This window comes from Actinokineospora diospyrosa, from assembly GCF_024171925.1.
Classification (GTDB): domain Bacteria; phylum Actinomycetota; class Actinomycetes; order Mycobacteriales; family Pseudonocardiaceae; genus Actinokineospora; species Actinokineospora diospyrosa.
Window position 1 is genome coordinate 228,242 of the sequence record NZ_JAMTCO010000008.1, and the last position, 115,343, is coordinate 343,584.

93 protein-coding genes and 1 pseudogene (2 of these 94 running past the window's edge) are annotated in these 115,343 nt (G+C 71.9%); 35 read left to right on the forward strand and 59 right to left on the reverse strand.

The genetic code is table 11. From position 1 onward, the window contains the following. From LV75_RS17165 to LV75_RS17205, 9 genes are all read right to left on the reverse strand, one after another. Positions 1–1,340, reverse strand: the 5' portion of a protein-coding gene (locus LV75_RS17165; RefSeq protein ID WP_253887925.1) for a thiamine pyrophosphate-binding protein. It extends 307 nt beyond the left edge of the window; the window shows 1,340 of its 1,647 coding nt (coding positions 1–1,340); it begins with the start codon at positions 1,338–1,340; the stop codon falls past the left edge of the window. Continuing rightward, positions 1,337–2,347 carry a class I SAM-dependent methyltransferase gene (locus LV75_RS17170; protein ID WP_253887926.1) on the reverse strand — a complete coding sequence of 337 codons (1,011 nt, stop codon included), beginning with the start codon at positions 2,345–2,347 and terminating at the stop codon, positions 1,337–1,339. The genes LV75_RS17165 and LV75_RS17170 overlap by 4 nt, the downstream gene beginning before the upstream one ends. Positions 2,348–2,564: 217 nt before the next feature. Continuing rightward, the gene (locus tag LV75_RS17175; protein WP_253887927.1) at positions 2,565–3,683 is read right to left on the reverse strand and encodes a 2Fe-2S iron-sulfur cluster-binding protein; all 1,119 of its coding nucleotides are present in this window, start codon (positions 3,681–3,683) and stop codon (positions 2,565–2,567) included. Continuing rightward, a complete protein-coding gene (locus LV75_RS17180) occupies positions 3,680–4,468 on the reverse strand; it encodes an arylamine N-acetyltransferase family protein (protein WP_253887928.1) in 789 nt (262 codons plus the stop codon). Before LV75_RS17180 ends, LV75_RS17175 begins: the two co-directional genes overlap by 4 nt. Before the next feature lie 47 nt (positions 4,469–4,515). After that, the gene (paaD, locus tag LV75_RS17185; protein WP_253887929.1) at positions 4,516–5,079 is read right to left on the reverse strand and encodes a 1,2-phenylacetyl-CoA epoxidase subunit PaaD; all 564 of its coding nucleotides are present in this window, start codon (positions 5,077–5,079) and stop codon (positions 4,516–4,518) included. Next, positions 5,076–5,798 (reverse strand): 1,2-phenylacetyl-CoA epoxidase subunit PaaC, encoded by a 723-nt coding sequence (paaC, locus tag LV75_RS17190; protein WP_253887930.1) that lies wholly within the window; start codon positions 5,796–5,798, stop codon positions 5,076–5,078. The genes paaD and paaC overlap by 4 nt, the downstream gene beginning before the upstream one ends. Further along, a complete protein-coding gene (gene paaB / locus LV75_RS17195) occupies positions 5,795–6,088 on the reverse strand; it encodes a 1,2-phenylacetyl-CoA epoxidase subunit PaaB (protein ID WP_253887931.1) in 294 nt (97 codons plus the stop codon). Before paaB ends, paaC begins: the two co-directional genes overlap by 4 nt. Continuing rightward, positions 6,085–7,035: a 1,2-phenylacetyl-CoA epoxidase subunit PaaA gene (gene paaA, locus LV75_RS17200; protein WP_253888137.1), complete on the reverse strand. Its 951-nt coding sequence runs from the start codon at positions 7,033–7,035 to the stop codon at positions 6,085–6,087. Before paaA ends, paaB begins: the two co-directional genes overlap by 4 nt. 250 nt (positions 7,036–7,285) lie before the next feature. After that, a complete protein-coding gene (locus tag LV75_RS17205; protein WP_308211000.1) occupies positions 7,286–8,080 on the reverse strand; it encodes a tryptophan 2,3-dioxygenase in 795 nt (264 codons plus the stop codon). A 132-nt stretch (positions 8,081–8,212) separates the two neighbouring features. Here LV75_RS17205 and LV75_RS17210 point away from each other — a divergent pair, with 132 nt between their 5' ends. The 4 genes from LV75_RS17210 to LV75_RS17225 all read left to right on the forward strand — a co-directional run bounded on the left by LV75_RS17210 (position 8,213) and on the right by LV75_RS17225 (position 13,326). Further along, on the forward strand, positions 8,213–9,751 hold the full coding sequence (locus LV75_RS17210; RefSeq protein WP_253887933.1) for a benzoate-CoA ligase family protein: 1,539 nt from the start codon (positions 8,213–8,215) through the stop codon (positions 9,749–9,751). Positions 9,752–9,777: 26 nt separating this feature from the next. Continuing rightward, positions 9,778–10,533, forward strand: coding sequence for an SDR family NAD(P)-dependent oxidoreductase (locus tag LV75_RS17215; RefSeq protein ID WP_253887934.1), 756 nt, complete (start codon positions 9,778–9,780; stop codon positions 10,531–10,533). Positions 10,534–10,606: 73 nt separating this feature from the next. Beyond that, a complete protein-coding gene (locus tag LV75_RS17220; protein WP_253887935.1) occupies positions 10,607–11,749 on the forward strand; it encodes an acyl-CoA dehydrogenase family protein in 1,143 nt (380 codons plus the stop codon). After that, positions 11,746–13,326 carry a benzoate-CoA ligase family protein gene (locus LV75_RS17225; protein ID WP_253887937.1) on the forward strand — a complete coding sequence of 527 codons (1,581 nt, stop codon included), beginning with the start codon at positions 11,746–11,748 and terminating at the stop codon, positions 13,324–13,326. Before LV75_RS17220 ends, LV75_RS17225 begins: the two co-directional genes overlap by 4 nt. A 1-nt stretch (position 13,327) precedes the next feature. Here the strand turns inward: LV75_RS17225 and LV75_RS17230 are convergent, their stop codons facing one another. The 12 genes from LV75_RS17230 to LV75_RS17285 form a co-directional block, all read right to left on the reverse strand. Further along, complete coding sequence (locus LV75_RS17230) at positions 13,328–14,056, reverse strand: winged helix-turn-helix transcriptional regulator (protein ID WP_253887939.1); 729 nt, start codon at positions 14,054–14,056, stop codon at positions 13,328–13,330. A gap of 226 nt (positions 14,057–14,282) precedes the next feature. Then, complete coding sequence (locus tag LV75_RS17235; protein WP_253887941.1) at positions 14,283–14,957, reverse strand: TetR/AcrR family transcriptional regulator; 675 nt, start codon at positions 14,955–14,957, stop codon at positions 14,283–14,285. 98 nt (positions 14,958–15,055) lie between these two features. Continuing rightward, positions 15,056–15,928, reverse strand: coding sequence for a maleylpyruvate isomerase N-terminal domain-containing protein (locus tag LV75_RS17240; protein WP_253887942.1), 873 nt, complete (start codon positions 15,926–15,928; stop codon positions 15,056–15,058). A 151-nt stretch (positions 15,929–16,079) separates the two neighbouring features. Beyond that, on the reverse strand, positions 16,080–17,438 hold the full coding sequence (locus tag LV75_RS17245) for a cytochrome P450 (protein ID WP_253887943.1): 1,359 nt from the start codon (positions 17,436–17,438) through the stop codon (positions 16,080–16,082). Beyond that, positions 17,435–18,496, reverse strand: a complete 1,062-nt coding sequence (locus tag LV75_RS17250; protein WP_253887944.1) for an enediyne biosynthesis protein — start codon at positions 18,494–18,496, stop codon at positions 17,435–17,437. The genes LV75_RS17245 and LV75_RS17250 overlap by 4 nt, the downstream gene beginning before the upstream one ends. Positions 18,497–18,498: 2 nt before the next feature. After that, a complete protein-coding gene (locus LV75_RS17255; protein ID WP_253887945.1) occupies positions 18,499–20,463 on the reverse strand; it encodes a CRTAC1 family protein in 1,965 nt (654 codons plus the stop codon). A 3-nt stretch (positions 20,464–20,466) separates the two neighbouring features. Then, a complete protein-coding gene (locus tag LV75_RS17260; protein WP_253887946.1) occupies positions 20,467–21,441 on the reverse strand; it encodes a DUF1702 family protein in 975 nt (324 codons plus the stop codon). A gap of 191 nt (positions 21,442–21,632) precedes the next feature. Further along, positions 21,633–22,628 (reverse strand): DUF1702 family protein, encoded by a 996-nt coding sequence (locus tag LV75_RS17265; RefSeq protein ID WP_253887947.1) that lies wholly within the window; start codon positions 22,626–22,628, stop codon positions 21,633–21,635. A 383-nt stretch (positions 22,629–23,011) separates the two neighbouring features. Next, positions 23,012–23,815 (reverse strand): TIGR03084 family metal-binding protein, encoded by an 804-nt coding sequence (locus LV75_RS17270; RefSeq protein WP_253887948.1) that lies wholly within the window; start codon positions 23,813–23,815, stop codon positions 23,012–23,014. Between the two features lie 81 nt (positions 23,816–23,896). Beyond that, on the reverse strand, positions 23,897–24,964 hold the full coding sequence (locus tag LV75_RS17275; protein ID WP_253887949.1) for a carboxymuconolactone decarboxylase family protein: 1,068 nt from the start codon (positions 24,962–24,964) through the stop codon (positions 23,897–23,899). A 156-nt stretch (positions 24,965–25,120) separates the two neighbouring features. Further along, entirely contained in the window at positions 25,121–26,749 is a 1,629-nt protein-coding gene (locus tag LV75_RS17280; protein ID WP_253887950.1) for an FAD-dependent oxidoreductase, read from the reverse strand. Next, on the reverse strand, positions 26,746–27,288 hold the full coding sequence (locus tag LV75_RS17285; RefSeq protein WP_253888139.1) for a DUF5987 family protein: 543 nt from the start codon (positions 27,286–27,288) through the stop codon (positions 26,746–26,748). The genes LV75_RS17280 and LV75_RS17285 overlap by 4 nt, the downstream gene beginning before the upstream one ends. Positions 27,289–27,942: 654 nt before the next feature. On the opposite strand from LV75_RS17285, the gene LV75_RS17290 reads away from it, so the two are divergent. Then, a complete protein-coding gene (locus tag LV75_RS17290) occupies positions 27,943–28,806 on the forward strand; it encodes a helix-turn-helix transcriptional regulator (RefSeq protein ID WP_253887951.1) in 864 nt (287 codons plus the stop codon). A 147-nt stretch (positions 28,807–28,953) separates the two neighbouring features. Here LV75_RS17290 and LV75_RS17295 read toward each other — a convergent pair whose 3' ends face one another. Beyond that, positions 28,954–29,925, reverse strand: a complete 972-nt coding sequence (locus LV75_RS17295) for a hypothetical protein (protein ID WP_253887952.1) — start codon at positions 29,923–29,925, stop codon at positions 28,954–28,956. A gap of 368 nt (positions 29,926–30,293) precedes the next feature. Here LV75_RS17295 and LV75_RS17300 point away from each other — a divergent pair, with 368 nt between their 5' ends. The 8 genes and pseudogenes from LV75_RS17300 to LV75_RS17335 form a co-directional block, all read left to right on the forward strand. Beyond that, positions 30,294–30,560 carry a hypothetical protein gene (locus LV75_RS17300; RefSeq protein WP_253887953.1) on the forward strand — a complete coding sequence of 89 codons (267 nt, stop codon included), beginning with the start codon at positions 30,294–30,296 and terminating at the stop codon, positions 30,558–30,560. A gap of 33 nt (positions 30,561–30,593) precedes the next feature. Further along, the gene (locus tag LV75_RS17305; protein WP_253887954.1) at positions 30,594–36,479 is read left to right on the forward strand and encodes a type I polyketide synthase; all 5,886 of its coding nucleotides are present in this window, start codon (positions 30,594–30,596) and stop codon (positions 36,477–36,479) included. Position 36,480: 1 nt separating this feature from the next. Next, positions 36,481–36,942: an acyl-CoA thioesterase gene (locus LV75_RS17310; RefSeq protein WP_253887955.1), complete on the forward strand. Its 462-nt coding sequence runs from the start codon at positions 36,481–36,483 to the stop codon at positions 36,940–36,942. A gap of 100 nt (positions 36,943–37,042) precedes the next feature. Then, positions 37,043–37,525: a flavin reductase family protein gene (locus LV75_RS17315; protein WP_253888140.1), complete on the forward strand. Its 483-nt coding sequence runs from the start codon at positions 37,043–37,045 to the stop codon at positions 37,523–37,525. Between the two features lie 18 nt (positions 37,526–37,543). Then, the gene (locus LV75_RS17320; RefSeq protein ID WP_253887956.1) at positions 37,544–38,599 is read left to right on the forward strand and encodes an NAD-dependent epimerase/dehydratase family protein; all 1,056 of its coding nucleotides are present in this window, start codon (positions 37,544–37,546) and stop codon (positions 38,597–38,599) included. 155 nt (positions 38,600–38,754) lie between these two features. After that, positions 38,755–40,290 (forward strand): acyl-CoA carboxylase subunit beta, encoded by a 1,536-nt coding sequence (locus LV75_RS17325; RefSeq protein ID WP_253888141.1) that lies wholly within the window; start codon positions 38,755–38,757, stop codon positions 40,288–40,290. A 94-nt stretch (positions 40,291–40,384) separates the two neighbouring features. Continuing rightward, positions 40,385–41,062 carry a maleylpyruvate isomerase family mycothiol-dependent enzyme gene (locus LV75_RS17330; protein WP_253887957.1) on the forward strand — a complete coding sequence of 226 codons (678 nt, stop codon included), beginning with the start codon at positions 40,385–40,387 and terminating at the stop codon, positions 41,060–41,062. Between the two features lie 14 nt (positions 41,063–41,076). Then, positions 41,077–41,268: pseudogene (locus LV75_RS17335) on the forward strand (MerR family transcriptional regulator); the annotation flags it as partial. A 360-nt stretch (positions 41,269–41,628) separates the two neighbouring features. Here LV75_RS17335 and LV75_RS17340 read toward each other — a convergent pair. From LV75_RS17340 to LV75_RS17365, 6 genes are all read right to left on the reverse strand, one after another. Next, positions 41,629–42,549: an alpha/beta fold hydrolase gene (locus LV75_RS17340; RefSeq protein WP_253887958.1), complete on the reverse strand. Its 921-nt coding sequence runs from the start codon at positions 42,547–42,549 to the stop codon at positions 41,629–41,631. Positions 42,550–42,713: 164 nt separating this feature from the next. Beyond that, the gene (locus LV75_RS17345; RefSeq protein WP_253887959.1) at positions 42,714–44,276 is read right to left on the reverse strand and encodes an extracellular solute-binding protein; all 1,563 of its coding nucleotides are present in this window, start codon (positions 44,274–44,276) and stop codon (positions 42,714–42,716) included. A 117-nt stretch (positions 44,277–44,393) separates the two neighbouring features. After that, positions 44,394–45,221 carry a GrpB family protein gene (locus LV75_RS17350; protein ID WP_253887960.1) on the reverse strand — a complete coding sequence of 276 codons (828 nt, stop codon included), beginning with the start codon at positions 45,219–45,221 and terminating at the stop codon, positions 44,394–44,396. Positions 45,222–45,556: 335 nt separating this feature from the next. Next, complete coding sequence (locus LV75_RS17355; RefSeq protein ID WP_253887961.1) at positions 45,557–46,477, reverse strand: pseudouridine synthase; 921 nt, start codon at positions 46,475–46,477, stop codon at positions 45,557–45,559. A gap of 644 nt (positions 46,478–47,121) precedes the next feature. Then, entirely contained in the window at positions 47,122–48,702 is a 1,581-nt protein-coding gene (locus LV75_RS17360; RefSeq protein WP_253887962.1) for a methyl-accepting chemotaxis protein, read from the reverse strand. Positions 48,703–48,755: 53 nt separating this feature from the next. Then, the gene (locus LV75_RS17365; protein WP_253888142.1) at positions 48,756–49,754 is read right to left on the reverse strand and encodes a tyrosine-type recombinase/integrase; all 999 of its coding nucleotides are present in this window, start codon (positions 49,752–49,754) and stop codon (positions 48,756–48,758) included. A gap of 650 nt (positions 49,755–50,404) precedes the next feature. Between LV75_RS17365 and LV75_RS17370 the strand changes: the two genes are divergently transcribed. Together LV75_RS17370 and LV75_RS17375 are read left to right on the forward strand one after the other, a co-directional pair. Further along, complete coding sequence (locus LV75_RS17370; protein WP_253887963.1) at positions 50,405–51,034, forward strand: AAA family ATPase; 630 nt, start codon at positions 50,405–50,407, stop codon at positions 51,032–51,034. Positions 51,035–51,191: 157 nt separating this feature from the next. Continuing rightward, positions 51,192–52,085 carry a dioxygenase family protein gene (locus LV75_RS17375; protein WP_253887964.1) on the forward strand — a complete coding sequence of 298 codons (894 nt, stop codon included), beginning with the start codon at positions 51,192–51,194 and terminating at the stop codon, positions 52,083–52,085. Between the two features lie 320 nt (positions 52,086–52,405). Here the strand turns inward: LV75_RS17375 and LV75_RS17380 are convergent, their stop codons facing one another. The 8 genes from LV75_RS17380 to LV75_RS17415 form a co-directional block, all read right to left on the reverse strand. Beyond that, positions 52,406–52,741: a helix-turn-helix domain-containing protein gene (locus LV75_RS17380; RefSeq protein WP_253887965.1), complete on the reverse strand. Its 336-nt coding sequence runs from the start codon at positions 52,739–52,741 to the stop codon at positions 52,406–52,408. Further along, complete coding sequence (locus tag LV75_RS17385; RefSeq protein ID WP_253887966.1) at positions 52,738–53,175, reverse strand: cupin domain-containing protein; 438 nt, start codon at positions 53,173–53,175, stop codon at positions 52,738–52,740. Before LV75_RS17385 ends, LV75_RS17380 begins: the two co-directional genes overlap by 4 nt. A 63-nt stretch (positions 53,176–53,238) precedes the next feature. Then, a complete protein-coding gene (locus LV75_RS17390) occupies positions 53,239–54,111 on the reverse strand; it encodes a helix-turn-helix domain-containing protein (protein ID WP_253887967.1) in 873 nt (290 codons plus the stop codon). A 14-nt stretch (positions 54,112–54,125) separates the two neighbouring features. Continuing rightward, positions 54,126–55,019 carry a transporter substrate-binding domain-containing protein gene (locus LV75_RS17395; protein ID WP_253887968.1) on the reverse strand — a complete coding sequence of 298 codons (894 nt, stop codon included), beginning with the start codon at positions 55,017–55,019 and terminating at the stop codon, positions 54,126–54,128. After that, positions 55,012–55,803 (reverse strand): amino acid ABC transporter ATP-binding protein, encoded by a 792-nt coding sequence (locus LV75_RS17400; protein ID WP_253887969.1) that lies wholly within the window; start codon positions 55,801–55,803, stop codon positions 55,012–55,014. The genes LV75_RS17395 and LV75_RS17400 overlap by 8 nt, the downstream gene beginning before the upstream one ends. After that, positions 55,803–56,603 (reverse strand): amino acid ABC transporter permease, encoded by an 801-nt coding sequence (locus LV75_RS17405; protein WP_253887970.1) that lies wholly within the window; start codon positions 56,601–56,603, stop codon positions 55,803–55,805. Before LV75_RS17405 ends, LV75_RS17400 begins: the two co-directional genes overlap by 1 nt. Before the next feature lie 1,187 nt (positions 56,604–57,790). After that, positions 57,791–58,750 (reverse strand): anti-sigma factor RsbA family regulatory protein, encoded by a 960-nt coding sequence (locus LV75_RS17410; RefSeq protein ID WP_253887971.1) that lies wholly within the window; start codon positions 58,748–58,750, stop codon positions 57,791–57,793. After that, complete coding sequence (locus LV75_RS17415; protein WP_253887972.1) at positions 58,747–59,562, reverse strand: MEDS domain-containing protein; 816 nt, start codon at positions 59,560–59,562, stop codon at positions 58,747–58,749. The genes LV75_RS17410 and LV75_RS17415 overlap by 4 nt, the downstream gene beginning before the upstream one ends. 68 nt (positions 59,563–59,630) lie before the next feature. Between LV75_RS17415 and LV75_RS17420 the strand changes: the two genes are divergently transcribed. Continuing rightward, positions 59,631–60,269 (forward strand): hypothetical protein, encoded by a 639-nt coding sequence (locus LV75_RS17420; RefSeq protein ID WP_253887973.1) that lies wholly within the window; start codon positions 59,631–59,633, stop codon positions 60,267–60,269. A gap of 468 nt (positions 60,270–60,737) precedes the next feature. On the opposite strand, the gene LV75_RS35900 is transcribed toward LV75_RS17420, so the two are convergent. The 5 genes from LV75_RS35900 to LV75_RS17445 all read right to left on the reverse strand — a co-directional run bounded on the left by LV75_RS35900 (position 60,738) and on the right by LV75_RS17445 (position 67,068). After that, positions 60,738–61,019, reverse strand: a complete 282-nt coding sequence (locus LV75_RS35900) for a hypothetical protein (RefSeq protein ID WP_372504188.1) — start codon at positions 61,017–61,019, stop codon at positions 60,738–60,740. A 298-nt stretch (positions 61,020–61,317) separates the two neighbouring features. After that, positions 61,318–62,457, reverse strand: coding sequence for a hypothetical protein (locus LV75_RS17430; protein ID WP_253887974.1), 1,140 nt, complete (start codon positions 62,455–62,457; stop codon positions 61,318–61,320). Between the two features lie 53 nt (positions 62,458–62,510). Next, positions 62,511–63,704: a glycosyltransferase gene (locus LV75_RS17435; RefSeq protein WP_253887975.1), complete on the reverse strand. Its 1,194-nt coding sequence runs from the start codon at positions 63,702–63,704 to the stop codon at positions 62,511–62,513. 163 nt (positions 63,705–63,867) lie between these two features. Next, entirely contained in the window at positions 63,868–64,746 is an 879-nt protein-coding gene (locus LV75_RS17440; protein WP_253887976.1) for an aminoglycoside phosphotransferase family protein, read from the reverse strand. A gap of 579 nt (positions 64,747–65,325) precedes the next feature. After that, positions 65,326–67,068: an ABC transporter ATP-binding protein gene (locus LV75_RS17445; RefSeq protein WP_253887977.1), complete on the reverse strand. Its 1,743-nt coding sequence runs from the start codon at positions 67,066–67,068 to the stop codon at positions 65,326–65,328. A gap of 79 nt (positions 67,069–67,147) precedes the next feature. Between LV75_RS17445 and LV75_RS17450 the strand changes: the two genes are divergently transcribed. The 3 genes from LV75_RS17450 to LV75_RS35515 all read left to right on the forward strand — a co-directional run bounded on the left by LV75_RS17450 (position 67,148) and on the right by LV75_RS35515 (position 69,175). Continuing rightward, entirely contained in the window at positions 67,148–67,711 is a 564-nt protein-coding gene (locus LV75_RS17450; protein ID WP_253887978.1) for a TetR/AcrR family transcriptional regulator, read from the forward strand. Continuing rightward, positions 67,708–68,424: a class I SAM-dependent methyltransferase gene (locus LV75_RS17455; protein ID WP_253887979.1), complete on the forward strand. Its 717-nt coding sequence runs from the start codon at positions 67,708–67,710 to the stop codon at positions 68,422–68,424. Before LV75_RS17450 ends, LV75_RS17455 begins: the two co-directional genes overlap by 4 nt. A 187-nt stretch (positions 68,425–68,611) precedes the next feature. Then, positions 68,612–69,175, forward strand: a complete 564-nt coding sequence (locus LV75_RS35515; RefSeq protein WP_253887980.1) for a GNAT family N-acetyltransferase — start codon at positions 68,612–68,614, stop codon at positions 69,173–69,175. Between the two features lie 209 nt (positions 69,176–69,384). Here the strand turns inward: LV75_RS35515 and LV75_RS17465 are convergent, their stop codons facing one another. Next, positions 69,385–70,314, reverse strand: a complete 930-nt coding sequence (locus tag LV75_RS17465; protein ID WP_308211001.1) for a LysR substrate-binding domain-containing protein — start codon at positions 70,312–70,314, stop codon at positions 69,385–69,387. A 114-nt stretch (positions 70,315–70,428) separates the two neighbouring features. Here LV75_RS17465 and LV75_RS17470 point away from each other — a divergent pair, with 114 nt between their 5' ends. Continuing rightward, a complete protein-coding gene (locus tag LV75_RS17470; protein ID WP_253887981.1) occupies positions 70,429–71,319 on the forward strand; it encodes an NAD(P)H-binding protein in 891 nt (296 codons plus the stop codon). Between the two features lie 144 nt (positions 71,320–71,463). On the opposite strand, the gene LV75_RS35520 is transcribed toward LV75_RS17470, so the two are convergent. The 5 genes from LV75_RS35520 to LV75_RS17495 all read right to left on the reverse strand — a co-directional run bounded on the left by LV75_RS35520 (position 71,464) and on the right by LV75_RS17495 (position 76,849). Then, positions 71,464–72,057 (reverse strand): ASCH domain-containing protein, encoded by a 594-nt coding sequence (locus tag LV75_RS35520; RefSeq protein ID WP_253887982.1) that lies wholly within the window; start codon positions 72,055–72,057, stop codon positions 71,464–71,466. Between the two features lie 391 nt (positions 72,058–72,448). After that, the gene (locus LV75_RS17480) at positions 72,449–73,060 is read right to left on the reverse strand and encodes an AAA family ATPase (RefSeq protein ID WP_253887983.1); all 612 of its coding nucleotides are present in this window, start codon (positions 73,058–73,060) and stop codon (positions 72,449–72,451) included. Next, positions 73,057–73,965: a hypothetical protein gene (locus LV75_RS17485; RefSeq protein ID WP_253887984.1), complete on the reverse strand. Its 909-nt coding sequence runs from the start codon at positions 73,963–73,965 to the stop codon at positions 73,057–73,059. The genes LV75_RS17480 and LV75_RS17485 overlap by 4 nt, the downstream gene beginning before the upstream one ends. A 118-nt stretch (positions 73,966–74,083) precedes the next feature. Then, complete coding sequence (gene rox, locus LV75_RS17490; protein WP_253887985.1) at positions 74,084–75,505, reverse strand: rifampin monooxygenase; 1,422 nt, start codon at positions 75,503–75,505, stop codon at positions 74,084–74,086. A gap of 141 nt (positions 75,506–75,646) precedes the next feature. Continuing rightward, on the reverse strand, positions 75,647–76,849 hold the full coding sequence (locus LV75_RS17495; RefSeq protein ID WP_253887986.1) for a tyrosine-type recombinase/integrase: 1,203 nt from the start codon (positions 76,847–76,849) through the stop codon (positions 75,647–75,649). Between the two features lie 110 nt (positions 76,850–76,959). Between LV75_RS17495 and LV75_RS17500 the strand changes: the two genes are divergently transcribed. The 4 genes from LV75_RS17500 (at position 76,960) to LV75_RS17515 (ending at position 81,631) form a co-directional block, all read left to right on the forward strand. Beyond that, positions 76,960–78,030 carry a coiled-coil domain-containing protein gene (locus LV75_RS17500; protein WP_253888148.1) on the forward strand — a complete coding sequence of 357 codons (1,071 nt, stop codon included), beginning with the start codon at positions 76,960–76,962 and terminating at the stop codon, positions 78,028–78,030. A 67-nt stretch (positions 78,031–78,097) separates the two neighbouring features. Next, the gene (locus LV75_RS17505) at positions 78,098–80,071 is read left to right on the forward strand and encodes an FUSC family protein (RefSeq protein WP_253887987.1); all 1,974 of its coding nucleotides are present in this window, start codon (positions 78,098–78,100) and stop codon (positions 80,069–80,071) included. A 121-nt stretch (positions 80,072–80,192) separates the two neighbouring features. Then, entirely contained in the window at positions 80,193–80,999 is an 807-nt protein-coding gene (locus LV75_RS17510; RefSeq protein ID WP_253887988.1) for a DUF2690 domain-containing protein, read from the forward strand. 131 nt (positions 81,000–81,130) lie between these two features. Further along, on the forward strand, positions 81,131–81,631 hold the full coding sequence (locus tag LV75_RS17515) for a hypothetical protein (RefSeq protein WP_253887989.1): 501 nt from the start codon (positions 81,131–81,133) through the stop codon (positions 81,629–81,631). Between the two features lie 50 nt (positions 81,632–81,681). On the opposite strand, the gene LV75_RS17520 is transcribed toward LV75_RS17515, so the two are convergent. Continuing rightward, positions 81,682–82,248 carry a ClpP family protease gene (locus LV75_RS17520; RefSeq protein ID WP_372504193.1) on the reverse strand — a complete coding sequence of 189 codons (567 nt, stop codon included), beginning with the start codon at positions 82,246–82,248 and terminating at the stop codon, positions 81,682–81,684. 155 nt (positions 82,249–82,403) lie between these two features. On the opposite strand from LV75_RS17520, the gene LV75_RS17525 reads away from it, so the two are divergent. The 3 genes from LV75_RS17525 to LV75_RS17535 all read left to right on the forward strand — a co-directional run bounded on the left by LV75_RS17525 (position 82,404) and on the right by LV75_RS17535 (position 91,152). Further along, positions 82,404–83,408, forward strand: a complete 1,005-nt coding sequence (locus tag LV75_RS17525) for an NAD-dependent epimerase/dehydratase family protein (protein ID WP_253887991.1) — start codon at positions 82,404–82,406, stop codon at positions 83,406–83,408. A gap of 325 nt (positions 83,409–83,733) precedes the next feature. Next, entirely contained in the window at positions 83,734–90,561 is a 6,828-nt protein-coding gene (locus tag LV75_RS17530; RefSeq protein ID WP_253887992.1) for a polymorphic toxin-type HINT domain-containing protein, read from the forward strand. Positions 90,562–90,600: 39 nt separating this feature from the next. After that, positions 90,601–91,152: a suppressor of fused domain protein gene (locus LV75_RS17535; protein ID WP_253887993.1), complete on the forward strand. Its 552-nt coding sequence runs from the start codon at positions 90,601–90,603 to the stop codon at positions 91,150–91,152. Between the two features lie 45 nt (positions 91,153–91,197). Here the strand turns inward: LV75_RS17535 and LV75_RS17540 are convergent, their stop codons facing one another. Next, positions 91,198–93,459: an ATP-binding protein gene (locus LV75_RS17540; protein ID WP_253887994.1), complete on the reverse strand. Its 2,262-nt coding sequence runs from the start codon at positions 93,457–93,459 to the stop codon at positions 91,198–91,200. Positions 93,460–93,625: 166 nt separating this feature from the next. On the opposite strand from LV75_RS17540, the gene LV75_RS17545 reads away from it, so the two are divergent. Further along, positions 93,626–95,488, forward strand: coding sequence for a PP2C family protein-serine/threonine phosphatase (locus LV75_RS17545; RefSeq protein WP_253887995.1), 1,863 nt, complete (start codon positions 93,626–93,628; stop codon positions 95,486–95,488). After that, positions 95,467–95,901, forward strand: coding sequence for a response regulator (locus LV75_RS17550; RefSeq protein ID WP_253887996.1), 435 nt, complete (start codon positions 95,467–95,469; stop codon positions 95,899–95,901). Before LV75_RS17545 ends, LV75_RS17550 begins: the two co-directional genes overlap by 22 nt. A gap of 227 nt (positions 95,902–96,128) precedes the next feature. Here the strand turns inward: LV75_RS17550 and LV75_RS17555 are convergent, their stop codons facing one another. The 5 genes from LV75_RS17555 to LV75_RS17575 all read right to left on the reverse strand — a co-directional run bounded on the left by LV75_RS17555 (position 96,129) and on the right by LV75_RS17575 (position 100,031). Continuing rightward, positions 96,129–97,355 (reverse strand): RNA polymerase sigma factor, encoded by a 1,227-nt coding sequence (locus LV75_RS17555; RefSeq protein WP_253887997.1) that lies wholly within the window; start codon positions 97,353–97,355, stop codon positions 96,129–96,131. After that, entirely contained in the window at positions 97,352–97,675 is a 324-nt protein-coding gene (locus tag LV75_RS17560) for a YciI family protein (protein WP_253887998.1), read from the reverse strand. Before LV75_RS17560 ends, LV75_RS17555 begins: the two co-directional genes overlap by 4 nt. 209 nt (positions 97,676–97,884) lie before the next feature. Next, entirely contained in the window at positions 97,885–98,232 is a 348-nt protein-coding gene (locus tag LV75_RS17565; protein ID WP_253887999.1) for a hypothetical protein, read from the reverse strand. Between the two features lie 53 nt (positions 98,233–98,285). Further along, positions 98,286–98,729, reverse strand: a complete 444-nt coding sequence (locus LV75_RS17570; protein WP_253888000.1) for an SRPBCC family protein — start codon at positions 98,727–98,729, stop codon at positions 98,286–98,288. Between the two features lie 102 nt (positions 98,730–98,831). Continuing rightward, positions 98,832–100,031, reverse strand: a complete 1,200-nt coding sequence (locus tag LV75_RS17575) for a hypothetical protein (protein WP_253888001.1) — start codon at positions 100,029–100,031, stop codon at positions 98,832–98,834. A gap of 462 nt (positions 100,032–100,493) precedes the next feature. On the opposite strand from LV75_RS17575, the gene LV75_RS17580 reads away from it, so the two are divergent. The 4 genes from LV75_RS17580 to LV75_RS17595 are packed head-to-tail and all read left to right on the forward strand — an operon-like array spanning position 100,494 to position 106,940. Continuing rightward, entirely contained in the window at positions 100,494–101,111 is a 618-nt protein-coding gene (locus tag LV75_RS17580; protein WP_253888002.1) for a DUF47 domain-containing protein, read from the forward strand. Position 101,112: 1 nt separating this feature from the next. Beyond that, positions 101,113–102,108: an inorganic phosphate transporter gene (locus tag LV75_RS17585; RefSeq protein WP_253888003.1), complete on the forward strand. Its 996-nt coding sequence runs from the start codon at positions 101,113–101,115 to the stop codon at positions 102,106–102,108. Positions 102,109–102,166: 58 nt separating this feature from the next. Continuing rightward, positions 102,167–102,559 carry an effector-associated constant component EACC1 gene (locus LV75_RS17590; RefSeq protein WP_253888004.1) on the forward strand — a complete coding sequence of 131 codons (393 nt, stop codon included), beginning with the start codon at positions 102,167–102,169 and terminating at the stop codon, positions 102,557–102,559. After that, positions 102,543–106,940: a caspase, EACC1-associated type gene (locus tag LV75_RS17595; protein ID WP_253888005.1), complete on the forward strand. Its 4,398-nt coding sequence runs from the start codon at positions 102,543–102,545 to the stop codon at positions 106,938–106,940. The genes LV75_RS17590 and LV75_RS17595 overlap by 17 nt, the downstream gene beginning before the upstream one ends. A gap of 5 nt (positions 106,941–106,945) precedes the next feature. Here the strand turns inward: LV75_RS17595 and LV75_RS17600 are convergent, their stop codons facing one another. Further along, the gene (locus tag LV75_RS17600; protein WP_253888144.1) at positions 106,946–107,905 is read right to left on the reverse strand and encodes a glutathione S-transferase family protein; all 960 of its coding nucleotides are present in this window, start codon (positions 107,903–107,905) and stop codon (positions 106,946–106,948) included. A gap of 213 nt (positions 107,906–108,118) precedes the next feature. Here LV75_RS17600 and LV75_RS17605 point away from each other — a divergent pair, with 213 nt between their 5' ends. Beyond that, positions 108,119–108,589, forward strand: a complete 471-nt coding sequence (locus tag LV75_RS17605; protein ID WP_253888006.1) for a hypothetical protein — start codon at positions 108,119–108,121, stop codon at positions 108,587–108,589. On the opposite strand, the gene LV75_RS17610 is transcribed toward LV75_RS17605, so the two are convergent. Then, the gene (locus LV75_RS17610) at positions 108,590–110,947 is read right to left on the reverse strand and encodes a M48 family metalloprotease (protein ID WP_253888007.1); all 2,358 of its coding nucleotides are present in this window, start codon (positions 110,945–110,947) and stop codon (positions 108,590–108,592) included. After that, entirely contained in the window at positions 110,941–111,735 is a 795-nt protein-coding gene (locus LV75_RS17615; RefSeq protein WP_253888008.1) for a hypothetical protein, read from the reverse strand. Before LV75_RS17615 ends, LV75_RS17610 begins: the two co-directional genes overlap by 7 nt. 370 nt (positions 111,736–112,105) lie before the next feature. Between LV75_RS17615 and LV75_RS17620 the strand changes: the two genes are divergently transcribed. Beyond that, a complete protein-coding gene (locus LV75_RS17620; RefSeq protein WP_253888009.1) occupies positions 112,106–112,396 on the forward strand; it encodes a hypothetical protein in 291 nt (96 codons plus the stop codon). A gap of 7 nt (positions 112,397–112,403) precedes the next feature. Here LV75_RS17620 and LV75_RS17625 read toward each other — a convergent pair whose 3' ends face one another. Further along, the gene (locus LV75_RS17625) at positions 112,404–114,869 is read right to left on the reverse strand and encodes an ABC transporter permease (protein WP_253888010.1); all 2,466 of its coding nucleotides are present in this window, start codon (positions 114,867–114,869) and stop codon (positions 112,404–112,406) included. Positions 114,870–114,880: 11 nt separating this feature from the next. Further along, on the reverse strand, positions 114,881–115,343 hold the 3' portion of the coding sequence (locus tag LV75_RS17630; RefSeq protein ID WP_253888011.1) for an ABC transporter ATP-binding protein. The gene runs 281 nt beyond the window's last position; only the last 463 of its 744 coding nucleotides appear in the window; the start codon falls outside the window, past its right edge — the gene reads right to left on this strand; it ends in the stop codon at positions 114,881–114,883.

The following is a 115,343-nucleotide window of genomic DNA, read 5'->3' on the forward strand; positions in this document are numbered from 1 at the left end:
AGCTCGGAGATCCCCATCAGCGCGCCCCCGTCACCGAGCGCGACGACGGTGGTGCGGTCGGCCCGCCCGCACGCGGCGCCGACGGCACCGGCGAACCCGAGGCCGATGACCTGGAACGCCGAGCCGATGAACACCAGCGCCGACGGGTCGGCCACCGGCCAGTACATCATCGGCCAGCTGATGAAGTGCCCGCCGTCGAGCACCAGGGTCCGCTCCGCGGGCAGCAGGTCGGCGAGCGCGAGGGTCAGCGTGCGCGGGTCGATCCGCTCGGCGCCGCCCCGGTCCTCGAACCCGTGGTGCGGCCAGCCTATCCGGCTCAGGTCGCCCACCTGCGCGCGCCAGGTCGACGGGGCAGCGCCGAGGTCGTCGACCCCGTCGAGCAGGGCGGACGCGGCGGCGGAGGCGTCTCCGGTGACCAGCAGGTCGACCCGTTCGGCGGTGGCGGCCTCGGCGGTGTCCACCTGCACCACTGTCGCTTGTGGACTGATGAGGCGGCCGCCGTGCAGGGTGAACAGGTCCAGGCTCGCGCCGAAGACGACCACGACGTCGGCTTGGCCGATCAGCGCGGCGGCGGGCGGGGAGGAGAAACCGCCGCAGATGCCCAGCGACCACTCGGTGGCGCCGAACATGCCGGTCGCCATGGCCGTGGTGGACAGCAGCCCGCCGACCCGGTCGGCGAGGTCGGCGATCGGCTTGGCCGCCCCCGAGCGCCACGCGCCCAGCCCCGCGAGCAGCAGCGGCCTGCGCGCTCCGGCCAGCGCCCGCAGCGCCGCGTCCAGCCCCACCAGTTCAGCGGGCTGGGCTGACCGGCCGGTCTCCTGCCGGTCGAGTGCGGTCGGCGCGGTATCGGGGACCTCGGCGGTGAGCAGGTCACCCGGCAGGCACAGCACGACCGGGCAGTGCTGGTCGCGGGCGATCCGCAGCGCCCTCGCGGTGTCGGCGCGGGCGGCCCCCACCGAGCCGATCCGGACCACCTCCGCGCCGAGCGAGCGGGCCAGCCCGGTCTGGTCGACGTCGATGCGGCGCATCCGGTCGGTCGGCGCGTCCCCGCAGACCACCAGCAGCCCGCTGCGGTGCTTGACCGCCTCGGCCAGCCCGGTGGCGATGTTGGTGACCCCGGGCCCGTGGCTGGTGGTGCACACCGCGACCTCGCCGGTGGCGCGGTGGTAGGCGTCGGCCATCGCGACCGCGCCGCCCTCGTGCCGGGCCGCCACGTAGCGCACCCCGGCGCCGGTCAGCCCGGCGACGGTCATGATGTTCCCGCCGCCCACCACCCCGAACGCCTGCCGGAGCCCGTGCTCGGCCAGGGTCGCGGCCACCACGGCCGCGAGCGCGCTCACCTCGGTGCCAGTTCGAACACGACCTCACCGACAGCGACACCGATCCGATTGGTCCGCACCAGCTCCCAGCCCCCCTCGGCGAACACCGACTCCCAGTCGGCGATGGTCGGGATGAACGTGCCCATCAGGTCGTGGCCCACCTCGAAGCCCAGGGTGAACACCGGCAGCTCGGTGTCGGGCACCCCGACGGTCCTGGTGGCGTCGCCGAGCAGGAACCGGCGGGCGGCGGGGAACACCTCCCGCAGTCTGCGCAGCGTCGCCACGCAGTTGTCCCTCGGCCAGAAGTCGTGGCCCATCATGAAGCACAGCAGCAGTTCCACGTCGGCGTAGTCGGGGTGCGGGCGCAGCGCGAGCACGTCGGCCTCGACGAAGCCCGCCCGGTCGCCGAACCCGGCCTCGGCGACCTCCTTGCGGGCCACCTCCAGCGACGGCCGCGCGATGTCGATCCCGACGGCACTGCTGCCCGGGTGGCTGCGCAGGACGTCGATCAGCCGCCCCCCGCTGCCGCAGCCCAGGTCGACCACCCGGCGCACCGGGAAGTCCAGCCTGCCCATCGCGGCCCAGAAGGTCGGCGCGTAGCAGAGCTCGTCGATCTCGCGGCAGGCGAGCGCGATCGCGGCGGGGTCGCGCCGGTAGAACTCGCCGACCCGGTTCTGCGCGACCAGCACCGAGGGCATCTCCCGGAACAGCTCCGAGCTGCCCCTGGCCAGCCAGTGGAAGAACGAGCGGTTGCGGACCGCCTCGGCGAAGCGCGCGCCCGGGGTGACCGTGGTGCCGTCGCGCTCCACGACGCGCACCGCGGCCAGCGCCCGGAACATGCCGAGGGTGCCCGCGGTGTCCAGCCCCCGACCGGCGGCGAACTCGGCCGCGTCGAGGTCGCCGGTGGCGCGCAGTTCGTCGAGCGCGCCGAGCTCCCAGGCGGCGGAGAGAGCGAACGCGGCCACCGCCGAGTTGAACATCTCGGCCACGTCCCTGGCCGGGTGGTGGTCGGTGCTGTTGCCGGTCATGTGCAGGCACCTCGTTTCGGAGGAGATCCACGAGTGGGTGGCACGATCGGTCCGGCCGGGGGAAACCCGCCGGTGCGACCGATCTTCTCGCTCCATGGTTCGCCAGATGAACCGCGCCGACATCTCTGTGATTGCGCACTGGCCGGCGCATCGAGCAACGCGGGAGAAACCCGGGTGCGCGCCAGAACGCCGTGCCCACAAGGGAAATCAGCCCCGCTCAGCTGACGTCGAAATCGAGGGTGACCCGTTCGGTGACCGGAACCGCCTGGCACGGCAGCACGTAGCCCGCCGCGAGCTCCTGCTCGGTCAGCGCCGCGCCGCCGGTCATCCGCACCTCGCCGTCGACCACCTTGGCCCGGCAGGTGACGCACACCCCGGTGCGACAGGAGTACGGCAGTTCCGGGCGCACGCTCATCGCGGCGTCGAGCAACCGCTGCCCACCCGGGTGCCGCACGACCGAGGTCCGGCCGTCGAGCACCACCACCAGCTCGTGCGGCTGCCCGGGGGAACGGACGGGCTCGACGGGGGAGGGGGGCGCGATCCGCGCCGTGGCCGCGGGCGCGGTGTCGCCGTGGAACAGTTCGGTGTGCACGATCGAGTCGTCGGCACTGTCCACACCGTGCTCGGCCAGGGTCCGCCGCGCCGCCTGCACCACCCCCGGCGGTCCGCACAGGAACCACTCGGCGACCCGACCCGGCTCGAGGGCGGTGGCGAGGTAGCGGGTCAGCGTGACGTGGTCGAGGCGCCCGTGTGAGAGGCCGGAGCCCGCGCGCTCGCGGGAGAACACCGGCACCAGCCGCAGCCGCGCCGGGTACCGGTTCTTCAGGTCGGCCAGTTCCTCGACGAACATCGCCGAGTCGACCGTGCGGCTGCCGTGCAGGACGGTGACGCTGCTGCGCGGCTCGACCGCCAACGCGGTCGCCGCCAGCGACAGCACGGGCGTGATGCCGGACCCGGCGGCGATCGCCGCGTAGTGGGCCCGGCGACCCGGGTCGAACGCGGTGGTGAAGTTCCCGACCGGGGGCAGCACGTCCAGGCACCACCCCGGCCGCAGCGACTCGGCGACATACCCGGAGAACCGCCCGCCCGGCACCACGCGCACCCCGATCCGCAACACCCCGTCGCGGCGCAGCTGTTCCGGGGTGGAGCACAGCGAGTAGGAGCGGCGCAGCTCCACACCGTCCACATACGCGCGCAGGGTGATGTGCTGCCCGGCGCTGAAGGCGAACACCGCGCGCAACGCGACCGGGACCAGGCACGTGAGGGCCACCGCGCTGCCGTCGGCGGCCGCCTGCTCGACGGCGCCGATCTTCAGCGGGTGGAACCGCAGGCTCATCCCTGCCCGCCGGGCGGGACCGGCAGCTCGTCGAGGTCCAGGTCGAACCAGGTGCGGTAGGCGGCCCGCACGGCGTCCTCGCCCACCAACTCCTCCTTGACCCGCTGCCCGTCCTCCAGCCTGGTCAGCGTGGTGCCGGTGAGGGTGACCTTGCCGGTGGGGGTGTGCCGGGAGCAGAACAGGTCGGTGAGGAACGGCGAGTCCGGCGCGTGCCGGAACCACCACACCATCGGTAGGAAGTCGTCGGTGTCGCGCGGGTGGGCCTCGAACCGGTACTGGTGCGCGCCGTTGCGGTGCACGTCGAGGTCGCCGTGCCCGGCGTCGGAGATCTGGTAGGTGCCCATCGGGTCCGGCTGCGGTTCGCGCGAGTCCAGCCGCATCGGGAACCGGGCGGCGCGACCGAACCCGACGTCGGCCAACCACGGGTCGGGGGAGTCCTCGGCGAGCACGCGCAGCACGTAGTGCCCGAGCAGCGGACCCGGCACGCCGCCGAGGACCACGCGGCCGCCGTGGACGGTCACCTCGTAGCCCAGGGCCTGCAGCAGCGCGGCGAAGGCGCCGTTGAGCTCGTAGCAGCCGCCGCCCCGGCGCCGCGTCACGATCTTGGTGTAGGCGTCGGCACCGATCTGGACCGGCTTGCGCAGGATGTAGTCGATGTTCTCGAACGGCACGCTCAGCACGTGCCGCTCGTGCAGGTCCCGCAGCGCCGCGCTGGTGGGCCGCGCGGGCCGCTTGGTACCGATGCGCTCCAGGTAGGCGTCCACCGCCGCCGGGGACAGGCTCATCAGTGCTCCTCGCCTTCGGTGCTCCGTGCCGTCAGTGGTCTGGGCCGTCAGTGCTCTTTGACGTGGTCGAACGGTTCCCGGCAGGTGAGGCAACGCCACAGCGCGGTGCAGGCGGTCGACCCGAAGCGCGCCAACTCCCGGGTGTCGACCGACCGGCACCGCGGGCATGCGGGCCGGTGCGGTCGAGTCCGGTGTGGACTGCCAACCCCGGGCGGACCGTCGACGACTTGTGGACTGTCGGGTGCGCCGGGCGACAGCACGAACAGCGGGAGCGACGACCGGGCGGGCGGCGGGGCGATCCCCACCGCGGTGAGCTTGTCGCGGGCGCTGTCGCTGACCCAGTCGGTGGTCCACGGCGGCGACAGCGCCGTCACGACCTCGACCGCCTCGGCACCCGCCGCGCGGGCCGCGGCGAGCACGTCGGCGCGGATCACCTCCAGCGCCGGGCACCCCAGGTAGGTGGGGGTGATCGTGACGACCACCCCGCCGTCATCGCCCGCGCTGACCCCGCGCAGGATCCCCAACTCGGCCAGGGTCAGCACGCGCAGTTCCGGGTCGGGCACCGCGGACACGGCCGCCCGCACCGCGGCGAGCAGGTCGGCGGTGCTCACCACCGCGCCCCGGGGTGGGCGCGGTGCACGCTCTGCATCTCCCCGAGCAGGTAGCCGAACCCCTCGGTGTGCAGGCCGACCCGGCCACCGGTCGGCCGCCAGTCGTCGTCGGGGACCACCAGGGTCGCCCGCGTCAGCACCGGCCGCACCAGCGCCGCCCACGGCTCGCGCAGCCCAGCCGGGTCGACCGGGGCCAGCGGGTCCGGTTCGAACAGTTCGTGGGTGAACGGCCAGAGCCCGTCCACGGCTGCCTGCGCGCGCCGCCGCGACTCGACCGTGCCGTCGCCCAGCCGCAGCGTCCAGCGGGTCGCGTGCTCCACGTGGTACTTGGTTTCCTTGACCGCTTTGCCCGCGATCCCCGCCAGCGTGGTGTCCGCGCCGGTGGCCAGCCGCTGGTACAGCAGGTTCTGGTAGGTGGCGAAGAACAGCAGCTTGACGACGGCGACGGCGAAGTCGGCGTCGGGCAACTCGACCAGCAGCGCGTTGGTGAACTCGCGTTCGTCGCGCTGGTAGGCCAACCGGTCCTCGTCGCGGCCCGCGCCCTCGATCCCGCCCGCGTAGGTCAGCAGCGCCCGCGCCTGGCCGAGCAGGTCCAGCGCGATGTTGGCCAGCGCGACGTCCTCCTCCAACTGCGGGGCGCACGCGCACCAGTGCGCCATCCGCTGCGCGGCGACCAGCGCGTCGTCGCCCAGGCGCAGCACCGAGTCGAACCGGGTCACAGGTGCTCGACCCCCTCGGGCAGCTCGAAGTGCCCGGGGTGGCGGAAGTCCTTGTCCAGGGCGGGGTCGAAGTAGGCGTCCTTGTCGTCGGGATCGGTCGCGGTGATGTGCTCGGCGGGCACCACCCAGATCGAGGCGCCCTCGCCGCGGCGGGTGTGCAGGTCACGGGCGTTGTGCAGGGCCAGTTCCGCGTCCGGGGCGTGCACGCTGCCCACGTGCAGGTGGGTCAGGCCGCGGCGGGCGCGGACGAACACCTCCCACAACGGCCAGTCCGCCGGTGCCGCGCTCACGCGGGTAACCCCTGCCGGGCCGCCGGTGCGCCCTGGTGCGCTGTGCTGTGCTGTGGTCCGCCGTGGTGCTTGGCGGCGTAGGCGGTGGCCGCCTCGCGGACCCACGCGCCGTCCTCGTGCACCCGCCTGCGGTGGTCCATCCGCTGCCGGTTGCACGGCCCGTGCCCGGCGACCACCCGGCGCAGTTCGTCCCAGTCGGGCTCGGTGAAGTCGTGGTGGCCGCGCTCGGCGTTCCAGCGCAACGCCGGGTCGGGCAGCCTGACCCCCAGGACCTCGGCCTGCGGCACGCAGATGTCGACGAACCGCTGCCGCAGCTCGTCGTTGCTGAACCGCTTGATCTTCCAGGCCATCGACCGGTCCGAGTGGGTGGAGCGGTTGTGCGGCGGCCCGAACATCGCCAGCGCCGGGTACCACCACCGGTCCACCGCGTCCTGGGCCATGGCCCGCTGCGCCGGTGTGCCCGCGGCGAGCACCCGCAGCGCGTCGAAGCCCTGCCGGTGGTGGAAGGACTCCTCGCGGCAGACCCGCACCATCGCCCTGGCGTAGGGGCCGTAGGACGAGCGGCACAGCGTGACCTGGTTGACCACCGCGGCACCGTCGGTGAGCCAGGCGAGCGCGCCGACGTCGGCCCAGGTGAGCGTCGGGTAGTTGATGAACGACAGGTACCGCTGGCGGCCCTCGTGCAGCGCGTCGAGCATCCACTCCCGACTGACCCCGAGGGTTTCGGCCGCGGAGTACAGGTAGAGCCCGTGCCCGGCCTCGTCCTGCACCTTCGCCAGCAGGATCGCCTTGCGCCGCAGGCTGGGCGCGCGGGTGATCCAGTTGCGCTCTGGCTGCATCCCGACGACCTCGGAGTGCGCGTGCTGGGCGATCTGGCGGATGAGCCCGGCGCGGTAGCCCTCCGGCATCCAGTCGGTCGGCTCGACCTTGTGCTCGCCGTCGATCAGCGCGTCGAAGGACGCCTGCCCGACGGCGCGGCGCTGCGGGCGGGCCGCGGCGAGCAGGTCGCGCTCGGCCGCGTCGACCTGCTCGGCGAGCAACTCGCTGCCGGGTGGTCGCTGCGCGGCCAAGTCGGTGTGCTCCACGTGCCCCTCCTCGCTGGCGGACCCGGGCGGCTGGCCCCGATCAGCATGGTCGGCGACCACCGCGGCCGCTTCTCCCCGATTGCGCAGTTGGCTTTGTTGGGCCGAATGTCGGCTACATTGTGCTCCGCACGGCGGCCAGATCGGGGAACAGCGGCTTGAACAGCGTCGCCCGCAAGTAGGCCACCCCGGTGGACCCACCCGTACCCGGTTTGTCGCCTATCATGCGTTCGACCATCTTCACGTGCCGGTAACGCCATTCCTGAATACCGTGGTCCAGGTCGACGAGGCGTTCGCACACCTGCGCCGCGCCGCCGTCATCGCGATATACCAGGGCCAGCACCTCCTGTATTTCCGGGGACTCCTCCAGTTGCCGGGTCACGTCCCGGTCCAACCGCTCCTGGGGAATGGCGTAACCGCGGGCGCGCAGGTAGCACAGGAATGAGTCGTAGATGCACGGCCTGTTCATCGCCGCGGCGAGCCTGCCGTACTCGGGGCCGTCGACCGGGTAGCGCTCCAGCACCCTGGCGTCGCGACCGCCCAGCGCCGCCTCCACCTCGCGGAACTGCGCGGACTGGAAGCCGCTGCCCGAGCGCAGCCCGGCCCGGAAGGTCAGGAACTGGCGCGGGGTCATGGTCTCGATGACATCGATCTGGGCGACGACCGCCCGGACGATGGTGTGGATCCGGTGCAGCGCGTGCAACGCGTGCGTGGTGTGCCCGCCGTTGAGTTCGTGTTGCAGTTTGGTGAACTCGTGCAGCAACTCCTTGAACCACAGTTCGTGGACCTGGTGCACGATGATGAACAGCAACTCGTCGTGTTCGTCGGTTGTCGGCCGTTGTGCCATCAGGATCTCATCGAGGGCGAGATACGAGGAATACGTCAGCACGGTTGTGTAATCGACAGTCACTACGATCCCCTCCGGGTGATGACGATAACGAGCCACGCCCGCAAAGGCTAGTCTGGCAGCATGCGGAGGAAAGCGGGCCAAGAGCGCATTCCTGGAGAAGCAGGCCCCCCGGGCCCACACGAGAATGTCCGGATGCCGATGAAGTACGAAGACGTGCCGGACGAGTTCAACATCGCCACCCATTTCGTGGACCGCAACGACGATGAGCGCACCGCGCTGATCACCGACAGCGGCCCGGTCGGCTACGGCGCGCTCAAGGTCCTGGTCAACCGCGTCGGCGGCGCGCTGCGCGAACTGGGGGTCGGTCAGGGGGACCGGGTGCTGCTCGCCCTGGCCGACGGGGTGGAGTTCGTGGCGACCTGGTTCGGCGCGCAGAAGATCGGCGCGGTCACCGCCGAGGTCTACACGTTCCTGCGGGCCGAGGACTACAAGTACTTCGTGGACTACGCCACCCCCGCCGTGGTGGTCGCCGACGCCACGACGCTGCCCCGGCTGCGCGCGGCCGGGGTGGCCCGGATGCTCGTCGTCGGTGTGCCGCAAGAGGACCTGCTCGACGGGGAGTCCCACTTCGACACCCTGGTCGCCGCGCGGCCCGACACCCTGACCGCCGCGCCCACGCGCAGCGCCGACCCGGCGATGTGGCGGTTCACCACCGGGAGCACCGGTGCGCCGAAGGCGTGCGTGTTGCCCGCGCGCAGCGCCCTGCTCAGCACCGACTGGTACGCCTTCGGCTCGCTCGGGCTGCGCCCCGACGACGTGGTGCTGTCGGTGCCGAAGCTGTTCTTCGGCTACGCCAACAACATGACCGTGCTGTTCCCCTTCGGCGCGGGCGCCACCGGGATCGTCTCCCCGGCGCGCGCGACCCCGGAGTTGATCTTCGAGCTGATCCGGCTGCACCGCCCGACGATCCTGGTGAACGTGCCGACGATGATCAGCGCCATGGTGCGGCACCCGGATGCCGCCGCGCAGGACCTCGGGTCGCTGCGGGTGTGCGTCTCCGGCGGCGAGGTGCTGCCCGCGGCGCTGCGCGCCGAGTGGATGGACCTGTTCGGGGTGGAGGTGCTCGACGGCATCGGCTCCTCGGAGGCGTTCCACGGCTACATCTGCAACCGGCCGGGCCGGGTGCGCCCGGGCAGCCTCGGCGAGGCGGTGCCCGGGTACCGATTACGGGTGGTCGACCGCGACGGCACCCCGGTGCCCGACGGCGAGGTCGGGCAGCTGGAGATCACCGGGGAGACGGTCGCGCTGCAGTACTGGCAGGCGCCGGAGAAGTCCGCCGAGACCTTCCCCCGCCCGCACACCGTGCGCTCCAGCGACCTGGTGGTCCGGTCCCCCGACGGCTACTTCACCTACCAGGGGCGCGCCGACGACCTGCTCAAGGTCGGCGGGATGTGGGTGGCGCCCGCCGAGATCGAGCGGTGCCTGCTGCGCCACCCGGCCGTGCGCGAGTGCGCCGTGGTCGGCTACGAGGTCGACGGGCTGACCAAGACCCGCGCGTTCGTCGTCGCCGACACCGCCGTCGCCGAGGACGCCGCGACCGCGACCGCGCTGCAGGAGTTCGTCCGCTCCGCCCTCGCCCCGCACAAGTACCCCCGCGACGTCCGGTTCGTGGCGACCCTGCCGCTGACCCCGTCGGGCAAGGTCGACCGCCAAGCGCTGCGCGCGCTGTGAGCACACGCAACGGGAACGGAGCCACCATGGCGACCACGCGTCGGGTGTTCGTCTCGGGCGGGTCGGGCGACCTGGGCGCCGCCGTCGTCGCCGACCTCGCCGCCGCGGGCCACCGGGTCTGGTTCCAGTACGGCTCCGACGAGCGCCACGCCGCCGACCTCGCGGCCCGGCACGGGGCGACCCCGGTGCGCGCCGACTACAGCGACCTGGCCGCGCTGTCCGACGACGATCTGCTGCCGCCGGGGGTGGAGGTCGACGTCCTGGTCTGCTGCGCGGGGGTGAACCCGGCGGCGGCCACGGTGCACGAGACCGCGCTGTCGGTGCTGCGGCACACCCTCAGCGTCAACCTGGAGAGCGCGTTCCGGTTGACCCAGCGCTGCCTGCCCGCGATGTTGGCGGCGGGCTGGGGCCGGATCGTGTACCTCAACTCGGTGTTCGGCACCGTCGCCGGGCCGCTCAACAGCTCCTACAACATCGCCAAGGCCGCCACGCACGGGTTGTGCCGCAGCGTGGTCGCCGACTACCCGGGCTCGGGGGTGACGGCCAACGAGGTCGTCGCCGGGCCGGTGCGCTCGCGGATGCTGGCCAGGATCGTCGCCGACCGCGCCGCGGCCGCCGACGTGACCGCGGTGCGCGAGCGGCTGGCCAGGCGCGTCCCGGCGCGGCGGCTGGCCGAACCCGACGACGTCGCGGCCGCGGTGCGGTTCCTGGTGTCCGAGGACGCCGGGTACGTCACCGGCTCCACGGTCACCGTCGACGGCGGGATGCTCAGCGTCGGCTGACCGCGACAACCGCACCCATCTATCCACATCGGACGGACATAGAGGACAGCCAGCGACACGAGGGGGAGTGGACATGGGGTCACCCACGGCGGCCACACGGTGGCGGCCCTACCGCGCGCAGGAGGAGCACGCCGCGGCCGTCGAGGCCGTGCGCGCGGTCCTCACCGAGACCGAGCTCGAGGCCGAGCGGCTGCGCAGGCTGCCGGAGCGGGCGGTGTCGGCGCTGACCGCGGCGGGCCTGTTCGCCGTGGCCACCCCCAAAGAAGTCGGCGGCTGGGCGGCCGACCCGCTCGCCGAGCTGCAGGTCTACGAGGCGCTGGCGCGGATCAACACCAGCGCGGCGTGGGTGGTCACCACCGGAAGCGTCTACACCTCGTGGGCCGCGGCCTACCTGTCCGACGACGCGGTCGCCGAGGTGTTCGGCTCCGGGGTCCCCGCGGTGGTCGCCGGGCAGGCACCGCCCAAGGGCCGGGCGAGCGCGGTGCCCGGCGGGGTCCGGGTGAGCGGCAGCTACACCTTCGGCAGCGGCATGAGCCACGCCACCTGGGTCCTCGGCGGGTTCACCCTGCCCGACCCGGACGCGGGCACCTGGGCGTTCATCGTGCCCAAGGACCGGGTGCGGGTGCTGGACAACTGGCACGCGCTGGGCATCGCCGGGTCCAACAGCGTCGACTTCGCGGTGAACGACCTGTTCGTCCCCGACGGCCACTTCTTCAACACCGCCAAACCGGTCCCGCTGCGCGGCGGGCCCCGCTTCGGCGTCCCGATCGTGGTCCAGGTGGCCGCCGCGCACTGCGGCGTCGCCCTCGGCGCCGGTCAGCGCGCGCTCGACGAGATCATCCGCCGCGCCGCCGCCAAACCCGACCTGGCCGGGCGCGGCGCCTTCCAGCGCGACCTGGGCCAGGTGTTCACCGCGCTGAGCGCCGCCCGCGACCACGCCGCGCGGCTGCTCACCGAGCTGGGCGAGCGGCTGGACTTCGGCAGCAGGCTGGACCGGCAGTTCATCCAGGAGCTCATCGCCGCGCAGACCCACGCCACCGACACCGCGGTGCACGCCGCCACCACCGCCTACCGGTACGCGGGCGCGCCCGCGGTGCGGCTCGACGACCCGCTGCAGCGGATCACCCGCGACCTGCTGGTGGCCGGGCAGCACAAGTTCGTCGCCGACGTCAGCTACGACGCGTTGGGGGGCACACTGGTGGAGCGGGACCGGTGAGCGGGAGGGAACAGGCCATGCACGACGGGCAGGACACCGGCGCCGGGGTCGATCCGCGGCCCCCGGTGCAGCGGGGTGGGGACTTCAACGTGGCGGCCCGCTTCCTCGACGCCGCACCGGCGCACCGGACCGCGCTGGTCACCACCGCGGGCACCACCAGCTACGGCGAGCTCGCCGCGCTGGCCTCACGCGCGGGCCACGCGCTGCGCGCACTCGGGGTCGGCAAGGGCGACCGGGTGCTGATCGCGCTGCGCGACAGCGTCGAGTACGTGGCGCTCTGGTACGGCGCGCAGAAGATCGGCGCGATCGTCGTCGAGCTCTACAGCCACCTCAAGCCCGCCGACTACCGCTACCACGCCGACTACATCGACCCCAAGATCGTCGTCGGCGACGCGGCCACCCTCGACGCGCTGCGCGCGGCCAAGGTGTCCGGGCTGCTGGTCACCGGCGTGCACCCCAGCGAGCTGGAGGACGGCGAGCGCCACTTCGACACCCTGCTCGCCGGGCAGCCCACAACGCTGCCGCCGGTGCCGATGGCCGAGGACGAGCAGGTGATGTGGAAGCTGACCACCGGCAGCACCGGCAGGCCCAAGGCGTGCATGGTGCCCGCCCGCGCGCCGTCGCTGAGCTTCGAGTGGTTCGGCCGCGGCGTGCTGGACCTGCGGCCCGACGACGTGGTGCTGGCGGTGCCGAAGCTGTTCTTCGGCTACGCCAGGGACATGGTCGCGCTGTTCCCGTTCGGGGTGGGCGCGGCGAGCATCCTGTTCGGCGAGCGCACCACGCCCGAGCGGATCTTCGAGCTGATCGAGCGCTACCAGCCGACGATCCTGGTCAACGTGCCGACGATGATGCGCGCGATGCTCACCCACCCCGGCGCCGCGCAACGGGACCTGAGCTGCCTGCGGATGTGCACCTCGGCGGGGGAGGCGCTGCCGCCGGAGTTGCACCGGCGGTGGCTGGACACCTTCGGCGTGGAGGTGGTCGACCTGTTCGGGTCTGCGGAGGTCTACCACGGGTTCCTGGCCAACCGGCCGGGGCGGGTGCGCATCGGCAGCCTCGGGCAGGTCGTGCCCGGGTACCGGGTGCGGGTGGTCGACGAGGCGGGTGAGGCGGTGCCCGACGGCAGACCGGGCCGCCTGGAGGTCGTCGGGGAGACCGCGGCGCTGGGCTACTGGCGGCACCCGGAGGAGTCCGCGTCGGTGTTCACCGACGCGCACACCGTGCGCTCCGGTGACCTGGTGCGCCGCGACGCCGACGGCTACTTCTACTACCTGGGCCGCGACGACGACATGCTCAAGGTGCGCGGGGTGTGGGTGGCGCCGACCGAGATCGAGAACTCCATCGCCGAGCACCCCGCGGTCAGCGGCTGCGCGGTGGTCGGGCACCGGGTCGACGGGTTGGTCACCGCGCTGGCGTTCGTGGTGCTGCGCAGACCGGTGGAGGTCACCGACCTGGGCGAGTTCATCCGGGCCCGGCTCGCCCCGCACAAGCGCCCGCACGAGGTGCGGTTCGTGGCGTCGTTGCCGCAGACCGCTTCGGGCAAGGTCGACCGGGCCGCGCTGCGCGCGGGCGCCTGAGTCAGCTCCCACGGCGCGGTGCGGGCAACACGGCCTCGGGCGGGAAGGACGCCGGGGTTGGGGGCGGGCCGGTGGGGCGGGTGTCCCTGCCGGAGAACAGGATCGGGAACAGCGCCGCGGTCCGCAGGTCGCCGCGCACCGTGAGCGAGCCCAGCCGCAGCGCCTCGGCGAAGTGGCCGCCGTCGCGCAGCAGCGCGTCGAAGGTGGGCACGGTGGTGTGGATGGCCGCGTCCGGGTTCTCGGTGTCGCCCCTGGCCAGGGCCAGGGTGCCGTCGACGACCTCGAGCCGGAACCGGTCCTGGCCCAGGTGCAGGCCCAGGGTGAGGACCAGGCCCGCGGCCGCGCTGCGGTCGAACAGCAGCCGCAGCGACAGCACGTGCCCGTCGGCGCTCACCGGCGCGTCCGGCGGCAGCGTGGGCGAGCGCAGCCCCCACCGGCCGAGCGCGAAGATCACCCCGTCGAGCCCGTGGCCCCAGTCGGTGAGCTCGTAGATGTGCACGCCCGTCGGCCAGGACAGTTCGCGCCGGTGCAGCACGCCCGCGTTGTTGAGTTCGCGCAGGCGTTGGGCCAGCACGTTGGGCCCGATGCCGGGCAGGCCCGCCCGCAGGTCGGTGAACCGCTTGGGGCCGAGCAGCAGTTCGCGCACCACCAGCAGCGCCCACCGCTCACCGATGAGGTCGAGGGCGTGCGCGGTGGCGCAGCCGTCGGCATAGGAGCGTTTCGGTGCCATGTCAGCGAGCGTAACCCCAGAATTCCGGTGAACCTTCTTCTTTTCTGCCTTTCCGGGCACGGGTGGACAACGGCGAGGACGGTCCGGATAACCGCGATCGCGGCTCGTCTCCTATTTACAACGTCCTTTGTAGGAAAAGGGATCGTGAACTCGCACGATCCTTTGCCCGCGGCGCCGGGCACCGCCGACCGGCGGTGGTGCCCGCGCTCGGGCGGGCGGTGGCGCGCTACGGCAGGGCCGCCCGGTCGGGCGGTGGCGGGGTCGGGAACACCCCCGCCGAGCGGGCCACCGCGGCCACCGCGGTGTCCACCCCGTCGCCCGCGCTGACCATCAGCGCCACCAGTTGCGCCTCGAAGCACCGGTCGGCGTCGCAGGGCTCGATGAGGTAGCCGCCGAGCTCCAGGGTGACCAGGCCGTGGGTGGCGATCCACATCTGGTGCGCGACCAGTTCGGCGTCCTCGGCCCGGAAGCGGCCAGCCGAGATGCACCGCTGGGCGCAGGCGACCACGTGCGCCAGGGTGTAGCGGCCGTGCTGGCGGTCCTGGCGCGAGAGCGAGAACCCGGCGTGCGATGCGGCGCCGAACATGATCGCGTACAGGTGCGGGTTGGCCAGCGCGTTGTGCCGGTAGGCCCTGCCCAGCGCGGCCATGTCCACCACCGGGTCGTCGGTGGCCGCGATCCGCCGCAGGTGCTCCTGCAGCCGGGAGAACCCCTCGTGCACGATTTCCCGGATCAGCCCGCGCATTCCACCGAAATGCGTGTAGACGGCCATTGTGGACGTTCCGGCCTCGGCCGCGATGCGCCGCGCCGACAACGCCTGCGGCCCGTTCTCGGCGAGCAGCCGGGCGGTGATCTCGACCAGCGCCGCCCGAATGTTCGGATCGGAACGGCGCGGGCTCATCCCGGTTCCCGCTCGCCGCGAAAGGGCTTTTCCACTCGTGCACGGTCCCATTCGGTCGATTCCCGACGCATCTTCGGCCGTGCCGTGTGCGCGCGGGTTCAGGCCCCGTCGGCGACGTGGCGGTCGGGCAGCCGCACCGCGCGCAGGAACGGGAACAGCAGCCACGGCCTGCGGCCGCGCACCGACAGCTTCCCGGTGAGCGCGGCCCGCACCCGGCTGACCCGGTGGAACAGCACCAGCACCATGGTGGCGGGCTCGAAGCGCACCCGGACGTCGACCGCGGTGGTGCCGGGCGGGGCGAGCGAGACCTGCCCGCGGTGCAGCAGCACCAGCGCGGGCGCGGTGTGCGCGGAGCGGAACTCGATGACGATCCGCCGCTCCAGCACGGGTTTGTCGATGTCGAGCAGCCCGCCGACGCCGTTGCCGACCATGCCGAGGAAGAACAGCTCGAAGAACAGCGCGGCGTCCTCGGCGCGCACCGCCCACGGCACGCCGATCGCCTTGGCGATGTCGTGGCCGTGCACGACGACCTCGTTGAGCAGGTGCGCCAGGGCCCCGGCCAGCGGCAGGCACGCGCCGCCGAGCCACTCCAGCGGCTCGTCCGGGTCGCGGTCCGCGGTGACCCGAAGGATCTCCGCGACGCCGGTGCTCAACAGGTCGGTGAGCACCACCGGGTCGCGTTCGCCGACGGTGGCCAGCGCGACCTCGTTGAACTCGCCGACCGTGTCGACGGTGATCGCGCCCAACCGCGCCTCGAGGTCGGGCACCGGCAGCGGTTGCCCGCCGGTGTCGAGCAGCGTGGTGTAGAGCCACGCCACCATCGCCACGTGCGCCGCGGTGTCGGCCACGGTCCAGTCCGGTGTGGCCATCACCGCCGGGTCCGGCGCGGCGCGCACCAACTCGCCGAAGCGCTCCCCGGCCTCCCGCAACGACCGCCGAACCGACGTCCACTGCTGCTCGCTGACGACCACGCGACCCCCTTCCCCGCTGCCCCAGGTGGCCGTCGTTATAGCAGTCCACCCGGCCCGGGTAGGGGAAAGCGGCTCAAGGTGCGCAATCGAGAAGATCCGTGGTGCGCCCCGGGGGGATCGGGGCGCACCACGGATGGGTGCGGCGGCTGTGTCAGGCCGAGTGCACGCGCACCGGCAGCCCGCCGCGGATCCGCAGCGACAACATCGGCTCGGCCACCACCTCGTACCCGGGGACGATCTCCAGCCGCAGTTCGCGGGCGAACATCGCGAGCACGAACGTCGCCTCCAGCATGCCGAGGTGGCTGCCGACGCAGAACCGGGGCCCGGCGCCGAACGGGATGTAGGCGTACCTCGGCCTGCCGCCGAGCTGGTCGTCGGCGAAGCGCTCCGGGTCGAACCGGGCGGGCTCGTCCCAGAACCCCGGGTGCCGGTGCAGCGTGTAGGGGCAGATCAGCACGTCCGAGCCCGCGGGCACGTGGTAACCGCCGACCTCGTCGTCGGCCTGGGCCTGCCGGGGCAGGATCCACACCGGCGGGTAGAGCCGCATCACCTCCTGCAGAACCATGTTCGTGTACTTGAGCTCGTGCAGGTCCTCGTAGACCGGGGCCCGGTCGCCGAGCACCCGCACCGCCTCCTCGTGCAGCCGCAGCCGCACCTCGGGGGCGTCGTCGAGCAGCCGCAGCGCCCAGCCCAGCGTGCTGGCCGTCGTCTCGTGCCCGGCGAGCAGCAGCGTCACCAGCTCGTCGCGCATCCGCTGCGCGGCGACACCGGGGTCGGCCTCCCGGCTGGTCGAGTCGATCAACCGGGTCAGCACGTCGTCGCCGTCGGGGCGCGGGTCGGCCAGTCGCCCGGCGACCAGCCGGTCGACGATCCCGGCCAGGTCGCGCTTGGCCCGGCGGAACCGCACCTGGTTGGCCAGCGGCAACCAGGTCGGCACCATGCTCATGGTCTCCATCTCGAACATGGCCTGGTCCTGCACGGCCTCGAACGAGTGGCCGATGGAGTCGAACGCGCCCAGGTCGGCGTCGAGCAGGGTGCGGCCGAGCACGCCGAGGGTGAACCCGGTCAGCTCGTGCAGCACGTCCACCGGGTCGCCGCCCTCGTGCGCCCGGACGCGGCCGACGAGCTTGGCCACCTCCTCGGCGACGACCCCGGCCTGCGCGGCGATCCGCTTGTGCTGGAACACCGGCTGGATGGTGCGCCGCTGCTTGCGCCACAGCTCGCCCTCGCTGGTGAGCAGGCCGTCGCCCAGCGCGCGGCGCGCCTGGATGTAGCCGATCCCCTTGTGGTAGTTGGCGCTGTTGTCGGCCAGGACGTGCTTGGCGTGGTCGGGGTGGTTGAAGAAGTACAGCTTCTTCGGGCCGATCGCCATCCGCACCGCGTCGCCGTAGGTGCTCGCCGCGGCCGACATCAGCCCGAGCCGGTCACCGGTGAGCTTGCGCAGCAGCCCGAGGGTCGCCCGGCGCGGGGGACCCGGCGGTGTCCGGGGGGCGCAGCCGTCGTCGGTCATGTCCGGACGGCCTTCTTCTCGCCCGCCTGCTCGAGCACCCGCGACACCGGGGTGTTGTTGTTGTCGCCGTCCCCACCGCCGCCGTTGCCGTTGCCGTTGCTGCTGTTGAGCAAGGCCGCGGTGCGCTGCTGGGCCTCGAACCGCTCCTTGGCCTTGGCGCTGAAGTGCAGCCCCCACAGGAACATGCCGCGGATGAGGCAGACGATCGCGGTGGCCAGGAAGATCCCGTACGGGATGTGCGCCACCATCAGCACGCCGTAGACCAGCGCGACGCCGCCGCCGAAGGCGAACTGGGCCGCCGGTTTCGACGGCGAGGTGCCGGGGTCGGTGATCATGTAGTTGGTGAACAGGATGAACGCGACCCCGGTCATCATGCCCAGCGCGGCGGAGATCGAGGTGCCGAACAGCCACCCGCGCAGGATCGCCTGCAGCGCGAACACCCCGACCCAGCCCATGATCAGCGGCATCCGGCCGGTCAGCTTGCCGTTGATCATGGTGCCGCCGAGCACGATGATCGCCGGGATCAGCCAGTCCACCCAGCCGCTGATGTGCTCGGTGAAGTGGTAGGGCGGGGCGATGCTGGCCCACGGGAACAGCAACAGGATGACCGTGATGCCGAAGTTGGACGGGTTCATGTAGTGGCGCAACCTGCCGCGCACCGGGGCGCGCAGCACCCACTTGGCGCCGACCGCGACGATCACGCCGAAGATCAGCACCCAGATCCGGTCGTTGACGTAGGTCAGCATGTTCATCGCGAGGCTGGTGATGTGCGCGGGGTAGAGGAACTCGCGCAGCCCCTTGGCGCCGCCGCCCGCGTAGCGCGGGGTCCTGCGCTCGGAGCGGGCCGAGACCCACTCCAGGCCGAGCTCGACGGCGTAGCCGGTGAGCACCGCCACGATCGGCCACAGCCACGGCTGCTCGAAGCCGAGCAGGGTGTAGCCGACGATGTTGAACACCGTGATCGACATCGCGAAGTTGCGCAGCGCGATGGTGACCTTGGGGTCGTGCCTGGGTGGGGTCTGCGCCGAGGTCGGCGCGGGGACCGGGGTGTCGGCCATGGTCACTTCTCCTTCGCCTGGGCGCCGAGCCGCAGCTCGTGCCTGCCCGGCTCCAGTCGCAGGTCCTGTTCCCTGAGTTCGCCGGAGCGGTCGCGCCACTGCAGGTGCACCTGCAGCGGTCCGCTGACGTCCTTGCCGAGTCCGATGTGGACCTCCTGGCTGCGCTTGCCGGAGTGCCCGCCGCCGCCGTCGACGCGGCCGAGGTGGCTGCGCCCGTCCGGGGTGGTGACCGTGACCTGCGCGCCGATGACCGGGGAGCCGGGGGCCGGGAACGCGCCGGTGTCGGCCGCGGTGTCGTGGGTGAGCACCAGCCCGAGGAACGCGCCGGGGTCCTCGGTCATGTTGCAGTAGAAGACCGGCTGGTCCCACTGCCTGGCGACGGCGAGGTCGAGCTTGCCGTCCCCGTCGACGTCACCGGTGGCGATGCCCCTGGTGGGCACCGGCACGTCCAGGCCGAGCTTGCCCGCGATGTCGGCGTAGCGGCCGGTCGCGGTCTTGGCGAACAGGTGCAGCCGCTGGTTGCCCGCCAGGTCGTCGCCCTTGGTCACGTTCGGCCACCAGTACGGGCTGTCGAGCAGGGTGTCGTTGGCGGTCGCGAGCTCCTGCAGCTGCGGCCACCGGTTGACCTCGCCCTTGACGAACCCGTTGGCCTGGGCGATCGCCAGCTCGCCGCTGTTGTTGAAGTCGGCGATCTTGACGTCCCAGCCCCAACCGGACCAGGCCGTGCCCAGCTCCCCGCTGCGCTCGTCGAAGGGCGCGCGGCCCTCGGCGAACCGGTTGCGCAGGTCGGCGCGGTCGGCCGCGGCGGACAGGTAGTGGAAGTTGCTCTCCTCGATGCCCCACGAGGTGGTGATGTTGCTGACGAACATGTCGTACATGCCGTCGCCGTTGAGGTCGCCGAAGTCCACGCCCATGCCCTTGAACGAGTCGAGGCCGACCTGCTTGGACTTGGGCACCACCGGCGAGCGGCTGTCCTCGATCAGCGAGAACCGCAGCCTGCCGGGGCTGGACTGGTTGTAGAGCATCCGGTCCGGGCCGAAGTCGTTGCCCAGGTACAGCTCGGGCAGCCCGTCGCCGTCGAGGTCGTTGGCCGCCGCCGACAGCTCCCACCCCCGCGAGACCTCCACCGGCAGTGCGTCCTCGACCATCCGGAACTTCGCCGTGGGCGCGCTGCCCGAGGTGGCGCCCTCGCAGAGGAAGAAGTAGTCCTCGCCGCCGTTGGTGGCCGCGGACATGGACCGGTTCATCTCCACGCCGCCGTCGAGCTTGTCGTTGAGGACCGGGCTGTGCGGGAAGTAGTTGGTGATGAGGATGTCGTCGTGGCCGTCGCCGTCGAAATCGGCGTAGGCGACCGCGTTGGTGTTCCACTGCGGACCGCGGTAGGCGGTACCCGGCAGGCCGCCGGGCACCAGCTCGGTCGGCACGAACGTGTCCGCGGCGAGCCCTGTCGCGTCGGCGCGGGTGAGGAACAGGATCGGGGTGCGGCCCCAGTAGTAGACCATCAGGTCGATCCGGCCGTCCTCGTTGAAGTCACCCGGCAGGCAGCCCATCGGCGCGATGTGCGGGTTCATCGGCAGCGGGGTCGGGTCGAGCACGAACTCGGTGTAGCGGCCGGTGTTGGCACCGGGCGCCGGGGTCACCACGACCTTGTCGATGCGCGGGTCGGTGAGGCACAGGTCGTTGGGCAACCCGTCGCCGTCGAGGTCGTTGAGCGCGATCGCGGCCCCCACCGAGGAGATCCACGCGTCGATGTTCTTGTACTCCTGGTTGACCTTGCGGATCTCCTGCTGCGGGAACCCGCTGGGGATCGCGACCGACATCGGGACGAACCGGTAGCCACTGGCCAACCGGTCCAGCTCCGCGGCCGAGGACGTCGGCAGCCGGGCGACGGTGAACGCGGCCACCACCAGCACCACCGCGAGGACGCCGGGCAGCTGCCTGCGCAACCAACCAACCGTCGTGGTCATCGATCAACACCTCCCAAGGGACACGAACTCACCGGTGATGCGCTGCCGCCAGCTCTCGTAGGCGGGGATGTCCCCGTCGACCGGCCGCGCGGGCCGGACGTCCTGGGTGAGCTTGGCGGCGTCGTGCGGGTCCATCGAGCAGAAGACCCGGGTCGCCAACCCCGTGTGCGGCACGAGCAGGTCAGCCCGGATCCGGGCCTCCGCGGCGAACGCCGAACCCTGGGCCAGCTGCGCGCGGTGCTCGCCCGCGCGCTCCCACAGCCCGCGCAGCTCCGCCTCGTCCGCGCCGCCCGCGTAGGTGGCGGCCAACCCGGTGCCCGCGTACAGGTCCGCGCGCCGCGACCGGGGGAACTTCTCGATCATCGTGGCCACCAGGGCGGCGTCGGTGCCGGCCACGAACCACATGGCCCGCCCGATGCCCTGGTCGATGGCCCGGTTCGCGTAGTCGCCCGGGTCATCGCCCGGCCACGGGAACCGCTCCTGGCGGTACTGCTCGTGCACGTAGCGGCGGGTGTGGAAGTAGGCCTGGTGGAAGCCGTAGCCGTCGAGCACCAGCCACCGCAGCAGCGGGTCGACGCCGGTGGCGCTCGGCCAGCGGAAGCGGGGCAGCCGGGCCATCGCCCAACCGACGCCGACGTAGGCCATGTAGTTGTGCGCCCCGCCGCGCCCGGCCAGGAACCCGGCGAGGTGCCCGCTGCCGCCCAGCGGGAGCCGGTCGCGCATCGTGAACGCCATCGCCGCGCCCTCGTAGGCGAAGCCGCGGAATCGGGTCGGCAGCGTTTCCAATTGGGTTTCCGCCTCGGCCGGTGTGCGCGCCTCGGCGGCGTAGGCGTACCCGGTGAGGAACATTCTGCCGACCGTTTCGAGCAACTGCTGCGCCGCCGGGCTCTTCTTGTGGAATCCACGCGTGTCGAGCAGCGTGGCCGAGACATTCGGGGTGAGGACGCGCCGTCTCATCGCGCGCCAGACATTCGCCAAGGTGTTCTCCTCCGTTAGCGCCCGGCTGTGAACGTCTCAAATCTTCACCGAACCACTAATAGAGCGGCTACTCCTGGCGTGCCTTGTGCGGCCATTCTCCGATTATCGTTCCGTATTCCCGACTACGTTTTTCGAATGCGGTCGCGGGCGCTCGGGTACCCGGTCGGCGCTGCTCGCGGCGGGGCGCGTGCTCAGGCGGCCACGCGCGGGGTTCGGGAATCGAAGCTCGCCAGGATCCGCCCGCGCCACAGCTCGTAGGGCGGTTCGGTGTCCGAACCGCCCTCGTGCACGGCCGTCTCGTCGGCGAGCGCCACCGCCCGCGGCACGGTCGTCGCGCCCAGCGCGGCGGCCGCGACCCCGGTGTGCGGCGGCACGAAACCGGCGTAGTCGCGGGCCTTGACCGCGAACACCATCCCCAGCGCCAGCTGGGCGCGGTGCTCGCGCGCCAGGCCGGGCAGGGTCGCGAGCTCCTCGGCCGGGCAACCGCCCGCGAACGTCGCCGCCAGCCCCACCCCGCTCCACAGGTCGGCGCGGCGCCCCGGCGCGAACCGGTCCACCGCGGCGGCCACGGCCGCGGGCCGGGCGCCGTGGATGAACCACAGCGCCCGGCCGATGCCCTGGTCGATGGCGCGCGGGAAGTACGCGGGGCAGTCCAGCCACGGGTAGGGCTTGGGCACGTGCTGCCCGTCCACCCAGCGCTCGGTGTCGAAGTAGGCCCGGTCGAAGCCGTAGCCGTCCACGGCCAGCCAGCTCATCGTCGGGTGGAACGGCGACCCGGTCAGCTCGGGCAGCACCCGCCGCCACAGCCGCCGGGGCAACCTGGCCATGGCGAACCCGATCCCGATGTAGGCCAGCGGCACGTGCGCGCGCCCCGGGCCCTGCAGCAGGTCCCTGGTCCGCGTCCCGCGCCCGCCGCGCATCGCGTCCAGGACGGTGAACGCCATCGTGGCGCCCTCGTAGGCGAACCCGAGCTGCTCCGGTTCGACCAGGTCGAGCCTGCGTTCCAACTCCCACTGCGAACGGGTGTCGATTCCCCATTCGAAACCGCAGATGACCGCCTGCGGAATGGCCTCGAGCCGCCTCGTGGCGGGCGAGGGGGTCGTCGGGAATCCGCGTTCGGTGAACGTCACCTCGGCGAGCGAGGGGGTGAGCAGAAGTCGACGAAGAGAACCGAGGGTGGTCGGCATGTATTTCTCCCACCGGGGTGCGCGAATGGGTACGCGCGCCCGGAGGCGGACGCGCGTACCCATGATGCGCGGCCCGATCACCGGCGGGCATCTCCCGCATTGCCGAGCGGGTTCGCACCGGCGAGTCCGCGCGCGCGGTATTCGCGGACAGCCGCGGCCGGTGGCCGAACACGACCGAGCCCCGCCACCGGTGGGCGCTCACCGGGTCCTGGCCGTGAGCGGGCTGGTGGCGGGGCTGCCGTGCGGTCGACACTGTCGTGCGTTGTTCAGTCGTGCGGCTGTGCGGTTGTGCTGCTGTGCGGTTATGCAGTCGTGCGGTGCGGTTGTGCTGCCTTGCGGTCGTGCCGTGCGGTTGTGCTGTCGTCGGGAATGGCGGCGGTGGTTCAGGCGCGGGCCGGGGTGAACTGGCCGGGCGCGCGCCCCTGGCCCGCGGGCCCGCGGTAGGCCTGCGCGATCTCCAACCAGTGCTCGGCCGCCGCGCCCTCGGCGCGCACGGCCAGGTCGCTGTGGTGGCGTCGGCGGGTGACCAGCAGGCAGAAGTCCTCCGCCGGGCCGGTGATCCGCTCGGTCGCGTCCTCGGGGCCGAAGTCCCAGCGGACCCCGGACGGGCCGGTGATCTCGAAGCGGAACGGCTCGTCCGGCGCGGTGGCGCCCCGGGCGAGGTAGCCGAAGTCCCAGGTGCGCACGGCGAACCCAACCAGGTGCCCGAGCCGGTCGCCGGGTTCGCGGCGCGCGCCGAGCGCGTCGGCGATGTCCTGGCCGTGCCCGAACAGCTCCATCATCCCGGCGGCGGCCAGCACCCCCGGCGGCAGCGGCCGCACCAGCCACGGCACGACCTGCTCGGCGGGCACCGCGGCGAGCGCGACGACGGCGCTCTTGCGCTCCTCGCGCCAGCGGTGCAGCAGCACCTCCGGCGGGTCGGCCAGGAACGGCCGCATCGCGTGCTCGACGTTGGCGTCGAAGTCGGGGCTCAACCGCGAGGTCAGCGCGGTGAAGGCCTGCGGGTCGGCGGCGGCCAGGCCCGCCATCCGGAAGGTCGCGGTGAGGTGGGCGACCTGGTGGGCGATCGTCCAGCCCGGCGCCGGGGTCGGCAGCGCCCACCTGGGCGCGTCCAACCCGTCGAGCAGCCGGTCGACCTGCTCGGCCTCCTGCTCCAGCGCGGCGAACACAGACGGCGGTCCGGTCATGTGACTGTCCTCTCGGGAGCGGTCGGATGTCCACAAGGGAGGTTCGCGGGCCGGGTGCGCCTTGGCCGCGAACAACTCCTGTCAAGGATGGCGCAGCACGGTCCCCCGGTCTTCTCCGTGCGTGCCCTCGGCGAGCCACTGCCCGGCCCGGCGCGCCGCGCTCAGGCTCGCCCACGCCGCCACCTCGACCAGCGCCCGGTCGTCGGCCCCGGTGTCGCGCACCCGCTCGACGAGCGCGTCGTCGACCTGGTAGGACGCCAACGCCGCCACCAGCGCGAACTCCCCGGCCGCCCGGTCCGGTTCGGGCACCGCGGCGACCGCGTCGCTGGCCCAGGCGCGGCTGGGCCCCGGTGGCTCGCCGTGCCACCTGTCCAGTCGTGCGCGCACCAGCTCGCGCACCGACGCGGGCACCGACCGCAGCCCACCCACCTCGATGGCCGCGGCCGCCCGCGCGAACGCGGTCGCCACGGCCGCGCTGCCCCGCGCCCACGCCAGGTCACGCGGCAGCGCCGCGTCCGCCAACAGCTCGGCGGGTTCGCGCCCGGCCCGCGTGTCGGCCAGGGTGAACAGCCCGAGCAGCCGCAACGCGGTCACGCGCGCCGAGGACGGCAACCCGGTGGGCACCGGCGATTCCGGCAGGAACAGGTTCACCATCCGGTTGAGGTAGTGGAAGGTCACCGCGGTCCCGATCATCTCCGCCGCCCACCCCTGGCCCACCGCGCCAGGGTGCCCGCGCGCGGTGTCCTCCGCCGTGCCCGCCCGCGCCCAGTCGACCGCCGCGAGCAGCACCGCGTGGTCGGCCTCGGTGCGCGCCAACCGCGAGTGCGCGCCGAGCGCGGAGACGTGCACGTCCACGCAGTACGGGCAGGCGTTGGCCTGCGACACCGCCATCGCGACGGCCTCCTTGGCCGCCCGGTCCACCGCCCCCGCGCTCACCAGCGTCTCGCGCAGCATGGCCCAACTGGCCGCCAGCACCTCGGGCGCGGGCGAGTGCAGGGCGATCGGGGGCGCGAGCATCCCGAAGTCGCGTTCGAGTCCCGCGTAGACCTCGGCGACCAGGCCGCGCGCCTGCGCGGGTGGCACCGGGGTGAGGTACCGGACCTGGTTGAGGGATTTCCGCAGGGCCTTGCGCACAAGTCCACCGCTCATGGTGTCCACCACTGTGGTCGCGGGCGGCCGCGCGCGGCGCACCCGGATGATCAATTACGAACAGGACTGTCCACAACGGTCACCTCGGGGGCCGCGCCGCGCTCGTGCGCGGTCGGGTCGGCGGGGACCGGTGGGGGGCTCGGCGGCGGGGACCGCTCAGCGCGCCGTGACCGGGGCGCTCGCCGCGTCGTCGGGCAGCGGGGCGCCGTAGCGGACGTCGACGCCGCGGGCGCGGGCGGCCGCGATGATGCCGGGCATGGCGCGCTCGGCGAGCGCGGCGATGGTGAGGGCGGGGTTGACGGTGAGCGCGCCGGGCACCGCGGAGCCGTCGGTGACGAAGATGCCCGGGTGTCCGCGCAGCTCGTGGCGCTCGTCGAGGGCGGAGGTGGCCGGGTCGTCGCCGATGCGGCAGGAGGAGAGCGGGTGCACGGTGTAGGCGCCGACGACGTCGTTGGTCCACGGCAGCACGGTCGCCAGGCCGTCGCGTTCGAGGATGTCGCGCACCTCGGCGTCGGCGGCCGCCCAGCCGCGCAGCGTGTTGGGGGTCGGGTCGTAGCGCAGCGGGCCCCTGCCGAGCATCTGCTGGGAGATGCGGTAGGCGTTGCCGGTGGGCGGGGGCGGGCCGAACACGCCCTCGTTGTCGTCCTCGGTCATCTGGAAGATGGTCAGCCAGGACCGCCAGCGGCTCAGCATCGCCTTCTTCTCCACGCCGAACCACGCCGGGCCGGTCGCGGTGGCCGCCTGGGCGAGGATCGTGCCCAGGCCGGGCGGGAAGTACAACTGCTCCAGGGAGAAGCGGGAGAACTCCGGCAGGGTCTCGTCGAGGCGGTCCCAGCTGGCCACGACCGGTCCCTTGCCGATCTGGTTGGCCTCGTAGGCGATGCCGTCGCCGCGGTCGAGGCCGAGGACCTCGCGCACCCGGTCCTCGTTGATCACCGCGGTGTTGAGGCGCTCGCCGTTGCCGGAGAAGTACTTGCCGACCGCGCTGGGCAGCGCGCCCAGGTCGGGCTCGGAGCGGCGCAGGATGATCGGGGTGGCCCCGGCGCCCGCGGCGAGCACCACGATCTTGGCGTCGATGGTCCCGCTGTCGGTGTGCACGCGGTAGTCGACGTCGTCGACCACGCTGTAGTGCACCCGGTACCCGCCGCCGTCGGTGCGGGTGATCTTCTGGACCTCGTGCAGCGGCCGGATCTCGGCGCCGTGCGCGAGGGCGCCGGGCAGGTAGTTCATCAGCAGCGACTTCTTGGCGTCGAAGCGGCAGCCCGCCATCATCCAGTTGCAGTTGGTGCACTTGGCCGCGTCGATGCCGACCGGGACCGGGTTGGCGGTGCGCCCGGCGTGGTCGCACGCCGCGGCCCACAGCCCGCCGGAGTAGGTGACCTCCGACCAGTCCTGGGTGCGCACCGGGATGACCCGCGAGACCCGGTCGTACCAGGGGTCGAGGGAGTCGCGGGTGATCGCGGCAGGCCACATCCGCCTGCCGATGCTGCCGTGGCGCTCGAAGGCGAAGCGGGGGGCGCGCGGCAGCGCGGCGAAGTAGACGACGCTGCCGCCGCCGACGCAGTTGCCGCCGAGCAGGCTCATGCCGTCGCCCGCGACGAAGTCGAACACCCGGGTGTAGGACTTGCCGAGCAGGTAGTCGTGGTCGAAGTCGGTGCCGCGCAGCCAGGGGCCGCGTTCGAGCACGGTCACCCGCGCCCCGCCCGCGGCCAGGTGGTAGGCGGCGATCGCGCCGCCGAACCCGCTGCCGACGACGACGACGTCGGTGCCTTGAGCGCTCGTCATCGTGGGCTCCCGGATGCTGTGGTGGACGGGTGCGGCCGGGCCAGCGCCCGACCGTAGGAGTAGCGCGGGAACCGCCAGAGCCCGTCGCCGTCGGGCTTGGCGAACCCCATGCTCAGCAGCCCGGGGTGGTTGGCGGCGAGCGCGTCGGCGGTGCTCAGGTGCGCCGCGGAGTCGTAGGCCATGTTGCTGAACAGGGCCAGCAGCACCCAGCCGTCCTTCTCCGGGTGCCCCGGCGTGGTCAGCGCCGCGACCAGCGCGGTGCGGTGCTCGAAGGGCAGCGCGACGAACGCGGGCACCCCGGCGTCGAGGTCGGCGGTGAGGTCGAGGCCGTGCGCCGCGGCGTGCGCGGTGGCGTGGCCGTTGAGCGCGGCGGCGAGCGGGCCCAGGCCCGCGGTGATGCCGGTCGCGGGGGTGCGCAGCAACTCCAGCGCGCCCGCCGCGACGGCGCCGCCGCCCTCGGCGGCCCCGGCGATCGCGCGGTCGTCGGGGGAGCGCTTCTGCCCGGGTATGATCGTGTCGGCGAACGCCTCCAGCGTCATGCTCTCGGCGGCGTCCGCCTGGGGTGGTGCCGGGTCGACCCGGTCGGTGTCTGGCGTGTCCGCTGGCACGTCGATCCTCCTGTTCGCAGGCGGGATCCATGGTCGAGCGGTCGCCCACCCTGGCGCATCTTCAAGGTTGCCGTCCCTTTTCCGCGGCGCTCTCGGCCAAAAGGCGGTGCGCCGCTGCGCCGCCCGCCGTATGGCCCAGTGGGCGACCGGCTCGCGCACGCGGTGTTCTCGAGCGAATTTCCCGGCGAACCGTACAGCGCGCGCCGCGCCGTCCTCGGTGATACCGCGAACGCCCTATCGGCGCATTCAATGCCCCCGGCGGTACCCGGCGGTCGATTCTCCACAATGGACTTAACCGCCGTATGGGTGGTTTTCCGATTGCTTGCGCACCTGGTGAAGGGCTGCTAGCTTGAGACCGTAGTCATGGTCTGTGACTGGGGGTGCGGTTTTGCGACGGACATCCTCCCATCAGCGCTTCGTCACATTCCACTGACATGCCACCACGGTGAACGCTTCGATTGTCGAAATGGTCACCGACGAATGTCGGAATGTCGTTGCAAGGTGCTTTCTATATATCGAGAGCGATGATGGGACGCCCATATGGAGGAATTTATAGAGAAAGCTGTCGGCCGTGTCATCGAGTGCATGCGGGAGAATTTAGGCGAGCACATCACGATCGATGACATGGCCCGGACCGCGATGTTCAGCAAATTCCACTTCTCCCGCGTCTTCCTGCGCGTCACCGGGGTCTCGCCCGGCCGGTTCCTCTCGGCGATGCGGCTGCAGGAGGCCAAGCGGCTGCTGGTGGCGACCTCGTTGAGCGTGACCGACATCAGCCACCGGGTCGGCTATTCCAGCGTGGGCACCTTCAGCTCCCGGTTCCGCGCCAGCGTCGGGGTCTCCCCGACCATGTACCGGCGGCTGGGCGGGTTCACCTCGCGGATCTGCGTGGACGGCCGCAGGCCGGTCGGCTCCTCGCGCCAGACCGACATCCGCGGGCACGTCCGGCCGCCGCTGGCCGGGCGGGCCGGGCTGGTGTTCATCGGGTTGTTCCCCGACCGGCTGCCGCAGGGCAACCCGGTGCGCTGCGCGGTGCTGAGCGGCCCCGGCCCGTACACGCTGGAGATGGTGCCGCAGGGGACCTGGCACGTGCTGGCCTACTCCCCGGCGATGACCGAGGACGAGTGCGACGTGGACGCCCGCCGGGTGACCGCGGGCGAGGTGACCACAGGCGGTGTGGGTGCCAACGGTGTCAGTGCAGGCGGTGCCGGTGCCTTCGGTGTGAGTGGCTCCGGTGTCAGTGCTTCAAGTGTCAGTGCCTCCGGCGGGGTGCCGCCCGCACCGGAGTACGACGGGTTCGTCGGTGTGCACGGGCCGTTGGTGGTGCGCGCGGAGATGGGTGCGCGGCCGGTGGACCTGCGCCTGCGCCCGACCAACCAGCTCGACCCGCCGGTGCTGCTGGCGGTGCTCGACCGGGAGCCGGTGACCGCGCAGGCCCAGCTGGGCTGATCGGGCGCACGTGGTCCCAGCGGTGTTTCGAGTCGGCCGGTGGCCAGGGGTAGTTCCCCGGCCACCGGCCGATTTCGCGTGCCCGGGGGTCGGCTCACGGCTGCCCGCTCGGGGGTCGGCTCACGCCTGTTCCGCCACCGGGTCGGCTCACGCCCAGGGCGCGGTGGGGTACCAGCCGATGATGTCGCGCCGCTCCAGCAGCCGCACGTCCCAGTACAGGACGGTGAACACGCCAGCGGCGATCAGCGCGACCGCGGTGAGCACGGCGGTGCGCCGGGGGTCGGCGGCCAGCCAGCGCCGGAGGCGGTCGCCGGTGGCCAGCACCAGGACCAGGAAGAGCACTGTCATGATCACGATGTTGCCCAGCGACTGCAGGGTGAACGCGGCCGCCCCGTAGAGCGGGTTGCCGCTCTCGGCGGCGTGGCGGAACATCTGCCGGAACAGCCCGAAGGGGCGGCCGATGAGGAACGCGCCGATCAGGGCGCCCATGAACACCATCGGCGCGTGCGGGAACCGGCGGGCGATGCGGGCGAACGGGTCGGCGACGACGCCGAGCGCGGCGAGCCCGAGGTAGACCATGACCAGGCCGATGACGCCGAACACGACCATCGATTGGATGGCGCGGGGGGTGAGGCCCGGGCCGGTGGCGGTGGCGAACTGCGGCATGGCGGTGCCCACGACCCCGACGAGCGCGCCGTAGGCGGCCGACACCGCGATCATCCCGACGGCCATCCAGCCCAGCGGCCGCAGGGCGCGCCCGAGCCGCGACCAGCGCCCGCCCGCGGTGCCCAGCAGCGGGGCGACCGCGCCGAAGGCGGCGATGTTGCAGGCGGTGAAGGTGCCCGCGACGCCGGAGGCGAAGGCGAACGCGATGCCCGCCGCGGCGCCCGCGATGGGGGTGGCCTTGGCGTCGTGGCCGAGCAGGGTGTTGGCGACGGTGTCGCCGATGGTGGCGTCGACGAACTCGGCGGACCAGATGACGGTGAGCAGGAACCCGGCCAGCGCGCTGAGCGCGATGACCAGGCCGCGGCGGCGGGGGGTGGCGGTGGTGCCGAACGGGGACGGCGGGTGCGGTTCGACCGGCGCGGCGGGGTCGCGGGTCGGCCTGCGGGTGGCCATGGGGGTCCTCCAGTCGGGCCGGGTGGCGGGGCGGGTGGGGGTGACATGGGAGTGGGCGGGTGGGGGGTGCGTGGGAGTTGGGCGGGTGGGGGTGCATGGGGGCCGGGCGGGCGGGTGCACGGTGTTGGGCGGGTGCGTGGTGGTGGGCGCGTCGGGACCGCGCGGGTGCGCCGGGGTGGGGGCGGTGGCGTCCGGTGAGCGCCGCCCGGCGAATGGCTGGTCGGGCTGCCACGAACGGACTAAAAGGCGTCGGCGGTATTTCGCGCGGTGACGAATTCGGCGGTGTGGATCGGGTCCGCTACGCGCATTCGGCGAGCTTTCGGGCAAGCCGATGGTAACAGTGCGCACCGGGGCCACCGGGTCGTGCCGTGGACAAGGTGAGCACGCTCGGAGATGACATTCCGGGGTGGTCGCTGGTCGGCTCGGCGGACCTGCCGCCGCACCGCCTGCCGCACGACCGGCCGTCCGGCGGTCCATTTCATGATTGTTTCCATAACGGCACCATTGAATTGTCGGCCATTCGTGAAATCACGGCGTTATGCGACGCCGCTGGTCGGAGTGGGTGGACGGCACAATCCGAGAAGAACTCGACAGTCCTTTCCGGCACGATTGGCTATCGACGGGCGATGGGTTGAATAAATGTGGTGTCGAGTGGAAGCGGGGAAAGGGTGACCGTGGAAGAGGTCGAGTGCTCCGGCGGGCGGGCCGCGCGTGACTCGCGGATAGCGGTCGTCGGCATCGGTGTGCGTTATCCGGACGCGGTGTCCCCGGCGCAGCTGTGGGAGAACGTGCTGGCCGGGCGGCGGGCGTTCCGGCGGCTGCCGGACGAGCGGATGAACCACGCGGACTACTTCTCGCCGGACCCGGCGGCGCCGGACCGGTTCTACGCGGCGACGGCGGCGGTGCTGCGCGACTTCGAGTTCGACCGGGTGCGCTACCAGGTGGCGGGCAGCACGTACCGGTCGACGGACCTGACGCACTGGTTGGCGTTGGACACCGCGGCGCGGGCGTTGGCCGACGCCGGGTTCCCCGACGGGGAGGGGTTGCCGCGCGAGTCGACGGGTGTGGTGATCGGCAACAGCCTGACCGGGGAGTTCTCCCGGGCGAACGTGCTGCGGCTGCGGTGGCCGTACGTGCGGCGGACGGTGGCGGCGGCGTTGGCCGATCGGGGGTGGGCGGCGCAGGACACCGCGGCGCTGTTGCGGGAGTTGGAGGGCCGCTACAAGGCGCCGTTCCCGCCGATCGACGAGGACTCGCTGGCCGGGGGGTTGTCGAACACGATCGCGGGCCGCATCTGCAACCACTTCGACCTGCGCGGCGGCGGGTACACGGTGGACGGGGCGTGTTCGTCGTCGTTGTTGTCGGTGGCGACCGCGGCCAAGGCGCTGGTCGACGGCGACCTGGACGTGGCGGTGGCCGGTGGGGTGGACCTGTCGATCGACCCGTTCGAGGTGATCGGGTTCGCCAAGACGGGGGCGTTGGCGACCGGGGAGATGAAGGTCTACGACCGCGGCTCCAACGGGTTCTGGCCGGGTGAGGGCTGCGGGGTGCTCGTGCTGATGCGCGAGGCGGACGCGCTGGCCAGGGGGTCGCGGATCTACGCGACGGTGACCGGGTGGGGGATCTCCTCCGACGGGCGGGGCGGGATCACGCGCCCGGAGGCGGGCGGGCACCGGTTGGCGTTGCGCCGGGCCTATGAGCGGGCTGGGTACGGGGTGGAGTCGGTGTCCTACTTCGAGGGGCACGGGACGGGTACGGCGTTGGGGGACGCGACCGAGATCGACGCGTTGTCCTCGGCGCGGTTGGCGGCGGACCCGGCGGCGCGACCGGCGGCGTTGGGCACGGTGAAGGGCAACTTCGGGCACACGAAGGCCGCCGCGGGGGTGGCGGGGTTGATCAAGGCGGTGTTGGCGGTGCACCACCAGGTGATCCCGCCGGGCACCGGTCACCACGACCCGCACCCGCGGCTGCTGGGGGACTCCGCGGCGCTGTACGTGCCCTCGGCGGCGGAGTTGTGGCCCGCGGACCAGCCGGTGCGGGCGGGGGTGTCGGCGATGGGGTTCGGCGGGATCAACACGCACGTGGCGGTGGAGCAGGCGCCGGGCAGGCAGCGGCGCGCCGCGGTGGGGCGGCGGACGGTGGCCCTGGTGACCGGGCGGCAGGACGCGGAGTTGCTGCTGTTCGACGGCGATGACCTGGCGGGGTTGCGCGCCGGGCTCGAGCGGGCGGCTGCGGTGGCGCCGCGGTTGGCGCAGGCGGAGGTGGCGGACCTGGCGGCGGAGTTGGCGCTGGAGGCGTCCGGGCGCCCGGTGCGGGCCGCGGTGGTCGCGACCGGTCCCGCTGACGCGGACCGCAAGCTGCGGGCACTGCTCGCGGCGCTCGACGAGGGCCGCGAGTCGGTGTTCGAGCCGCGCGAGGGGGTGTTCCTCGGGGTGGTGCGGGCGGCGCCGCGGATCGCGTTCCTGTTCCCCGGGCAGGGCTCCGGGCACGGCGGGGTCGGCGCGATCCGGCGCCGGTTCACCGTGGCGCAGGACGTGTTCGGCGCGGTCCCGGTGCCGTTGGGCGGTGACCAGGTGGCCACGGAGGTGGCGCAGCCGCGGATCGTGGCGGGGTCGCTGGCCGGGGTGCGGGTGCTGCGCGCGTTGGGGGTCGAGGCCGCGGTGGCGGTCGGGCACAGCCTGGGTGAGGTGACCGCGCTGGGCTGGGCCGGGGCGCTCGACGGCGCGGCGCTGCTGCGGTTGGCCGCGACCCGCGGTCGGATCATGGCGCGGGCGAGCCGCGGTGGCGGCGCGATGGCGGGGCTGGCGGCGGACCCGGAGCTGACCCGGCGGTTGGTGGGCGGCGAGGACGTGGTGCTGGCCGGGTTCAACGGGCCGAAGCAGACGGTGGTGGCCGGGTTGGCCGACGCGGTGGAGCGGGTGTGCGCGGCGGCGGCGGCCGAGGGGGTGGGCGCGACGAGGATCAACGTGTCGCACGCGTTCCACTCGCCGCTGGTGCGCCCCGCCGCCGAGGCGATGGAGCGGGAGTTGGCCGGGCTCTCGACGCGGCCGCTGACCAGGGACGTGGTGTCCTCGGTGAGCGCCGAGGTCCTCGACGTGGACACCGATGTGCGGGCGCTGCTGTGCGAGCAGGTGTTGCGGCCGGTGCGCTTCCACGAGGCGGCCGAGGTCGCGGTGACCGGGGCGGATCTGGCGGTGGAGGTGGGTCCGGGCCGGGTGTTGGCCGGACTGGTCGAGCAGATCGCGCCGGGGTTGCCGGTGTTGTCGGTGGACACCGACAGCGCGTCGTTGGTGCCGCTGCTCTCGGCGGTGGGCGCGGCGTACGCGGCGGGGTCGCCGGTGGACACGACGGTGTTGTTCGCCGGGCGCGCGTTGCGGCCGTTGCCGCTCGACGGCGGGTTCACGTTCTTGGCCAGCCCGTGCGAGGCGGCGCCCGACCTCGGTGATCTGGGTGATCTCGGGGCATCAGAGCAAGTGGTCGGGCAGCAGGTGGTCGGGCAGCAGGCGGTGGCGGTGGCCGGGGACTCGACGCTGGAGTTGTTGCGCCGCTTGGCCGCCGAGCGGGTGGAGCTGCCGTTGGACACGGTGCGCGCCGAGACGCACCCGCTCGATGACCTGCACCTGAGCTCGATCACGGTGGGGCAGATCGTCAACGAGGTGACCAGGGCGTTGGGTCGCCCGCCGCTGGTGGCGACGCCGAACTTCGCCACGGTGAGCCTGGGTGAGCTGGCGGGGCTGATCGACGAGCTCGCCGAGACCGCCCACGAGCAGGAACAGGCGGGCGAGGCGCCCGGTGTGGCGCCGTGGGTGCGCCCGTTCACCGTGACGCACGTGCCGTCCCCGCGCCCCGCGGTGACCGTGCCCGAGGGCGCCACCCGGTGGGCGGTGTTCGCCCCCGCCGGGCACCCGCTGGCCGAACCGCTGCGGTGCGCGCTCGCCGAGACCGGCGTGGGCGACGGTGTGCTGCTGTGCCTGCCCGCCAGCGGCGAGCGGCACGCCGAGCTCATCCTGGCCGCAGGTCAGGCCGCGATCACGGCCGGGTCACGGCTGGTGGTGGTGCAGCACCGCTTCGGCGCGGCCGGACTGGCCAGGACCCTGCACCTGGAGGCCCCCGCGGTGCCGGTGACCGTGGTCGAGCTGGCCGACCCGGAGCCGACCACCCCCGCCGGGGTGCGCGAGGCGGTGACCCGGGTGGTTGAGGAGACCGCTCTGAGCACCGGCTACGCCGAGGTCCGCTACGCGGCCGACGGCACCCGCACGGTCCCGGTCCTCGACCCCCTGCCTCCCGCGGCCGATGGGCCCGACGCGGTGGCGTTGACCGCCGAGGACGTGCTGTTGGTGACCGGCGGCGGCAAGGGCATCACCGCCGAGTGCGCGCTGGCCATGGCCGCTGACTCCGGCGCACGGTTGGCGCTGCTGGGCCGCGCGGACCCGGCCACCGACGCCGAACTCGCGGCGAACCTGGCGCGCATGGCGCAGGCGGGCATCGAGGTCCGCTACGAACGCGCCGACGTCACCGACGCCGCGCTGGTCACCGCGGCGGTGGGCAGGTTGGTCGCCGCGCTGGGTCCGGTGACCGCCGTGCTGCACGGCGCGGGCGGCAACGAACCCGCCGCGCTGGCCTCCCTCACCGACGAGGCGTTCACCCGGGCGCTGGCCCCCAAGGTCGACGGGCTGCGCGCGGTCCTGGCCGCGCTCGATCAGGACCGGGTCCGGTTGCTGGTGACCTTCGGCAGCATCATCGGCCGCGCCGGGCTGCGCGGCGAGGCGCACTACGCCACCGCCAACGACTGGCTCACCGAGCTGACCGTCGAGTTCGGCCGCTCCCACCCGCGCGCCAGGGTCCTGGCCCTGGAGTGGTCGGTGTGGTCGGGCGCGGGCATGGGGGAGCGGCTGGGGGTGGTGGAGGCGCTGCTGCGCGAGGGCATCACCCCGATCTCGGTCGACAACGGCATCGAGGTGCTGCGCCGGGTGCTCGCCGACCCCGCCGCCGGTCCGGTGCTGGTGATCAGCGGTCGGGTGGCGGGCCTGCCGACGCTGCGGCTGCCCCGCCCGGAGTTGCCGCTGCGCCGCTTCGCCGAGCGGGTCCTGGCCCACTACCCCGGCATCGAGTTGGTCACCGAGGCCGACCTGTCCTCGGGCAGCGACCCCTACCTCGACGACCACCTCCTCGACGGTGATCTCCTGCTGCCCGCCGTGGTCGGCATGGAGGCCATGGCGCAGGTCGCCGGGGTGCTCACCGGCCACGAGGGCGCGCCGCTGCTGAGCGAGGTGGTCTTCGCGCGACCGGTCGTGGTCCGCCCCGGGTCCTCGACCACCATCCGGATCGCCGCCCTGCTCACCGGCCCCGGCACGGTGGAGGTCGTCATCCGCAGCGCCGACACCGGGTTCGGCGCCGACCACTTCCGCGCCACGCTGCGCTTCCCGCGCACCGACCCGGTCGAGCCCCCTGGGCACGGCGACCGCAAAGCCCGGCTGCTGCCCCCGGTCGCGGTCGACCCGATCACCGAGCTCTACGGCGGGTTGCTGTTCCAGGGCAAGCGGTTCCAGCGGCTGCAGGCCTACCGGCTGGCCGGGGCGCGCCGCGCGGTCGCCGAGATCGCCGCGGGCGGGCAACCGTCCTGGTTCGCCCCGTTCCTGCCGCAGACCCAGGTCCTGGCCGACCCGGGCACCCGCGACACCGCCATGCACGCCATCCAGGCCTGCGTCCCCGACGCGACGCTGCTGCCGCAGCGGGTGGACCGGCTGTACCTGGCCGAGCGCGCCGCGCAGGACGTGGACTACGTGGTCCTCGACGCGGTGGAGCGCGCCCAGGACGGCGACAGCTACACCTACGACCTGGACGTGCGCACCCCGACCGGGGAGCTGGTGGAGCGCTGGGAGGGGCTGACGCTGCGCGCGGTGCGCCACCGCGACGGGTCCGGGCCGTGGGTGCCGTTCCTGCTGGGGTCGGTGCTCGAGCGCGCCCTGGAGCGGGTGCTCGGCGGGACCCGCGCCGTCGTGGTCGACCCCGACACCGACGCGCCCGCCGGGACCTCGGGGACCGACGCGCGGCGGGCGCGCACCCAGCTCGCGGTGAGCCGGGCACTGGGGGAGCCGGTGACCGTGCGCCACCGCCCCGACGGCAAACCCGAACTGGTCGACCTGGCAGGCATGGCGGCGGCGGCCGCGCCGACGGTGTCGGCCGCGCACGGCGCGGGCCTGGCCGTGGCCGTGGTCGGCGCGGGCCGATTGGCCTGCGACGTGGAGCCGGTCCGCGAGCGGGATCCACGGGTGTGGGCGGAGCTGCTGGGTGCAGCGCAACTGCCGGTGCGCGACCTGCTGGCCGCCGAGGCGGGTGAGGACACCGCGACGGCGGGCACCCGGGTGTGGTGCGCGCTGGAGTGCCTGCGCAAGTCCGGCGCCACGACCCAGGCGCTGACCCTCGATCGGGTCCACGGCGACGGCTGGGTGGCGCTGTCGGCCGGTGACGCCGTGATCGCCACCTGGGTGACGACCGTGCTGGGCGAACCGGATCCGGTCGTCTTCGCGGTCCTGGTCGGGAAGGAGCACTGACATGCCGGACTTCTACGAGATCCGCCACACCGTCGGCTTCGAGGAGACCAACCTCGTGGGCAACGTCTACTACGTCAACTACCTGCGCTGGCAGGGCCGCTGCCGGGAGCTGTTCCTGCGCGAGCACGCCCCCGGGGTCCTGGAGGAGCTGCGGGCGGACCTGAAGCTGTTCACCCTGCGCGTGGAGTGCGAGTTCTTCGCCGAGATCACCGCCTTCGACGAGCTGTCGGTGCGCATGCGCCTGGAGGAGCTGGCCCAGACGCAGGTGCAGTTCAGCTTCGACTACGTGCACCTGCGCGAGGGGGTGGAGGTGCTGGTGGCGCGCGGCAGGCAGCGGGTGGCGTGCATGCGCGGCCCCAACACCGACACCGTGCCCACCCGGGTCCCCCGGGAGTTGCGGGAGGCGCTGGCGCCGTACGCGGCGGGCACCCGGGTGGCCACCACCTCGGCGGCGGGGGCCTGAGATGACCAACAACGGCGCGAACGCCGCCGCCCTCGATACTGCTGCTCTTGATACTGCTGCTCTGGGTGCCGAGGTGGAGCCGGTGTCGCTGCGGGAGGTCATGTCCCGCTTCGCCACCGGCGTGACGGTGCTGACCGCGGGCGGGCCGGACGGGCACGGCATGACGGCCAACGCGTTCACCTCGGTGTCGCTGGACCCGCCGCTGGTGCTGTGCTGCGTGCGCAAGACCGCGCGGATGCACGACGCGATCGTCGGCGCGGGCCGCTTCGCGGTGTCGGTGCTGGCCGCCGACCAGCGCGAGCTGGCGACCTACTTCGCCGACCGGCGCCGCCCGGCCGGGATGGCCCAGTTCGACGCGGTCGGCTGGGTGCCCGGCCCGCGCACCGGGGCACCGCTGCTGGCGGGGGCGCTGGCGTGGCTGGAGTGCGAGCTGACCGAGTCCTACGCGGGCGGCGACCACACGGTGTTCCTCGGCCGGGTCCTTGACCTGCGGCGCGGCCGGGCCGGGCGGGCGCTGGTGTTCTACGGCGGCGGTTTCCACCAGGTCGGTGCCCCGGACCCCGCGGGTCACCCGGGCCGCTGAGCGAGCGGGAGGTCAGTGATGTTGGTGAGCGTGACCGGGGCGACCGGGTTCCTCGGCGCCCACGCGGTGGCCGCGATCGTGCGGGCCGGGCACCGGGTCCGGGTGCTGGTGCGCGAGTCCGCGCCGGTGGACGCCCGCGTCGCCGCCGCGCTGGACCCGCTCGGGGTGGACCCCTCGGCGGTGTGCGTCGTCGCCGGGGACGTCACCGACCCGGCCCGGGTGGCCGGGCTGGTCCGCGGCGCCGACGCGGTGCTGCACGCCGCCTCGGTCTACTCCTTCGACAGCCGCGACCACCGCGCCGTGGCCGCCACCAACGCGCGCGGCACCGAGGTGGTGCTCGGTGCCGCGCGCGCCGCGGGGGTCGGCCGCACCATCCACGTCTCCAGCGTCGGCGCGCTGCTCCCGGCCCGGGGTCGGCCGCTCGACGAGGACAGCCCGCTCGGCGCGCCGCGGGAGACCTACCTGGCGAGCAAGGCCGCCGCCGACGCGATCGCGCGCCGCCACCGCGCCGACGGGGCCCCGGTGCTGATCAGCTACCCGTCGGCCCTGATCGGACCGCACGACCCGCGCCTGGGTGACCAGAACGCCCGGGTCCGCAACGCCCTGCGCGGGCTGATGCCGATCTGGCCGACCGGCGGCATCCCGGTCGGCGACGTCCGCGACACCGCCGAACTGCACGCCACCCTGCTGTCCACACCCGACACCGCGACCGGGCGCCACTTCGGACCCGGCCACTACCTGTCCACCCGGGAGTTCATGGCGGTGCTGCGGGAGGTCACCGGCAGGCGGCTGCCCGCGGTGCGGCTGCCCGCGCGGGCGATGCTGCCGCTGGGCGCCCTCACCGGGGCGCTGCAGCGGGTGTGGCCGTGGCACATCCCGGCCGAGTACGGCGCGATCTACACCTGCGCGTGCGCGAGCGCGGTGTCCGACACCGCCGACACCGCCGGTGTCCACCCGCGACCGGTCACCGAGACCTTCCGCGACACGGTCCGCTGGCTGCACCGCGACGGCAGGCTCACCGACCGCCAAGCGGGCGCGGTGGGCCGTGAGAGGACGGAGGTGAGCCCGCGATGAGCACCGAGTTCCTGGACACGCAGTCCCTGAGCACCGAGTCCCTCGGCCGCGGCGCGCTCGACGGCCGGTTCGACTTCACCCCGGTCGAGGTCGCGCGCCCGCACGCTGGCCACCGTCCCCGCCCGCCAGCCGCGCCAGCCGCGCCCACCCGGTCGATGGCGCGGTTGCGGGCCGAACGCGACCGGGTCCACGCCGCCGCCACCGCGGGCGGCGACGCGCGCGGGCAACGCGCGCAGGGCAAGCTGACCGCCCGCGAACGCCTGGACCTGCTCCTCGACGACGGCTCCTTCCTGGAGGTGCAACCGCTGCGCCGCAGCGTCGTGGGCAACCTCAAGACCCCCGGGCCGGGCCCGCACACCGACGGCGTGGTCGCCGGGTCGGGCACCGTCGACGGGCGCCGGGTGTTCGTCTACGCGCAGGACTTCACCATCCTCGGCGGCTCCCTGGGCGCCGCGCACGCCGCCAAGATCCACCGGGTGATGGACCTGGCCCTGGCGACCGGGTCCCCGATCATCGGCCTCAACGACAGCGGCGGCGCCCGCATCCAGGAGGGGGTGCCCGCCCTCGACGGCTACGGCGGGATCTTCCGCAGGCAGGTCGCCGCCTCCGGGATCGTCCCGCAGATCAGCGTGGTGCTCGGGCCCTGCGCCGGGGGAGCGGCCTACTCACCGGCCCTGGCCGACTTCACCTTCATGGTCCGCGACACCGCCCGCATGTACCTGACCGGCCCCGACGTGGTGCGCGCGGTCACCGGGGAACGCGTCGGGCACGAGGAACTGGGCGGCGCGGACGTGCACGGCACCCAGTCCGGGGTCGCCACCTTCGTCCACGACGACGAGGAGTCCTGTTTGGACGATGTGCGGTACCTGCTGTCGTTGCTGCCCGCCAACAACCTCGAACGCCCCCCGGCCGCCGCGCCCACCGGGGCGGGCGCGCAGCAGCGCCCCCGCCTCGCCGAGATCGTCCCACCCGAACCGAACCGGCCCTACGACATGCGCGCCGTGCTCGCCGAACTCGTCGACGACGAGGACTACCTCGAGGTCCACCAGGGGTGGGCCGCCAACATCGTGTGCGCCCTGGGCCGCATCGACGGCGAGGTCGTCGGCGTCGTGGGCAACCAACCGATGGTGCTGGCCGGGGTGCTCGACGCGGCCGCCGCGCAGAAAGCCGCCCGGTTCGTGCGGTTCTGCGACTCCTTCGGCATCCCCCTGCTGACCCTGGTCGACGTGCCGGGGTTCCTGCCCGGCACCGAGCAGGAACACGGCGGGGTCATCCGCCACGGCGCGAAACTGCTCTACGCCTACTGCGAGGCGACCGTGCCCCGCGTGCAGGTGATCGTCCGCAAGGCCTACGGCGGCGCCTACATCGTCATGGACTCCCGCTCGATCGGCGCGGACCTGTCGCTGGCCTGGCCCACCAACGAGATCGCCGTCATGGGCGCCGACGCCGCCGTGGACGTCCTCTTCGGCAAGGAACTCGCCGCCGCGCCCGACCCGCGCGCGGCCCGCGAAGCCCGCCTCGCCGACTACACCACCGAATTGCTGCACCCCTACTACGCGCCCGAACGCGGCCTCGTCGACGACGTCATCGACCCGGTCTGGACCCGCGCCGCCGTCGCCGGGGCCCTGGCGATGCTGCGCGACAAACGCGGCCACGCGCCGCAGCGCAAGCACGGCAACGTGCCGCTGTGAAGGGACACGGCTGCGCATCCTCGGAGAAGACCACGCGCCCGCGGGCTGGATACCTTCGGTTCGCGTCCGACCGAACGGCAGGGGAGTGTCCCGGGTGATCCAGCGACTGGTGCCGAACAACATCGCCTACGGGCACGTCCGGGAAACCGTGACCGCCCTGCTCACCGAGAACCCCGACCTCGCCGACACCCCCGTGCCCGCCTGCCCCGGCTGGACCGCCCGCGACCTGTTCGCCCACCTCGTCGAGGTCTGCGACCACGCCATGGGCCAACTCACCGGCACCCCCCGCATCCCCCCGTTCACCGCCAAGGGCATGGACATCCCCCAGATCGCCCAGGCCTGGGCCGAGCGCGCCGAGGAAGCCGACCGGCTGCTCGCCGACGGCGGCGGCCGACTCGGCCGCGTCGGCGTCATGGACGCCTTCACCCACGAACTCGACCTGCGCTACGCCCTGGGCCTGCCGCTGCCCATCGACACCCACCCGGCCGTGCCGCGCGCCTTCGACGTGGTGATCAGCGGCCTGTCCGCCTCCATCACCACCCACGACCTGCCCGCCCTGCTCGTGCGCACCCCCACCGAGACCTGGATCGCCGGCGAGGGCGACCCGGCCGCCACCCTCAGCGGCGACCGCCTCACCATCTACCGCGCCCTCGCGGGCAGGCGCGCCCCCGCGGCCATCGCCGAACTCGACTGGACCGGCGACCCGCACCGCTGGATCCCGGCGTTCACCTGGGGCCCGTTCGCCCCGGCCACCGCGGCCCCGGAGTCGTGACACGCGCCGTGCGGATGCGCGAGCTCAGCGACGAGTCCGGCGTCCCGGTCGCCACCATCAAGTACTACCTGCGCGAAGGCCTGCTCGCCCCGGGCGAGCGGACCGCCCCCAACCAGGCCACCTACGCCACCGCGCACCTGGACCGGCTGCGACTGGTCCGCGCCCTGGTCGACCTGGGCGGGCTCTCGATCGAGGCGGTCCGCGCGGTGCTGGCCGCCGTGGACGACCGCAGCCCGCTGCCCGAGGTGCTGACCGCCGCCCACCGCCGCTTCCCCGGGGTCCGCGCGGCCACCGGCGACGACCACGCCTGGGCCATGACCCGGGTCGACCACCTCGCCCGCACCAGGGGCTGGCGGGTCGACCCGGGCGACGAGCTGACCGACGCGCTGGTGACCCTGCTGTGCGCGCTGCGCGCCACGGGCCTGCCGACCCGGTTGAGCACCGTCGAGGCCTACGCCGCGGTCGCCGAGGCCCTGGCCACCCTCGATCTCGACGTGCTCGACGACCCCGACGCCCCGCGATGGGCCCCGGCACTGGTCACGACCCTCGGCGATCCTCTGGTGGCACTACTGCGCGCCTTGGCGCTGCGCAACAGTGCCTTGGCGCTGCGCAATACGCACGACGCCCAGCACGTGATCGGCGAACACCGGCCACACCTCGCGCGGGAACCCGTGCCCCAGGCCGTCGACGAGCACTAGTTCGGCGCCCGGGATAGCCGCCGCCGTCGCGCGACCGCCCGAGACATCGCACATACGGTCCTCGGTGCCATGGATCACCACCGTCGGCAGTTGGAGCCCGCGCAGCTTCTCGGTGCGGTCACCCGAGGCCAGCACCGCCACCGACTGCCGCAGCATCCCGGTCAGGTCGAACCCCCGGTCGAACACCCGACCCGCCCGCTCCGCCGCACCCGCCTCGTCGAAGGCGAACCCGGGGGAGGACACCGCCCGCAACGCCGCCACCTGCCACCGCACGAACTCCGCCCGAGTCCCCGGCGGCGCGCCCACCGCGCCCAATGCCCGCAGGTCCGCCTGCCCCACCGCCGGGTCCCCGGTCGTGGACATGATCGAGGTCAACGACAGCACCCTTTGTGGGAACTCGACCGCCACGGTCTGCGCGATCATCCCGCCCATCGACGCCCCCACCAGGTGCACCCGCTCCAACCCGAGCCGGTCTACCAAACCCACGGTATCGGCCGCCATATCCGACAACGTGTAGGAAGCGGACGAGAAATCACCGGCCATCGCCGCCCGCAGATCCGGCTCCGGACCGTTTTCCACCCGCGACGACCGCCCGGTGTCCCGATTGTCGAACCGGACCACGTGCAGGCCGCGCGCCACCAGCTCCGCGCAGAACCCCTCCGGCCAGTTGATCATCTGCGCACCCCCGCCCATCAGCAGCAACACCGGCGGGTCGGCGGGATCCCCGAACCGCTCGAACGCCACCGTGATACCGGCGGGACCGACATCGCGCACCATTTCCTCAGCCATCGCACCCCATTCGCGAGAAGAGGACGACAACGTAACACGAAATAGGCCCAAGAACCCCGATGTAAATGGCGGACAATGCCTCGGATAAACTCGGCATGGGAGCAAGGAAGAAAGCCAGTTCCTTTGTGCGGGCACCACCGACGCCCCGCGCCCGTGCCCCGGGGTCAGGAGATCGGCTGGGCGCCCTTCTTGACGACCACCGCGAGTTCCTTGGCGAATCCCGGTTCCAGGCGGCCCTTGTCGTTGAGCGCCCGCAGGATGCCCGCCCGGAACACCCGGCTGAACTCGCTGTAGTTGGTCAGCACCGGCCGCACGCGGGCGCCCTCGACGGCCTTGCGCAGCTCGTTGCGGTCGGGTCGGCGGGCGTGTTCGTAGGCGAAGTTGCGGGTCGGGGCGAACCCGCCGACCTCCGACAGGATCAGCTGGCTGGACTTGCTGGTCAGGAACTGGATGAGTGCCTGCGCGGCCCGCGGTTTGTCGGAGTTCGCCGAGATCGCCAGGTTCTGCCCGCCCAGCGCGCTCGAGGTCGGCGGGGCGGCCACGCCGAACTCCACCTGGTCGCCGATGTCGTCGCGCGCCACCGGCCAGTTGCGCAGGTACAGGGTCCTGCCCTCGCGGAACGCCTTGGTCGCGCCGGTCTCGGTGGAGTCCTTGGCCTCCTCGCCCTCGGTCAGCACCAGGTCCGGGTCACTCGCGGCGACGGCCAGCTTCTCGATCGCGCGCAGGTCCTCGCGGCTGAACGCCACCTCGGTCTCCTCGGCGTTGAGCGACACCTCCCCGTTGGGCGCGACGGCCTGCCCGCCCGCAGCCCACATCGCCTCCAGCGCGGTGACGGTCAGCATCTCCTCGTTGGCCAACTGCGCCGCGTTCGCCGCCACCACCGTGGGTGTGCTCTTGCGGGCCGTGGCGAGGGTCTGCTTGGCGCTGGGCCCGAAGTAGTCGTCCCACGTGCGCGGCGGCCCGACACCGGGGATGTCGCTGCGGTAGAAGAACAACCCGGCGTCGGTGTTGAACGGCAGCGCCCACAACTTGTTGTCCACCCGGCAGGTCTCCATGACCTTGGGCATGAAGTCCGCCTCGCCACCGGTGGCCAGCGCCTCGTCCAGTTCGCTGATGTAGCGGGCCTTGGCGAACTGGGCCATCCACACCACGTCCAACACGTACACGTCGGCGTCGTGGCGCCCACCCGGGCGGGCGTCGTTGACCATCCGCGCGTACTGCTGATCGGGCTCACCGGGGACGTAGACCGTCTCGATCGGGTTCTCCGGGTGCAGGCTGTCCCACTGCTTGAACAAGATCGACCGGGGGTCGTTGGAGCTCTCCCCGAACCCGGTCATCACCAGGATCCGGCCCCGCTCCAACGCCACCGACTCCGGCCGGAACACGAACCCGACACCCGCGATCACCAGCACCACCACCGCCATCACCACCATCCGCGACGGCCGCCGCAACAACCGCGGTATCCACGAAACCACGGCGTTGGCCACGGGGGAGTTGCCCCGCCAAACATCGCGCACGAACTGCGCCAACAGGTTCGTCGCCACCCCGGCGGCCAACATCGACACCCCGGTCAACGCGAACACCACACCGGAGAACCACGAGTCCGGCCACCCCACGGTCGCCACGAGGATCGCCGAGGTCCCCGCGAGCACCAGCGCCAAGATCACCACGATCGAGATCACGACCACCCGGGCCCGCAGGCTCGGTCTGTCCCCAGGCTCCACCACCGTGCGCCTCCCCGGCTCCGATCGGCAGGAAAGGATTGTGCTCGCCGAAGTCGATCACCGGGCAGCACTGGCCGAAACTCGCCGACCCCACACGCCCAATGTGATCACCGCAGGGAATCAGCCCTTGTGGCCGCCCACCAGGCGGTGGTGAACCCGGTCGAAAAACGCCGTCTTCGACCGCGTGTAGGCATCGTTGCCCTCGTCGCGAGCGTGGACACGGGTGAGGTCGCGCTTGGTGCGCTCGTACTCCGCCCGCAAACCCGCGTCGACGCGCAGCAGATCACGAAAGCCCCGGGTCAGGCTCCACCACGGAGACCCGATCTCGCGGACGTGCAGGATCGACCGGCACCCGGGATCCCCCGACGCGAACAGGCGCTTGCCCCAGGACGCGCCCGGGTCGGGCCAGTTGCGAACCATGTCGGTCAGCACCCCGGGGGAGTCCGGCACCTGCCGGGCGACATCGACGAACCCCGCCGCGAGGACGGCGTCGCACAGACCGGCGACCTCGTCGAGGGACGGCACACCGAGCTGCAGGTCCACAACGGCCTTGGCCGCCAACCCCGGCACCGACGTCGACCCGATGTGGTCCCAGGTGAACTCCCCGGCCCGGGGGAGTCCTCGAGTCGCCCGCACGAGCCTGCGCAGCAACCGGGCGGCGGTGACAGGCCACTCAGGCGACGACGGGCTCAGCACGGGCGGACCGACCGCGGGCGCGAACCGCCGCTCAGCCAGGTTCCGCGCGAACGGCCCCACCCGCCCAGTCCACAAAGCCGTGACGGCCGCGACCGAATCGGCCACCGCATCCGCCTCCGCGACCACACCGGGAGCGATGACGAAAACGGCGCTGAGCGGATCCCCAACACGCACCCAACCATCCCGGTCGAGCCCCCTGACGTGAGCGGCTAGCGCCCGCGCGCCCGGGTGGTCCAGGAAAGCGATCTCCACGCCGACACCACCCCCACGACCATCCCCAACCCGGCCGACATCCTGGCACAGCCGCCCCGCCTGCCACGGGACCTCAAAGTCCCAGGAAATCCCCGATCTGCAGCAGATCGGCGACCCGCCCGAGCCACCCCCACACCCGCCTACCCGCACGGCGACGACGACGACCACCCGCGGCCGACACCCGGGTGGACCGAACGGGCGAACGGGTGAGATGGCCCCCGACCACGGCTACGGCCACCAAGGCCGCGGCCATGACCTCCACGATGAAGCGCACCGGGTCGTCGAGCTCCGCGGGCTCCGGGGCCGCGGCATGTACACCGAGCAGTGGCCGCGCCTCACCACGAGTCCGGCGACTCCCACGCCGCCAACCGCAACCCGCTCTCGAACCGCCGCCGCACCCCCGCCACCGGATCCGGGAACTCCAACACCCGCGCCAACAACTGCAACGGCCGCGTGAAATCGTCCAACGCCTTCTCCCGCAACTCCGGGTAGAAGTCATCACCCAGGATCGGCACACCCAACCCCGCCATGTGCAACCGCAGCTGGTGCGTCCGGCCCGTCAACGGCACCAACCGGTACCGCCCCACCGCACCCCGCGACTCCACCAACTCCACCCGCGTCACCGCGTTCGGCTCACCCGCCACCTCGAACGCCCGGATCACCCCCCGCTCCTTCACGATCCGCGACCGCACCTCCGCCGGGAACACCCCGGCCCCCACCGGCGCCACCGCCTCGTACTCCTTCACCACCAACCGGTCCCGGAACAACGTCTGGTACCGACCCCGCGCCTCCGGCCGCACCACGAACAACAACAACCCCGCCGTCACCCGATCCAACCGGTGCGCAGGCGCCAACGTCGGGATCCCCAACTCACGCCGCAACCGCACCAACGCCGTCTCCACCACATGCCGCCCCCGCGGGATCGACGCCAGGAAATGCGGCTTGTCCACCACCACGATGTCCTCATCGCGGTACACCACCGACAACTCGAACGGCACCGGCACCTCCACCGGCAAATCCCGATGGAACCACACCACCGCCCCCGGCACGAAGGGCGCATCCACCCCCACCGGCCCCTCAACCCCGACGATGCGGCCCTCCCGCAGCATCGCCTCAATCCGCCCCGGCTCGACCCGCGGCAACCGCTCCACCAAATGCTCCAGAGCCGTCGCCCACGACCCCACCACCGGAAACCGCAACCTGGCCGCGTCAAGACCATGCCGCTGGGGGAGAGGTGACCTCACTTTGCGCCGCACCCCGGCAGCCTAGATGCGCCAACCCCACCCCACCCACACGGCTGAACTTCCCCCCACCCCACTGACCTGCGAATTCCCTCTATCCACAACCACCACAACCATCCACCGATTTCCGCCACCCCCCTCCGCACCCCCCACACCGACTAGACTGGCACCGGGGACGCCCCCCGTGGTGTGGTGGGGGGCGGGAGCACGCGGGGAGGGCCTCCGATTTGGTGGCCAGGGCCGGGATGCGGCCCTGGCCTCGAGAAGTCTGGAAGATCCGGCCTTGGGAGACCGGGGGAGCGCCAAGCCCCAGGCCCAGCACGTCGTCGACCGCGCGAGTCCGGGCGCGGCACGGGGACCGCCAGGACACGGGAGAAACCTGCCAAGCAGTCGGGTAGTGCCTGGTCAGACGTAGCTCTCGGCGAGGGTGCGGTAGAGCGAGGCGACATTCCAGGGCATTCAGTCGAGCCACTGGAAGATGCCAGCCACTGCGGCGACCACCGTGGCGAGTCCGGGGTCTCACCACAGCAGCACCGGTCAGCACACGAAACCGCAGATCACGCCACGATCAGGGCTGAGCTCCAGCAGACACCCTCAGCTGACCCGACCAGTCAACCGTCACGGACAGCACCCGCCGCCCACCAGCAGCCCAAGCGGAACTACTCCACCCGGAACCGCGACACCAACCCGTTCAACCGCGCCGACAACAACGACAGCTCGCGCGCGGCACCCTTCGTCTCCCCAGCACCGGCCGCCACCGACTCGGCCACCGCCGCCACCTCCTGGATGTGCGCCGAGATCTCCGACGACCCCGTCGCGGCGGCCGACAGGCTCCGGTTCATCTCGCCGGTCGTCGCCTCCTGCTCCTCCACCGCCGCCGCGATCGTCAACTGGTGGTTGTTCACCTCACCGATGATCCCGTTGATCTCCGCGATCGCCGCCACCGCAGCACCCGTGTCCGCCTGGATCGCCTCCACCCGCCGCGAGATGTCCTCCGTCGCCCGCGCCGTCTCCTGCGCCAACTCCTTCACCTCACTGGCCACCACCGCGAACCCGCGCCCAGCCGCACCCGCCCGCGCCGCCTCGATCGTCGCGTTCAGCGCCAACAAGTTCGTCTGCTCCGCGATCGAGGTGATCGCCTTCACCACCGCACCGATCTGCTCACTCGAGGTCCCCAACCGGCTGATCGTCTCCGCCGTACCCCGCGCCGCCACCACAGCCCGCTCCACCACCCGCACCGCGTGCCCAGCGCTCTCCGCGATCGCCCCCACCGCCGCGCTCATCTGCTCCGACCCCGCCGCCACCGTCTGCACGTTGCGCGTCACCGACGCCGCCGACCCGGTCACCTCACCCGAGCGCGCCCGACCGGCCTCCGCGTCCTTCGCCATCCGACCACTCGCCGCGGCCACCCGACCCGACGCACCGCGCAACTCACCGGCCGACCGCTCGATCTCACCCAACGTCTCCCCGACGGTCGACACCGCCTCGTTCAATGTCTCCGCCATCCGACCCAGCTCATCGCGCCCCGACACCGACACCCGCGCCGTCAGATCACCCCGCGAGAACGCCCGCAACGCATCCGCCATCGCCACCAGCGGCCCCACGATCCGCCGCGTCACCACCAACCCCAACGCCCCAGCCGCCAACAACGCCAAAGCCAACACCAACCACATCACGAACTCACCGGTCGACGCCGCGGACTCCGCATCCGCCCGCCACACCGCCCCCTGCCCAGCGCGCCGCGCCTCCAACTCGTCCAACGCCGTCGCCGCCTGCTTGATCGTCGGCGCCACCTGCTGCGAATACGCCGACCACCACGCCGCCGTGTCACCCGCGCGCGCCGCGGGCAACAACACCTGCGTGTACTGCGTCCGCACCCGCGCCCACGCCGCCACGAACGGCTGCAAGTCCGCCGCCGACCCGGTCAGCTTCGAGTACTGGGCCACCGCCGCGTCCAACTCCGCCTCGTCCGCGGTGATCGCCTTCTCCCACGCCGCCCGCTCCGCCGGGGGAGCGGCCACGTGCGCCATCAGGTCCATCCGGACCTTGATCTCCTGCTGGTGCACCAGCGACTCCTGCTGCCCGGCCGCCACCCCCTCGGCGTACAGCGCGGCGGTCTTGGCGTCCATCGTCTCCAGCGCCGAGTGCGAGCTCACCGCCGCCGCAACGATCCCGACCGCGGCCACCCCCAGCACGGTCATGATCTTCGCCCGCACCGAACGGTTCTCGAGAACCCGCATGTCGCCGCCCATCAGAGTCACACCACCGCACCCAGGAGGGGCAGGTGATCACCTCATCGGCCGGGGACCGGGGGAGCTGAGCCATCCCCGGTGTCGGTCAACCCGGCCAACGCCCGGTATGTGCGGTTGCTCGCCGCCGCCGCCCGCCGCTGCGAACCGGTCGCCTCGATGTAGTTCTGACTGGTGTTCAGACTCGCGTGCCCCAGCAGCACCATGATCTCCACCGCGTTCGCGCCGTCCTCGGCCAACCGGGTCGCGAACGTGTGCCGCAACGCGTGCAGGTTCGCCCCCGCGGGCACCTTGTCGTGCATCCCGGCCGCCCGGAAGCACGACTTCACCAGGTAGTCCAACGCACCCCGCCCGATACCCGCGCCGTCGTTGCCCAGCACCAGCGGCGAGTCGTCGGCGAAGCGCGCCACCGGGAACCGCAGCGCGCACGAGGCCAGGTACGACTCGATCACCCGCTCCAACGGCACCTCGATCGGGATCGACCGCTCCCGGTTCGCCTTGCCGTGCACGAACAACCGCCGCTCACCGCTGCGCCCCACCACCGACGAGCGCCGCAACGCCCGCATCTCCGAGGCCCGCAGCCCCGCCACCAGCCCCAACGCCAACACCAGCAGATCGCGCTCCGGCCACGGCGCCCTGGCCCGGCGCACCCCACCGGCCACCGCCCGCAGCAGCTCCTCGGGGGTGCCCTCGCCACGCAGCGGCTTGGGGGACAGGGGAGCGGGTCGCGGCCGCCCGATCGCCCCCATCGGGTTGCCGAACACCAGCTCGTCGGCCACGCAGAACTGGAAGAACTGGTTCCACGTCGACCACGCCCTGGCCACCGAGCTCTTGGCGTGCGTGTCGGCGAAGCGCCCGAACGCCTCCCGCAGCACCCGCGCGTTCACCTCGTCCAGCCCGACCCGGTCCACTTCCTGGCCCACCGCCTCGGCCACCAGCGCGTTGACCCCCGCCAGATCCCGCCGGTACGCCGCCGTCGTGTGCGGCGAGTCCTTGCGGGACCGCCGGGCTAGGAAGAAGGCGTCCTGCGCCTCGATCAACATCACCCCCTGTGGATACCCGATCACCCTGACAGTCTCGCCATCGCATGCATAACCGCGATTATCCATCAAACAGGTGTTCGAGAGCCCGGCGGCCGTGGATCACCGAACCCGGGGGAACTGTTGCGACTGTCGTCGTCGCGCGCCCGCTCGCACCCCTGGCACCTCCGGCCGCGCCTGCCATTGGTCGATGGGCGCCGGAGTCAGCCCATAGAGGCCGGGACCCGACATCTGGCCACACCAGTAGCGAATCGTCACAGTGACGTATGTAGGCGGTCTGACGGGCCTTCCGACGCTCGTTCCCCAGGTCGCCGTTTGGTCGATAATCTACATTATGTCAAGTAGCGTGAATCTGGCCCGTCTCCCACCTCCGACAGCACCGCCAGAACGCGCTACCTCGATCCGGCTCGCTCCGCAGGCTGCCGTCTTGCCCGGCCATCGCGACCCGAGTCGCTGGCGTCTCCGACTCGACAGTCGTCAGGCTTGATGCCTGCGTCGCCGCGCGCCAGTGACCCGGCGAAGGTCAACACGTGTCGTCCAGTCCTGCGGGCCCCGCCAATGGCTGACCTTGGCTGCTCGGCGCCGCGATCGGCGTGGGCGTGGGGCGCCTCTCCCCCGCATGTTGATCATGTAAGCGCTGGTAGAACGGTGCCATGTTGGTGTGGGTGAACGGGCCGTTCGGGGTGGGCAAGACGCAGACGGCTTGGGAGTTGGGACGGCGGGTGCCGGGGGCTGTGGTGTGCGATCCGGAGGCCGTAGGGTTCGGTTTGCACAGGATGATGCCTGCCTGGATGCGGGAAGACTTCCAGGACTTGGCGGCATGGCGTTCCGGCGTGGTTGAGGTGCTGGACCTGGTGTTGCGACGACACGAGGGGCTTGTGGTCGCGCCGATGACGCTCGTGGAGCCCAAGTACTTTGATGAGATTGTAGGCGGATTGCGGGCTCTGGGGCACGACGTGCGGCACTTCTCGCTGTTGGCCGAGCGGGAAACGATCGCGGGGCGGTTGGCCGAGCGGGGGCTCGGGCACGCGTTCGCGCGGGTGGCGGGGCGCTCGGTGGCGTTGAAGCGGGAGAGTTTCGCGCTGTCCAAGTTGGACCTGTGCCTGGATCGGTTGCGGGAGCCGGGTTTCGGGGAGCACGTGTGGACCGATGAGCTGTCGTTGCGCGAGGTCGTGGCGTTGATCGCGGCGTCGGTCGGGGTGGAGGTGCTGCCGGACACGGATTCGGTGTGGCGGGGTCGGTTGCGGCGTGCGGTGGTGGGGGTGCGGCACATCCGGTTCTGACCGGTCGCGCATGGTGTGGGCCGTGGGGCGTTCTGGCAAGTGGGGATGGCGTTCACATAGGGACCTCACAGCTCGCGCACACCGGGCGCCCAGAGTCCGCCCCTAGCTTGCTCACCGCTGGTATCCGAACTGGCACAGCATGTGAGGAGCAATCACCATGCACGATGACGACGAGCCGGTCGGCCGCGTCCTGGGTAGGCGCCACGCGTTGGCGTTGTTGGGGTTCGCGGGTGCGGCGCTGACGGTGGTGGGGACCGGGGTCGCGATGGCGGCGCCGGATGCCGCGGCCGGGGGTGGCGACTGCGATGTGAACTGCGTGGCGAAGCCGGAGCAGGTCGAGGGCCCGTATTTCGTGGACGAGGACCTGAACCGGTCTGACATCCGGTCGGACCCGGCTACGGGGGTCCGCTCCCCCGGCATCCCGTTGGCGTTGGGTTTGTCGGTGCTGCAGATCCGGGATCGCCGGTGTGTGCCGCTTAGGGACGCGGTGGTGGACATCTGGCACTGCGACGCGGCGGGGGTGTACTCCGACATCGCGAGCGAGGGGTCGGCGGGTAAGAAGTTCCTGCGTGGCCTGCAGGTGTCCGACCGCGGTGGTCGGGTGCGGTTCACGACCGTACTGCCGGGGTGGTATCGGGGTCGGACGGTGCACATCCACATCAAGATCCGGACCACGGGGACCGACGGGAAGCCTTACGAGTTCACCTCGCAGCTGTACTTCACCGACGAGTTCACGGCCGGGTATTTGGCACAGGCCCCGTACAACGCCAAGGGCAAGCCGGACACGACGAACGCGACCGACTTCATCTACCGGCAGGGTGGTGACCAGCTCCTGCTGCGCCCCCACCGCGCTCACCACGGCTTCTCGGCTGACTTCGCGATCGCCTTGGACCTGTCCGACACCGAAGTCGGCGACGACGACAGCCAGGGCCCCGGACCTGGCCCGGGTCCTGGCCCCGGCCCGTGGCCGACCGGTCAGCCCCCCATCCCCCCGACCGGTCCCCCGTCGACAACTCCTACCCCAACGACTCCTCCGCCCACCACCACGTAGGTGACCGGCGTGTCGGGTCCCTGCCCCGGGGCCCCGACACACCAGTGTTACCGCGTTCCGGTTCAACGCGGCGTCGACTCGTTCCCGGGGATCTCGCTCCGTGGCCTGCTGGGCCGATCGCGGCATTCCGCCGACCGTGGGGATGGCGGTCAAGGCGGGTGTGCGGCTCGGGTGATCTTGGTGGGGTACCTGCTCGCGAGGGGTGTGGGCAGGTACCCCACCAAGATCCGCTTCGGCGGCACTGCCACGGTTCCGGTCGTGGTCTGTGCTGTCGAAGCGCGGTGCGCCGGGTACCTCCCCGTGAGTACCCGGTGCACCGGTCACGCGGCCAGGCCGCTTCGGCGGTAGTCGCGGGGGGCGCAGCCGTAGCGTTGGCGGAAGACGCGGCTGAAGTAGGAGGAGTCGGGGATGCCCCACCTGGCGCCCACGACGCTGACGCCGGTGTCCTGGGTGGCCAGCAGGTCGGCGCGGCACCGTTCCAGCCGCCGGTCGCGGATCCACTTGGCCACCGTGGTGCCCTCGGTCTCGAACAGCCGGTAGAGCTGTCGGGGTGAGACGTGTACCGCCGCCGCGATGTCCGCGGGGGTCAGGTCCGGGTCGGCGAGTCGGGCGTCGATGAACTCGTGGATGTCGCGCAGCAGGTGGGCGGGGGTCACGACTTGTATTCGGGGTGCAGCGACAGGGCGATGAACTGGAACGGGCGGTCCACGCTCTTGTAGCCGAGGGGGCAGTGCGGCACGCCCGCGGGGATGTAGACCGAGGCGCTGGTGGAGATCTCGTAGACCTCGCCGTCGATGGTCAGTTCGGCGACGGCGCCGAGGTCGTTGATGTCGTCGGGGTTGGAGCCCATCCAGAGCAGGACCTCGTCGTACTCGTGGGTGTGTTCGAGGACGTAGGGGTTGGGGGTGGGGACCTGGTAGATCCAGCTGTAGGCGATGTGGACCTGGCAGCCGGGGACTTGCCAGCCGCTGATGAGGGCGTGTGCGCCGCTGGTACCGCCCTCGGTCTCGCCGTAGGCGAGGACGCCCTCGTTGGGCAGTTCCTCGCGGACCATCTGGCGGACGATGTACTTCTCGTATTTCCCTGTCATGGCAACGGTTTCCCTTCGATGTGGTGTGTTTCGAAGGTACGAACCGGGGGTCGTGTTCGACAGTCAGCGGTCTCGGGCGATCTGGTACTTTTCGCGGATCTCCCGGCGGAAGTCACCTGGGCTGGTGCCTGCTTCGCGTTTGAAGAAGCGGCCGAAGTAGGACGGGTCTTCGAAGGTGAGCCGGTGGGCGATCTGGGCGATGGTGAGTTCGGTTTGGGCGAGGAGGCGTTTGGCCTCCAGGGCGAGGGCGGCGCGGATGACGGCGCCGGGGGTGGTGCCCATGGCGGCGCGGACGAGGTCGGTGAGGTGGCCGGGGGTGACGCCGACGTGTTCGGCGTAGGCGGCGACGGAGCGTTCGGTGAGGACGTGTTTGGTGACCAGGCGGGTGAAGCGCCACACGATCGAGGATGAGGCCGCGACGGTGGGGTGGGCTTGGCGTAGGCGTTGGATCTGCACGAGCAGGATGTGCAGGTGGGCTTGGAGCATGGTCGCGTAGCCGGGTTGGCGGGTGCGGTACTCGTGGTCGATGTCGTCGAGGATGCCCGCGACGAGGTCGACCTGGTCGCCGGTGAGGCGGAGCAGGGGGCTGCCGCCGGGTGCGGGGAGCAGGCCGCCGGGGTGCACGAGCAGGAACTCTTCGGCGAAGATCAGGACGCGGCCGACGATGAGTTCGGTGTCTTTCCAGAAGTGGACCTGTCCGGGGGCCAGGACGTACACCGAGTGGGGTTCGATGTCGTAGGGCTCGAAGTCGACGACGTGCACTCCCCCGCCGCCGGTGAGGTAGAGGATTTCGTAGAAGTCGTGCCGGTGCGGGAAGCGGGCGCGGGTGAAGGACCCGATCTCGTCGAAGGTCCCGATGGCGAACGGCGAGAGGCCGTTCGGCACCGGGACCTCGATCTCGTGCAGCGGCAGCGGCGGTGTGCTGGAGCGGGCCATGCCACCTCCCGGGTTCAGCCGCCCGCGGTGGCCAGGTTGAGGCCGGGTTCGGGCAGCGCCTTCAGTCCATAGTGGCCGATGATGCGGTCCAGTGTGCCGTCGGACTTGAGGGCTTTGAGGGCGGCGAGCAGCGCTTGGGCGAGTTGGGTGTCGTCTTTGCGCAGGTACATGCCCACGTAGGTGGGGGCGAAGTCCTCGGAGACGATCACGATGGGGGCGTTCTGGGTGCTGATGGCGTACTTGGCCTGTTCGGTGACGGCGACCTGGAAGTCGGCTTGGCCGGAGCGCAGGGCCAGGTCGGCGTCTTGGGCGGTGGGGTACTGGCGGGCTTCGGCGGCCGGTTTGCCCTTGCCGACGCAGGCTTGGGAGATCTCTTCGGCGTGTTGGACGTCGGTGGTGCCGCGGATGGTGGCGATGCGTTTGCCGCAGGCGTCGTCGACGCTCTTGTACTTGCCTTCGTTGGACTTGGCGGTGACCAGGACGCTGGCGGATTGCATGTAGTCGACGAAGACGCCGACGCGTTGGCGTTCCTCGGTGTCGGAGAGTCCGTCGTCGGCCATGTCGAAGCGGCCCGCGGTGAGGCCGGGCAGGAGTGCTTCCCAGGCGATGTTCTCGATCTCGTAGCCGAGGCCGAGTTTGGCGGCGACGGCTTTGCCGACGTCGGGGGTGATGCCGCCGGTGATGGTGTTGCTGGCGTCGGTGAGCAGGTAGGGCAGGTTGGGCAGGGTGGTGCCGACGTGCAGTTTGCCCGCGTCTTTGATGCGTTGCGGGAGCATGTCGTGCAGTTTCTGGTCCTTGGCGGGCTGGGTGGCGTCGGTGGGCGCGGCGCTGGGGGTGGTGGCGCCGGGGTCGCCGCACCCGGCGACCGCGAGGGCCACCGCGGCCAGGACGGCCAGGGGTCTACGCATGGTCGGTCTCCTTCTCGGGGTGTCGGCGGACGTGGGCGAGGAAGCCCGCGGTCCGTTCGGATTCGGGGTAGCGCAGGACGCGCTCGGCGGGCCCGGACTCCACGACCACGCCGTCGTCCATGAACACCACGGTGTCGGCCACGTCGGCGGCGAAGCCGATCTCGTGGGTGACCACGACCATGGTCATGCCCTGTTCGGCGAGGCCGCGCATGACGGCGAGGACCTCGCCGACCAGTTCCGGGTCCAGCGCGCTGGTGGGTTCGTCGAACAGCAGGACGGCGGGTTTCATGGCCAGGGCGCGGGCGATGGCGACGCGTTGTTGCTGGCCGCCGGAGAGTTGGGCGGGCAGTTTGTCGGCGTGCCCGGCGAGGCCGACGCGGGCGAGCAGGTCGCGGGCCTCGCGTTCGACCTCGGTGGGGTCGCGGCGCAGGACGCGGGTGGGGCCGAGGGTGATGTTGCGCAGGGCGGTGAGGTGGCTGAACAGGTTGAACTGCTGGAAGACCATGCCCATCCGCAGCCGGGCGCGGGCGATGTCGCGTTCGCTGCTCTCGTGCAGCCGCCCGTCGCGGGGTTCGTAGCCGACGAGCACGTCGTCGACCTGCACGAACCCGGCGTCGAGCGGTTCGAGGTGGTTGGCGCAGCGCAGCAGGGTGCTCTTGCCGCTGCCGGAGGGGCCGATGACGCAGACGACCTCGCCGGGTTCGACGTCGAGGTCGACCCCGCGCAGGACCTGCAGGTCGCCGTAGGATTTGCGCAGTCCGCGCAGTCGGAGTCCGCCGCTCATCAGGCAGCCGCCCATCGCTCGAGGAAGCGCTGCCCGATGCCTGCGATGGTGACCAGGATGAGGTACCACCCGGTCGCGACCAGCAGCAGCGCGATGACCTGGTAGTTCTGCCCGTACACCTGCTGGGCGCGGGTCATCAGGTCGCCGCCGCCGATGACCGACACCAGCGAGGTGCCCTTGAGGATCAGGATGAACTGGTTGCCCAGGGCGGGGAGGATCACCCGCACCGACTGCGGCAGCACGATCACCCTGGTCGCCTGCGCCCGGGTCATCCCGATGGTCAGCGCGGCGTCGACCTGCCCGCGCGGGACGGCGAGGAACCCGCCGCGGATGATCTCGGCGAGGTAGGCGGCCTCGTGCAGGCCCAGCCCCAGCATCGCGGCGAGCAGCGGGGTGATGACCGCGTTGGTCTCGGCGAAGCCGAGGGTGGGGAACAGCAGGGCCAGGTTGAACCAGAACACGATCTGCACGACCAGCGGCACCCCGCGGAAGAACCAGATGTAGCCCGCAGCCGCAGCCCCCGCCACCGGGTTGCGCGACTGCCGCATCATCGCCAGCGCGGCGCCGAGTACCAGACCGATACCCAGCGTGGCGAAGGTGAGCAGCAACGTGGTGCCGATTCCCTCGATGATGGGGGTCGACAGGAAGTACTCACCGACCACCACCCAGTCCAGGTTGGGGCTGGTGACCACCGTGACCGCCAGCCACCCGACCACGGCCACCAGTACCGCCCCGGTCCCCCACCGGGACACAAAAGTCTTGCGCCGCACCACTTCCAGCGTGTGCAGTGAGTCGAGCATCGTCCTCCCCCTCAGCCTGGGTGCGAAGGACGCTAAGCCGCCACAGCAGCAGATTCTTGACTCTCCCTGCCAACCTCACCGTGGTCGCCACGCACTCACGCAGGGTGATCGACGACTGTCACTGCACCGCTGTCGCCGACCGGCCGCGAACCACCTGCGCCGAAAGCGGAGGCCCGAAATCCCCCGCCGCGCACCCCAACCTCGGCGGGCGCAAGATCATCTGATTCAACTGCCCCCGATATACAAGTCTACGAGAGCCCACCGACAGAACAGCTCCAGCGATTGAGGCCTGTGCACAACAGAAGACGTTGTGGACAACCGCATGCTGACCCACTCAAGCTTGCCGTCGTTCGCAGAGTTCGCTGGTGCCAGCCAACCCCCGCCAGGACTGACCCCAACCCACCCAGCTCGGCCCCCGAACACTCCGAATCCCCGGTGCCACCCCAACCCACCGAGCCAGCCCACCCAAACCCGGCCCCCTGGACACCCGGACCCAGCGGTGCCAACCCAGCCCCCGTCAGGTCCGCCCCAACCCACCCAGCCGACCACCGGATTCTCGGAAGCGTCGGTGCCAACCCAGCCCCCGTCAGGTCCGCCCCAACCCACCCAGCCGACCACCGGATTCTCGGAAGCGTCGGTGCCAACCCAGCCCCCGTCAGGTCCGCCCCAACCCACCCAGCCGACCACCGGATTCTCGGAAGCGTCGGTGCCAACCCAGCCCCCGTCAGGTCCGCCTCAGCCCACCTGGCGAACCACTGGGCACTCGGACCCAGCGGTGCCAACCCAGCGCCCGTCAGGACCGGCCCCAGCCCACCTGCTCAGCGCCTGGACAGTCGGACCCGGCGGTGCCAACCTGCGCCCCGTCAGGTCCGCCTCAGCCCGCCTGATCACCCCGCGCTCCTCGGAGTCGCTGGTGCCAAGCCGGCTCGATGGGGCGGACTTGTTTTGCGTGGGGGGACGGCACCCGTAGCGTTGTTCACGCGGCAGGGCCTGCTTTTGGGCCCCTGCTTTGCGGTTCTGCCACGGGTGTCGTAGGGGCCCCACGCAAAACAAGTTCGCCCCATCGAGCTCTCCGCATTGCCGCGGATCGGACGCCGAGGTTGCCGCTAGGCAACGAGGCCGTCCGATCCGGGTCGCCGAGGTCGCCGCCAGGCGACGAGGCGGCCCCCAGGTCGCCCCAGTCGCGCTCAGACTGCCTGGTGCGGATCCCCCATCGTGAGCCGGACCGTGAAGCCCGAAGCATCACGGTCAAGAGTCACGTGATCGCAGAGCTGATGCGCGATCCACAACCCGTACCCGCCCCCGTCGTGCCCGGCCTTGGGCAGCAGACCCGCGAACGGGTCAGCAGGACCCGGACCAGCGTCGTGGACCGTGACCACCAAGTGCCCCACCCCGACCCACAACCGCAAGCGGCGGGGCCCGAGCCCGTAGCGCAACGCGTTGGTGACGATCTCGCTGACCGACATCACCAGGTCGTCGAGCGCGTCGGGGCCCAGCGTGCCCGCGTTGGCGGCCACGACGGCGCGGCGGGCGTCCCCGGGAGCTGGGTCGACCAGTTCGAGCGCCGGTGCCCGGAGCTGGACCGGGTGCGGCGTCGTCGGCCGGGTGCGCGCCAGGAAGGACGGCGGGTCGACGTAGGTGGGGTTGGGGGTGTGGTTGCCGTCGGGTGAGGCGAGCAGGGAGTGGGTCTTGGCGACGTCGTCGAGGACGGCGGGTGGGGTGGTGCGGGCGTCGTAGGCGCACAGGGTGCTCACCGGGAACCGGTCGAACGCGTAGTTGACCGCCGCTTCGTACCTCGCCCACACGTCCCACGCGGTGGCGAGCACCGGGGCGGGGAGTTCGCCGATGAGCCGCACCGCTTGGGCGCCGTCGGTGACGAGCTTGGTGAACAGGTCGCTGTAGGACTTGATCGCGCCTGCCGGTCGGGCGTACTGCGCGCCGATGGCCAGGACCGTCACCGCGTCGGGTTGGTCTACCGCGTTCAGCAGGACTTCCGCGCGCGCGGGCTCGAGCGCGATCATCACCGCGTCGCCGCGTTCGACGCCGCCCGCGATGAAGGGGACCGCGGAGGCGAGCAGTTCGCGGTCGTCGGCGTAGCAGAGCGCGACGTGGTCGTAGCCCCGTGTGGTCGGGTCGGGTGCGGTCATGCGACCTGCTCCACCCGCACGCTGTCGACGCCGAGCAGGTCGGCCACGCGCGCGGCGCTGAACCGGCGGGTGCGCAGCACGACGCTCAGGCCGCGGCGGGTCGCGTACTCGTCGAGGTCCAGCAGCCCGTGGTGGTCGACGAACCCCAGCTCGCGCGCGTCGATCACCACCTCGCCGTCCCAGTGCGCCCCGGCGTGGCGCAGTGCCCAGGGGAACAGCTCGTGCGAGCGCAGGTCGAGTTCCCCGTCCAGTGCCACTGTGCCGGACGCGCCCCAGCCGTGCAGGCGGAACGGCAGGGGTTCGACGTTGCCGCGCGGGTGCAGGCTGGCGAGTTTGGCGATCACGTCGGTGCCGAGTTCGGGTGCGCTGTAGGCGCACATCGCGCGGAACGGGTGCGCGGCCATGTAGCGGTCGACGACGTGTTCGTAGCGGGCGAACGCGGCGAGCTGCGCGGGGGTGCGCACCAGGTCGGTCGCCTCGACGGCCACCCGCAGCCCGGTGAATCCCTCCGCCACGGCCTGGTCGGTCTCCGCCGCGTAGGTGTCGACCTGCCCGAGCGGGTCGACCACGGCGCCGCGGCCGTAGAGCCCGTCGAGGGAGCGCACCGCGACCGCACCGGGTCGGTCGAACCCGGGCAGGTCGCGCAGCCGCTCCACCCACCCGTCCCGGTCCCCCGGGGCGACCAGGCACACGCGTTGCCCCGCGGCGAGCCCGTCGGCGAGGAAGTCCCGCGCCCGCGCGGTGAAGGCGTCCAGGTCGGTGAACGCCCAGCACAGGTGCTCACGCCCACCCGCGTCTGATGCCCGGCTCACGCCCCGCACTGTACGCGCCGCCCCACCTGACCAGCCGGGTTAGGGCCCGGGTCGATACGGTGCCCGCCGTGAACACCCGGCACATCACGTGGGACGAAGCCACCGCCCTGTTCGAGCAGCGCGGTCTCCCCCGGTCGATCTGGCAGAACCTCTACGAGGGCGAGTACGCCCTGCACACCGGCAACGCCGTCGTCGAGGGCAACCTCTCCCTCAACACCGGCGAGGACGCCCCCTGGCCGGAGATCGCCGACTGGGACACCGGCTACATCATCGACGGCGACCTCACCCTCACCGGCTCCCTCTACGACATCGACGACGGCGCCGCGGCCCTGATCGTCCTGGGCAACCTGACGGTCGCGGGCCTGCACACCACCTGCGACCCGAAGATCATCGTCACCGGCGACACCACCGCCGAGGTCATCTTCGCCGAGTACTCCGACAAGTACCTGGTGTTCCAGGGCGACCTGCGCGCGGTTGTGCAGGTCTGGCTCTCCGAAAGCGCCCCTGACCACATCGGCGGCACCGCCGCGGGCAGCCTGGTCCACCCCACCTACGGCCGCTACACCGACCTCGAAGCCGCCCAGGTCGACAACACCGGCATCCCCATCACCGACCTCCTAGCCCCCGAAACCCTCACCCCCACCGGCGAAGTAGACAGCGACGCCCTCCACGCCCGCCTACTCTCCGGCCTCCCCCTCCTCCGCTAACCCCCGCCCCTATAGAGCCCTCCCGCCGCCCCCACCCCTCTTACGCGCGCACGCCCGCGACGAGATGGTCCCGGCCCCCACCCTCTCCGGGGGGCGACCCCGGTGCCAGTCTATCGGGTCTGGGGGCGCGGGAAGGGGGGTGCGAAAAGCTGTGGATGGGCGCGGGGGGTTGTGGATAAGTGCGACCTGGGGATGGCGGAAGGGTGGGCGGAAGTTCACCGGTTGGTGGTCGCTGGCGACGCACCAAGCCCGGTCATCGTGCGGCGGCGTCGACCCGAGCCACTGATCGAACCGCGGACGACACCAACTCGCCCCACCGGCCGCCGACGCTAGGAAAGCCATCGGCTGGCAGTCCCGCCAACCAGGGCCACCAAGCACGGGGGAAGCCCGGACGGGGATCGCTGACCAACTGTCCACACCCAGCGGCGAGTGATCGCGCTGAACTGCGACCGCCACGCAGGCCCGGGCCTACATGGCGGCGCACTGGGGTGGTTGGGGCCCCTCGAGGCTGTCGAGTTGGTTATGGGCGTGGCCGAGGAGTCGGTGGGTGCGGCTACGGGTGGCAGGGTCGGGCAGGACAACGGCTGCGTTGGCGGGCGTGACCTGCTTGGCGGTGGCAGCGTTGTCCAGCACGATCAGCATCCGCCGCCCCGCCACCAGGCTCCGGTACAGCGCGGCCTGGGCGTCGAGCTCGGTGGGGATCCGGTTGGGGTCAACGCCGAGGGCATCGAGGAACCCGCGCACCGCCACCGCCGGGGCTGTCGGCTCCCCGGCCGGGGAGAACCCGTGCAGGTCGACGAACAGTTGCCGCCCCGGGCCCCGCCGATCGCCGACACCACCAACACCCCCGTCAGGTGTCCTGGACCCCTAGACGAACGGCGCAACCGGATCTTCGAGCCCACCAGTAGGCGCTCACAGCCTCCGCCGCCAGGGACACCTGCAGCGATTCTGAATCGCGGCCGCAGAGCGAGTGAGATTCAGCCCGATGCCGGGTTGGTCGATCAGACAGCCCGTCCCTCTAGCGGAACAGGCAACGATCGCCGTGCGGTCAGCTCAAGCGGCCAGGACGGCGCTGGGCCGATGGTGGTCGCTGGGCGCCGTCCGGGGGGCGGGGTGCGTGGCCGCGCGGCAATCGTGATGGGCGACGGCGAGGCGGCGGTGTGGTGGGTGGTTGGGGCTCGATCAGCGGTGGTTCGTGTGTGGCGGGGTCGCGGAGGTAGATCGAGGCCATCAGCCAGCAGACCCCGAGTACCTGGATGCCGAGCAGGTAGTCGAGCCTGGTCAGTCCGGCGATGTCGGTGGGCACGAAGACCTGGCGCAGCGCGATCAGGGCGATCAGCGCCGCGGCGAGTTCCATGGCTGCCGAGGCGTCTCCGGCGGTGCCTCGGCGGTTTCGGGTTCGGATCGCGAACGCCGCACCGATGATCGCGGGCATCAGGCTCACCGCGTAGATGAACAGCCAGGACGTCCATCCCCTGCCCAGCACGATCGCGATGTCCTGCAACCCGGTCGGACCGCGGGAGTTCGTGACCGGCATGTCGGTGTCGAAGTCCCACTGGGAAAGCCGGTTGTCGACGGCCACCCCGAACATGACCGGAATCGACCCGTGGGCGGCCGTCGGGTGCTGTTGGGTGTCTGCGGAGGTAACGCCCACTTGAAGGGGGAGAAAGGCGGTGACGCTGAGGTCGAGCGAGTACAGGTCGTTGGGGAACCGCGATGGATCGACCTCGGCCGGGATGGCCACACTCACCCCCGACGTCAAAGTCGACGGTGCCAACACCTTCGCGAGCGGGTAAGACACCACGGCATCGTCCAACCAGGTGCCGTACAGGGTGACCGTCAGGTTCAGGTCGGCGAACTCGGCGCGCAACTCGCCCGTCTTCGGATCCACCACGGGCCGCCCGTCCGAGTCGACGAACACCGGCCGGTCCTCGTATTCCGTCGCCTTCACGGTCACGGTGGCGTTGATCCGGCGCTCGACCGGGTTCACGCCGGTGATCGTCACCAAGAACCGCACCGGCGGGACCGGGCCCACAGCCGCGTGGTCCCGCAGCTCGATGCTCACCGCGGCGGGCATGTGCTCGGCTTTGGTGAACCGCAGCAAGCTACCCATGCTCGCGCACACAGCGGCCCCCGCGAGCACCGCGGCGACGAACCGCACGACTCCCGCGCCCCGCATCGCCCCCACGCCTCTCCCACTCGGACTGGCCCCCCGCGAGATCGCCGCACTCCCGAGCCCCGTTACGAGCCACCCAGGGTCAGCAGGTTCGCCGCCACCTCCGCCCCGTCCGCGCGCACCGTCGCCGCCACGGCACTCGCCCGCGCCCGAGTCTCGGGAGCCAACGCCGTGGCCAAAGCCGCCGAGAACGACTCCACCGTCGGCGTCGGACCCTCGTGCGCCGCGCCGATCCCGAGCGCGGCGACCCGGCCCGCCCAGTGCGGCTGGTCCGCCAACTGCGCGACCACCACCTGCGGCGCGCCCGCGCGGGCGGCGGTCGTTGTGGTGCCCGCGCCGCCGTGGTGCGCGACGGCGGCCACGCGGGCGAACAGGGCCTGGTGGTTGACCTCGCCGACCACGAAGCAGTCGTCGGCCGCGTCGGTCAACGCCAGGTCGGCCCAGCCGCGGGACAGGACGACGCGGTGGCCGTGGGCGCGGATCGCCTCGATGGTCACCTGGGCGGCGTCGGTCGAGCCGTGCAGGGGCATGCTGCCGAACCCCAGGTACACCGGCGGGTCGCCCGCGTCGAGGAACGCCGTGAGCTCGTCCGGCAAGGGCCGCTCGTCGGGCAGGGTCCACGCGCCGGTCTGCACGACGTCGAGGTCGCACGGGTCCAGCACCGGGTCCGAGGCGAGCCAGGGGCGCTCACCGATGACGTAGTCGCGCACGTCGTCCACCGGTGGCAGGCCGATCGAGGCGCGGTTGGTGTTGAGCGCCGCGCCGAACAGGGTGTTGATGTTCTCCGCGTCCAGCCGCCACAGTTCGCGGTTGTCGGTCAGCCCCGGCGGGAACGGCCTACCCGGGTACGCCAGCGGCCGGTGGTGCGGGGAGGGCAGGGTCAACTGCTGGAAGGTGACCGACACCGCGCCGATCCCCAGCTTCTCGGCCACCGACAACGCCCCCGCCGCCGAGGGCAGCATCCCGGTCGCCACCACCACGTCGTACCCCCGCGCCGCCTCGGTCACCGCCGCCACCTGGCTCGCGACCGCCCGCGCCGCCCGCTCCGGCAACGACGACGGCCCCGGCGCCGCGACCGTCAACTCCCGAGCCGACACCCCCACCGGCACGAAAGCCACCCCCACCTCCCCCAACCGCCCCGCGAAATCCGGCGGCGCGCACACCCGCACCTGGGCCCCGCCCTCCCGCAACCGCACGGCCAACGCCACCAACGGCTCGACATCCCCACGCGATCCGTAGGTCGACAGCACCACTCGCACTCGGTCACTCCCCTGCTCGATCCCCGCTGCGATCGGCGATTCTGCGGCACCAACCGGGTCTTGCCGCAAGCCCCACGGTCGGCTATACGTTGGAAGAGGACAAACGCGCCCCCGATCGGCAGGCCGGGATTCGAGTCCTCAATGGAACGTTCTCAGCCCCAGGTCACCGCGACAGCAGTGTGCGCGCGATGGTCGCCTGGATCGGGTCGAGTGCCCGGTCGCCGTCGTGGATGGACCAGAGGGTGTTCTGCAGGGCGCGGGCCAGGGTCCACGCGGCGGCGACGGCGCGGTCCAGGGTCAGGACCTCGGTCAGCAGGTCGAACCGGTACCGCAGCGAGACGACGTCGGTGACGGCGTTGTCCAGGGACGGCATCAGGTCGAAGGCGGGGTGACCGCTGATCGGCTTGGGGTCGATCGCCAGCCACGGGGCTCGATCGCCTGCCAGGACGTTGTCGTAGTGCAGGTCCCAGTGCAGCAGCGTGTCCCCCGGCTCGGTGACCACGTCCGCCAAGGCGTCGGCGCAGGCATGGGCCAGGGCGCGGTCGGCGGCGGTGGTGAGGCGGTCGAGCAGCGGACGTTCGGCGAGCATGGCGGTCGCGATGCCGGTCAGGGTGCGGATGCCAGGTGGGGCCGGGACGTGCAGGTGGGACAAGAGGTCCGCGATGACGCTAATGGCCTTGTCGGCGGGCAGCGCGCTAAGAGGGCTGGCCGCGTCGAGGCGCTCCAAGAGCATGGCGCCGGTTGGGGTGTGGTGATCGAGCAGGCGGACGGCGGAGTTGCCGGACCAGTGGCGCAGGGCGAGGTGTTCGCCGTCGTTCTCCTCGTCGCTGGGCTGCAGCTTGAGGACCGCGGGGGTTCCGTCGGCGCGAGTGGCGGGGATGACGAGAGCGACCATGCCGTGACGGGCTGGGCCGTCGGGGCGCAGGTCCCAGTGGTCGAGCATGGCGGTTGCCAGGGTGGGCAGCGCGGACAGCCATGGGAGGTGTTCGGGGCTCTGCTTGGCGTAAGAGGCCGCGAGCGCGTCGGGCACGGTGATGGGCATGACTGGTTCTCCTTCGCGGGGGGTGGGGCTGATGGGCGAAGGAGCGGTGGTGGGGCGCGAGGTCAACGACGCATGGGGCCCAGTCTAGTGGGCTGGGACGGGCGTTGGTCGTGTGTCGGTGAGTCCGTGGCGTCGGGGGTGCGGTGGGCTGCTAGCCGTGCGTCTGGCTCGGTAGGACTTGTCGTGCGTGGGGGCCAGCGCCTGCATGGCTGCAAAGCGGTGTGTCCGTGCTGGGGCTGGGAGTGCGGTTGGCTCGATGGCGCCGAGCATCGACGGGGTCCGCGGTGGTTGCTAGTGCGGTTGGCTCGATGGGGCGAACTTGTTTTGCGCGGGGCCCCTGCAACACCCGTGACAGGACCGCAAAGCAGGGGCCGAAAAGCATGGCCCTGCTGCGAGGCGACGCTACGGGTGTTGTCCCCCCACGCAAAACAAGTCCGCCCCATCGAGCAAGAACAGGGGTGGGGTTGGTGGGGGCGGGGACGTCGCGCACAGAGTCGAGCTGCCATAGGGCAGAAGCCGAAGGCCATGGCTCTATAGACCCCCTGGGGACCAGGGGTGGGCGCCGGGATGTGTTGGGTGTTAGGCGAGCGCGGCGTCCTCCTCTGGGATGCGTAGCGACTCGACCAGTTCGCGATAGAGGCTGTCGTTGGTGAGTAGTTCGGCGTGGGTGCCGCGGGCGCGGACTCGGCCGTCGGCCATGACGATGATGGTGTCGGCGTCGACGACGGTGGAGAGGCGGTGGGCGATGGTGACTACGGCGGCGCGGGAGGCGTGGTCACGGATGACGTCGTGCAGTGCTGCTTCGGTCAGGCCGTCGACCTGGGCGGTGGCCTCGTCGAGCAGCAGTACGTCCGGGTCGGTCAGCACGGCCCGTGCCAACGCGATGCGTTGGCGCTGCCCGCCGGAGACAGAGGTACCGGACAGCGGGGTGTCCAAGCCCTCCGGCAACGTGTCGGCGAGCGTGTCCAGCCGGACGGCCGCTAGAGCGCGTTGCAGTTCGTCCTCGCTGGCCGAGGGGTGGGAGAAGAGGAGGTTGTCGCGGATCGTGCCCGGCACCACCGGGGTCTCCTGCTCGACATAGGCCAGGTGTGTGCGGATGTCAGCGTGGGTGAGGTCGCCGTAGGGGATTCCGTTGACTCGCATCGTGCCCTCTTGGGGTTCCAGGAACCGCAGGATCAGCGAGAACAAGGTGGTCTTACCCGCCCCGGAGGGCCCCACGATCGCGGTGTGCCCCACGCGGGGGATCGCGAGGTCGATGCCCCGCACCGCGGGAGCGGCGTCCGGCCCGTACGCCGCGGTGATCCCCCGCAATTCGAGCACCGGCCCAGGAACCGGCACGGTAGCGCTACCGGCCGTCCCTCCGGCCTCTATCGGCAAGTCGTCGATGTCGCGGATCCGGCCCGCGGCGGCGATCCCGTTCTGCAGTGCGGTGACGTTCTGGCTCAACGTGGTCACCGGGTCCATCAGCCCGAACGCGTAGAGCAGGAACGCGATCAGCGTCGACACCGCGAGTTCGCCGTCGGCGACCCGCCACGCGCCGAGGCCCAGGATGAGGATGATCGCCAGGTTGATGCCCGACCAGGCGATCGCCCACGCGGTGGCCTCCCGGCGCACCGCCCGCACACCGTGGTGCGCCGCGGCGCGGGCGTCGGTGATGATCCGCGCGCTCTGCCGGTCCTCGGCGCGGCTGGCCTTGACCGTGCGCACCGCGTGCAGCGCGCCCTCCAGGGTGCCGCCGAGCGCGCCGATGTGCGCCTGCGCCTTCTCCTTGGCGACCGCGATCGCGGGCATGAGCAGCCCGAACAGGACCGCGATCACCACGACCGCGCCGACCGTGGTCAGGAACAGCACCACGTCCAGCGCCGCCATCAGCACCAGCGTGCCGATCAGCATCACCACGCCGTTGATCAGGCCGATCACGCTGGAGGTCGCGGCCTCGCGCAGCAGCAGCGTGTCGGAGGTGACCCGGGTGACCATCTCGCCGACCGGGCGGGTGCTGATCGCCGGGACGGTCGCGCGGAAGAACCGGTGGACCATGGACTCGCGGGCGTCGAGCACGACGCGCTCGCCGAGGGTGCCCAGCATGATCCACTGGGCGACCCACATGCAGGCGCCGACCACCAGCAGCACCAGCATCAGGGTGATCGGGCCGCTCAGGCCGCCGTCGGCGCTGAGGGAGTCCAGGACCCACTTGGTGGCCAGCGGGGTGGCCAGGCCGACGCCGGACCCGGCGAGGGCGAGCAGGAGCGCGACGGCGAGCCGGGCGCGGTGCGGACGGGCGAAGGACCAGAGGACGCGAAGTCGCCCTTTCGGAACGCTCATGCCTACTAGTGGAACATCGATGTTCCACTACGGTCAACCCGGATACCGCTCTGGGCACACAGCGCCTAGGCTTGATCGGGTGGACGTGCACACCGCAGCCGAGACCGGCACCAGGGCCCGCACCCGGCGGGCGATCCTCGACGCCGCCGTCACCGTGCTCACCGCCGACCCGGCCGCGGCCCTGGCCGACATCGCCGCCGCCGCGGGCGTCGGCCGCACGACGGTGCACCGCTACTTCCCCGAGCGCGCCGAACTGCTCACCGCGCTCAGCAAGCACGTCTGGGACCAGGTCGTCGAGGCCACCCACCGGGCCCGGCTCGACGAGGGCACCGCAGCGCAGGCGCTGGGCAGGCTCTGCCAGGAGTACTTCGACCTGGGCACCGTGCTCACGCTGGTGTTCAACGACCCCGCCCAGGCCGAGACGTGGGACGAGTGCAGCCCCACCGACCTCGCCGTGCTCGACCTCATCGGCCGCGGCCACCGCGACGGCACCATCGACCCCGCCTTCAGCGCCGCCTGGGTCCGCGACCTGCTCTGGGCCCTGCTCTACTCGGCCTGGCAGCAGTCCACCACCGGCCAGGTGTCGCGCCACGACGCCCTCGACGCCTGCCTGCGCGCCCTGCGCAAGGTCATCGCCCCGTGACCGCGGGCCCGGACCCCGTGTTCGCCGACCCCCGCCTGGTCGCGGTCTACGACGCCTTCGACGGCCCTCGTGACGACCTCGACGCCTACCTCGCGATCGTCACCGAACTCGGCGCCACCAGCGTGCTCGACCTGGGCTGCGGCACCGGGAACCTCGCCGCGCTGCTGGTGGCCCGCGGCATCGACGTGGTCGGCGTCGACCCCGCCGAGGCGTCCCTGGCACTGGCCCGCGCCAAGGTCCCCACCGCCCGCTTCCGCCACGGCGACGTGTCGGCCGCCGCGGACCTGGCCGTCGACCTGGTGACCATGACCGGCAACGTCGCCCAGGTCTTCCGCACCGACCCCGACTGGTCCACCACCCTGACCGGCGCCCACACCGCCACCCGCCCCGGCGGCCACCTGGTCTTCGAGACCCGCCGCCCCGAACGCCGCGCCTGGCGCGAGTGGGACACCCAGGTCACCCTCGACATCCCCGTTATCGGCGTGGTCGAGCAACACCGGGTGGTCACCACCGTCGACCTGCCGCTCGTGACCTTCGACAGCACCTACCACTTCCCCGACGGCACGGTGATCACCTCAAGCTCCACCCTCCGCTTCCGAGACCGCGCCGAACTGGAACACGACCTGACCACCCACGGCTACCAGGTCCTCGACATCCGCGAAGCCCCCGACCGCCCAGGCAAGGAGTTCGTCGTCCTCGCCCAAGCCCTATAGGACTGCAGGTGCCGTGTCGTCGGATGTGAGCAGGGCCGAGCGCGCGCTTCATCGCAGAGCGGGCTGGGCATGCGACGCCGCGCAGCAAGCCGGTGTCCCGGGCAGTTTCCGTGCGTGGGAGCGAGCGGGCGTGTTGGCCGTTGCGGCCACTGACCCCGCGTTGGGCTTCCTCTCGACAGTGTCCGGCGTGACCATCGAGACGATTCACGCAGCAATCGACCTAGTAGCTGCCGAGGGCAACAGGCCAGCACTGGTGGTGCCGACAGGACTCGGGGAGGCGCTGCTGTTGCGGGCGGGGTTCGTGCGCGCGGCAGACCGTCTCCTGGCGCTAAAGCCACTGACGACCCAGCCCCGCGTCGCGGTCGACATCATCGAAGTGACTGCGGACGACGCATTCCTGGATGTGCTGATGGCCGGGTACGAGGTGGACGGACCGGTCGCCGCGTTCATCCGGGCAGAACACCGACTGCCGATGATGCGGCGGTTCCTGGCCGTGGCGCGGGGAAAGCCGATCGCCGCCGCCGCCCTGACGATCCACGGCGACGTCGCGGTCCTCGGAGGCGCCTCGACCCTGCCTGCCCACCGAGGCCACGGCGCCCAGTCACAGCTACTGCGCCACCGCCTCCACGTCGCCACCGACGCGGGATGCACGCTCGCGGTCGCCACCGCCCGCCCCGGCTCCGTGAGCGCCGCCAACCTGGCACGAGCGGGATTCCATATCCAGCACCGCGCAACGTGGAAGAGGAACTGACCGGCTTCCTAGCGCAGCGCTGATCGACACGGCGAGCTGAAGGAGCGGAATCGCCCACGACGGTTCGGCCACGGCGTGCGCCGGGCGAGGCTGGATCTGCGGCCTCGCATGCGTGAGCGGCGAGAAGCTCCCTGGGCGGCACCACAAGGTCCGCCTGCTCGATGAACACGTCTTCGGCACACCCGCGCTGAGTGCTGGCCCCGCCAGGGCTACACCTCCCGGGCAGGGCGGAGGACCTGGCGCACGGCGCCGCGGAGCCAGCGGTGGGCGCCGTCGGCGGTGTGGCGGGGGTGCCAGGCCATGCCGATCGTCAGGGGCGGCAGAGGAAGCGGGATGTCCAGGAGGCGGAGTCCCATGGCGTGGGCTGCGTCGCTCAACGGGGACGGGGGCTCGCCCGGTAGGGCGGTCGGCACCAGGCAGACCACCTCGCCGACAGCGGCCAGTGCCATCGCGGCCAGGTGACCGGGCAGCACGACAGTGACCCGCCTGCTGAGCCCGCGCTCCGCCAACGCCACGTCCAGCGGGCCGGTGAAGCGCCCCCGCCGACTGACCGCCACGTGCTCGGCCGCGGCCAACCGCTCAGGCGTCAAGATCCCCTCGGCGAGCGGGTGCCCGGCCCGGACGCCCGCCGCCATCCGCAGGGTCACCAACTCCTCGACCTGGGTCTCCGGGTCGACGTGGTCGATGGCACCGATCTCCAGGTCGGTCCGACCCTCGCGCAGCGCCGGGCCCGCCTCCCACTCCTCGGCCAGCACCCGCAACGACACCCCCGGCGCCCGCAGCCGGGCGAGCCCCAGCAACCCCGGGGCCAGCGCCGTGCCGACCAGGTCCGAGGCCTGGACGGTGAACGTGCGGCGCAGCGCGGCGAGGTCGATCCCGCCGCTCGGGGTGAGCAGCGTCGTCAGAGCGCGCACCACCGCGGCCGCTTCCTCCCGCAAGGCCTCGGCGCGCGGCGTGGGCACCATCGCCTGCCCGGCCCGCACCAGCAGCGGGTCCTGCAACACCCGGCGCAACCGGGCCAGGGTGCGGCTCATCGCCGCGGGCGAGGTGCGCAGCCGCGCAGCGGCCCGGGTGACGCTCTGCTCGGTCAGCAGGGCGTCGAGGGCGACCGCAAGGTTGGCGTCGAGGGTTGGGCTCACCAGCGTTGTTCCGTTTCAGGCAATGATTGGATGCTGAAGTTCCCATTGTGGCAACACGACCGGGGTCCGCACGATGGCGGGGCGCACGAACCCCACCGAGACCGCGAGGTTGTCATGATCGTCATCACCGCCCCCACCGGGAACATCGGCAGGCGGCTGCTCCCCCTGCTCCTCGACGCGGGCGCGCGGCTGCGCGTCGTGGTCCGCGACCCCGACCGGCTCCCCGAGACCGTGCGCGGCGCCGTCGAGGTGATCACCGGCTCGCACGGCGACCCCGAGACCGTCGACCGCGCGTTCACCGGTGCCGACGCCGTGTTCTGGCTCGTGCCACCGGACGCCTCCCGCACCCCCGAGGACGCCTACAGCGGCTTCACCCGCCCCGCCGCGCGCGCGTTCGCCACCCACGGCGTCAGCCACGTCGTCGGCGTCTCCGCACTCGGCCGCGGCACCCCGCAGGCCGCCCACGCCGGGCTGGTCACCGCCTCCCTCGCGATGGACGACCTCATCGCCGACACCGGCGTCGCCTACCGCGCCCTGGCCAACCCGTCCTTCTTCGAGAACCTGCTGGAGGACGCCGACTCGATCCGCGAGCACGGCGTCTTCACCGACACCCTCGCCCCGGATCACCCGGCCCCACTGGTCGCCGTCGCCGACATCGCCGCGGCCGCCGCCGCACTCCTGCTGGACCGCTCCTGGACCGGCGTCGACAGCGTCGCGGTCCTCGGCCCGCAGGATCTCTCTCCCAACGACCTGGCCCGCATCATGACCGAGGAACTGGGCCGCCCGGTCCGCTACCAGCGCGAATCGCTAGACGACCTGCGGACCACCATGCTTGCCTACGGCCTCAACGCCGCGTTCGTCGAAGCCATGGTCGACATGAAGCGCGCCAAGGACCACGGCCTCGACACCTGGCCCGACCACGCACCACGCACAGGCACCACCTTCGCCCACTGGTGCGCGCAAACCCTCAAACCCGTCCTGAACGGCACCGTCGATGCGCACTGACCGCACCGACCCGCCGATCACCGCGTTCATGCTGGTCAAGACCACCCCGAGTGACGGGTCAGCAGGCTTCTGGCCGGGGGCCTCTCTGGTCGTCGAGTCGGATCGTGCTCGCGCGGATCGGCCGATCGCGGTGAGGCTGAAGGATCAGGCGGGCCGGGGCGGGTCGACCAGCTCAATGCCGATCGCGACCACGCCGAGGGCTTCGCGTTCGGGCGGGTAGATCTGGCGGATGTTGGCGAGCTGGTCCTCACGGGTGGCGGTCGGGTTGACCGAGGCGACCGGCTCGTGGTCGAACATCTCCTCGAAGCTGGTGTAGCGGGAGACCTTGGTGACACGGGTCAGGACGTTGTCGCCCTGGCAGTTGAACCGGATCAGCGAGCCGGGCTTGATGTTGCGGCGGCTGGAGTCGTTGACCCGGATCTCGGTGGTCTTGCGGCCGGTGGCGATCAGGTCGAAGTAGCGCTTGTAGATGCCCATCTCGTGGGCGCGGACGGCGGGTTCGGTAGGGCGCAGGGACATGAGTCGGCCGAGTTCCTTGACGGTGAACGAGCGGAAGAAGTGTTTGGGGTCGGTGAGCAGTTCGCCGACCAGCCACACGAGCGCGTCGACGTAGTCGTCGACGCTGCCCGGCCAGGCGGTGGTGTCGAGCATCCACGGCTCGACGTCCGGCGGGAGCACCGCGCGACCCTGCTCGCGCAGCAACGACTTCGACAGCTTCGCACCCGTCGGGGCGAGCACCTGCTGGTGAACACCCGGATCGGCACTCGACCAGCGCGCCGATCTGGTCCTTGCCCAGGGCGTGGAAGTAGGTCTTCTGGTAGGCGTGGTGGGTTTCCGGGTCCAGGTCGACGGTGTGCGGTGCGTTGTCCAGCGCGCCGAACCGCACGACGGTGTCGGTGGAGAACTCCCGCCGGGCGATCTTCGCGAGCAGGAACGCTGCGGTCTGCACCAGGTTCGTACCCAGATGCGGTGCGCCGTTGATCTGCGTGCCGACCACGAACTCGATCCGCTTCGGCCGGGCCGCGAGGACGCGGGGCCGCAGCAGGTCGACCGAGCGCAGCAGCGCGTTCGCCAGGATGCTGTTCGGCGAGATGAGCAGCGCGGGCTTTCCGGTGCGCGACAAGGATGTTCACGCTCCTCGGCCGGGTTTGGGCAGACGCAGGTTGGCGCAGATGAAGTCCAGCCGGGCCGCGGCGGAGTCGGCGGCGACGAACACCGGCTGGTAGCCCGCGTCGTAGTAGCCCTGCACGACCAGCTCGTGCACCCGGCGGATCTCCCGGTCCTTGGCCCACACGATGTCGTCCGGGTCCTCGAAGGTGTCCAGTGGATCCAGCACGAAGACCTGGTCGTAGCGGTGTCGCGCCGTCGCCTCTTCCAGCTCCGGTGTGGGCTTGAGACCGAAGAACCCCTCCCAGCCGTAGCCGTCGGGGATGCCCCGGTTGTAGAACCGCACGCCGTGGCTGTGGCCGGTGTACTCGGCGATGAACGCCTCCAGCACCTCCAGGGAGTACTCGCGGCGGTCTTGCTTGAGCAGGTGGCGGCCGAGGCGGGCGCGGTGCTTGCGGTAGATCTCGCGGCCGGGCTCGTCGACCATGCACGGGATCCCGGCGGCGTGCACGGCGGCGATCAGGTCGTCCTTGCCGGAACTCGGCCCGCCGGTGATGACGTAGCGGCGCGGCGGGCCTGCCGCGGCCGCGGCGAGCACGCTGGACAAGCCGGGGTTGATGCTGGTCACGGTCATCCGTTCTGGTCGGGGTCGGCCGGAACAGCGGTGCTCGAACCACCAGCCCCGGGCTGCTCGGGGGACGTGGGTTCGGTGGACTGGAGTGCTGCCAGCAAGCCTGTGGTCCAGGTGTCGTCCAGGACGGTCTCGCCGTGCAGGTGCGCGACGAACTGCTCGCGGGCCACGCCACCGGCGGCGGCCTCGGTCAGCCGCGAGGTCTGCCCTGGAGTCAGCGGTGGGGTCCACCCGGCCAGCGCCACCAGCTCGTCGATAGTGAGGTCCGGGGCGAACGCCGTGGTGTAGCTGATCGCCTCCGCGCGGGCGCCTGCCCAGCGCCAAGCGGCCGTCACCGCCGCGCGGACGATGTCGGTGCGTTCCGCGCGCAGGCTGATCAGGCGTTCCACGGCGAGCAGCTCGGCGCGGGCGGCGTAGATCGCCGACCACAACAGCGACAGCTGCTCCTCCTGCTCGGCGACCTCCCAGGCGAACGGGTCGGCGAGCACCGGCTGTCGCGCGCTTACCGGCGCGAGCCGGGGTGCGATCAGGGGCGCGTGGGTGAACCGGTCCGCGTCGGCCAGTAGTTCGGCGGTCAGCGTCGCGATCAGCCTGGGCTCGACTCGCTTGCGGAAGTGGTGCACTTCGTGTCCGGCTCGTTCGGCCGCGAGCGCGCGCCGCGCCGTCAGGTTCATCCCCGGTGTGGCCGGGGGCAGACCGAACAGCGCCCGTGCCGCCGCGGCGTACCGGGCGTCGGGGAACCGGGCCAGCAGGCCGCGCAGCGTGCCGTCCAGCGCCGCGATCCGGCTGGCCTCGTCACCGGGATCCACCGCTCGGGCGAGCACACCACGCAGCTCCAGCAGCACCGGATCTACCGCGGCCAGGGTCACCGGCAGCCCACGCCGCAGCAGCCGTGCGACCGCGTCCACCACTTCGTCCTCAAGTGGGCTTTTTGTGGGCATGAGTCGAGTGAAGCACGATGCCCACAAAAAGCCCAGCCCTGATCCCTGTGGCGGTGCCGCCCGCGGGGCACCGCCACAGGGGGAGTCAGGCCGCGGCGCCGAACCAGCGTGGGAGGTGGGTGTGTAGGTCGGTCTGGGTGTCGCCCACCCAGGCGACGTGGCCGTCGGGGCGCAGGAGGACGGCGGGGGCGTTGAGCTCCTCGCTGATGTCCACGATGTGGTCGACGCGGTCTGACCAGCCTGCGACCGAGAGCCCGCCGGTCTGGTCGAGCAGCAGGCCGCGGCCGTTGTGGGTCAGGTCGTAGAGGCGGCCCCGCTTGAGGCTGAGGTCCCGTAGCCGCCTGCCCAGCAGTTCGTGGCCCGTGCCGAAGTCGTAGCGGACGCCGATCGCGGTGATCTTCTCGATCAGGTACCGGTTGACCTCCTCGAACTCCACCAACTCGGCCAGCAGCCCGCGCACCGCGCGCGGCCCCGGCTCGGTCGAGAGCAGCTCCATCTGCGCCCGCGTGTTGTCCAGCACCGCGGCCGCCACCGGGTGCCGCTCGCCGTGGTAGCTGTCCAGCAGGTCCGGTGGCGCCCACCCGGCGACCTCGGCCGCCAGCTTCCAGCCCAGGTTGAACGCGTCCTGGATGCCCAGGTTCAGGCCCTGGCCGCCGACCGGCGGGTGGATGTGCGCCGCGTCGCCCGCCAGCAGGACCCGGCCGCTGCGGTAGCGCTCGGCCAGCCGGGTCGCGTCACCGAAGCGCGAGAGCCAGCGCGGCGAGTGCACACCGAAGTCCGTGCCCGCCACGGCCACCAACTGCCGCTTGAACTCCTCCAGCGTCGGCGGCACCGACCGGTCCTGGGCCACGCCCGCGGCGGGAACCACGACCCGGTAGGCGTCGCCGAACGGGCCGATGCCGAACCGCCGCTCGGTCTCGCGGACCCTGGTCATCACCTCGGTCAGCTCCTCGGGCGCGACCCCGATCTCCATCTCGCCCAGCAACGTGTCGACCCGGCTCGGCTCACCCGGGAAACCGACACCGAGCAGCTTGCGCACCGTGCTGCGGCCACCGTCGCAGCCCACCAGGAACCGCGCGCGCAGCTGCGTGCCGTCGGCCAATTCCGCGCTCACCCCGTCGTCGTCCTGGCTCAGGCCCACCAGTTCGACACCGCGGCGGATCCGCACCCCGACCTCGGTCGCGTGCTCGGTCAGCAGGCGCTCCACGACCGGCTGCTGGATGCCCAGGACGTAGCCGTGCGCGGTGTCCAAGCGCTCCGGCGCCGCCTTGTTGATGCCCGCGAAGAACCCCCGCAGCGGGTACTGCGTGCCCGCCTCGAGGAAGCGCTCCAGCAGACCGCGCTGGGCCATCACCTCGATGCTGCGCACGTGCAGACCCAACGCGCGCACCCGCGGGTTCGGCTCCACGTCCCGCTCCAGCACGAGCACGTCCACACCGCGCAGCCGCAGCTCAGCCGCCAGCATCAACCCGGTCGGGCCGCCCCCGGCCACGATCACATCACCCATGAATCCCCCATTCAACGTCAGCCGCGCGCCTCACGCACCTCGCGCCGAGACCGGCTTCGGCGGGAGATTCTGCGGTGCCACCGGGGTCTTGCCGCAAGCCCCCCACTGCGCTATACGTTGAAGTGGAAGGGAGTGCACCGCTCACCGCAGGTGGCGCGTGATGGCCTCCCCGACCCCCGCGGCGGCACTGCGGTCGGGATGCGGCGCGGCGTGGTTGTAGACGCGTTGGGTGGTGTCGACCCGGGCGTGCCCCACATCGGTCTGCACATCGGTGATCCGCGCACCCTGCTCCATCGCGGTCGTCACGTAGAAGTGGCGCAACGCGTGCGGGTGCATCGCACCGGCCAACTCCGGCAGTTCCGCGGCGATCGCCAAGCGGCGCAGCAGACTCCACACATCGCGGCGGTCGCACCGGGTACCGGCCCGGCTGACCAACAACGGCGTCCGCGGCGGTGATGACGCGAGCGCGACGGTGGCGACGGGTGAGGCGGGCAGGGCGTTGAGGTAGTCGGCCAGGGCGCCTTCGGCGAGGTCGGACAGGTAGACCGTGCGGATCTTGCCGCCCTTGCCGGTGACGCGCAGGGCACGGCGGCCGCGCGTGGTGTGCACGTCCGGGTGGTCGAGGTCGCACAGCTCCGACACCCGCAACCCCAAGGTGAACAGGGCGACCACGGCCCGCGCGCGCAGCCGGTCGCGGGGCGAGGCACCCGGCCTGCGGGTGGCCGCGGCGGTGAGCAGGGCGGCGACCTGGCCGGTGGTGAGGGTGACGACGGTCTTGGCGGGCTGGGGATCACGCAGGCCAAGGCGGCGGCGGTCGAGGTCGGCGGGGTTCGCCGCGACCAGACCCGCGGTGGCCAGGTGTTGGTACAGGGTGCGGACGGTGGCGAGCATCCGCGTGCGGGTCGCGGGGGCCGCCCCGGCGGCGCGCAGAGCGTCTTGCCAGGTCAGGACCTCGGTGGAGCGGGCAGCGAGCGGATCCACGCCGGTGGTGGCGCACCAGCGGAACCAGTGCAGGGCGCGGAAGCGGCCCTCGCGGGTCGGGGGACGGTTGCCCCGGGGCTCGGTGACCTCGGCGTGCACGGCGGCGGTGAGGTCGAGGACGTCGGCGTAGTCGCGCAGGGTCGCGATCCACGCGCGGTCGGCGCGGCTGAGCCACTCCCGCAGTTCCGCGGCGCTCGTGGGCAGGCCCAGTCCCCCGGCGTAGGTGCGGCGGGTGGAGGCCGCGCCGTAGGACCGCAGCCAGGCGGTGACCTCGGCCAGCAGCCGGATCGGATCCCCCACCCCAGGCCACGCGGACCCCTCCACGAGGGTGCCGGTGCGCGCGGGAAGGCCTGTCGTCTCCATCCGCCTAGGTTACCGACAAAAGGAGTGTTCTGTCGGCAACCTCTAATCTCAACATGTTTAGAGCATCTGCTAATCTTAACGCTCTAGCTTAGAGAAAGGGCGAAACGGACATGGTGGACGCGGATGAGCGGCTGTGCGCTCTCACAGGGTGCGAGAACCGGTTCAGCCCCCGCAGCAACCGGCAGCGGTACTGCTCCCCCGACCACGCCGCCGAGGCCCGCACCCGCCGCCGCGCCGTGGAGGACCTCGGGGTCGAGGACTACCTGGGCGCGCTGCGCCAACTCGGCCAGGACACGCTCACCGCGCTGCGCCCACGCGCCACCGAGATCACCACCGCCGTCGCCGAACTCACCGCGGCCCTGAACACCGTCGTCACCGGGTTCACCGACCTCGACACCGCCGCCACCGCCCGCATCGCCGACGCCGAGGCCCGCGCCCACCAAGCCGAGACCGACGCCGTCGAGGCCCGCGACCACGCCACCCGCATGGCCGCCGAACGCGACACCGCCCTCGCTCGCGCCACCGCCGCCAACCAGGCCGCCGCCGAGGCCCACACCGCCCGCCGCGCCGCCGACTCCGACGCCGCGACCGCCCGCCGGGACCTGGCCGCCGCCGTCGAGGCCCGGCAGTTGGAGTCAGCCCGCGCCGACCGCGCCGAGACGACCGCGAGCGAGGACCGCGCCCGCGCCGAGGCCGCCGACCAACGCGCCACCCGCCTCACCGCCCGCGTGCGCGCACTCACCACCGAGCGCCGCGACCTCTGGCACCGCCTCACCACCGAGACCACCCGCGCCGACGCCGCCGAACGCGACACCGCCCAGGTCCGCACCCAAGCCCGCCACGACCTGGACCAGACCCGCAGCCACCTCGACGCCCTGCGCGCCGAACGCGACACCGCCCGCGCCGAGACCGTCGCGGCCCACGCCCACACCCACACGGCCCTCGCCGAAGCCCAACGCCACGCCGACGCCGCCACCCGGGCCCTGCACCGCGAACACGCCACGGCCCTGGAACGCCACATCACGACCGCCATCACCGCCACCGCGGCAGGCGACGCCCTGCGCCAGAACGTCCACACCGAGTTGGCTCGCCTCCTCGCCCTCCCCGACAAGGACTCGCTGTCCGATCACCTACGCCAACTCCACGACACCCTGACCCCACCCGGTGATTCGTCACGGTGACGGCCGAGCGGTCCTCTATGGACGCACCCGACATAGATGGGGTCGGCGTCCTCGGTACGGTGCCCGGGTGGCGAGGTCGAGCAGCGACACCGGGCTCCAGGAGGCGTTCACCGCGGCCGGGCTGACCCGACGCCAGCGCAGCCTGCTGCAGACCGTCCTGCGCGCGCTGGACAACGGTTCAGGCCCCGGTTTCCACGCCGCGACCAGCGACAGCGCCTTGGTCGCGCTCATCAGGGCACACGACGCCTTAAGCAACCACGCCGCGCACGGCCACCCCCATGGGCGACTGCTGTTACGGGTGCTACGCACCAGTGCCGCATGCGTGCGCACCGCGCTCCCGATCCTGCCCAGCCTGCGCACCGCCATCACCGAGCTGGACACGATGGCGGAAGCGTTGCGCGACACCGACCCCGCCGAACACCAGGTGCTGACCCGGGCGAGTGCGACGGCGCTGGAACCGGTGATCACCTCCGCCACCGACGCGATCACCGACCACCTGCTCGCCCTGTGGGACGCGACGGTCAGCCCGAACCACGACGCCAAGGCCGCGGCGGAGATCGCGGTGTCGGTCTACCTGCGGGGACGCGACCGCGAAGCGCTGCGCAAAGACCTGGCGACCCTGCTCACCGGCACGCCCACCGCAGCCGACCTCGCCGCGGTGCTGTGGCCACCGCCGCGCCGCCACCACGTCACCGTCCTGGTCAGCGGCGCGCGCACCCTCGACCACCTCGATGTCCTGCTCCCGGGGTCCCGGCAGTGGCCCGTCACCGTCGACCAGGACGGCTGGCCGAAAGCGAGGGAGCTCGCCGCGCTGCTGGCCAGACTGGCGCCGATCACCCGCGCGGGCACCCTGGTGCGGGTCCCCGTGGACGCCACCGACCTGGGCACCGCGGTGGTCCTCGGCAGGCGGGCGATCAGCGAGGCGCTGGACCAGTACGTGGCGGGCAACCGGATCGCCGACCTCGTACTGGCGGGCCCCTGGGCGGTCGCCGGGCCGGACGAGCGGTGGGTGCTGGGCGAACCGGCCAGGGCCAGCGTCCGCCGCACGGCACCCCTGTCCCCCTCGTGGTCGGACGGCCTGCGCCCCGCGCTGCGGCTCGCGCACATCGCCCAGCGGGTCGAGGCGCCGATGACCAGCGCCGCCCTGTGCTGGAGCGCCCTCGAATCGATCGGCCTGGCGGAGAAGTCGGCCCGGCTGGCCCGCGCCTACGCCCTGCAGACCCTGCGCCACCAGGTCATGGACGCCCACGCCCAACTCAGGCTCACCGTCACCGAGGAGGTCCGCCGCCTCGGCTCACGGGTGTCGAACGCCCAGGTCGACCTGAGGCGCGCGGAGAACGCCCTCGCGAAACGGGCACTGCTGCAGCGGACCACCCCGGCCGACGCCAAGGCACTGGCCGAATCCGTGACCCGGACACGGCAGTCCTACCTGGACCACGTCGCCGCCCACCAGCACGCCCTCGACGAGACGACAACGTTGATGGCACTCATCGACGCCCACGTGCCGAGGACCACCGACAAACCGACCCTCACCGAACCGGACCGATGGGTGGATCTACTGCTCCCCGCCCGCGACGGCGACCCCCTCGCCGCGGCCCGCGACGCCGTCACCACGTTGAGCACCTTCGCGGGCGGCCTCACCCACGAGACGATCCTGCTGTGGCGCGAGCGACTGGCCCGGCCACAACTGCTCGCGAAGTGGTTGCAGGAGAAGCAAGACACCTGCCACGCCCTGCTCGAATGGCTCTACACCACCCGGAACATCACCTTCCACCACGGCCAGTTCGCAGGCCCCGTGGACCTGGCCACCGCCCACGCCGGCCGCGCCATCATCGACATGCTCCTCGAAATCCTCGGCCGGTGGCACTCCACCCAGCACGCGCGGGGCCAGAACCCCACGCCACCGTCGGAGATCCTCAAGGTCCTCAGCCACCGCAAAGACGCCCTCAACCTCACCCTGCTCGCGGCAACCTCATGCCACCCCCTCTCCATCCAGCACCTCACCGGCCCCGACGAGGTGTACTGGTCAGCCACCCGCTGAGGCCAGCCACCGTCACCCATGAGTGGACGGCGACCACCCCAGTGGCTCAGGGCCGGCCACCGACGCGCGCGCTAGTTTCGGTCTCCACCGGTCAGCAAGCCCGCGCCGAGGGAGCCGCGACATGAGTGCGAGCCCAGACCCGCCGGAGGCAGCGGACTCGACGCAGGCGTTCACCGCGGACCTGCGCCGGTTGCGGGCCGACCACGGCTCCCCCACCTGGGACTCGATGGCCAGGCGCGCGGGAGTCCGCGGGGTGAAGGTCAGCCGCGGCACCCTGCACAACGCCGTCAGCACGGGCAGGTTGCCGTCGGAGCTGGCGGTCACCGGGTTCGTGATGGCCCTGACCGGTGACACCGACCAGGTGGCCACCTGGTCGGCCCGTCGCGCCGCGCTCACCGCTGAGCACGCGGGCCCCAACCTGGTGGTCGCGGCGGCACCGCGAAGGAACAGGCGGCTGCTCCTCGTGGCGGGTGCGGTCGCCCTGGTGCTGAGCAACACCGCCACCGGGTTCATCGTCTACGGAGCGACCCGCCCGACAGCCACCGAACAACATTCCACCACCTCGGCGCTCGCCACGACCGGCGACGACCCCGCCAAGACGGTGTGCGTGCAGGACGCGAAAGTCGCCGCGGGCACCACCAAGAACCCCCAGTTCCTCCTGGAGATCCTGTTCTCCGGCACGTGCCAGGCAGGGTGGGCGCGCATTACCCGCTACGACGACAGCGCCCTGGGCAACCGGCTCGACATCGAGATCCACCGGCGCTCCGACCCCGCGGGCGCCACCCGCCAAACCGCGACCGAACCCGACGTCCAGTCCGCGTACACGACCCTGATCGTGCGCGCCGACCCCACCGATCGGCTGTGCGCGACCGGATCGATCACCACCGGCGAGGTCACCGAAGCCGCCGTGGAGCCGATCTGCACCTGATCGGCCGACCGGCCCCGCGAGGCCGCCCACCTGCGGTTATCCAGTCCTCCATCCATGTGGTGGATGGAGGGGTGGCGCGCTGGGCTCGTCGTGACCACCTCCTCACCCGAGGATCACGACAGGAGAAGCGAATGACCATCACATCCGCCGCGCGGGCACGTCGCGCGGCCAAGGCGTTGATCGCGGTGTCGGTCGTCGGCGCGGTCAGCCTCATGGGCGCGGCCCCGGCGCAGGCCTCGGACTGGGGCGGGGACGGTGACTCCGCCGGGTGCGCGAGTCCGATCACCGTCGCCACAACGGCCATCACCGGGTCCCGCGGCAAACTCGCGGGCAAGACGATCGGCGAACTGCAACTGCGGTGGTCGTGGTCCTGCCACGGCAACTGGTCGCGGGTCGTCCTCTACGGCGGCATGTACTCGACCCCGGTGACCGTCGAGCAGATCGTCGAGTCGGAGGGCCGCCGCGCGGGCTCGACCGACCACAACCTGCGTACCGGTAGTGGCGGAACGAGCGCGTGGACGCGCTACCTCCGGCTGGCGAACTCGCAGAGCAGGGCGTGCGCGCAGGCGTGGCTGTCCTCGGACTTCGACACGCTGAACTACCACACCAACGGGGCGCGGGTCTGCGCTTAGCGGGCTGCCGGGGTGGGGGCGATCAACGTCCCCACCCCGGCAGGTGCGGGTCAGATCGTCTGTCCACTGGAGACGACGTGGTCGACGAAGCCGTAGGCCAGGGCCTCGTCCGCGTCGAACCAGCGGTCGCGGTCGGCGTCGGCGGTGATGCGCTCGACCGACTGGCCGGTTTGGCGGGCGGTGATCTCGGCCATCCGCCGCTTCATCTTGCCGAACACCTCCGCCTGGATCGCGATGTCGCTCGCCGCGCCCGAGATGCCCGCGGACGGCTGGTGCATGACGATCCGGGTGCTCGGCAGCAGGAACCGCTTGCCGGGGGTGCCCGAGGACAGCAGGAACTGGCCCATCGACGCGACGAAACCCAGGCCCCAGGTGGCGACGTCGGGTTTGACCAGTTGCATCGTGTCGTAGATCGCCATCCCCGCGGTGACCGAGCCGCCCGGGGAGTTGATGTAGAAGGTGATGTCGGCGTCCGGGTCGGCGGCGGCGAGCAACAGCAGTTGCGCGGTGATCCGGTTGGCCACCTCGTCGTTGACCTCGGTGCCGAGGAACACGATCCGGTCGCGCAACAACTGCTCGTACACCGAGTCGTTGAGCGACTGCCCCGCCTGGGCCATGAGCGTCATCGTTTCTCCCACCTCACGTTTGCGATCCCCCGTCGCGACCGAACGTAGAGGCCGTGCGGGGCGCAAAAGGGCGTCGTTCGCTCACAGCGTGCGGGGTTCGCTCCTGGCGATCACACCGCCGCCGAACCCGTCGGCAGCATGGTCTTATGCGGCTCCTTGTGCTCGGTGGCACCTCGTTCCTGTCCAAGCAGATCGCCTATGACGCGGTGGCGCGCGGGCACGACGTGGTGTGCGCGGCCCGCGGCCAGTCCGGCGCCGTGCCCGAGGGCGCTCAACTCCTCGTCGTGGACCGAGATCAGCCCGGCGCCATCAACGCCCTGGCCGGGTACCGGTTCGACGCGGTCGTCGACGTCGCCACCGGGGCGCTCGGATGGGTCCTCGACGCGCTCGACACCCTGGCCGACGGCGTGCGCCACTGGACGTTCGTCTCCAGCATCAACGCCTACGCCGACACCGCGACCCCCGGTCAAACCACCGACGCGCCCCTGTGCGAGCCGGTCCTCGACACCCGCCACTTCGCCCTCACCGAGCTGACCGTCGAACGCTACGGCGGCACCAAGGTCGCCAGCGAGAACGCCGTGCGCGAGCGCCTGGGCCCGGACCGCGCCTTCATCGTCCGCCCCGGCGTCATCAGCGGCCCCGGCGACCAGATGGACCGCTTCGGCTACTGGAGCGCCCGCTTCACCCGCGGCGGCCCCACCGTCATCCCCGACGTCGCCGACCACCCCTTGCAACACATCGACGTCCGCGACCTGGCCACCTGGATCGTCACCGCCGCCGAACACCACCACACCGGCACCTACGACGCCGTCGGCCCCGTCCTGGACCTCCACACCGTCCTCCACGAAGCCGCCACCCTCATCGGCGCCCCCGACCTCCACCTGGTGCCCATTGCCCCGGACACCCTCCTCGCCGCAGGCATCACCCCCTGGGGCGGCCCCAGATCCCTGCCCTTCTGGCTCCCCACCCCCATGCACGGCCTCGTCTCCCACGACCCCACCCCCGCACTGGCCGCAGGGCTCACCCCCCGCCCCTTGTCCGACACCATCCACACCGCCCTCACCGACGAACACGCCCGCGGCCTCACCCGCCCCCGCACCGCGGGCCTGACCCCGGCGGAGGAACGCGAACTCCTTGATCAACAATTCTGACCGTTGCGCCGAAAGTCATATGGACATCGACTGAACGGTCGTTCGCGTACCATCTCGCCATTTATCGCAAATGTCGCAAATCTCCCGAAGGCGGCGGCGCTTTCCCGCTATTTGTCCAATTCGGTGGATCTTGATTCACCAATGGTGCGAAATCTGCCGGTTTCGTCACTTCACTGGGGAAGCGACTTCTGGTTGAGTGTCCACTTGTTTGGGCGGTCGCTGGATTGGGCTGTTTCACCACTGGGGCGTGACAATGAATTACGAGCTGTCGATCGACGCTGTCCTTTTCCGTCGATTCTCTCGGCCGCGCAGATTTCTCGGGCTGGTGCTGGCACTCGTGCTGCTCGCCACCGCGCCCACGGTCATCTCGCCGACGCCGGTGGCCGCGGCGCCGTCGCGACTGCCCAAGGCCCCGGCGGAGAAGGTGATCCCGCACACCGACTTCGTCTCCCCAGCACACCGAGCCACCCCGGTGCGGGTCGACCCGCCGCGGGGCGCGACGACCTGGCCCGCCGCCGGATCCGCCGAGGTCGTGCTGGGCACCGACCAGCCGACCGGCGCCGCTGAACCCACCAACGCCGCCGAACGCGGCGCCAGGGTCCCCACCCCCCGCCAAGCGGGCTCACTGCCGGTGAAGGTCGCCTCGGGGGCGACCGCGCGCGCCGCCAAGCCCGGACTGCACGTCGAGGTGGCCGACCGATCCGTGGCCGAACGCGCGGGCGTGCGCGGCGTCCTCCTCGGGCTCCGGCCCACCTCGGGCGACCTCGACTCCACGACGGTGTCGATCGACTACTCGTCGTTCCGCTTCGCCGGTGGCGCCGACCTGGGCAGCAGGTTGCGGCTCGTTCGGCTACCCGAGTGCGCCCTGAGCACCCCGGAGAAGCCCGCCTGCCAGGTGCAGAGCGACATCGCCGCCACCAACGACCAGGCAGCCCAATCCGTGACCACCGTGCTCCCGGTCAGCGCGAACAAGATGACGGTGCTGGCCGCGACCGCTGGTGCTTCCGGCCCGAACGGCTCGTTCTCCGCGAGCTCGCTGAGCCCGACCGGTTCGTGGGCGGTCAGCGGGAACACCGGCGGCTTCACGTGGAGCTACCCGATCCCGCTGCCCCCGACGGCCACCGGCGAGAGCGCGCTGCCCGACGTCACGCTGGCCTACAGCTCCGCGCGGGTGGACGGACGCACCTCCGCGACGAACAACCAGAGCTCGTGGATCGGCCAGGGCTGGGACTACTCACCCGGCTTCATCGAACGCACCTACCGGGCTTGCGGCGAGGACACGACCCTGCCGCAAGCCCAGCGGACGGGCGACCTGTGCTGGGCCGGGCAGATCGTCACGATGAGCCTGGGTGGGCGCTCCACCGCCCTGATCCGCAACGACGCCGACGGGAGCTGGCGCCCGGCCGCCGACGACGGCACCCGGGTCGAGTTGTTGACCGGTGTCGCCAACGGTGCCCGCAACGGTGAGCACTGGCGGATCACCACCACCGACGGCACGCAGTACTACTTCGGCCGCAACGACGGCCCCGGACGCACCACACAGGACACCACCAACTCCACCTGGACCGTCCCGGTCTACGGTCCGCGCTCGGCTGACCCCTGCTACAACGCAGCAGGTTTCGCGCAGTCCCAATGCAACCAGGCGTGGCGGTGGAACCTGGACTACGTCGAGGACCCGCACGGCAACGCCGCCCTCTACTACTACACGCCGGAAACCAACTACTACGGCGCGAACACCGGCACCACCGGCGTGCAGTACACCCGCGGTGGCACCCTCAAGCGCATCGACTACGGCCTGCGCAAGACCGCCGGGTCGGTCTACGGCGCGACCGTTCCCGGCCAGGTCGCCTTCGACGTGACCGAGCGCTGCACCCCGTCGGGCGCGATCACCTGCGCACCGGCCCAATTCACCGCCGCCAACGCCGCCTCCTGGCCGGACACACCCCAAGACCAGCAATGCCTCTCCGGCGCCACCTGCAACAACCACTCCCCCAGTTTCTGGTCCACCAAGCGCCTCACGACCATCACCACCCAGTACAACACCGGCGCGGGCCCGATCAAGGTCGACTCCTACGCCCTCACCCAGACCTTCCCGTCGATCGGCGATCCCGAACTGCGGCTCGACCAACTCGTCCGCACGGCCTGGGAGTCGGGGACGACGGCGACCTCGATGCCGCCGCTGGTCTTCACCAGCCAGCTGCTGGACAACCGCGTCTCCGGGTACAACGGTCAGCCCGCGATGGCGCATTGGCGCGTCACCAACGTGGCCACCGGATTCGGCGGCCAGGTCGCCGTGACCTACCTGCCCGCCGAGTGCACCTCCACGACGGTCCCCACCGACCTGCCCAACAACACCAAACGGTGCTACCCGGTCTACTGGACGTTGCCGCTCAACCAGAACCCCACGCTGGACTTCTTCCACATCTACCCGGTCAGCCGAGTCGAGTCGCAGGACAGCAACGGGCTCACCCCCACGCAGCGCACCGACTACAGCTACCTCGGCACGCCCGCGTGGCACTACGACGACAACGAGCTCGTCAAGCCCGCGAACCGCACCTACGGCCAGTTCCGCGGCTACGGTCAGGTCGAGACGCGCACCGGCAACCCGGGCAACCTGATCGACGGCGTCCCCGATGCGCAGACCCTCAGCAACACCACTTACTTCCGCGGCATGAACGGCGACACGCTGCCCGGCAACCAGCAGCGGTCGGTCACGGTCACCAACTCCCTCGGCGAGGTCCGCGCGGACGACAACCTGTTCGCGGGCAGCGCGTTCGAAACCCAGAACTACCTCGGGTCGGGCGGCGCGCGGCTGGGCTCGTCGATCATCGAACGGACCAAGCTCGCCACCACGGCCACCCGGGCCAGGACCGGACTCCCGGCGGCCACCGCGGACATCGTCGTGACGACCCGGACCCGGGCCATCACCGACCTCGCGGCGGGCGGCGTCCGCACCGCCACGTCGACCAACCGCCACGACACCCTCGGGCGGGTCGTCTCCACCAGCGAGACCGCCGACGGCGTGCCGGACAAGTGCTCCACCAGCACCTACGCCGACAACACCACCTCCTGGATCCGGGACAAGACCGCCGAGACCTGGTCCTCCGCCGCGGCGTGCCCGACGACCGGACCGGTCACCGCACCCGCGCCGATCGTCTCCGCCCAGCGCGTCTACTACGACGGCCAGAGCACCCTCGGCACCGTCGCGGGCGCCGGTGACGCCACCCGCACCGACACCGCGACAGCCAACACCAGCGGGAACCTGACCTTCACCACCACGGCCACGGCGGCCTTCGACGCGAGTGGTCGCCCGGTGTCGCAGAAAGACGCGCTCACCCAGGAGACCAAGACCGCCTACACGCCCGCCGACGGCGGCATCGTGTCCCAGGTCGTCACCACCAACCCGAAGAACCAGACCTCGTCGGCCACCCTGGAACCCAGCCACGGGATGACCACCAAGGCCGTCGACGTGGGCGGCCGGGTCACCGAGGCGACCTACGACAGCTTCGGCCGCACCACCGCGGTCTGGAACCCCGGCCGCGTCAAGCCCGCGGGCTCGAACCCGGGCGACACGCCCAACTCGACCTACAGCTACCTGGTGCGCGACAACGGACCCCTCGCCGTCACCGCGCGCAAGCTCGTCGACTACGGCACCGGCACCAACTACGTCACCGCGATCACGCTGTTCGACGCGGCGGGCAAGCCGAGGCAGACCCAGTCCGACGACATCAGCAACCCCGCCGGGGTGAGCAACCGGATCGTGACGGAGACCTTCTACGACTCGCACGGCTGGCCGGTGAAGGCGCACAACCGCTACGTCACCACCGGGGTCCCGAGCACAACGATGGTCACCGTCCCCGACGCCTCCGTCGACGACCGGTCCGTCTCCGGCTACGACGGCAGCGGCCGCGTGGTGCGGGCCGTGTCCTACCAGGGCCTCACCCCCAAGGCGACGACCACCACCGTCTACGGCGGCGACCGCGTCACCACCTTCCCGCCCACCGGCGGGGTCACCAGGGCGCAGGTCACCGACGCCAGGGGCAACACCGTCGAACGGCGCGAGTACACCACCCAGCCCACCGTGACCGGCAACGTCGTCTCCGGTGGCACCGCCCGCGTCTCCACCTTCGAGTACAACGCGCTCAACCAGTTGATCCGCAACACCGACGCCGCGGGCACGAAGTGGGAGTACCAGTACGACTTCCTCGGCAGGCAGACCGGGGCGACCGATCCGGACGCCGGGCAGACCACCCGGGCCTACGACCTCGCCGGGCAGATCAGCTCCAGCACCGACGCCCGCGGCCAGGTGCTCAGCTACGACTACGACGTGCTGGGCCGCCGCACCGCCGAGTACAGCGGCGTCGGCGCGGGTCGGGTGAAGCTCGCGTCGTGGGCCTTCGACACCGCCACCGCCGGTGTCGGCAAGCTCGCCTCCACCACCAGGTACACCACCGCGGGCAACTACTCCGAGGGCGTCAGCGGGTACAACGCGGTCGGCCTGCCCACCAACAACGTCGTGCAGATCCCGGCGGCCGAGACCGGGCTCAACGGGCTGTACACGACGACGTACTCCTACACCACGACCGGCCTGCTCACCGGCATGACGCCGCCCACGAAGGGCGGGCTGCCCGGCGAGGCCATGACCTTCGTGGTCGACAAGTACGGCAACCAGACCGAGACCCGCAGCAACGTGTGGGACTACGTCTCCGGCTCGACCTACACGGCCTCCGGTGAGCCTGCCCAGTTCCAGCTCAGCTCCGGCAACAACGCCGCGACGCTGACGTTCGAACGCGACCCGCGCACCCACGTCGTCGACCACACCAACCTGTCCGTGCAGGCCGCGACACCGCTGGTCGACGACCTGCGCTACACCTACGACCCGGCGGGCAACCTCACCAAGGTCGTCAACGCCCGACCGGGCGGCACCCGGACCCAGTGCTTCGGCTACGACTCCCTGGACCGGCTGAGCCAGGCCTGGACCGCCACCGACAGCTGCGCGGGCCAGCCCAGCACCGCCCCCGGGGCGACGACCGTGGGCGGGCCGGATCCGTACTGGACGTCGTGGACGTTCTCCACCGTGGGCCTGCGCACCGGGCAGACCAAGCACGGCATCGGCCAGGCCGACACGACCACCGGATACACCTACCCGAGCCCGACCGGCACCCGTCCGCACTCGCTGTCCGCCACGGCGACAACCGGGCCGGGCGGGTCGAGCTCGACCAGCTACACCTACGACAACGCGGGCAACACCACCAACCGCACCCTCGCGGGCAGCTCGCACACGCTGACCTGGACCGAGACCGGCAGCCTCGCCAAGGTCCAGTCACCCACCGGTGACACCACCTACGTCTACGACGCCGACGGCATGCAGCTCCTCCGCCGCGAGCCGGGCAAGGTGATCCTCTACCTGCCCGGTCAGGAGTTCGCCCGCGACACCGCCACCGGCACGATCACCGGCACCCGCTACTACAGCCACAACGGCACGCTCGTCGCCCGGCGGGTCGGGTCGGCTAACCCCGAGTACCTGTCTTCGGACCACCACGGCACCACGCAGGTGTCGGTGTCCGCGGTCGGGTTCGCGGTCACCCGCCGCGAGGCCGACCCGTACGGCAACCCGGTCGGTGCCGTCCAAGGTGGACCGTGGGCGGACAACCGCGGGTTCCTCGGCATGCCGACCAACGCCGCCACCGGCCTGGTCGACATCGGTGCCCGCAAGTACGACACGACCACGGGCAAGTTCATCTCCGTCGACCCGGTCCTCAACCTCCAGGACCCGGGCTCGTGGACCGGCTACACCTACGCCAACGACAACCCCACGACCTTCGCCGACCCCACCGGCGAGTTCTGCGACGGCTGCGCCACGAACAACCCCAACTCCGTGGCGGCCAAGTCCGCCGGGTGCGCGATCTACGGCGAGACCGGTGTCTGCCCCACGGCCGCGGTCGAGAAGCGGACCAAGGAGCTGCTCAACGGGACCGGGGACCCGAACAAGCAACCGATCATCTTCGGCCACCGGCTGCCCACCGCAGCGGAGATGAAGAAGGGGATGTTCCTCAGCGGGCCGGTACCGATGGCCCCCGGCGAGACCTACCAGCAGGCCGTCGTGCACTGGGCGTCCTACCTGTGCAACAACGACATGGCCGGTCCCGGCCCGTTCTGCGAGTGGTCCTACCGGATCGGCAACCACCGCCCCGACGGCTGGGACCTGCTGTTCACGGCCTTGAACGCGTGGATGCTCGCCGAAGGCGTCCGGGTCCGGGCACCCGAACTCGAGGTCGAGGGCCGGACCCGGACGGGCATCGCGGCCGCCGCCGACAAGCAGTTGCTCAGCACGCTCGAGAACCCCGGGGCGTTCTGCAGCTTCACCGGCGACACCGCGGTGCTGATGGGTGATGGCTCCAGCAAACCCATCAAGGACGTCGTGCCGGGCGATGTCGTGCTGGCGACCGACCCGGAGACCGGCCAGGCGGGACCCCGCAAGGTCCAGGCGACCTGGCCGCACGCCGACCTGTCCTATGAGCTGGCGTTCACCGACGGCACGACCATCCAGGTCACCGAGGACCACCCGTTCTGGAACGCCACCGACAAGCGGTGGGAGCGCGCGGACGCGCTCGACGCGGGCGACCTGCTCGCGAGTCCGACCGGGAGCGCGCTGCGGGTGGCGGGCATCCGCCCGCACTCGGCCCGGCTCGCCGAGGTGTACAACCTCACCGTCGCCGACCTGCACACCTTCTACGTGTTCGCGGGCGCCACCCCGGTCCTGGTGCACAACACGTGCAAGGACGGCGTGACCTACATCTTCCGCTCGCCCGGCGAAGGCAACAAGGCCGCGGAGCTGAAGGGCCTCAACGCGGCCAACCACAAGGGCGACCACCCGACCGCTTACCTGTCCAACAAGGCCGGTGGTGCGGCGCAGTACGCTGGCATCGGCCACGACGACGGCTTCTACATCTACAAGATGAAGCCCGGGTTCCAGGAGAGGTTCGGCAAGTACGAGTACCCGCTGGAGAACTCGAACGGTCTGGAGGACGTCACCGAGTACCGCATCTCCTCCAACGACTTCGACGAGTTCAACTCGTACATCGACGGGGAGGGCACCTGGGTGGACTCCCACCAGAACTGGTACGTGCTGCCGCCCGGGGTGCCGGACTGATGGCCCCGGATCGACGACAGCGGCGGAGCGGAGATCCGGATGGCTGAGCGCGACACCCCGCAGCGGCTCGCGAACTACTTGGCGAGGCTGAACTCGATGACCGAGGTCGTGCCCGAGCTGCACGAAATGCGGCCACGGGTGCCGAACGACGGCCGGGTGCTGGCGGTGGTCTACACCGACGTGCCGGAACCCGGTTACGTCACCGGGTTCACCTACGGCCTGTCGCTGATCCGACCGTCCGGCGGCCGGGAGATCTCGATCACCGTCCGCTCCGGGGAGGTCGAGTGGGCCAAGGTGCCCGCTCGATCGGTGGCCGTGCTGCGCGGCCTGAACCCGCTCGACCCCGGCCACACCATCGGGTACGCGGGTGCGCTCGTCGAGGGCTCGCCACTGCACCACCTGCTCCTGTCCGAGCGCAACGAGCCCTGGCACCTCGACCCGATCGCGCTACCGGGGGAGGACCCCGTCGAGATCCTCGGCGCGTTCCCCACGCACGACTCGGAGACCGACTTCGTGCGCACCCACGGGGTCGACGCCCTGTGGCGCCTGGACTGGGACCGCTACGACCCACTGCGTCCGCCGGTGGTCTGACGGCTGTGCGACGGGCTTGGGTCACCGGGGCCGGCTCTCCTGCGGCTACTGCGGTTGGTCGGGCTCGGGTTCCAGGGTGAACCAGACGGTGGTGCCTTGGGATGGGGTGGAGTCGAGGCGGAGGGTGCCGCCGTGGCGTTGGATGATGCGGTCGACTATGGCCAGGCCCGCGCCGTGGCCGCCGCCGTGGGAGTCGCGGGGGTGCAGGCGGCGGAAGAGGCGGAAGACGTCTTCTTGGTGGGCGGTGGGGATGCCGATGCCGTTGTCTCGGACGTAGACCGCCGGGGGGTTGCCGGGGGTGGTGCCGACGGTGACGGTGCGGGGTGGGTGGGGGTTGGCGTACTTGGCGGCGTTGACCAGGAGGTTCACCAGGATCTCCTGGAGGCGTTCGGGGTCGGCGGAGATCGTGCTGCCCGGTTCGGGCAGGGTCACCTCGACGTCGTGTTCGGCCAGCCGGATGCCCGCGACCTCGAGGGCCTGCAGGGTGGCGGTGCGCAGGTCGACGGGGACGCGGTGCAGGGCGCCCTGGCCGAGTTGGGCGAAGTGCAGCAGGCTGTTGATCAGCTCGTCCATCCGCTGGGCGAGCTTCTGGATGGTGCCGAGCCTGCGCGCGGTGACCGCGTCCAGCTCGGGCGCGTCCTCGGTGATGAACGCGGCGGTGGTGGCGATGCCGCGCAGGGGTTCCTTCATCTCGTGCGCGGCGACGTGGGTGAAGGTGTCGAGGTCGTCGTTGGCGCGGCGCAGTTCGTCGTTGAGGGCGGCCAGTTCGGTGGCGCGGCGCAGCGCCGAGGTGCGCACGGCGTGCCCGAACTCCTCGGCCACCGCCGCGTCGGCCCCCGTCCACGGCAGGCAGTGGCCGCGCACGACCGCCTGGTAGACCGCCGAGGACCCGCGCGGGGTGAGCCGCTGGCCGTGCGGGCCCAGGAGGACCGGCTGGTCGGGGTCGGTCGCCCAGGTGCGGGCGGCGCGGCGTTCCCGGCGGACCCAGGCCACCAGGTCGCCGGTCCCGTCGAGGGCGAGCACCAGCACCCCGCTGAACCCGGTCGCGTACCGGGCGAACACCGGGTCGAGCTCGGTGAGGCTCTCGCAGCTCCACACCTGCCCCGCGGCCAGCGCGGGCACGTGCTCCCACAGCGCGGTGAGGGCACCGTCGTCGAGCGCGGCACCGGACACGGTGGCCTGGCCGCCGAGTCGCACCACCACCGCGTCGGCCACGATCAACCGGGCCAGCTCGTCGTTGTCGGCCAGCAGGGCGCCTGCCGTGACCAGGCTGAACAGCGCGGTGCGGGCGTGCTGGCGGGCGTTGGTGGCCTCGGTGTCCTGCAGCGCGGCCAGCTGCAACGACAGGGTGACGCCGAAGAACTCGCACGCCGCGCGGACCTCGGCGCTGAGCCTGCGGGGTTCGAGGCCGTGGCAGGCGATGAGGCCCCACAGCCTGCCGCCGTTGAGCAGCGACACCGACATCGACGAGCGCACGCCGATGTTGCGCAGGTACTCCAGGTGGAACCCGGACACGGTGCGCAGGGTCGAGTCCGACAGGTCGAGCGGGTCGCCGGCCCCGGGCAGCACTTGCGGGACCAGCAGCGCGGTGTCGTCGTCGACGTCGTGGATGACCCGGATCCAGTTGCGCTCGTAGAGCCTGCGCGCCTGCGGCGGGATGTCGGTGGCGGGGAACCACAGGCCCAGCCACGGTTCCAGCTCGTCGGCGACGGACTCGGCGATCACCTCGCCCGGCCCGGCGGGGCCCTCGAAGCGGTAGGCGACCACGCGGTCGTAGCCGGTCAGGGCGCGGATCTCGGCGACGGCGGCGGCGCAGACGTCGACCACCGTGCGGCCGTGCTGCAGCTTGACCAGGGCGGTGCGCACGGCGGGGTAGAAGTGGGAGAACACGAACGGCCGCTCGGCGGTGGCGGGCTCCAACTCGACCACGACCCGCCCGTCGGCGCGGTAGACGGTCGCGTCGAACCCCCGGCTGCCCAGGGTGAGGGCGAGCATGCCGCGGTCGCCGGTGGGGGCCGCGAGGGTGGCGTGCACCGCGGCCAGCCCCGCCGACCCGAACAGCGCCTCGGCGGACGTGCCGACCACCGCGTCGGTGGGGACGCCGAGCAGCGCCGCGCAGTTGGAGCTGGCGACCTCGACGCGCCCGTCGGCGCCGATGGCGAGCAGGGCGCCGTAGGACTGGATGCCGCCGAGGCGGTGGATCGGCTCGTTCAGGCACACCGACAGGTCGAACGGGGTCCCGGACTCCACTTCGGCGGCCCGCTCGCGGTCATCGGGCTGCCACCCGCCCTCATCGCCCGTGCCCACCCGCACACCCCCGCCGGTCCGGTCGACGCTCGTGCAGTCGACACACCCGCAGGACCCTACAGTTGGGTCGGCGTCCCCGAACGAGCGAAGTGGAAGCGTGCACCCGAACCGAGAAGGGCACTGGCCGGACCGACTGCACCGGTTGTGGCGATCGGCGTTCGCGTCGGTGAGCACCAGGCAGTTCGCCGACGAGCTGTACTCGGGGCTGCTGGAGCTGCCCGGTGTGCGCGCCGTGCTCGGCGGCCGGTTGTCGCCCGCGGACGAGGTGCTGGTGACCCGGTGGGCCGACGCGACCGGGCTGCACAGCGCGGCGGCCGGGCTCGCCGCGGACATCGCCGACCTGGTCGTCGACCTGCCCGAGGACGGCGTCGTCGTGCCGCTGCCGCTGCTCGCGCGCCGCTCCCCCGGTCTCGCCGCCCGCGCGGCGGCCTCGGGCGGGGACGGTCTGCTGCTGATCGCCTTCGACGTCGCCGAGGGCGGGCGGGGCCTGCTGGGGCTGGCCACCGTGGCCGACGGGAGCGACACCGAGCTGCTGACGACGGCGTTGTCGCAGGTCATCGAGGTGGTCGTGGCGGCGGACCACCGGATCAGCGAGCAGCGCACCCTGGAGGACCTGCAGGCCGTCGACGCGCTGCTGGCCGAGGCGTCGCTGCGAATGGACGCCTCGCTCGACATCGCCGACACGTTGCGGGCGGTGCTGCGGATGGTCGTCCCGGCGCTGGCCGACGGCGCGGCCGTGCACATCCGGCGGGAGGAGCGGATGGTGCAGGTCGCCGCCGCGCACGTCGACGCGCGCCGGGAGGCCCTGCTCGCCGAGCACCTGCGGGCCGGGCACTGGGCGGGTGAGCCGGTCATCGCGGGTGCCGCCCGCGCGGGGGACGGCCCGGTCGCGGCGGGTCTGCCGGTCGAGGTGGGGTTGGCCACGATGACGATGGGTGTCCTGCGGGCCCGGGGCCGCGACGTCGGGCTGCTCACGTTCTTCCACCGGGGCACCCCGGCCAAGCGGGTCACTACGCGGTTCCTGCACGACCTGGCGAGCCGCGCCGCTCTGGCGATCGACAACGCGACGCTGTACGAGCAGCGCCGCCACGACGTCGCCTCGTTGCAGCAGCACCTGTTGCCCGCGGTGCTGCCGACGGTGCCCGGGCTGGAGTTCGCCGCCGGGTACAACGCCGCCGACCACGCCCTGGAGGTCGGTGGCGACTTCTACGGGGTGGTCGACCAACCGGACGGGGCCGTGGTCGCGCTGGTGGGCGACGTGTGCGGGCGGGGCGCCCCGGCGACGGCGCTGACCGGGCTGGCCCGGCACACGCTGGAGACGGTGCTCGCCGAGGGCGGCCCGGCGCCGCACGCGCTGGGGATCCTCAACCGGAAGATGCTGCGGGACGGGATCACCCGGTTCCTGACCATCGCGACCGCGACGTTGCGGCCGGGGTCGCGGGGTGAGTGGTGGGTGGAGACCCAGTCGGCGGGGCACCCGGCTCCCCTGCTGGTGCGCCGGGGCGGGACGGTGGTGGAGTCGCGGTGCCGGGGGCGGCTGGTGGGGGTGTTCGCCGAGCTGGACCTGCGGCCCGCCACCGACCGGCTGCTGCCCGGTGAGCTCCTGGTGCTGTTCTCCGACGGCCTCATCGAGGCCCGCGACGCCGACGGCGGCTTCTACGGCGACACCGAGCTGCCGTTGACGTTGACCAGGTCCAGGGAGCTGCCCGTGGCGGAGATGGTCGAGGCGTTGCTGGCCGGGGCGGGCCGCTACCACGTCAACGACGACGTCGCGGTGCTCGCGGTCCGCAACCTCGGCGTCACCGCGCTCGACCGCGTGCTGCCCGCGCACGAGGTGCTCGGCGCCGTCGAGAACGCCCTCCGGGAGCTGACGCACCCCGGCTGCCCGCCCGACCACCTGGCCCGGTTCGTCGCGGGCCGCTCGACCGACATCAGGGCGAAGGTGGCAGGCGACGCGGAGTGGGCGCGGGTCGAGCTCACCGCCGTGGACCCCAACGGAGGAACCGCGTGGACCGAACTGACAGCCTGACCGACGCCAACCTCGTGCTGGTCGTCGAGGACAGCGAGGTCGACCGCGAGGCCATCGACCGCGCCCTGTCGCGCTCGCACCCCGAACTCCTGCTGGAGTTCCTGCCCAACGGCAACGCCGTCCTCGAGCGCCTGCGCGACCCCACCCGCCCCCGCCCCGCCCTCATGTTCCTCGACCTCTCCATGCCCGGCGTCGACGGCTACGGCGTCCTGTCCGCCGTGCGCGCCGACCCCGACTTCGCCGCGCTGACCATCATCGTGCTGACCTCCTCAACAACCTCCGCCGACATCGAACGCTGCTACGCCGCGGGCGCCGACAGCTACATCTACAAACCGGTCAACTTCGCCCTCTTCCGCACCGTCCTCCAAGGCGCCGTCGACTACTGGCACTCCCTGCCTGACCGCCCCCGGTGACCGGACCCCGGGATCAGCGCTGATCCCGCCGCGGCCAGGAATGCAACCACGCCTGGCCAAGCGCCACAGCCGGGTCCGGTCGAGGTGTTCGACCTTGCCGCTGGTGTGCGGCCGTGTGAGGCGAGTCCTTTGTGGAGGATCTCGGCGGGTCGGAGATGTGGGCAATGGCTGGGAGCTGTTGTCGGTCAGCACCTGCAGTGGGGGGCCAGGCCCGGAAACGTCCGTGGCTAGCCGAGTTGGTCGCGGCGGCGGGTGAGGTGGGTGGTCTCGGCGGGGTTGTCCGCCAGGTCGATGGCCTTGTCGTAGGCGGCGCGGGCGGGTTCGGTCCGGCCCAGTCGGCGCAGGAGGTCGGCTCGGGTGGCGTGGTACGGGTGGTAGTGGGCCAGGTGGGGTTCGAGGCGGTCGACGGCCGCGAGCGCGACCTCGGGACCGTCCAGCTCGGCGAGGGCGATGGCCCGGTTGAGGGCCACGACGGGTGAGGCGTCGATGCTGGTGAGGTGGGTGTAGAGGGCGAGGATCTGCGACCAGTCGGTGTCGCGGATGTCACGGGCGCTGGTGTGGACGGCGTTGATGGCGGCGAGGAGTTGGTAGCGGCCGGGGGCGATGCCGGTGGCCAGGCGTTGGCGGACCAGCCGGTGGCCCTCGGCGATGAGCGCTGGGTCCCAGGCGCCGCGGTTCTGCTCGTCCAGGGGGACCAGGTCGCCGGTGGTCGAGGTCCGGGCGGGGCGGCGGGCCTCGGTGAGCAGCATCAGGGCGAGCAGGCCGGTGACCTCGCCGTCCTCGGGGAGGAGGGTGTGGATGAGGCGGGTGAGCCGGATGGCCTCGGCGGTGAGGCCGGGGCGCACCGTGTCGGTGTCGGGGCCGCTCGCGAGGTAGCCCTCGTTGAACACCAGGTAGAGCACGGCGAGCACACCGGTGACGCGCGCCGGGAGGTCCTCGGCGGACGGGACCCGGTACGGGATGCGGGCGGTCTTGATCTTGGCTTTGGCCCGGGTGATCCGCTGGCCCATGGCGGTCTCCTGGACCAGGAAGGCCCGGGCGATCTCGGCGACGGTCAAGCCGCCGACCAACCGCAGGGTCAGCGCCACCCGGGCCTCCACGGCCAGCGCCGGGTGGCAGCAGGTGAAGATCAGCCGGAGGCGGTCGTCGTCGATGGCACCGAGGGACTCGGGCGGGTCGTCGTCGCGCACCAGCCGGGCCTCCTCGTGCTTGTCGTCGCGTTTGGCCTCGCGGCGGATCCGGTCGATGGCCTTGCGGGTGGCGGTGGTGGTCAGCCAGGCGCCGGGGTTGGGCGGCACGCCGTCGGCGGGCCAGCGCTCGACGGCGGTCGCGAAGGCCTCCGCGGTCGACTCCTCGGCGATGTCCAGGTCGCCGAACTTCCTGGTCAGGGCGGCGACCACCCGCGCCCACTCCCGGTGGTGCGCCTGGGTGATCGCCGCCCGCGCGTCGCTCACAGGAACGGTCGGACCTCGACCTTGCGGTTGCACGCCTTCGACCCCTCGGCCGCCAACCGCAGCGCCACGTCGAGGTCCGGCGCCCGCAGGATCCAGAACCCGACGATGAACTCCTTGGACTCCACGAACGGCCCGTCGGTCACCACCCCGGCGTCCGCCCGGTTGTCCAGCACCGTGGCCGACGTCGGCCCACCGAGCCCGCCCGCGAAGACCCAGTACCCCTCGGCCTGGAGCCGCTCGTTGAACACGTCGATCGCCGCGTGCTCCTCGTCGGTGGCCAGCGCGCCGCTGTCGTGGATCACGGAAACCAGGTACTCCATCTGAAGCTCAACTCCTGTGGTCACCGGCGCCCCGCGTGAGCGCCTCACCCCTGCAACGAACACCCCGGCCCCGATCCGACACCCCGACCAAACTTTCTTCCCACTCCGCCACGCACGACGCCTGAACCTGCCACGACCGGAGGAGCTCGCCAGGGTGAGCCCCGTCTACTGCATCTGCGTTCCCGGCCGCGCTGGTCAGTACAGGCAGGTCAGCTTGACTCGCGCTCAGCGAGGAACTCGTCGAGCAGTTCGAAGAGCACGGTGATGGCGCGGGTCTCGGCTTCCGGGGGCAGGTCGGCGGAGTTAGTCCAGCCTTCCGGGAGGGCCAGGTGCAGGACGACGCCTGGCCAGGCGTGGTTGCACTCGTGTCCACGGCGGGCCATCAGCCATTCCCGGAAGCCGTCCAGCAGGGTGCCGCCCAACCGTCGTGCCGCGCTGTCGTAGCCGTCGAGGAACGCGGTGGCTCCGGCGTAGCTTGAGCGGCCGATGAACATGCCGAGATGGGTGGCGACTACCGCGAAGTACTCCCGGTCGGGTGCCGTGCGCAGGTCGATCACAGGGCCGATTCTGCCAGGTCACAGCGGCTGGCCCCAGGCCGTCGGGAGGGTGCTCAGGTGGTCGCGCCGCCGAGGATGCGCACCAGGTTGTCCTCGGTCTCGGTGCCCAGTTTCTCCAGCGCGATCTTGGCCAGCGGTGCCGCGAGTTTCGCCGCGCCGTGGAACTCGACGTGGGCGTGGTAGGTCACCGAGCTCGTCCCCTGGTGCTCGCCCGGCAGCACGCGGATGTCGTCGGTCGAGGTGGCTGTGTCGTTCTTCCCGACGAACCGGAGGCGGTCGGCTTCGGCGGCCGTGAGCTCGTAGGTCAACTCGGTCTCCGAGCCCAGGAACTTGGAGACGTTGCGCCAGGTGGAGCCCACTCGGACCGGGCCGTCGTCGAGGCGGTCGCAGCGGATCGTTCCCGGGTCCCACTCCTCGGCGCGCGCGAAGTCCCGCAGGTAGTCGAGCACGGCGTCCGGTGCGGTCTGGACGGTGAACGTTCGGGTGACGTCGACCATGGACCCTCCTCAGGGCAAGCGGGTGCAACACGGGGACGAGCAGGGCAGTGATTCGTCCATGCCTGCCCTGTACCCGCGCCGCACCCACCGCAACCCACCGGGTCACCGGCTCAGGCGGGCCTCCAGCGCGCCGCGGCGGGCGGCGATCTCGTGCGGGTCGTCGCCGAGGATGAGCAGGTGCAGGGTGCTCTGGCGGAGCGGGTTGTCGGTTCGGGAGCTGTCGTGGCCGCTGGTGATGAGCAGGGTGCCCGCGGCGAGGGCGGGGCGCAGCGGGGTGAGCAGGTCGGCCAGGGGCACCGGCGCGGTGAGCTTCAGCGACTCGGCGGGCTGGTCGAGGAAGTCCGGGCGGACGGCCTGCAGCGCCAGCAGCGGGATGGAGCCGCTGGTGATGCGGAAGTTCAGGTCCAGCACGGCCAGCCCGCCGGTGCTGGTCGCCGCGCAGTCGAGGCTGCACAGGCCGCGGTAGCCGAGGTCGGCGGCGCGTTGGGTGATGGCCAGGCACTCGGCGAGCAGTTCGGCCGGGGGCGCGGTGACCGGGCCGAACTTGCCGCCCGCGTAGACGCCGACCGCGTCGATGCGCTGTTCGGTGATGGCCAGCAGCCGCGCGGTGGCGTCCGGGCCGACGTAGAGCTGGATGCCCCAGTTGTGCTGGATGTGCAGGTACTCCTCCACGACGCACTCCGCGAGCAGGCCGGTGAAGGCGGGCAGCTCGACCGGCTCCCCGGCGCGGTGCAGGTAGACATCCAGGCTGCCGCCGTGGGCGTCGTCGGTGGCGGCCTTGAGGACCCACGACCGGTCGACCGGTGTGGCCGCCGCGAGGTCGTCGCGGGACACGACGGTGCGCGGGGCGCGGAAGCGCGGGTCGACCAGGGTGTTGATGCTGGCCTTGTTGTTCAGGTGGCCGACGAGCCCGGCGGTCTTGAGCGCGCTGGCGTCCGGGCACAGCGCGGTGGGCTGCGGGTACTCCATCGCCAGCAGCAGACCCTCGGCCACCGCCTCGCGCACCCGGGCGGTGAACTCGGCCTCGCCGCGGAACTCGCGCAGGTCCTCGCCGACCGGCAGGCCGCTGTCGCGCAGGTGGCCCAGCAGTTGCGGATCGGTGCCGCCCGCGCTGCAGATCACCGGCGTATCAGCCGCGACGGCGATGGGTCGGGCGGAGACGACGTCACGGGTGTGCCGGTGCGCGGCGGCCCGCGCGCCCACCTCGAGCTCCGGCCGGGCGCACAGGGCGACCCCCGGGCCGTACACGTCGGTGAGCGAGCGGGGCGTGTGCACGACGGGCACGAGGACGGACGGCTGCATGGGAACTCCCTGGCTGAGCCGGATCGGGACGCGCCCGTCCGGCTTGGGGGGTGGTGCGGGGCCTCCGGCGGAACCACGGAGTCGTGATGATCGGGCTAACGCCGGGGAAGAAGGGGTCCCTCGGGCGAACCGGGCCGGTCCGGGGTCATCTCGGCGCTCCTGCCTCCGGCCCACGACCGGGGCAGGGGTTGCTCGTGCGCCGGGGGCGGCACCGCGACGACGCGGCCACTCACCTTCGGTACCCCCACCCTACGCCGGCCGCCACACCCCCGGTTGACTACCGCGCGTAGCCGCCGACGGGTTGCGGGCGAGTGTCGCCCGGCGATCGCCCGAGTGTCTGCCTGGTAAACAGGAGCTCAGCCCCGGCGCGACGGTCGGGGACGGGCCGGGCGGGTCGGACACGGATTGTTGGCGGGGTCCTCCCCCTGGCGCGCCGCGGCACGCGCATGCTTAGGGTGCACCGTGCGGTTCAACCTCCTTCCCACGGACACAGCCTTCTACGACCTGTTCGGCAGGTCGGCGGACCACCTCGTCGAGGGTGCGCGGCTGCTCACCGACCTGCTCGACCCCGGAGCCGACCGGGCCGAGGTGGCCGAGCGGGTGCGGGAGGTCGAGCACCGCTGCGACGAGGTGACCCACGAGACGGTGCGCAGGTTGAACTCGACGTTCATCACGCCGTTCGACCGCGAGGACATCTACCGCCTGGCGGGCGCGCTCGACGACGTCATGGACGACATGGAGGCCGCGGCCGACTACCTGCACCTGTACAGGATCGAGGGGTTGCCGCCGGGGGTGCCCGAGCAGATCGACCTGCTGGGCAAGGCCGCCGCGCTCACCGCGGCCGCCATGCCCCGCCTGCGGGACATGCGCGAGCTCGACGAGTACTGGATCGAGGTCAACCGGCTGGAGAACCTCGGTGACGGCATCTACCGCAGGAGCCTGGCGACCCTGTTCTCCGGTGCCTACGACGCGCTGACGGTGATGCGCCTGCGCGACGTCGTGGAGCAGCTGGAGGCGGCGATCGACTCGTTCGAGAGGGTCGCCAACATCGTCGAGCAAATCGCCGTCAAGGAATCCTGACGTGGAGTTCGCGCTCGTCATCGCGGTCGTCGTGATCGCGCTCGCCTTCGACTACACCAACGGGTTCCACGACGCGGCCAACGCCATCGCCACGTCGATCTCCACCCGCGCGCTGACCCCCAAGGCGGCGCTGCTGCTGGCCGCGGTCATGAACCTGGTCGGCGCGCTGGTGTCGGAGGGGGTCGCCAGTACCATCGGCAGCGGCATCATCTCCCCGCCCGGGGACACCGACGGCCTGGTCGTGGTGCTGGCCGGGCTCATTGGCGCCATCACCTGGAACCTGATCACCTGGTGGCGCGGGCTGCCCTCGTCGTCCTCGCACGCGCTCATCGGTGGGCTCATCGGCGCCGGGGTGGTCGGGTCGGTGAGCGTGCACTGGTCGGTCATCGTCAGCAAGGTGCTCATCCCGATGGTCATCTCGCCGCTCATCGGGTTCTGCCTCGCCTACGCGGTGATGGTCGCCATCGCCTGGCTGTTCCGCCGCGGCGCGCCCGGCCGGGTCAACCGCGGGTTCCGCGCCGGTCAGCGCGTGTCGGCCGCGGCACTGGCGTTCGGCCACGGCCTGCAGGACGCGCAGAAGACCATGGGGGTCATCGTGCTCGCCCTGGCGACCGCGGGCCTGCACAGCGGCACCGGCGTGCCGCTGTGGGTCAAGCTCGCCGCGGCGGGGGCCATCGCGTTGGGCACCTACGCGGGCGGCTGGCGGATCATGCGCACCCTCGGTCGCCGGGTGGTCAAACTGGACCCCGCGCGGGGTGTCGCCGCCGACCTGACCGCCTCCGGTGTCCTCTACGTCATGGCGATCGGCCTGCACGCGCCGGTCTCGACCACCCACACCATCAGCTCCGCCATCATGGGCGTGGGCGCCACCCGCAGGCTCTCCGCCGTGCGCTGGGGCGTGGCCAGGACCATCGTCTCCGCCTGGGTCCTCACCATCCCGATGTCGGCGCTCTTCGCGGGCGCGACCTACGCCGTGCTCACCCTGGTGCTGCCCTGACCCGTCCGGTGACCTTCCGGTCAGTGGATCTTCACCGACATACTGAACGCCCCACGTCATGACTGACGACCGGACGGTGCGTATGCGGGTCGAGATCGATGCGGTGGACCGGGTCGCGGAACTGGAGTCGTTGCGGGACTGGTTGGCCGAGGTCGACCAGCTCCGCGGCCTGGTGCGGTCGGTGGAGTCACCACCGCCGAGCCACGTCCTCGGCCCGGTCGTGGACTCCCTGGAGGTCGTGGTGGGCCCGGTGGCCACGGCGGTGGCCGCCTCGGTGGTGGCGTGGGTGCGTAGCCGCTCCGGGCGGGTGACGGTCCGACTGGAGCGACCCGACGGCACCAAGCTCACGATCGACGCGGCGCGGGTGCGCGGCTTGAGCCCGGCCGATGTGCACGCCGAGGTCGACCGGGTGCTCAAAGCCATCGAGGGCCCCGGTGAGCAGCCCGAGTGACCTGGCCGCCGACGGCGCCCGCGCGCTGGTCATCGGCACCGCCACACACTCAGGATCACAAGCGGGTTCACAAACCGGCTCGTCGCTGCCCGACGTCGCGTCGGCGGCGGCCTCGGCGACGGCGCTGGCCCAGCGGCTGAGCACTGTCTGCGGCATGCCAGCGGACCGGGTCCGGCTGCTGCTCAACCCGGCGTCCTCGCTCGACATCGCGCGCGCGGTGACCGAGGAGGCCGCCCGGGCGACGACCACGCTGCTGGTGCACTACGTCGGCCACGGCCTGCGGGGTCCGGGCGGCGAGCTGTACCTCGCGGCGGCGAACACCGGCGAGCTCACCCCGGGGTTGGCGGGCCACCAGGCGTACTCGTACCTGGAGTTGCGGCAGGCGCTGGCATCGGCGTCCGCGTCGTCGCTGGTCGTGGTGCTGGACTGCTGCTTCTCCGGTCGCGCGAAAGCGGGCGCGCCCACCCTCGAGGGGATCTTCGACAGCCCGCCCGTGCACGGGTTCTACCTGCTCGGTTCGGCGGAGCAGTTCGCCTTGGCGCCACCGGAGGAGACCTTCACGACGTTCACCGGCGAGCTGATCCGCCTGCTGGACAACGGTGATCCGCGCGGTGGGCCGTCCTTGACGCTGGACGACGCCTACGACCACCTGTTCCAGGCCATGCGGACCCGCGGCGCTCCACTGCCGCGCAGGCAGGAGGGTGGCCGCGCGGGCCGGTTGGTCTTGGCGCCCAATGCCGCGTTCACCGCGACCAGCGGACCTGATGGCGCTACCCCCGCCGAAGCCGCCGATCCCCCGCCGCCGGGCCGGAGCCCGTACCCGGGTCTGGCGCCTTTCGCCGAAGAGGACGCGCGGGTCTTCCACGGCCGCGGCGAGGTATCGGACGACCTGCTCGACGCCGTGCGGGAACGTGGCCTGCTCGTTGTCGTCGGGGCGTCGGGCAGTGGCAAGAGTTCGTTGGTGCAGGCCGGTCTCCTCCCCCGGGTCCGCCGCACCCTGGGTTGGCGCTGCGTGTCGATCACCCCTGGCGAGCGTCCGCTGAGACGGTTGGCGACCGCGTTGGGCGTGACCGACGGCGACGCGGCCGACGAGGCCCTGGTCGACCCGCTCAAGGCCGCGCAGTGGCTGCCGGAGGGCGACAGGTCGGTGCTCGTGGTGGTCGACCAGTTGGAGGAGATGCTCACCCTGTGCCCCAGCGAGGACGAGCGCGCCGCGTTCGCCGAGGTGCTCGCCGTGCTGGGCGGCACCGAGCGGGCCGCGGTCGTCGGCGTGCTGAGAGCGGACTTCTACGCCCTGGCCACGGGGTACCCGGCATTGGCGGAGACGTTGCGGTCACGGCAGTTCCTCGTCGAGCCGATGGGCCAGGAGCAGTTGCGCGCGGCGATCGAGGAACCCGCCCGCACCGCCGGTGTGCGGCTCGACGAGGCGCTGCCCGAGCTGATCCTCACCGAGTTGGGCGCGACCCGCAGGCAGGGCGCCGAACCCGGCGCGCTGCCGCTGATGTCGCACGCGTTGTGGATGACCTGGCGCAAAGGCAGCGGGAACCGCCTCACGGTGCGCGACTACCGGGAGGTCGGCGGCATCGGCGGCGCGATCGCCAGGAGCGCCGAGGACCTGTTGGGGTCGTTGGACGAGGCCGCCCGTGACGCGGTGCGGCGGATGCTGCCCCGGCTGGTGCGCGTCAGCGACGAGACCGTCGACACCGCGTTGCGCCTGGACCGGGCCGACCTGGTGCGCGGGTTGCCGTCGGAGCCCGCGACGACCGCGTTGCGCGCGCTGGCCCACGCCCGGCTGGTCACGACCGAGCAGGACGTGGTGCGCATCAGCCACGAGGTGCTGCTGACCTCGTGGCCCCTGTTGCGGGACTGGGTCGAGCAGGACCGGCGGTGGTTGGGCACGGTGCAGCGGCTCAGCGCCGACGCCCGGTCCTGGTCGGCCGCGGGTCGCGCCGACTCCTCCCTGCTGTACCGGGGCGCGCGCCTGGGCGGGGTCGTGGAGCAGGCCCGCGACCTCGATGAGCTCGACGACGACTCGGCGGCGTTCTTGCGTGCCGCGACCGCGCAGGAACGCCGTGGGCGGTGGTTGCGCCGCGGCGCGGTCATCGGGCTGGTGGTCCTGTTGGTCGCCGCCCTGGTGGGCGCGGGTCTGGCGCTGTCGCAGAGCGAGCGCAACGCCGAGCAGGCGCGCGCCGCCGACGCCAGGACCCTCGTGCTGACCGGTGACGCCGTGCGCGGCACCGATCCCCGGCTCGCGCTGCAGCTCGACGTCGCGGCGCACCGGCTCGCACCCGGTGACGCCTCGGCGGCCGCGCTGGTGCAGACCCTCACCACGTCCCGGTACGCGGGCACGCTGCCGGAAGGCTCCTCGCCGGTGTCGGCGCTGGCCCTGTCGCCGGATGGCCGGACCCTGGCGGTCGGCACCCGCGACGGCATCACCCTGTGGGACTTCACCACTCCGCGCGATCCCCGGCGCAGGGGGGACCTGATCACCGGGTCCACCGGGCCGGTCACCGCGATCGCGTGGCGGCCCGACGGGAACTTTTTGCTGGCGGGCGACTCGAAGTCCCTGCGCGTGCTCGACTTCACCGGGGCCGGTGCCAAGCAGGTGGCGGCGCTGCCGGGGTTCGGCTCGCCCGTGATCGGCGCGGCGTGGTCGCGCGACGGGACCCGCTTCGTGGTCGGCAACAAGACCATCACCGTGCTGGTCGTCGCCGAGCAGAACGGCTACCGGGTCGCCGCGACGATCCCCCGCGACGACGCGTTCGACGCGCCGCGCCCGCTGCTGAGCGCCGACGGGCAGACCATGATCACCGGCTCCGACCAGGGCGAGGTCCTGCTGTGGGACCTGGCCGAGCCGACAGCTCCTCGGCAGATCGGCGCTCCCCTGGTGGTCGGCGCGCCGTCGTCGGGCCGGAGCACCTCGGTCGCGCTGTCGGCGGACAACCGGGTGCTGGCGGCCGGGACGTCGGACGCGGTGGTCGCCCTGTGGGACGTCACGGACCGTACGGCTCCGCGCGCGCTCGACCAGCCCGCGGCGACCGGGCAGAGCATGGGCATCGTGCGCCTGTGGTTCAGCCGCGGCGACCACGTCCTGGTGATCGCCGACGGCCGGGGCGCGGTCACCACCATGCGGTTCGGGGGCGTGGCCGACCTCACCGACGTCAGCCAACTACCCGACGTGGAACCGCCGTTCACCACCCACAGCGGCGAGCTCGGCGACGCCGCACCGGACGAACCGCACGGCTTGATGATCACCGGCGGCGACGACGGCGCGGTTCGGCTCTGGCAGGTGGACGACACCGGGCAGCGGCCGACCCAGGCGGCCCCGCCGATCAGGGGTCACGACAGCGGGTCCACGGCGGGCAGCCTCACGGCGGTGGGCGGCAAGGTCGTCAGCACCGCGACCGACGGCAACCTGATCGTGGCCGATGTCGACGCCAAGGGGACGGTGACAGCGCGGCCCGCGGTGCGCTACCAGTCGGGCAGGGTGGGCGGCGGGTCGGCGCTGGGCCCCGACGGGCACACTTTCGTGACCGAGGGGCAACGCGACGGCAAGCCCGCGGTCCAGCTGTGGGACATCCCGGTCGCCGGGCCGCCGGTGCGCCTCGGCGACCCGGTGCCGGTCGCCACGCTGCCGACGTCGTTCGCCTGGGCCGAGCACGGCCGCTTGGTGGTGACCGGCGGCTACGACGGGGCGGTGACCGTGCACGACGCGAGTGGCCGCGCGACACCGGAGCTCATCGCCTCGTTCACCGTCCAGAGCACGGTCAACGAGGTGCGGGTGTCCGACGCGCGGTCGCTGCTGGCGGTGTCGACCCAGAACGGCGTCGTGGAGATCCGCGACTTCAGCGACCCCCGCGACCCGACCGTGCTGAGTGCCGTGCCCACCGGCCAGTTCGGCTCCCGCCGCGGTGCCATCGCGTTGTCCGCGGACGGCACGATGCTGGCGGTCGGCCAGTTCTCCGGCGGCATCCGGCTGTGGAGCCTGGCCAACCCCCGCGAACCCGAGCTGCTCACGTCCTGGCAGTCCCCCGGCGTCGGCGTGATCTCCGCCCTGGGGTTCTCCCCGACCGGTGCCGAGTTGGTGGTCAGCGCGCCCCTGTCGACCAGGATCTGGGACATCACCGACAAGCGGCTCCCGCGCCAGCTCGGCGTCCCGCTGCCCACCGACGTCCTGACCACCTCGCTCGCCTTCCTGCCCGACCGGGGGCTCCTGGTGACCCAGGGCATCACCGGTTTCGACATCTGGGACGTCGGCATGCTCGCCCGGCTCCGGTCGTCCGGCCCGCACACCGCCTGCGACCGGCTCAACGGGCAGGGACTGTCCGAAAAGGACTGGTCAAGGTTCCTGCCCGCACAGCCGTACCAGAAGACCTGCTGATCTACTTAGGACTGACCGAGTGGGGTGTGCGCGGGGTCGACGGGTTCGCGGACCGGGCCGGGCGGGGTGCCGTCGCCGAACGGCCTGCCACCCAACGCCTCGCGACCGTGCGGGGTCACCCAGTTCGCCAGGTCCGGCCCCTTCGGCACGATGCCGGTCGGGTTGATGTCCTTGTGCACCACGTAGTAGTGCTCCTTGATCTGCGCGAAGTCCACGGTGTCGCCGAACCCCGGCGTCTGGAACAGGTCCCTGGCGTAGCCCCAGAGCGCGGGCAGCTCGGTCAGCCGCGAGCGGTTGCACTTGAAGTGCCCGTGGTACACCGGGTCCCAGCGCACCAGCGTGGTGAACAGCCGCACGTCGGCCTCGGTGATCGTGTCCCCGACCAGGAACCGCCGGGTCGTCAGCCGCTCCTCCAACCAGTCCACGGCCGCCCACAGCCGGTCGTAGGCGGAGTCGTAGGCCTGCTGGGTCCCGGCGAAACCACAGCGGTAGACACCGTTGTTGACGTCGGTGAACACCCGCTGGTTCACCTCGTCCAACTCCGCCCGGTGCGCCTCGGGCAACAGGTCCGGCGCGCCGGGGCGGTGGTACTCACGCCACTGCGTGGACAGGTCCAGCGTGATCTGCGCGAAGTCGTTGGTGGCCACCGCACCGGTGGTCGTGTCCACGATGGCGGGCACGGTGATGCCGCGCGGGTACTCGGGATCCCGCTTGAAGTACGCCTCCTGGATCCGCTCGATCCCCAACACCGGATCCCGCCCACCAGGGTCCAAGTCGAACGTCCACGACCGCGCGTCGTGCGTGGGCCCGGGCAACCCCAACGAGAGCACATCCTCCAACCCCAACAACCGCCGCACGATAATGGTCCGGTTCGCCCACGGACACGCCCGCGCCGCGACCAACCGATACCGCCCCGGCTCCACCGGGAACCCGTCCTCCCCCTCCCGCGTCACCCGGGTCGTGATGTAGCGCGTATCGCGGGTGAACTCCTTGCCCTTGACGGAGTACTTCCCACCCTGCCCATGCTCAGCGTTCGTCACGCCGCCGAGCCTACGCGCGCCCCGTCCACTGGGCTGACCTCGTGGTAACGCCACGTTGATAGCCGCCACGGGGCTAACGTCCGGGGTACGGAGACGATGGATCACGTAGGAAGTACCTGAGCACGGAGGTGCGATCGTATGACCCGAGAGTTGGTCATCGAGTTGGCCAAGCCCGCGGTCGCGGCGGTGGCGCCGGACGAGGCCCCGGTCTTCGACTCGGTCGCCCAGGCCCGGTTGACGACCTCGGGCCAGGTGCGCAAGGCGCGTCGACGTGGTCACGACGTTCTGGGATCGGGCCTGGAGGTCGTCGTGGAGACGATCACCGACGGGTCGCTCTACATCGCGTCGGCGATGGTCGGGGTTGCGACCGAGCGGGTCGTGGTATCGGCGGGCAAACGCGTCAGCCGGTGGATCCGGAAGCTGCGCGGCAAAGGCGGTCCCGGCCCAGTCACCCTCGACGACCTCGCGGCCAAGGTAGACGAGCGGGACCTGGAGATCATGCGACTGCGCGGCCTGCTCGCCGGAGCGGAGGCGGGACTCACCCGTGAACAGTCCGAGGCACTGGTGACGGCCATGCTGACCGAAGTGCGAGCCCGCACGGACCGCTGATCACCACCATCGCGCGAAGTGGTGTGTGTAGGCGACTATCCCGCCCACCAGCACGGTGTCGGTCAGCGCGATCACGACGGTGCCCGACCGCGGCCACACCCCTTGGTCCGCCCGTCGGCGGCGCACGGTGGTGAGGAGCAGGACCGGCACGCTCAGCACCAGCGACAACGCGGTTCCCAGCACCGCGGCGCCCATGAACACGCTCGAGACACGCGACCAGTCGTTGCCCATGCACGTGAACGCGGACGTGCCGCACAAGGCGATGGAGTAGAGCACCGGCGCCACCACCGCGACCAGCGACGAGCAGATGAGCGCACCGAGCACACCCGCCGAGAGCGCGAGGTCCCCCGCCCGCCACGACGACCAGACGCCGGTCGCCACCGACCCGACCGCGACCACGATCAACAGCACATTGAGCAGGTACAGCGAGGCGCCGGGCACCGTCGCGACGGCGCTGAACACGTCCACACCGCTGTGGTTGTTGGCCACCCACGCCACCCCGGCGAGCAGCACCACCACGATCGCGGCACCCACGGGTCCACGCACCACGGCCGCGCGCAACGCGGTGGGCGCCCGCAGCCGCCGTGCGCCACGCACCGGCCACAGCACGGCCACCAGCACCAGCACCGCGGTCGTCGGCCAGGTGAGCACCACCACCAGCGGGTGGTGGTGCGACAGGATCACCTCGACCGCGGGCCACGAGGACAGCGGCTCGGTCCCGGCGTAGACGGGCGAGAAGTAACGGATGATCATCTTGTTGTGCGCGGTGAACCACACGAGCACGAAGGGGAACCACGCGACGAACCCGAGCGCGGTGGTCTTCCAGCACAGCGACCGCAACGGCGCCCCCGCGGCGGGCAACCACGCGGTGGCCGACTCCCCGACCCACTGGAGGAGGGCGACCAGCAGCACGGTGAGACCGACAACGGTCAACCCGACGTCCAGCAGTCGCAGCCACGCGGTGGTGTCGAACACCCCGAGCGTGCCCGCGTTGGCGTAGGCGGCCGACAGGGGTTCGCCGACCATGAACCCGACCACCACCGGCACGGCCCGGCGCCAAGGCGACACCCGCCGACCCGTGTACCGGGCGAGGACGGCGTCGCGCCACCCCACGACACCGGCGAACCCCGCCAGGACGCCGAGCGCGATCACCGTCGCCGGGCCGAACGCGGCGACGATCATGATGAGGCCGAGCACCCCGTTGTCGCGGGCCGTGCCCAGCAGGCTGAGGATGAACGGCAGGGAGACGGCGTCGGCCGCCACCAGCGCCCACGTGTAGGTGATCGTGGTGGCCATCGCGATCAGCGAGACACCCACGCCGACCCCGAACAGCGCGAACGCGTCGGTGGCGACGAGGTGCGCCGGGTCGCGGAGCGCGGCGAGCCTGCGCGCGGCGGTCGGGTGGATGGGGACCGGTCGGCGGCGCACCGCACCGGTGCTCGCCCTGATCGTGGTCTCGAGCACACCGCGCGGGTCGTACCGGTCGGCGGTGGCGTCGGCGAGGGTCTCGCGAGCGCGCAGGACCGAGGCTCTGGTCAGGTAGACGAGCGCGAAGAGCGCGAAGACGGACACCAATTGGTGCGCGCTCGGTGCTGCGGCGGTCGACGCGGCGCCGAACAAACCGGGCAGCACCAGCAACGCGACGTAGGGCACGACCACCAGCACCACGAAGGTGTTCCAGGCGGCGATCGTCAGGTAGGTGGGGCCGCTGTCGCGGTTGCGGACGTGCGCCAGTTCGTGCAGCAGGACGCCGGTGAACCCGCTGTCGGCCTGGCCGCTGGTGGTCAGCAGGTCCGCGTCGACGCGGACCGACACGCTCCGGTGCGTCCCGATGACCCTGGCCCTCCCGGGCTGCCCGCGGGGGAACTGGAGGAAGCGCGGGGACGCCGGGAGGTCGAGTTGCCGGACGACGTCGTCCAGTCGTCGCAGGTAGGGCGGGTGCGTCACCTCGTCGATGCGCCGCCAGCCAGTCCACGACCACGTGCGCGCGAGGAACCACGGTTGGGCGAAGTAGACCAGTACCGTCACCACACCGACCAGTGCGACGCCCAGGACTGACGCGAGCGCGACGGTCCCCGCGAACGGGCGTGAGCACCAGAGGTCGCGCATCGCCCCGGGCACCAACCCCGCGTCGCCCGCCGTCGGGACCGAACGGACCGCGCCGAAGCACGACCGCGCCGCCGCCTCGGCGTCCGGGGTGAGCAGCAGGACCAGGTGTCCGTACACGGTGGCCGAGGTCGCCGCGATCACCAGCACCAGCACGGCGAACCGGAGCGACAGCCCGGTCGGCAGCACCGACTTGTCGCTGAGCAGGGCGCGGCACCGCTCGCGGGTCAGCGGTGGCTCGGCCTTCACCACCGCGCGGTGACCTTGTCCAGGGCGCGGGTCACCACCGCGGTGAGAAGATCACCGGGGGGCGTCAGCGAGATCACCGACAGCACGATGATGGTGCCCCTGTGCGACACGATCACCACGTCCTGGGCGAGCAGCGCGGGGCCGCCCGGCAACGAGATGGTGAGGCGGACGGCGACCGAGGCGTCGCCGATGGCGGGGGATGTCGCCCTGGCGGTGGTGAACTCCAACTTCATGGTGGACAACGTGCCCTCGAACCGGGCGCACACCTGCGGCAGCGCGTCGAAGGCGGCCATCGCCTCAGCGGTCCGGTCGCCGACGTGCAGCAGCGACTGGCTGACCGTCGTGACGGTCGCGGCCTGGGAGAACACCGCATTCGCCGAGGCGGTCGTCCCCGGTGGGTCGTTGGCCAGCAGCGGGCACCCGGCCAACGACCCACCCAGCCCTTGCGCATCGGCGGGGATGAACCCCGGTGGGAGGTCGCCGCCGGTCAGCAGGGCGGCCCGGAGATCCTGCTCCCCTGGGATGAAGGGAGGTTTCGGGGGGAGCACCGGCGGTTCGTAGGGCTCGTGAACCGCCACCGGTCGTGACGGCCCGGTGGTGCCGGGCACGGCGGTCTTGGGCTTGCTGGTCCCGGGTCCTCTGGGGGTGGTGAGGCGCACCGACGTTCCCGCTTGCCCGGTGGCGGGGGCGGGCACCGTCTGGACAACGGCGGGGCCGGACGGGGTGGTGGCGGTGGTGGAGCCGGTCCTCGTCGGTGGGGCACTCGTCGGGTACTGGGTCACTGTGGGCATCTGGCCGCATCCGCCGATCACGCCGCAGGCCAGCAGGACTATCACCGGTCGTCGCGCAACGCGGCGAACGTGGGGGGAACACACGAACATCGCCGTCAGCTCTCCGTCGAAACGGTCGCACTGTGATCAAAGCATTCGGCTGCAGGCTACCCGAGAATTCCGACAATCGAGAGTAGAACGGAACCGGGAGAATCGACTTCGGAAAGACAGTGGATTCCGCACCGCCACGTACTTTTCGCGGCGATGATGGCCTACTAATGCTGCCCGCGGCCCGTGCCCCCGTGCGCGGGAGTTGCGGGTCGGGTGCGGGATGGGAGCTGAGTGGGTGCTGGGTCTGCGGGGATGGGCGGGGGCGTTTCAGGATGGGGGTATGACGATGGTGGGTGGGCGGGAGTCTGTGGTGGACGAGCTGATGGCGACCCTGTTTGACCTCGGCAGTGGGGCGGTGGTGTTCCACAACCGCCTCGGGTTGTGTTGGGTGGGGGTTGCGGGGGAACTGGGTGGGGAGCTGGCTTGGTGGCAGGCCGAGGTCGTGCGTGGGCTGATGCGGCGTGGGTTGGCGGTCATCGAGGGTGGTCACGACCACTTTGGGCAGGCGCCGATTCGGCTCACCGATCAGGGGGCGATGCTGTTGCGGGAAGACCTGCCTGTCGCCGCCTGAAGGCTGGTCAGCCTATCGCGGCGAGCACGTCGGTTTTGGCTGCCTTGGCGGCTGGCCACAGGGCGGCGACGACGGCGGCCACGACGATGCCGGTGAGGGACGTCAGAATCACTCCTATTGGGACGGTGATGTCCCAGAGGTGTTGGCCGAACATGGCGTGTTGCATCACCGCGCCGACCGCCAGACCGAGGGTGACTCCCAGGAGTGCGCCGAAGAGGGAGATCACGATGCTCTCCACGCGGATCGTGCGTTTGACCAGCGCGCGGGAGGCGCCGATCGCGCGGAGCACGCCGATTTCCCTGGTGCGTTCCATCACCGACAGCGCGAGGGTGTTGACCACCCCGAAGACCGCGATGACGATCGCCACCCCGAACATCGCGTACAGCAGGGCGAATGCGAGCCGCTGGGCCTCGATGCCTTGGGCCACCAATCCTTCCCGGTCGGTGACCGTGACGTCAGGGCGTTGGGCGAATCCCTCCCCCAGGGCTGTGCGCGCGGTCGGGCCGGAGGCGTAGATGATCGTGAGTTGGTCGCGCAGCGGTGCCGGTGCGAGTGCGACGTCGTAGAAGATGCTCGCGCCTAGTTCGGTCGCTTCGTAGATGCCGACGATGGTGGTGTTGATGGGGGTTCTCGGGTCGGGCACCAGGGTGATGGGGGCACCGAGGCCGAGGCCGAGCATGTCGGCTTGGTTCTGGGAGATGACGACCCCGCGGCGCAGGTCGGCGACGCCCGCGGTGAGCGTGGGGGTCAGCACGGTGCCCAGGGCGTCCGGTTCGATCGCGCTGATCTTGCGTTCGGTGCGGCCGCCCGGGTAGCTGATCGGGACGATCTTGTCCCGGCTCGCGGCCGCGCGGCTGACCCCCGGCGTCGCGCGCACCTTGTCCAGCTCGCTCGGCGAGAGCACCGACGCGCCACCGGCGGCGGGTTGCAGCACCGTGGTCCCGGCGGGCACGTTCGCCCGCGTGGTGGAGGCGATCAGGGTCGCGAAGGTCGCGCTCAGCAGGCCGAAAGCGCAGATCAGGCCCAGCCCCACGGTGATCGCGGTCGCCGTGCCCGCGGTGCGGCGGGGGTCGCGGGCGGCGTTGCGCACCCCGAGCCGCACCGCCGAACCGCCGTGGCGCCGGGCCAGCCCGAGCAGCGGTCGGAAGAGCAGCACGGCCAGGGCGGGCGCCAGCAGCAGCACCCCGGCCGCGCCGACCAGCGCCGACAGCAGCCCGATGATCCGGGTCAGGTTGTCCTCGCTCGGTCCCGCGGTGGCGACGACCGCGACCACGGCCGCCACCACCAGGCCCGACCCCAGCGCCGACCGCCGCACCAGCACGTCCTTGGGCACCACCGCGTCGGCGCGCAACGCCGCCATCGGTGGCACGAGCGCCGCCCGGCGCGCGGCGCCGGAAGCCGCCACGACGGTGACCACCACGGCGACGGCGTAACCGAGCAGGACCGCGACCGGGGAGACGGTATAGCCGAGGTCGTCGCCCGGTCTCATCACCGCCAGCAGCACCGGTCCGAGGCCGATCCCGATCAGCGTGCCGATCGTCCCGCCGACCAGGCCCAGGACCAGCGCCTCGGCCACGACGGCCACCCGGATCTGGCGGCGCTTGGCACCGATCGCGCGCAGCAGGGCGAACTGCCTGGTCCGCTGGGTGACCAGCATGGTGAAGGTGTTCGCGATCACGACCATGCCGACCAGCAGCGCGATGGCCGCCAGCGGCAGCAACGTCTCACGCAACTCCCGCGCGGTGTCGTCGGACTCGGCAGCGGCGGCCGCGGCGAGCTCCGACCCGGTCGACACCACATATCCGACGCCCAACGCGGCCCGCACAACCGCGTCCGGGTCCACTCCGGACTGAACGACCAGTTCGACCCGGCTCAGCCGCTCACCCAACAGCGCCCGCGCGGACTCCCGGTCGTAGGCCACGGCGGGCACCGGGTCGGCGCCGTCACCCGAGCGCGGGCCCAGCGAGACGTAGTCGAACAGGCCCGACACGACCGCGTCGCGCGCGCGGCCGTCCGACAGCAGCACCGTCGTCCGGTCGCCGACCCCCAGGCCGGATTTCCCCGCCTCGGTCCGGCCGATCGCGATCTCGCCGGGGCCGCGGGGCGCGCGGCCGTCGGTCAGGGTGAACCGGCCGGAGTCGTCCCAGTTGGTGCCCGCCCGGTCCAGCACGGTCGTGGCGGCGACGAGCTTGCCGTCTCGACCGATCAACCCCGCCTTGCCGACCACGACCTCGTGGACACGCTGCACCCCCGGCAGCCCGCGGAGCCTCTTGGCGGTGCTGGAGGACATCGTCGTGCTCGCGTCGGCGGCCCGCACCGCCACACCGACATCCCCACGGGTCTTCGTGCCCGCCAGCGATGTGGCGACCGAGTCCGCGGCGACCCAGCTCGCCACCGTGGCCGCGACCCCCAGCGCGATCGCCAGCAGCGTCATGGCGAGCCTGCCCTTGTGCGCGAGCAACTCCCGCGGCATGGCCTTGAGCATCAGGCGCCCGCCCTCTCCAGCGACTTCAGCCGATCGAGGACCGTCTCGGCCGTGGGCGCCTGCACCTCGTCGACGATGCGGCCGTCCGCCAGCAGCAGCACCCGGTCCGCGTACACCGCGGCGACCGGGTCGTGGGTCACCATCACCACGGTCTGCCCCGCCTCGTCGACGCTGTCGCGCAGGAAACCCAACAGCTCGCGGGAGGTCCGCGAGTCGAGCGCACCGGTCGGTTCGTCGGCGAACACCACGTCCGGCCCGGTGATCAGGGCGCGGGCGCACGCGACCCGCTGCTGCTGACCGCCGGAGAGCTGGCTCGGGCGGTGGTCGAGCCGGTGCCCGAGCCCGAGCGCGCCGACGACCCGGTCGAGCAGCTGCGGGTCGGGGCGGCGCCCCGCGAGGTCCAGCGGGAGGGTGATGTTCTCCGCCGCGGTGAGCGTGGGCACCAGGTTGAACGCCTGGAAG

Coding starts and splice junctions, on each gene's coding strand:
- LV75_RS17295 (WP_253887952.1), bottom strand. CDS start 29,925: ATGGCCACCCGCAGGCCGACCCGCGACCCCGCCGCGCCGGTCGAACCG.
- LV75_RS17315 (WP_253888140.1), top strand. CDS start 37,043: ATGTCCCGCTTCGCCACCGGCGTGACGGTGCTGACCGCGGGCGGGCCG.
- LV75_RS17445 (WP_253887977.1), bottom strand. CDS start 67,068: ATGAGCGTTCCGAAAGGGCGACTTCGCGTCCTCTGGTCCTTCGCCCGT.
- LV75_RS17535 (WP_253887993.1), top strand. CDS start 90,601: ATGGCTGAGCGCGACACCCCGCAGCGGCTCGCGAACTACTTGGCGAGG.
- LV75_RS17340 (WP_253887958.1), bottom strand. CDS start 42,549: ATGGCTGAGGAAATGGTGCGCGATGTCGGTCCCGCCGGTATCACGGTG.
- LV75_RS17385 (WP_253887966.1), bottom strand. CDS start 53,175: ATGACAGGGAAATACGAGAAGTACATCGTCCGCCAGATGGTCCGCGAG.
- LV75_RS17365 (WP_253888142.1), bottom strand. CDS start 49,754: ATGTTGATCGAGGCGCAGGACGCCTTCTTCCTAGCCCGGCGGTCCCGC.
- LV75_RS17525 (WP_253887991.1), top strand. CDS start 82,404: ATGCGGCTCCTTGTGCTCGGTGGCACCTCGTTCCTGTCCAAGCAGATC.
- LV75_RS17275 (WP_253887949.1), bottom strand. CDS start 24,964: ATGAGCGGTGGACTTGTGCGCAAGGCCCTGCGGAAATCCCTCAACCAG.
- LV75_RS17375 (WP_253887964.1), top strand. CDS start 51,192: ATGCACGATGACGACGAGCCGGTCGGCCGCGTCCTGGGTAGGCGCCAC.
- LV75_RS17495 (WP_253887986.1), bottom strand. CDS start 76,849: ATGGAGACGACAGGCCTTCCCGCGCGCACCGGCACCCTCGTGGAGGGG.
- LV75_RS17575 (WP_253888001.1), bottom strand. CDS start 100,031: ATGCAGCCGTCCGTCCTCGTGCCCGTCGTGCACACGCCCCGCTCGCTC.
- LV75_RS17310 (WP_253887955.1), top strand. CDS start 36,481: ATGCCGGACTTCTACGAGATCCGCCACACCGTCGGCTTCGAGGAGACC.
- LV75_RS17620 (WP_253888009.1), top strand. CDS start 112,106: ATGACGATGGTGGGTGGGCGGGAGTCTGTGGTGGACGAGCTGATGGCG.
- LV75_RS17220 (WP_253887935.1), top strand. CDS start 10,607: ATGGGGTCACCCACGGCGGCCACACGGTGGCGGCCCTACCGCGCGCAG.
- LV75_RS17265 (WP_253887947.1), bottom strand. CDS start 22,628: ATGCCGACCACCCTCGGTTCTCTTCGTCGACTTCTGCTCACCCCCTCG.
- LV75_RS17480 (WP_253887983.1), bottom strand. CDS start 73,060: ATGACCGTGACCAGCATCAACCCCGGCTTGTCCAGCGTGCTCGCCGCG.
- LV75_RS17250 (WP_253887944.1), bottom strand. CDS start 18,496: ATGGCCGACACCCCGGTCCCCGCGCCGACCTCGGCGCAGACCCCACCC.
- LV75_RS17470 (WP_253887981.1), top strand. CDS start 70,429: ATGATCGTCATCACCGCCCCCACCGGGAACATCGGCAGGCGGCTGCTC.
- LV75_RS17410 (WP_253887971.1), bottom strand. CDS start 58,750: ATGACCGCACCCGACCCGACCACACGGGGCTACGACCACGTCGCGCTC.
- LV75_RS17175 (WP_253887927.1), bottom strand. CDS start 3,683: ATGAGCCTGCGGTTCCACCCGCTGAAGATCGGCGCCGTCGAGCAGGCG.
- LV75_RS17210 (WP_253887933.1), top strand. CDS start 8,213: ATGCCGATGAAGTACGAAGACGTGCCGGACGAGTTCAACATCGCCACC.
- LV75_RS17280 (WP_253887950.1), bottom strand. CDS start 26,749: ATGACGAGCGCTCAAGGCACCGACGTCGTCGTCGTCGGCAGCGGGTTC.
- rox (WP_253887985.1), bottom strand. CDS start 75,505: ATGGGTGATGTGATCGTGGCCGGGGGCGGCCCGACCGGGTTGATGCTG.
- LV75_RS17270 (WP_253887948.1), bottom strand. CDS start 23,815: ATGACCGGACCGCCGTCTGTGTTCGCCGCGCTGGAGCAGGAGGCCGAG.
- LV75_RS17320 (WP_253887956.1), top strand. CDS start 37,544: ATGTTGGTGAGCGTGACCGGGGCGACCGGGTTCCTCGGCGCCCACGCG.
- LV75_RS17235 (WP_253887941.1), bottom strand. CDS start 14,957: ATGAGCCCGCGCCGTTCCGATCCGAACATTCGGGCGGCGCTGGTCGAG.
- LV75_RS17285 (WP_253888139.1), bottom strand. CDS start 27,288: ATGACGCTGGAGGCGTTCGCCGACACGATCATACCCGGGCAGAAGCGC.
- LV75_RS17370 (WP_253887963.1), top strand. CDS start 50,405: ATGTTGGTGTGGGTGAACGGGCCGTTCGGGGTGGGCAAGACGCAGACG.
- LV75_RS17615 (WP_253888008.1), bottom strand. CDS start 111,735: ATGCCCACAGTGACCCAGTACCCGACGAGTGCCCCACCGACGAGGACC.
- LV75_RS17245 (WP_253887943.1), bottom strand. CDS start 17,438: ATGACCGACGACGGCTGCGCCCCCCGGACACCGCCGGGTCCCCCGCGC.
- LV75_RS17590 (WP_253888004.1), top strand. CDS start 102,167: ATGACTGACGACCGGACGGTGCGTATGCGGGTCGAGATCGATGCGGTG.
- LV75_RS17325 (WP_253888141.1), top strand. CDS start 38,755: ATGGCGCGGTTGCGGGCCGAACGCGACCGGGTCCACGCCGCCGCCACC.
- LV75_RS17395 (WP_253887968.1), bottom strand. CDS start 55,019: ATGCGTAGACCCCTGGCCGTCCTGGCCGCGGTGGCCCTCGCGGTCGCC.
- LV75_RS17560 (WP_253887998.1), bottom strand. CDS start 97,675: ATGGAGTACCTGGTTTCCGTGATCCACGACAGCGGCGCGCTGGCCACC.
- LV75_RS17520 (WP_372504193.1), bottom strand. CDS start 82,248: ATGGCCCAGGCGGGGCAGTCGCTCAACGACTCGGTGTACGAGCAGTTG.
- LV75_RS17510 (WP_253887988.1), top strand. CDS start 80,193: ATGAGTGCGAGCCCAGACCCGCCGGAGGCAGCGGACTCGACGCAGGCG.
- LV75_RS17405 (WP_253887970.1), bottom strand. CDS start 56,603: ATGCTCGACTCACTGCACACGCTGGAAGTGGTGCGGCGCAAGACTTTT.
- LV75_RS17570 (WP_253888000.1), bottom strand. CDS start 98,729: ATGGTCGACGTCACCCGAACGTTCACCGTCCAGACCGCACCGGACGCC.
- LV75_RS17500 (WP_253888148.1), top strand. CDS start 76,960: ATGGTGGACGCGGATGAGCGGCTGTGCGCTCTCACAGGGTGCGAGAAC.
- LV75_RS17360 (WP_253887962.1), bottom strand. CDS start 48,702: ATGCGGGTTCTCGAGAACCGTTCGGTGCGGGCGAAGATCATGACCGTG.
- LV75_RS17390 (WP_253887967.1), bottom strand. CDS start 54,111: ATGGCCCGCTCCAGCACACCGCCGCTGCCGCTGCACGAGATCGAGGTC.
- LV75_RS17230 (WP_253887939.1), bottom strand. CDS start 14,056: ATGGCACCGAAACGCTCCTATGCCGACGGCTGCGCCACCGCGCACGCC.
- LV75_RS17290 (WP_253887951.1), top strand. CDS start 27,943: ATGCGGGAGAATTTAGGCGAGCACATCACGATCGATGACATGGCCCGG.
- LV75_RS17255 (WP_253887945.1), bottom strand. CDS start 20,463: ATGACCACGACGGTTGGTTGGTTGCGCAGGCAGCTGCCCGGCGTCCTC.
- LV75_RS17605 (WP_253888006.1), top strand. CDS start 108,119: ATGACCCGAGAGTTGGTCATCGAGTTGGCCAAGCCCGCGGTCGCGGCG.
- LV75_RS17170 (WP_253887926.1), bottom strand. CDS start 2,347: ATGACCGGCAACAGCACCGACCACCACCCGGCCAGGGACGTGGCCGAG.
- LV75_RS17215 (WP_253887934.1), top strand. CDS start 9,778: ATGGCGACCACGCGTCGGGTGTTCGTCTCGGGCGGGTCGGGCGACCTG.
- LV75_RS17515 (WP_253887989.1), top strand. CDS start 81,131: ATGACCATCACATCCGCCGCGCGGGCACGTCGCGCGGCCAAGGCGTTG.
- LV75_RS17400 (WP_253887969.1), bottom strand. CDS start 55,803: ATGAGCGGCGGACTCCGACTGCGCGGACTGCGCAAATCCTACGGCGAC.
- LV75_RS17440 (WP_253887976.1), bottom strand. CDS start 64,746: ATGCCCATCACCGTGCCCGACGCGCTCGCGGCCTCTTACGCCAAGCAG.
- LV75_RS17180 (WP_253887928.1), bottom strand. CDS start 4,468: ATGAGCCTGTCCCCGGCGGCGGTGGACGCCTACCTGGAGCGCATCGGT.
- LV75_RS17625 (WP_253888010.1), bottom strand. CDS start 114,869: ATGCCGCGGGAGTTGCTCGCGCACAAGGGCAGGCTCGCCATGACGCTG.